Genomic DNA, 112,401 nt, shown 5'->3' on the forward strand with positions numbered 1-112,401 from the left:
ATGGCGCGCATTGTTGTTTTTGTCATGCGTCTTCCCCGGTGAGTGACAGAAGGCCCCACCCTACTGCCGCGCTGGCAGGTCGATAAGCGCACCAAGGAGGTATTCGCGTTGTCGCTCGAAAGGATGACTGCCTGCGCGGGACGTGGCTTTGCGCGGCTCATGAGTCAGCTGGATGGCGAATCATCAATGCAGCGCATGGCGCCCATCGGCTCACGACACTGTTGCATGCCCCGCAACAGTGCATGTCCGGAATCGGTATGTTTCCTACGCGTTTGAGCCCTTATTCTGAACGCGCTTTCACGGGATACGCCGCCAAAAGCGCGAAGCACTGGCCATGAGCAACTCTGGCCATTGCTGACAGATTTCAGATGAATCGACGTGTTCGGTTTCTCGCCCCGGTGTTCACTGACGTTGATTTGTAGCTCCTTGATCCAACGTCTTACCTTGGCCGCTGCGTTTGCAGCGGCCTTTTTTATGCACGCTATCTAGCGCTGATAAATCAGCTAATTCCCACGCCTATTTTCCCGGAAAGAATTGTCCTGTCTGTGTATAGGAAATTTCTTTTAATGCGATATCCCCATAGAAAACTCCTTCTTCATCCTGAGTCATTACCTACGCCATTCTCGGACCCGGATTTTCGATCCGTGCTGTAGCTTTTAAAGGAAGGCAGGAACGCACTACCCCAATACCCAAACTTGTTAAACCGCACATTCAAAAGGATATGAATATGCAAAAACCTCCAGCGTATGAGCTGACAGAGGCTGTCTGGACGACAGCGCCTGCGCCTACGGATATCAATCCGGTTACCCCGGCCATCGATCACAATCGTTACAACGGCCCGTTTGGCACTCCACTCAATCCCGTTCGTTATCATCAGGTGTTACAGAATTTCACCGCGCCACTGCAAATCGAATACCAGGTTAAAACCGCTCAGATCCCGCTGACCATTGAAACAGATCTAGCAGCTACACGACTTGAAGAGTCGATGCACGCGCTGCCACCTGCTGCTGCTATCGCGCGCGAACTTGGGGTGCGCAACAAAGTCATTCAACGAAAAGCCGCCGAGCAGCACCGGCAGACCGCACTCTCCCATGGCTTTTACGGCAGCGACCCCACCGATAAGACCGTTTACCAGTTTCTCTCTCGCGCTCAGATCCTGGACAAGGTTCTTAGTCCGAACGGACCGGGCATGAATCTGTGGAAACAGTCCTATCGAGCGGCAATGGAAGCAAGGCTGCTGACCCAGACCCTCGCAGTTTTGCACCAGCAGCAAGTCAACGTACACAACTGGCTCGCGGCGGTGCAGGCCAATGACCAGGCGCAGGCCGAGGCGGCAGAGGCCGCACGCCGGGCTGCTGAACAGGCCAGAGTCGACGCTGAACAGCAACGCCAAAAAGACCTCGCCGAGAGTGCTTGCCGACAGCGCGAACAAGAAGAAATCCGCGCACGCGAGCAGGAACGGCTTGCCACGCTGGCGGAGGCCCGTCGTCTTGCTGAGCAGCTAGCACGAACTACCGCTGAAGCAGCAGCTCGCCAAGTGAGGGCGGAAAAGGCACGGCTTGAGGAACTCGCGGAAAAATCTCGGCAAGCCGAGGCTGAGAATCTACGCATCGAACGAGCGCATCGTGCTCAAAAAGAACAGCGCGAGCATCAGCGCGAAAAAGCACTGCTTGCAGAACAAGCAGTCATTCGCCAACAAGCCGAGAAGAATCGTCGCGAGCGGTTACTGCAGGCTGAGTTGGAGGCACAGGAAAGACGGCGAGCGCAAGCAGCGCTGGATGACGAAGCCGAAGCCATGCGACAGGCAGAAATGGCGCGTCAGAAAATCAGATGGCGAATGCAGACAGAGGCACGATGGGAGAAACCTGAGTTCGCCCACGTCGGTTCAGCCGCTGAATTGGGGCCGACATTTTCGGGAACACTCGGCGATATCGCCACCGATCGAGTGAGTTCTCTGGCACTCACGAACGCACTTCGAACCGGCATCGCTACCGCCATCTCCACAGCATCCGCTTTCGCAGCTCCCGCTCTGGTTGGATTCGCCGCCCTGCTCGTCCCGTCTGAACTGGGCAACGGTGACCTGTTTTCCGCAGGCGTCCCGCTATCCGATCTCGCACCTGATTTGACAGGCGATCTGTATGAATTGGCAGCGAACAACGGCCATCTGGATCTACCTGTACGACTAGGCACCAGAACAATCGGCAGCCGCGTAGAAATTGTCATTGTCACCACCGACGGCATCACGGTGCCCAGCAGCATCTCGGTAAGACTTGCTTACTTCGATGCAGAGAAAAACGCTTACGTGTCCAGCGCTGGCACCTCCGATTTCGGCCCCATCGTCACGTGGACACCGCTGATTGAGCAACTTGATCCGTCATCGTCATTTCCTCTGGTCGACCATCAGTTGCCGATCTATGAGGGTGCGACGGTCGAACCTGCCGGCGGACGGATAGACCCGTTTCCTGAGCTGGACCTGTACGGGTTTGATGGACACATCACAGTCTTCCCGATCGACTCCGGCATCCCGCCGGTACTCACAGTATTCAGGGATCGCCGGCAAGATCCCGGAGTAGCATCCGGGAGCGGGCAGACAGTTTCAGGAAATTGGTTGGGGGCGGCGGCCACACAACAAGGTGCGCCCGTTCCAACGCAGATTGCGGATAAGCTTCGAGACAGGGAGTTTTCGAGTTTCAGGGCATTTCGAAGGGCGTTTTGGAAGGCGGTAAGTAATGACGAAACGCTGTTTGACCAATTTTCCCAACTCAACAAAACTGACGTAAGAGATGGCTTGGCTCCAAGTGCACGACCTGCAGATCAGCTTGGAAAGCGCAAAAAATTTGAGATACACCGTATCAAGCCAATCAGTGAGGGAGGCGCAGTTTACGATTTAAACAATTTAACCGTGCTAACACCAAAGCAACATATGAAGCTGCACTCCAAAGAAGGGGATATTTAAATTGGAACTCAAGAGCAAGCTGGAAGATTACACAGAGTCCGAATATTTGGCGGTGATAGAGCGACTCTTTGAAGGAAAATTCGCATCGGAGAGAAAACATGACGAGTTTGTGGAGAATATTGTTCTAACTTCGGAGCATCCAAATGGGACCGGAGTTCTGTATTACCCGGAAGAAGGCGTCGAAGACAGCCCAGCAGGCGTATTGACAGCGATCAAGACTTGGCGCGCCGCCAACGGAAAACCCGGGTTCAAAGCCGAAGAATAAAAAGAGAGCGGGCAGGCACCTGATGCCTGCCCGCTCTATCCTGTTACAACGAATACTTCTGCAAATTCGCCATCATCTCCTTCAGCGCTTCAATATTGTCCTTCGGATGCGCCGCGCCTTCGAAATCACAAATCTGCTGCCAATGCGCTGCGACATCTTCCGGTGAGAAGCCTTCGCGCGGATCGAACCCGGCACCGAGGCTGCGCTCCCAACGCACTTTGCCCATCCAGCCACCGCCAACCTCGAACAACCCGGAAGTCTCCTGGCATTGCTCGCTGGCCAGATACACCACCAGCGGGCTGACCAGTTCCGGTTTGAGTTGTTCGAACACTTGCGGCGGGATCAGGCCTTCGGTCATGCGCGTGCCGCCGGTTGGCGCGATGGCGTTGACGAGGATGTTGTTCTTGCGACCTTCGATGGCCAGGGTGCGGGTCAGGCCGTACAGGCCGAGTTTGGCCATGCCGTAGTTGGATTGGCCGAAGTTGCCATAGATGCCCGAGGTCGAGGCGGTGAAGATCACCCGACCGTAATTTTGCTCGCGCATGTGCGGCCACGCGGCGCGGGTGACTTTGTAGGCGCCTTCGACGTGGACGCGGTAAACCAGATCCCAGTCGGCGTCGTCCATTTTGTGGAAGGTTTTGTCGCGCAGGATGCCGGCGTTGTTGACCACCACGTCGACGCGGCCAAACACATCGAGGGCGTTCTGCACCAGTTTGTCGCCGTCGGTGACGGAATCGTGGTTGGCTTCGGCGATACCGCCGGCCTCGCGGATTTCCGCGACCACGCGATCGGCGGCAGAGGCATTGGCGCCTTCGCCCTGAGCCGAGCCGCCAAGGTCGTTGACCAGCACTTTCGCGCCTTGTTTGGCGAACAGCAGAGCGTGCGCCCGTCCGAGGCCACCACCGGCTCCGGTGACGATTACGACTTTATCTTCGAAACGCACAGACTCATTCATCACGGCAACTCCAGCAGTCCAATGGAACATTGAACCCGAGTGTCAGGCACGGGGCTTTTGGTCACAATGAATACGGTTGGGGCTGAATGGTGCGCGATAAGGTTGGGGGATAGTGAGACACGGTAGTACTTCAGGAACACGCCACCCTACGCGGCGGCAAAACAAACCGTTCGCGAAACGCCAGATAGTGTTTGAGCACCTGCACCGGCGCCTCGGTCTGCGGGTAGTGGCCGATACCCGGTAACACCACGGTGTCCGCGTCCGGGATCAACTCCCGATAGCGCTCGACCATGTGCGCACCGGAGATCGGATCGACCTCGCCATCAATCAGCCGCAACGGTATTTCACCGCGCTGCATCGCCGCGACCCAGCGGTCGCGCTGAACCCGGCGTTCGGGGATGTAGCTGATCAGTTTGTGCATGATGCGTTGCCCGCGATTGCTGTCGACCAGACTCCAGAAATCATCCATCTCGCTTTCGCTTGGCCGGGTGTGCGGGCCGAAAATCTGGCGGAAGCTTTTCACCAGAGCATCACGGGTAAACGCGCGTCCGATCATCCAGCCCAGCGGACTGAGCAACAGTTTTTGCATCAGCAACGGGCGATGGGTTTCCGGGAACAGGCCGCCATTGAGAAACACGCAACTGGCGATCTCGATCCGGTCCTCGTAATGCCGCGCGAGCAATTCCTGCGCGACGCTGTCGCCGTAATCGTGCGCCAAGACATGCACGGGTTGCTCGATCTGCAGATGCGCAAGCAATGCCTGCTGCAAATCCGCCTGTTCGAGCAGGCTGTAGGTGTGGTTGATCGGTTTGGCCGAATCGCCAAAACCGAGCATGTCGCAAGCGATCACCCGATAACGCTGGGCCAGAGGCTGCCACAGGTAATGCCAGTCCCAACTGGCGGTCGGGAAGCCGTGGATCAGCAGCAGCGGCTCACCCTGCCCCGCCGTCCAGTAACGGATCGGCTGGCCCCGAAAGACAAACGTCTGGCTGCGTTTACGCCAGACACACAGAGGAATCTCGGCAAGAGGCATTAGAGTTTATATCCGGGGTCTTGTTTATCGAGTTTGCGCAGCAGCGCCGGCCAGGCCAGCGCACCACCCATGCCTTGAGCACTTTTGGTGACGCCGGCGATCATCGCTTTGGCGCCTGCCAGAATTTGCGGTTCGATGGCGATCAGTTCCGCACCGCCGGTTTGCGCCATCACCTGAATATCGCAGGCGCGCTGGAAGGTGAACATCATCAGAAAGGTGTCGGCGATTGTGCCGCCGCAGGTCAGCAGACCGTGGTTGTGCAGCATGAGGAAATTATTGTCGCCAAGGTCGGCCTGCAGACGCGCCTTCTCTTCGTGGTTCAGCGCCACACCTTCATAGCCGTGGTAGGCCAGGCTCGACAGCACGAACAGCGACTGCTGGCTGATCGGCAGCACGCCCTGTTTTTGCGCCGACACCGCGACACCGGAAGCGGTGTGCGTGTGCAGCACGCAAACCACATCGTGCCGCACTTCGTGCACGGCACTGTGGATGGTGTAGCCGGCGGGGTTGATCTCGTAAGGGCTGTCCATGAGTTTGTTGCCGGCCTGATCAACTTTTACCAGGCTCGACGCGGTGATCTCATGGAACATCAGACCGAACGGATTGATCAGGAAATCTTCGGTGCCCGGCACCTTGGCGGAAATATGGGTGAAGATCAGATCGTCCCAGCCATGGGCGGCGACCAGACGATAACAAGCGGCGAGATCGACACGGGTCTGCCATTCGGCAGCGCTGACCTGGTCTTTGACATTAAAGGACGATTGGACGGGGGCTACGCTCACTGTATGCACCTCTGCGTTCTTATTGTTCTGCACGTGACAGCAGTCTAGTCAGGTGCAGGCAATCGCGTAGTTGCATTGGCAGCCAGCTTGATGACTGACCGGGTCAGCCGTGCAAACAGCTTGGATCCATGTCAAAGCATCGACGCCAGCAAAGGCGCGGCAAACAGATTGAGCAGCCCGGTCAGCACCATCACCAGCCCCGCCACAGAGCCTTCCTCACCGCCCACTTCATGGGCGCGACTGACGCCAGCACCGTGCGCGCCCACCCCAAACAACGCGCCACGCGCCAAGGCACTACGCAGCGGCAACCATTTGAGCAGCACGCCGCCGAGCATCGCGCCGAACACACCGGTGAACATCACGAACACAGCGGTCAACTCCGGCACACCGCCGAGATTTTGCGCCAGCGGCATGGCAAACGGCGTGGTGATCGAGCGCGGCACCAGCGACATCGTCACCGAACTGTCGAGGGCCAAGGCTTTGGCCAGCCCGAACGAGGTACCGATCGACGCCGCACTGCCGGCGACCATGCCCAGCATCAGCGCCGACCAGTGCCGCATCAACAGACGCCGTTGCTGCCAGATTGGCACGGCGAAAGCGACGGTCACCGGGCCGAGCACCAGCATCAGCCAATGGGTGTTGCTGGAATACTCGGCATACGCGGTGTGCAGCGGTACGGCGAGCGCCAGCAGCAACGCCGGCACCAGAATCAGCGGCGACAATACATAGCGCCCTGTGCGCCGGTAAATCCAGCGGCTGAACAGATACGCCAGCAAAGTGAAGGCGAGCCAGAACATCGGCATCCATTCAAGCTTCATGGGAACGCCTCGCGCGCACGGCCAGTTCCACGGTGAACGCGGTGACCAGCATGACCATCAAGGTGCTGGCAGCGATCACCAGCAAAATCCGCCAGCCGTCATCGCGCAGCAACGTGCCGTAATCCAACAGGCTCATCAATGCCGGGATGAAGAACAACAGCATCTCGGCCATCAACAATCCCGCGCCCAATTGCAACGCCGCCGGTTTGACCCAGCCGAACGCGAAGGCCAGCAGCAACAGCGCCATGCCGATCACACCGCCAGGAATTGGCCAGGCCAGCCACGCGGCCAACTGACAGCCGAGCAGATACAGACCCAGCAAAACGGCGAGTTCGGCGAAGAGACGGGAAAGATGTTTTAGGCGGGCGGCATTCATGAGGTTGGCTCCTTACGGAAGCCTATTTTACGAAGTGACCTGCCATCCCCGAAGCGAATTGTTAGACTCAAAGCCATTCCAAAACGGAATCAGGCTCATGGAATTCAAACAGCTGCGCAGTTTTGTCGAAGTCATGCATCAGGGCGGTTTCACCCAAGCGGCGAAAACCCTGCACATCAGCCAATCGGCGGTGAGCAAACAAGTCGCGCAACTCGAGCAAAGCCTCGGTACGCCTCTGCTAGACCGGCTCGGCTCGCAGTTGCGCCTGACCGCCGCTGGCAGCGTGGTGCTGCAGCGCGCTGAAGGCATGCTGCGTTTGCGTAATGAGTTATTGGTTGAACTCGACGACCTCAGTAATCTGGCGCGCGGCGAATTGCGCCTCGGTCTGCCTTTGTTGGGCAGCGATGCGCTGTTCGCCGGGCTGTTTGCCGAATACCGCCGGCGCTACCCGAATATCAGCGTGCAGTTGCTCGAGGGCGGCAGCCGCAATATCGAGCAAGCCGTGCTCAACGGTGAACTGGAGTTAGGCGGGAGTCTGCTGCCGAAAGATCCGCAATTCGACTGTCAGCCGTTTTGCGATGAGAAGCTCGATGCGCTGTTGCCGATCGATCACCCGTTGGCGGATCGCGGTGAGATCGGGTTGGAGGAGTTGGCTGACACGCCGTTCCTGCTTTATCAGCGCAGCTTCGTGCTCAACGATCGCCTGCTGCAGGCGTGCCAACAAATGGGCTTTACCCCGAAGGAAGGCGGGCGCAGCGGTCAGGCGGATTTTCTCGCGGCGCTGGTGGCCGCCGGGCAAGGCGTGGTGCTGCTGCCCAGTGTCGTTGCGCGCGGACTGGTGCGGCCAGGCGTGGTGCGCCTGACCTTGCGCGCGCCGGATTATCTGCGTTGGGACATCGCGTTTATCTGGCGTCAGGGCGCCTATCTGTCGAATGCCGCGCAGGCGTGGCTGGCCCTCCTGCGCGAGCGACCGATCAGCCCTTGAGCGCATCGATCAACTGCGCCAGCCAAGGCTCGGCGTCGGTTTCCGGTGTGACGCTTTCGCTGGCGTCGATGCGCAGCATCTCCTGCACTTCACGCACGCCCAGTTCGCCGAACAGTTCACGGATCTGCTCGCCGCCGCCGCAGAAGGTGTCGCCATAACTGGCGTCGCCCAACGCGATCACCGCGCCCGGCAGACCACGCCACGCCGCTGGCAATTGATCGCGAATGCTCGAATACAAAGGCTGCAGGTTGTCCGGCAACTCGCCCATGCCGGTGGTCGAGGTCACCGCGAGGAAGGCTTCGGGGCCGAACGCTTGAATGTCGGCCAGACTGGCGCGGGAGTTGTAGAAGGTTTCAAAGCCGGCGGCTTTCAACAGGTTCTGGGCGTGACGGGCGACTTCTTCGGCGGTGCCGTAGACCGAACCGGAGAGGATGGCGACTTTCATCAATCTGATCCTGAAACTGAAAAAATGAGCGGCGATAGTACCAGCCCGGGCTGCAAAGCTGCGATTGGATCTCATCTGACGATAATGGCCAGTAGACAGCGCTCAAGGTTCTTCTAAAATGCCAGCCGTCGACTACTCTGCCCGGATTCACAGATGATCAATGCCAGTCTCCTGAAAATGGTGATCAACGCGTCTCACGACGGCATCGTCGTGGCGGAAAAGGAAGGCGAGCAGGACAACATTCTGATCTACGTCAACCCCGCTTTCGAACGTCTCACCGGTTACAGCAGCGAAGAAATTCTGTATCAGGACTGCCGTTTTCTGCAGGCTGGAGACCGCGACCAGCCCTCGCTGGCGCGGATTCGCGAGGTATTGCGCAGCAATGGATCCTGTCGGGAAACCTTGCGCAACTATCGCAAGGACGGCACGCCGTTCTGGAATGAACTGTCGCTTTCAACGGTAAAGAATGCGGACGACGGGCTGACTTATATCGTCGGCGTACAGAAAGACGTGACGGCTCAGGTCAAGGATCGGCAGCGTTTGGTGCAGCTCGAAGCCGAGGTTGCAGCATTGCGCACGGAGCTGGCGGCGCTTAAAGCGACGAACGGTTCAAACAAATCAGCGAACTAATTGTCATTAACTACAATCACCAATGACTTTGTAACTATATCTTTCGAGTTAACCATGCAGCGTGACGCCCTCCTCACTCAGGATGAGCTGGATTTTATCCAGACCATGCAGCACAACCCGCAACTGAACGTGCGGGATGCGACGTCGAGTCTGCTGGTCAATGGCGGTTCGCAGATCCGTGACTTGCTCACGCGCCTGGCCGCTCACGAGCAAGTGACCATTCAGGCCAACTTCGAAAATCAGCAAATGACCTTCCCGCTGCATTTGGTTGAAGACGAGTTCCACGCGCTGCATTTGCGCCTCGGTGTTCCGAGCATTTATGAAGACGGTCCGATGGTGCGCCCATGGCGGCTCGTGCTCGAAGAACCGGTCGCGCTGGAGAATGCCAAAGGCCAGCCAGGCGTGATGTGGGTGCACGAGGTATCGCACAAAGGTGTGTTGCTGGAGATGCGCAACAAGACCAAACCGCCCAAGCATTTCGCTTTGTGGTTCAGCCCTTCGGGGTATGAGCGGATTTCATTGCGCGGCAATTTCGAACGGGAAACCGAAAGCGGTTTCTACGCCTACGAACTGAGTCAGACCGATGCCGATGAAACCGAGCGCCTGCGTCAGTTCATCCTGCAACAACATCGTTTGACCCACCCCGCCCTGCACACCTGATTCAGCGATCCAGGCTCCCCGGCATAAACCGCAGCATTTGCTGACGCAGGGTTGAGCCTTCGTTACCCAGACAAGCGACGGCTGATCCCGCCAGGCTGTCCCGAGCCAGATCGGACGCATCGCCGGCCAACATCAGCTGACAATCCAGACTCATCGCCAACCGGTTCAAACGTCGCGGCAGTTCGGCGCTCGGTGCATGGTTGGAAAACAGCACCAAGGCGTCCGGCCGGGTCTTTTCGCACACCAGCGTCAGCTCATCGAATGGCTGGCCCGTGGTCAGTACGCGAACCCCCGAGTCATTGCCGCTGAGGAACAGCGCGGCCACCAGCAACTCCAGCTCCCGACATTGCCCCGACAACGCGCTGACGATCACCCGACGCGGTTGCGAGCCCCGCAGCGTGACGATCCGGTGAAGGACACGTGCGCGAAGAAAGCCATCGAAGAACAGCCACTCGCTGGTTTGTCCGAACGCCTCCTGACGTTGCAGCAATTGCAGCCACAGCGGCATGAGGATGTCCTGGAACACCACCGGCAGCGCGTATGAAGAAAAGATCTGCGAATAGACGCGATCCAGCGCCTGGTCGTCGAACGAACTCACCGCCTGCTGAACCTGCGCTTGCCATTGCAGGTAGTCGGCCTGCACGCGGTCCTCAGGAATGAAGTTGGCGAGTACTTTGAGCGGCTCGGTCTTGGCGAGAATCTTGCCGATCTTGCTCACCGCTACGCCGCGATCGATCCAGTCGAGAATGCTGCGAACACGATCGATATCGTGCATCGAATACAGACGATGCCCACTTTCGGTGCGCGTCGGCTGAATCAAACCGTAGCGACGTTCCCACGCGCGCAGGGTCACGGGGTTGATGCCGGTCAGCCGTGCGACTTCGCGGATGGGGAACAGGTCCTCGCGCTCGAGTGAGGCGGCGGCCTGCAAAACAGGGGAAACGTCAGTGATGACAGGCATCGCGTGCTCAACTTCCTTGTTTGGATGATTGGATCCATTCTAACCCTGATGGCACTTTCATGCTCAAGAGCGATCTTGCGACGAAAGCCTCTGGTTTATTCACGAAAATCAGGAATAATCCTTGCTTGTTGAAAAGCGCAGGCCTCTACCCCGGCCCTGCGTCTGGCGAATCTCCTACCCGGAGTGCCGCACTCGGAATACGGAGATACATAATGTCTACTTCCCCCGTCACGTTGATGGTCGCACGTCGTGTTGCTGATGGTCGTTATCAGGATCTCATTGCCTGGTTGCGCGAAGGCGAACAATTGGCCACCGACTTTCCCGGTTATCTCGGCTCAGGCGTGCTCGCTCCGCCGCCCGGCGATAACGAATTCCAGATTATTTTCCGCTTCGTCGATGAACACACGCTGCATGCGTGGGAGCACTCGGTGTCGCGCACGGCATGGCTGGATCGCGGCAGCGATCTGTTTGCCCATCCGAAGGAACACCGGGTCAGCGGCATCGAAGGCTGGTTCGGCGCGGCCGGTCAGCGTCCACCACGCTGGAAGCAGGCGGTGGCGATCTGGCTGGCGTTTTTCCCGGTATCGCTGTTGTTCAACTTTATCCTCGGCCCGCTGCTGGCCGAAATGAGTTTGTTGCCGCGCGTGTTGATCAGCACCGCGTGCCTGACACCGTTGATGGTGTATTTCTTTATCCCATTGTCGACGCGGTTGCTGGCGAACTGGTTGAACAGTGTGCCGGCGCGACGTGTGCCTGCCAAAGCATCTACGCAGAACCTCTAAAAGATCGCGGCCTCGTTGCACGCGACAGCTCCTGCGCAGATCTCTGCAGGAGCTGCCGCAGGCAGCGATCTTTTCCGACGTGTCGCTGTTATAGTTTTTGCTTCACCCGCGATGCGAGCCGTTCATGTCCACTTCCGCAGCCCCGATCCTCATCACCGGCGCCGGCCAGCGCGTCGGTCTGCATTGCGCGCAGCGTTTGCTCGAAGACGGTTATCGCGTGATCTTCACCTATCGCAGCGAACGTCCCGGTGTGCAGAAACTGCGTGATCTGGGCGCCATTGGCCTGTTCGCCGACTTCTCCAGCGAAGCCGGGATTCTCGCCTTCATCACTGAACTGAAAACCCATACCGACAGCCTGCGCGCCATCGTGCACAACGCCTCCGAGTGGCTGGCAGAAACGCCCGCCCACGAAGCCGAAGCCTTCACCCGCATGTTCAGTCTTCACATGCTCGCGCCGTACCTGATCAACCTGCATTGCGGTGAATTGCTGCAACGCTCGACACCTGCGGACATCATCCACATCAGCGACGACGTCACCCGCAAAGGCAGCAGCAAGCACATCGGTTATTGCGCGACCAAGGCCGGGCTCGACAGCCTGACGTTGTCCTTCGCCGCTCGTTACGCGCCAGCGATCAAGGTCAACGGCATCGCGCCGGCCCTGCTATTGTTCAATCCCGACGACGACGCGGCGTACCGCGCCAAGGCCTTGGCCAAATCCGCGCTGGGCATCGAACCCGGCAGCGAGGTGATCTATCAGAGCGTGCGTTACCTGCTCGATAACCCGTACGTGACCGGTACGACCCTGACCGTCAACGGCGGAAGGCACGTCAAATAACACTTGCCTGCGAGGCTGCCCATGACCCGCTCCCTGCCCGAAAACTACCGCGAGATCCTTATCGGCCTCGGCGAAGACCCCGACCGCGAAGGACTGCGCGACACCCCGGTACGCGCGGCGAAAGCCATGCAATACCTGTGTCACGGTTACGACCAGAGCGTTGAGCAGATCGTCAATGGCGCGCTGTTCGCTTCGGACAGCGACGAGGTGATCATCGTCGCCGACATCGAGTTGTATTCTTTGTGCGAACATCACCTGCTGCCCTTCATCGGCAAGGCCCATGTGGCTTATATTCCGACGGGCAAAGTGCTCGGATTATCGAAGATCGCGCGCCTGGTCGACATGTTCGCCCGGCGTCTGCAGATTCAGGAAAACCTCACCCGACAAATCGCCGATGCGGTGCAACAGGTCACCGATGCCGCCGGTGTCGCCGTGGTCATCGAAGCCAAACACATGTGCATGATGATGCGCGGCGTGGAAAAACAGAATTCGACGATGAACACCTCGGTCATGCTCGGCGCCTTCCGCGAGTCGAGCAACACCCGCCAGGAGTTCTTGCAATTGATTGGACGGAGCAAGTAAATGCCACAACTTCAACCGGGAATGGCGCGCATCCGGGTCAAGGATCTGCGCTTGCGCACCTTTATCGGGATCAACGAGGACGAAATCCTCAACAAGCAGGATGTGCTGATCAACGTCACTATCCTGTATGCCGCGCAGGAAGCGGTGCGGGATAACGACATCGACCACGCGCTGAATTACCGCACGATCACCAAGGCCATCATTGCCCACGTCGAGGGCAACCGTTTTGCGCTGCTCGAACGGCTGACCCAGGAATTGCTCGATCTGGTGATGAGCAACGGTTCGGTGCTCTACGCAGAGGTCGAAGTCGACAAGCCCCATGCGCTGCGTTTTGCCGAATCGGTGTCGATTACGCTGGCCGCAAGCCGCTGAGCTTCAAGCTTCGAGCCGCAAACGTTAAGCTACCGCCACCCACAATCCAAACTTGCAGCTTGAAGCCCGCCGCTTGAAGCTGTCTCGAAGAGACCTCCATGACCGAGCAACAACGCCTCGAACTCGAAGCCGCCGCCTTCCGCCGGCTGGTCGCCCACCTGGACAGCCGCAAGGATGTGCAGAACATCGACCTGATGAACCTTGCCGGGTTCTGCCGCAACTGCCTGTCGAAGTGGTACAAGGCCGAAGCCGACGAGCGCCAGATCGACGTCAGCCTCGATGACGCCCGCGAAGTGGTTTACGGCATGCCGTACGCCGAGTGGAAAGACCAATTTCAGCAAGAAGCCAACGCCGAACAGCAAGCAGCGTTCGCCAAAGGAAAAACCCATGAGTGACCTGAACAACCTGCGCGCCAGCCTCAAGAGCGGCGAACACGATTTCGCCGACACTCTGGCCTTCATTGCTGCCAACTATGATTATCAGCCGCAGGCGTTCAACAACGGTGGCGTAGAAAACGCGGCCGGACAGAACGAAGGCTCGTGCAAAACCTTGGGTCTGGCGCTGCTGGAAGGCCTGAGCGACGAAGAAGCGCTGCTGGCGTTCGGCGAGCATTACCGCTCGGTGGTGGCCACGCCAGAGGGCAGCGATCACGGCAACATCCGCGCGTTGATCAAGCACGGTCTGGCCGGCGTCAAATTCACCGCCCAGCCCCTGACTCGCCGCTGATTCCTCTATCCACACAAAATCCTGTGGGAGCGAGCTTGCTCGCGAATACGGACTGACATTCAACATTGCTGTCGACGGATACACCGCATTCGCGAGCAGGTCGCTCCCACATTTGATCTGTGGTGACTGTGATTCTCGGGCACAAAAAACCGGCCAATCTGGCCGGTTTTTTTTATGCCTGCGATTTTAGAACGAAGCGTTCTGCAGACCGTCCAGGTAACGCTCGGTGTCGAGTGCCGCCATGCAACCGGCGCCGGCCGAGGTGATGGCCTGACGGTAAACGTGGTCAGCCACGTCACCGGCAGCGAAGATGCCTTCGACGCTGGTTGCAGTCGCGTTGCCTTCACGGCCTCCGTGCACCACCAGGTAACCGTCTTTCAGGGTCAACTGACCTTCGAACAGCGAAGTGTTCGGGGTGTGGCCGATGGCGATGAACACGCCGTCGACGGTGATTTCATCGAAGCTGCCGTCGTTGTTCTTCAGACGCGCACCGGTCACGCCCATGTTGTCGCCCAGGACTTCGTCGAGGTTGGCGTTCAGCTTGAGGATGATCTTGCCTTCAGCCACGCGAGCGTTGAGCTTGTCGATCAGGATCTTCTCGGCGCGGAAGGTTTCGCGACGGTGGATCAGGGTCACGGTGCTGGCGATGTTGGCCAGGTACAGCGCTTCTTCAACAGCGGTGTTGCCGCCGCCGACTACTGCAACCGGCTTGTTGCGGTAGAAGAAACCGTCGCAGGTCGCGCAGGCCGAAACGCCTTTGCCCATGAACGCTTCTTCCGATGGCAGGCCCAGGTAACGAGCGCTGGCGCCGGTAGCGATGATCAGGGCGTCGCAGGTGTAGGTCGCGCTGTCGCCGGTCAGGGTGTAAGGCTTGGCAGCGAAGTCGACGGCGTTGATGTGATCGAAGACGATCTCGGTTTCAAAACGCTCGGCGTGCTCGCGCATGCGTTCCATCAGTGCAGGACCGGTCAGGCCATGGACGTCGCCCGGCCAGTTGTCGACTTCGGTGGTGGTGGTCAGTTGACCGCCAGCCTGCATGCCGGTGATCAGCAGTGGCTTGAGGTTGGCGCGGGCCGCGTATACCGCAGCGCTGTAACCGGCAGGGCCGGAACCGAGAATAATCACTCGCGAATGACGGACTTCAGACATGACCTGCTCCTGTTGACCGGGCTGAAAAACAGGCCCGGATCGCCGGACTGCCGGCGAGAATAAAAAAGGACCGTGGAAAACCTTGGGGAAGGCTTGAGCTCGACAGTCCTGTAAAAAGTTGGGTGCAGCGTATCGAGGGGGGCAAGATTAAGGAAATACGGTTTAACAATCCAGCTCATAGGTGGTCTCTATGCCGACACACTGACGAGACGGACGTCTTTGTTACAGTGAATGTCGATCGCTCTACCGCGCTTTCGCCGCCGTGACAAAGTCGGTAAGGTCGGCGCGTTTTCCCTTGCTCGGAGCACCTTATGCCCGCCCCTGTTCTGTCCGGCCCGCAATACCTGCGCGAAGGCCTCAAACTGGTTCTCAGCCCTGGCTTGCGCCTGTTCGTGTTGCTGCCGCTGGTGATCAACCTGGTGCTGTTCGTCGGATTGATCTATCTGGCCGGCCACCAGTTCAGCCTCTGGGTCGATACGCTGATGCCGTCGCTGCCGGAATGGCTGAGTTTCCTCAGCTACATCCTCTGGCCCTTGTTCGTGGTGCTGGTGGCGCTGATGGTGTTTTTCACCTTCACCATGCTGGCCAACGTGATCGCCGCGCCGTTCAACGGCTTTCTCGCGGAAAAAGTCGAAGTCGTCGTGCGCGGCACCGATGATTTTCCGGCCTTCAGCTGGGGCGAACTGTTCGCCATGGTGCCCCGCACCCTCGCCCGGGAAATGCGCAAACTCGGCTATTTCCTGCCTCGCGCGATCGGCCTGTTCATCCTCTCGTTCATCCCGGTGGTGAACATCATCGCCGCACCGCTGTGGCTGCTGTTCGGCGTCTGGATGATGGCGATCCAGTACATCGACTACCCGGCGGACAACCACAAACTCGGCTGGAACGAGATGCTCGCCTGGCTGCGGCAGAAACGCTGGCAGAGCATGAGCTTCGGCGGGATCGTCTATCTGGTGCTGCTGATTCCGGTGGTCAACATCCTGATGATGCCGGCCGCCGTGGCCGGAGCGACGTTGTTCTGGGTGCGCGAGCGCGGTGCCGAGAACCTCGTGACTCAGCGCTAACGCGGCGTCACAAATCCATCATCCGAACGTCACAACGACGACATGGCCTCAGCCGACACTGAGGCCATGACGACAGCTCTACATATCACCCTCATCAGCGAAACCTTCCCGCCTGAAATCAACGGCGTGGCCAATACCCTTGGCCGCTTGTGCGATGGCCTGCGCGCGCGCGGGCACCGTGTCGATCTGGTGCGCCCGCGTCAGGCCAGTGATCCGCAGCGCAGTGAAGATGACGCGCTGCTGTTGTGCCGGGGCTGGCCGTTGCCCGGCTATCCGGGACTGCAATGGGGTCAGTCGTCGATGCACAAACTGCTGCGGCGCTGGAAACGTCAGCGCCCGGACGTGCTGTACATCGCCACCGAAGGGCCGCTGGGTCTGTCGGCGCTGCGTGCGGCTCGGCGTTTGGGGATCGCCGTGGTCAGCGGTTTTCATACAAATTTTCAGCAATACACCAGTCAGTACGGCCTCGGCTTGCTGACGCGAATGCTCACCCACTATTTGCGCTGGTTCCACAATCGCTCGGCCATGACGCTGGTGCCGAGTGTCAGCCAGCGTCTGGAACTGGAGCGGCGGCATTTCGAGCGGCTGGCACTGTTGTCCCGAGGTGTCGACAGCCAGTTGTTTCATCCGAGCAAACGCCTGAATGCATTGCGCGAGCAATGGGGACTGGGCGAGCGCGATATTGCCGTGATCCACGTCGGACGTCTGGCGCCGGAGAAAAATCTTGGCCTGCTCAAGCGCAGTTTCGAATCGCTGCGCAGTACTTATCCACAGCGCAATCTGAAACTGATCGTTGTCGGCGACGGGCCGCAACGGCTGGCGCTGGAGAAAGAACTGCCCGAGGCGATTTTCTGCGGTGCTCAGCGCGGTGAAGCGTTGGCAGCGCACTATGCGTCCGGGGATGTATTTCTGTTTCCGAGTCTGACGGAAACCTTCGGCAATGTGGTGCTCGAAGCGCTGGCTTCGGGGCTGGGCGTGGTGGCGTACGATCAGGCGGCGGCAGCGCAGCATATTCGCCATGGCTACAACGGTGTGCTGGCAATGCCGGGGGATGAGCAGGCGTTTTGCGACGCGGCGGCTTGGTTGCTGGAAGAGGCTGAGACGTTGCGCTGTGTGCGGCTGAATGCGCGGCAGCATGCGAGTCGCCAAGGGTGGGCGGCGATCATTGAGCAGTTTGAGGGACACTTGCGTGGGGCTTGTGTCGGGGAGTTAGTGGTGCCTGGGGCTCAGACACTGCCCTGAATCGTTGCTGACCTGACCACCGCCTTCGCGAGCAGGCTCGCTCCCACAGAGGATCTTCAGTGAACACAAATTTTGTGAACAGCAGAGAAAACTGTGGGAGCGAGCCTGCTCGCGAAGGGCTCAGTGAGAACGCCGCTTAAACCAGCGTCATCAACGCCTCGCGGCTGAACGGCAGAATATCCTGCTCACGCCCTTCACGGACTTTCAGCGCCCAGTCCGGATCGACCAGCAGCGCACGCCCCACTGCCACCAGATCGAATTCCTCTTTGTTCAGACGTTCCAGCAAGTTCTCCAGACTGGCCGGTTGCGCGACCTTGTCGGTGTTGACCATGAACTGCAGGAACTCGCCATCCAGACCCACACTGCCGACGGTGATGGTCGGTTTGCCGGTCAGTTTGCGCGTCCAGCCCGCCAGGTTCAGCTCGGAACCATCGAACTCCGGCTCCCAGAAACGCCGCGTCGAGCAGTGAAAAATGTCCACGCCAGCGTCAGACAACGGCTTGAGGAATTCGCCCAGCGCTTCCGGGGTTTGCACCAGACGCGCGGTGTAATCCTGCTGCTTCCACTGCGAGAAACGGAAGATGATCGGGAAACCTTCGCCGACCGCAGCACGTACCGCTTGAATCAACTCGATGGCGAAACGCGAACGGTTGGCCAGGCTGCCGCCGTATTCGTCGGTGCGCTGGTTGCTGCCTTCCCAGAAGAACTGATCGACCAGATAACCGTGGGCGCCGTGGATTTCCACGCCGTCCATGCCGATGCTTTGTGCATCCTTGGCCGCTTGGGCGAAGGCAGCGATCACGTCTTGGATGTCTTGCTTGGTCATGCCGTGTACCACGACCTGACCGTCCTTGAGTTTTTCCGACGGGCCATAACCCGGCACGCTGGCGTCCGGCTCAGTGCCGATGCGGCGTACGCTGCCGACGTGCCAGAGTTGCGGAACGATCTTGCCGCCCTCTGCGTGAACGGCGTCGACGACTTTTTTCCAGCCGGCCAATGGCGCTTCACCAAAGAATTGCGGCACGTTCGGATAGCCGTTGGAGGCAACGTGGCCGACCGTGGTGCCTTCGGTGATGATCAGGCCAACGCCGGCAGCCGCGCGACGGCGGTAGTACTCGATGACTTTCGAATTCGGCACGCCACCTGGAGAGAACGAGCGCGTCATTGGCGCCATGACCACACGGGTCGGCAGTTCGAGGGCACCGAGGTGGAACGGTTTGAACAAGGCTTGAACGGGCATCGAAGGGCTCCACGAAAACGTTATCGACAGGGCATAAAATCATATGACGGCGATAATATGCGTGATGGCGCTTGCGCGAAAGCATTATTGATCTGAATGATTAAGAGTCAAAAGCAAGGCAAAAAAAATCGCAGCTCAAGGGCTGCGATTTTTGCGGTTCAGCTCAGGGCTTTTTCAATTGCCTGAACCACCGTTGGATCATCCGGCGCCGTGCGTGGCGAGAATCGCGCCAGCACCCGGCCATCCTTGCCGAGCAGGAACTTCTCGAAATTCCAGGTGATGTCACCGGGAAATTCCGCGCCCTCGCCCGCCAGCAAACGGTAGAGCTGATGGCGCTCGTGACCGTTGACTTCGAGCTTGCTCGACAACGGAAACGTCACGCCATAGTTAAGGCTGCAGAACTCCTCAATTTCCTTTTCGGAACCGGGTTCCTGGCCGGCAAACTGGTTGCACGGCAGGCCCAGCACACTGAAGCCTTTGCTTTTGTACTGTTGATAGAGGTTTTCCAGCGCCGCGTACTGAGGGGTCAAGCCGCACTTGGAGGCGACGTTGACCACCAGCACGACTTGGCCCTTGAACGGGGCCAGCGGTAGCTCCTGACCATCCAGGGCTGTCAACTTAAGGTCGTGAAAAGCACTCATGACGTACTCCAGGATTCCCGTGTTCTTCTCGAAACAGCCACTTGGCGAGGCCACCAAGGACAGCCGCGGACTAAAAAGGCGCCCGCAGGCGCCTCTCCAGTTCACGAAAGCTTAGCGCAGAAAATCAGTGGTGATGGCCACCTTCGCCATGGACGTGACCATGAGCGATTTCTTCCTGGCTGGCATCACGGATATCAACGATCTTCACTTTGAAGTTCAGGCGCTGACCGGCCAGTGGGTGGTTGCCGTCGACAGTGACGTCGTCGCCGTCGAGGTCACGGATGGTGACGATTTGCATCTGGCCGTCCGGCGCCGAAGCGTGGAACTGCATGCCGACTTCCAGCTCGTCAACGCCTTCGAACATGCTGCGGCTCAGGGTGCTGACCAGCTCGGCGGCGTATTCGCCGTAAGCGTCTTCCGGCTCAACGGACACTTCCAGCTCATCACCAACAGCTTTGCCTTCCAGAGCTTTTTCCAGGCCCGGGATGATGTTGCCTGCGCCTTGCAGGTAGACCAGCGGAGCGCCGCCGGCGGAGCTGTCGATGACCTCACCAGCGTCGTTGGTCAGGGTATAGTCGATGGAGACAGCCTTATTGGCGGCGATCAGCATGGGGCGAGACCTTTTGCAGAAGAATATAGAAAGGCCAAGTTTAGCGAAGCAATCGCGCGAAAGCGAACACAACCCGGACAAACGGGTTTCGACGATCACAGGCTTCCACCAAGACGAAGAGGGTCAGTGGGTGGCCGAGCTTTCCTGTGGTCACACCCAGCACCTGCGCCACCAGCCGCCATGGCAATCGCGCGCCTGGGTGCTGGACCCAGCGCAACGTATTGAAAAAATAGGCCAACCCTTTGCCTGCGGTTGGTGCGCACAAGGCTCGGTTAGCGCTAACCTTGGCGACTGAATTTCGGTAGGCGGTCACGTATAGATCGCCGCCATTGCCATGCAACTTTAGAGAATTCGCATGCAAACTTTTTTTATCGCCCCCACCGATTTTGGCGTGGGTCTGACCTCCATCAGCCTCGGGCTGGTGCGCACGCTTGAGCGAGCCGGGCTGAAAGTCGGTTTCTTCAAACCGATTGCCCAGCCACACCCGGGCGATACCGGCCCAGAGCGTTCCACCGAACTGGTGGCGCGCACCCACGGTCTGAAACCGCCGCAACCGCTCGGCCTGGCCCACGTCGAGCGGATGCTCGGCGATGGTCAGCTCGATGAGCTGCTCGAAGAAATCATCACGCTGTATCAGCAAGCCGCCATCGGCAAAGACGTGCTGGTCGTTGAAGGCATGGTGCCGACCCGCAGCGCCAGCTACGCCGCGCGAGTCAATCTGCATTTGGCCAAGAGTCTCGATGCCGAGGTGATTCTGGTCTCCGCGCCGGAAAACGAAGTACTCGCCGAACTCTCCGGCCGTGTCGAGTTGCAGGCGCAACTGTTCGGCGGCCCGAAAGACCCGAAAGTCCTCGGCGTGATCCTCAACAAGGTCAAGACCGACGAAAGCATGGACGCCTTCGCCGCGCGTCTGAAGGAACATTCGCCGTTGCTGCGCAGCGGCGATTTCCGTTTGCTCGGCTGCATTCCTTATCAGCCGGAACTCAACGCACCGCGCACCCGCGACGTCGCCGACCTAATGGGCGCGCAGGTGCTCAACGCCGGTGACTACGAAACCCGGCGGATGACCAAAATCATCATTTGCGCGCGCACCATGCGCAACACCGTCGAGCTGCTCAAGCCCGGTGTGCTGGTGGTGACCCCGGGGGATCGCGACGACATCATCCTCGCCGTCAGCCTCGCCGCAATCAACGGGGTGCCGCTGGCTGGTTTGCTGCTGACCAGTGACACCCTGCCCGATCCGCGCATCATGGATCTGTGCCGAGGCGCGTTGCAGGCCGGTTTGCCGGTGTTGTCGGTGAGCACCGGCTCCTACGACACCGCGAACCTGCTCAACGGTCTGAACAAGGAAATCCCGATCGACGACCGCGAGCGTGCGGAGATCATCACCGATTTCGTCGCCAGCCATCTCGACGCCAAATGGCTGCACCAGCGCTGTGGCACGCCACGGGAAATGCGCCTGTCGCCGGCAGTGTTCCGCTATCAGTTGATTCAGCGTGCGCAAGCGGCGAACAAGCGCATCGTCCTGCCCGAAGGCAGCGAGCCATTCACCGTGCAAGCGGCGGCTATCTGTCAGGAACGCGGGATTGCCCGTTGTGTGTTGCTGGCCAAACCGGAAGACGTCGAAGCCGTCGCTCGCGCTCAAGGCATCGTGTTGCCCCCAGGGCTGGAAATTCTCGATCCGGACCTGATCCGCGAGCGCTACGTCGAGCCGATGGTCGCCCTGCGCAAGAGCAAAAGCCTTAATGCGCCGATGGCCGAGCAGCAACTGGAAGACACCGTGGTGATCGGCACCATGATGCTCGCGCTGGATGAAGTCGACGGCTTGGTTTCCGGCGTGATCAACACCACCGCCAACACCATCCGCCCGGCATTGCAGCTGATTAAAACCGCGCCGGGCTGCACGCTCGTGTCGTCGGTGTTCTTCATGCTGTTCCCGGAAGAAGTGCTGGTCTACGGCGACTGCGTGATGAACCCGCACCCGAGCGCGACCGAACTGGCCGAGATCGCTCTGCAGAGTGCCGATTCGGCTGCCGCGTTCGGCATCACCCCGCGCGTGGCGATGATCAGTTACTCCAGCGGCGAATCGGCTACCGGCGAAGAAGTCGAAAAAGTCCGCGAGGCCACCTTGCTCGCCCACGAGCAACAGCACTCGCTGCTGATCGACGGCCCGCTGCAATACGACGCCGCGGCCAACGCAGAAGTCGCCCGGCAACTGGCGCCGAACAGTCAGGTCGCCGGTCGCGCCACGGTGTTTGTGTTCCCCGATCTGAACACCGGCAACACCACGCACAAAGCCGTGCAACGCAGCGCCGATTGCGTCAGCCTCGGGCCGATGCTGCAAGGCCTGCGCAAACCGGTGAATGATTTGCCGCGCGGCGCGCAAGTCGATGACATCGTCTACACCATCGCCCTCACCGCGATTCAAGCCGCCAACCGACCTATGGATGTATAAATGCTGGATTTTCTACCTGCACCCGTGCGCGGCGTGATCGCCTCGCTGCTGTTGGCGCTCAACACGATTCTGCTTTGCTCGTTTCTGTTTTGCGTGGCGTTGGTCAAGGCCCTGCCGTTTGCCTTTACCCAGCGCATCGCCGGTTGGCTGATGAGCCACACCCATGAAGCGTGGATCAGTAATAACAAAGGCTGGATGAACCTCGTGCGCCGTACACGTTGGCACCTCAGCGGCCTGCAAGGCCTCGACTATCAGCACTCGTATCTGATCACCAGCAACCACCAGAGCTGGGTCGATATTCTGGTGCTGCAATACGTGCTGAACCGCCGGATTCAACCGCTGAAGTTCTTCCTCAAGCAGGAGCTGATCTGGGTCCCGGTGATTGGTCTGGCTTGGTGGGCGCTGGGCTTTCCGTTCATGAAGCGCTACTCCAAGGCGTACCTGGCCAAGCACCCGGAGAAAAAAGGCAAAGACCTCGAAACCACGCGCAAGACCTGCGCGAAGTTTCGCAATAATCCGGTGGGGATTTTCAACTTCGTTGAAGGCACGCGGTTTACTGACGGCAAGCATGCGCAGCAGCAGTCGCCGTTCAAATACCTGCTCAAGCCGAAGGCTGGCGGGATTGCCTTTGTGCTGGATGCGATGGGCGAACAGCTGGAGTCGATCGTCAACGTGACCATTCACTATCCGGCCGGGCGTCCGGGGTTCTGGGACTTGCTGTGCGGTAACGTGCGCGATGTGGTGGTGCACTTTGAAGAGCTGAAGATTCCTCAGCAGTTCATTGGCAAGAACTACGATCAGGACGGCGAATATCGCCTGCAGTTTCAGGGCTGGATCAATCAGCTGTGGCTGGACAAGGATGCGCTGCTGGAACAGATGCACCGCGAATATCCAGCCAAACAGTAATCCCCTGTGGGAGCGAGCCCTGCATGATCGTTCCCACGCTCCGCGTGGGAATGCCTCACTGGACGCTCTGCGTCCGCTTTAGATGGGACGCGGAGCGTCCCGGGCTGCATTCCCACGCAGAGCGTGGGAACGATCACAAACGCTTTCGCGAGCAGGCTCGCTCCCATAGTTTTGATCGCCGTATGCCCGAATAAAAAAACCCGCCGATGATTGCTCATCGGCGGGCTTTTTTATTTGTCGCTAACGCTTAGATCGCGCCACGCTGACGCAGCAGATCCAGCACTTGCTTGACGCTGTCTTCCAGACTCAGCGTCTGCGTGTCGATCACCAGATCGGCATTCAGTGGCACGTCGTACGGGAAGGATTCGCCCGGGATGTTGTCGCCAGCGGCGGCATACAGACCTTGCGGATCACGCTCGGCGCACACGGCCGGCGAGGCCTGCACGTAGACCGTCAGCAGACGATCCTTGCCGATCAGGTCCTTGGCTTGCTCACGCCCTTCGGCACTCGGTGCAACGAACGCGGCCAACGTCAGCAGACCGGCTTCGTTGAACTGACGCGCCACGTGCGCGGCACGACGCCAGTTCTCGGTACGCCCGGCGCGATCCTGTGGCAGACCTTTATTCAGGTCGTGACGCAGGTTCTGGCCATCCAGCACAAACACCGCACGGCCCATGTCGAACAGCTTGCGCTCGACCGCATAGGCCAGCGTGCTCTTGCCCGCGCCCGACAGGCCGCTGAACAGCACGGTTGCCGGTTGCTGGCCGAAGCGCTGGGCACGTTCTTCAGTAGCAACGTGGGCCAGTTTGCCGTGATGCGTGGCAGTGCCATGGGTCACTGGCTGCGCGACGATCATGCCAGCGCCAACAGTGCCGTTGGTCAAACGGTCGATGATGATGAACGCGCCGGTGGTGCGGTTGCTTTCGTAACCGTCGAGGGCGATCGGCGCGTCGAGCGCGATCTTCACCTTGCCGATTTCGTTGAGCTGCAACGCGCTCGCCGGGCCTTCTTCCAACGTGTTCACGTCGACCTTGTTGACGATGCTGGCAATCGAGCCCGGCACGTAACTGGTAGCGCGTTTGATGTCGTATTTCTTGCCCGGCAGCATCGGCTCTTCAGCCATCCACACCAGCATCGCTTCGAAGCTGTCGGTGACCGGCGGCACGTTGTCGGCATGCACCAACAGGTCTCCACGGGAGATGTCGATTTCGTCTTCCATGGTCAGCGTGACAGCCTGACCTGGACCTGCGTGTTCCAGCTCACCTTCGAAAGTGACGATGGATTTCACGCGGCTGCTCTTGCCCGATGGCAGCACCACGACTTCGTCGCCTTTCTTGACGATGCCGCTGGCCAGCGTGCCGGCGAAACCTCGGAAGTTCAGGTTCGGACGGTTGACGTACTGCACCGGGAAACGCAGATCGGTGAAATTGCGATCGCCCGCGACTTCTACGGTCTCAAGGATTTCCATCAGCGACTGGCCTGTGTACCAAGGCGAGCGCTCGGACTTGTTCACCACGTTGTCGCCTTTGAGGGCAGACATCGGCACGAAGTGCATGCTGGTCGGCTTCATCTTCAAGCCTTCGGCGAACTTCAAGTAGTCAGCCTTGATCGACTCGAACACACCTTCATCGAAGCCCTTCAAGTCCATCTTGTTGATGGCGACAACGATGTGCTTGATCCCCAGCAGGGAGGCGATGAAGCTGTGGCGACGGGTCTGGGTCTGCACGCCGTAACGCGCGTCGACCAGAATGATCGCCAGGTCACAGGTGGACGCACCAGTGGCCATGTTGCGGGTGTACTGCTCATGGCCGGGGGTGTCGGCGATGATGAATTTGCGCTTGGCGGTGGAGAAGTAGCGGTAAGCAACATCGATGGTGATGCCCTGCTCACGCTCGGCCTGCAGGCCGTCGACCAGCAATGCCAGGTCGATGTCATCACCGGTGGTCCCGGACTTCTTCGAATCGCGGGTGATCGCTTCGAGGTGATCTTCGTAGATCATTTTCGAGTCGTGCAGCAGGCGCCCGATCAGGGTGCTCTTGCCGTCATCGACGTTACCGCAAGTCAAAAAGCGCAGCAGCTCTTTACGTTCGTGCTGGCCCAGGTAGGCGAGGATGTCCTCGCTGATCAAATCAGATACGTGGCTCATTGCATTCAAGCTCCGAGCTGTAAGCTTCAAGCGGCAAGCTTGTCGGCGTACAGCTAGTCAGAAATTTTGTTGATCAACCCGCCCAGCATTCTAGAAAGCTCACGGGTTTCCATAATCCAATTTTCAGCCAGCGGTTCTGCGATGTAAGCGATATCTCGGCCTATCAGGATCTGGGTGCGCAACTCTCCGCAAGAAGCCTTCGCGATCCAAAGAAAGTGAACCTTTTCTTTGCAACTCCGACGCTCCATGCCTTCGGCAATATTGGAAGGCACTGACAGTGCAGAGCGAGTGATCTGATCCTTGAATCCAAAATCCCCGCATCGCGCAAACTCTCTAAAAATCCCCACCGCCAAGCATTTGCTTCGTTGCCAAACAACCAGTTTCTCGAAATCCATTACGAGTGATCCGATTCCGGCTCGCGGCAACCGGCCGCAAGCGCCAAACTGCAAAGTTACTGATACCGCCTTTAACTTGCAGCTTGCCGCTTGTAACTCGAAGCTTAAAAGTACCCCTGACGTTTTTTGTCTTCCATCGAGCCTGCGCCATCGTGGTCGATGACTCGGCCCTGGCGCTCGGAAGTTCGCGTCAGGAGCATTTCTTGAATGATGTCCGTGAGGCTTTCGGCTTCGGACTCCACGGCGCCCGTCAACGGGTAGCAGCCAAGGGTGCGGAAACGCACTTTCTTTTTGACGATGCGCGCTTTGTCTTCGTCGGACAGGTGCTCGAGAATGCGCTCGTCGTCGATCATGATCAGCGTGCCGTTCTTCTCGATCACTTCGCGTTCGGCGGCGAAGTACAGCGGCACAATCGGGATGCCTTCGAGGTAGATGTACTGCCAGATGTCCAGTTCGGTCCAGTTCGACAGAGGGAACACACGGATGGATTCGCCCTTGTTGACCTTGCCGTTGTAGACGTTCCACAGTTCTGGACGCTGGTTTTTCGGATCCCAGCGATGCTTGCTGTCGCGGAACGAGTACACGCGCTCTTTGGCGCGGGATTTCTCTTCATCGCGACGGGCGCCGCCGAAGGCTGCGTCGAAACCATGTTTGTCGAGTGCCTGTTTCAGGCCTTCGGTTTTCATGATGTCGGTGTGCTTGGCGCTGCCGTGGGTGAACGGGTTGATGTTCTGCGCCACGCCATCGGGGTTGATGTGGGTGATCAAGTCCAGGCCCAGTTCTTCGACCATCTTGTCGCGGAACTTGTACATTTCCTGGAATTTCCAACGGGTGTCGACGTGCATCACCGGAAACGGCAGTTTGCCCGGGAAGAACGCCTTGCGTGCCAGGTGCAGCATCACGGCGGAGTCTTTACCGATGGAGTACAGCATCACCGGGTTATCGAACTCGGCGGCCACCTCGCGGATGATGTGGATGCTTTCCGCCTCCAGCTGTTTCAGATGCGTCAGTTTGTCGACCATGGCTACTCACGAAAGCTTTCTTATGAACGGCCAGCGGGCCGTGTTCGAGCGGGGAATCCTAGCACAGCGACCTCTTCTAATCAGGACGCCAACTAGATCGAAAGGGTATATGAATATGCCTGCCAGTTCGGCCGGGCAGTTCTCTTGTGGAAGCGAGCCTGCTCGCAAAAGCGGCCTGTCAGACACCTTTTTATTGGAGGTCTGACGCCTTCGCGAGCAAGCTCGCTCCCACAGGGATAGCGGGGGATTTCAGATCGGGTTCGGGCAGTCGATGAAGATGTGCTCAACGGCAAATCGCTTGGCCAGATAGTCCCCCAGCGCCTGCACGCCGTAGCGCTCGGTGGCGTGGTGGCCGGCGGCGATGAAGCTGATGTCGTTCTCGCGGGCGCTGTGGAAAGTCTGCTCGGACGCCTCGCCGCTGAGGAACAGATCGACGCCGGCTGCTACGCCGTGATCGATATAGCCCTGGCCACCGCCAGTGCACCAGCCGACCCGGCGGATCATCGGACAGCCTTCAATCAGCAGCGGTTCGCGGCCCATGACGTCCTGCACCTTGCGCGCGAAATCGCGTGCGGTCATCGGCTCGTTCAACGAACCGACCAGGCCGACGATTTTCAGATTATCCGGATCGAGCGGGCCTTCCACCGTGATGTCCAGTTGCCGAGCGAGCTGCACGTTATTGCCAACGTCCGGGTGCAGATCCAGCGGCAAGTGATAGGCCAGCAGACTGATGTCGTGCTTGAGCAAGGTCTTCAGCCGACGCTGCTTCATGCCGGTGATGCACGGGTTTTCGCCCTTCCAGAAATAACCGTGGTGTACCAGCACCAGATCGGCCTCGGCCTCGACGGCGGCATCCAGTAATGCCTGACTGGCGGTAACGCCGCTGACGATGCGCATCACCTGCGGACGGCCTTCGACCTGCAGGCCGTTAGGGCAATAATCGGCAATTTTCGCACTGCCAAGGTAACGGTCGGCTTCTTCGACGAGGGTGCTGAGGGCAACGGCCATGAAAGACTCCTAAATATCCCGTTCCGAGGCACGCGCGGCCTCGTATAATGCGCGACATTATGGGCGGTCTGACCCCGCCTGCAACTTTTCCAGGACGTGCTTAATGTTCAAGGCGCTGCGTTTTATGGGCTGGCCGCTGTTGGCCGGCGTGCTTATCGCTCTGTTGATTATTCAGCGTTACCCGCAGTGGGTGGGGCTGCCGAGCCTCGACGTCAACCTGCAACAGGCCCCGCAAACCACCAGCGTGCAGCAGGGGCCAGTGTCCTATGCCGACGCGGTGACCATCGCCGCGCCTTCAGTGGTCAACCTGTACACCACCAAAGTCATCAATAAACCGGCGCATCCGCTGTTCGAGGATCCGCAGTTCCGGCGCTTCTTCGGCGATAACTCGCCGAAACAGAAACGCATGGAATCGAGCCTTGGTTCCGGCGTGATCATGAGCCCGGAAGGCTACATCCTCACCAACAACCATGTGACCAGCGGTGCCGATCAGATTGTTGTCGCATTAAAGGATGGCCGTGAAACCCTCGCCCGCGTCATCGGCAGCGACCCGGAAACCGACCTCGCGGTGTTGAAAATCGACCTGAAAACCCTGCCAGCAATCACCGTTGGCCGCTCCGACAACATCCGCATCGGCGACGTCGCGCTGGCCATCGGCAATCCGTTCGGCGTTGGCCAGACGGTGACCATGGGCATCATCAGTGCCACCGGGCGTAACCAGTTGGGCCTGAACAACTACGAAGACTTTATCCAGACCGACGCGGCGATCAACCCGGGCAACTCCGGCGGCGCGCTGGTCGATGCCAACGGCAACCTCACCGGCATCAACACAGCGATCTTCTCCAAGTCCGGCGGCTCGCAAGGCATCGGCTTTGCGATCCCGGTGAAACTGGCGATGGAGGTGATGAAATCGATCATCGAGCACGGTCAGGTCATTCGTGGCTGGCTGGGCATTGAAGTGCAGCCGCTGACCCAGGAACTGGCCGAGTCGTTCGGCTTGTCCGGGCGTCCGGGTATCGTCGTCGCGGGGATCTTCCGCGATGGCCCGGCACAGAAGGCTGGTCTCCAATTGGGTGACGTGATTCTGAGCATTGATGGCGAGCCTGCCGGCGATGGTCGTCGCTCGATGAACCAGGTCGCGCGGATCAAGCCAACGGACAAAGTGACGATTCAGGTGATGCGCAACGGCAAAGAGATCAAGCTCACCGCTGAAATCGGCCTGCGTCCACCACCGGCGCCGGTGAAAGAAAAAGAAGAATAAAACTTTGTCCGCGCTGAATGCGCGGATAAAAGACATTCTCAACAGGCATGTTATATTGTTTCAATTCTAGCAATTGGAACAACATAACATGTCGTCTCGAACAAAGGCCTCCCTGCTCGGCCTGAGCCTCGGTTTGCTGGTCGATCCAGCCTTCGCTGAAGAACCACAACCCCTCGAACTCGACGCCATCAGCGTCATCTCCGATTACGAATCGCCGACCGGGCCGGTCAAGGGCTATCGCGCCACGCGCTCGTCCAGCGCGACCAAAACCGACACGGCGATCCGCGACATCCCGCAGGCGATCAGCGTGGTGCCCGCCAGCGTACTCACGGATCTGGGCAGCACCAGCGTCGAGCGCGCGCTGGATTTTGCCGGTGGCGTCTCCAAGCAAAACAACTTCGGCGGCCTGACGCTTTACGAATACAGCGTGCGCGGGTTCACCACGTCCGAGTTCTACAAGGACGGTTTCAGCGCCAATCGCGGCTATCCGAGCACACCGGATGCGGCCAATATCGAGCGCATCGAAGTGCTCAAAGGCCCCGCCGCCAGCCTCTATGGCCGTGGCGACCCGGGCGGCACAGTGAACATCGTCACCAAGAAGCCACAGCCTGAAGCCTTTACCACCCTGCAAACCAGCGCCGGAAGCTGGGATCGCTATCGCACTGCGCTGGACGTCAACACGCCGCTGGATGATCAGGGCGATGTGCTGTCGCGCATCAACCTCGCGGTCGAAGACAACAACAGCTTTCGCGATCACGTTGACAGCAAACGTGTGTTCGTCGCGCCCTCGATCAGTTGGCAATTGAACCCGGACACGTCGCTGTTGGTGGAAAGTGAAATCGTCCGCCACAGCTCAACCTTTGATCGCGGCATCGTTGCGCCCAATAATAAGTGGAGCGGCGTCTCGCGCCGAACCTTCCTCGGCGAACCCAACGACGGCGACATCGATAACCACAACAACCTGTTGCAGGCGACTCTCGAACATCACCTCAACGACAACTGGAAGCTGCGCCTGGCCAGCCATTACAAAGAGGGCAAACTCTGGGGCTTCGCCTCGGAAGCCCGCCCGTTGAACGCCGACGGCCGAACCGACAACCGCCGCTACCGTGAGCGCGATACCAACTGGCACGACAGCATCACCCAACTGGAAGTGCGCGGCCTGTTTGACCTCGGTGCGTGGCAACACGAACTGCTGATCGGCACCGAGTACGAAAACTTCCGCAAGAACGAGCGCGTCACCACCATCGCCGGCAGCCCTTACGCCATCGACATCTATAAACCGGTCTACGGCCAGCCGAAACCCAACGGCGCGCGTTCGGGCACCGACACTTTCGAGCACGTCGCAAGCCACGCGCTGAATCTGCAGGATCAAATCATCTTCACCGACAAACTGCGCGGGATGATCGGCGCGCGTTTCGAGCATTTCGATCAGCGCATTGACGATCACAGCCGCAACGCCACGAGCAGCCAGCGACACGACGCCCTGACCCAGCGTGCCGGCCTGCTCTACCAACTGACGCCGAACACCGGCCTGTTCGCCAATGCCTCGACTTCGTTCAAACCGAACAACGGCCTCGACGCCGCCGGAAAATCCTTCGACCCGGAAGAAGGCGTCGGTTACGAAATCGGCATCAAGAACGAGCTATTCGACGAACGCCTGAGCAGCACCCTCGCCTTCTTCCACATCGATAAGGAAAACGTTCTCGCCCTCGACCCGGGCACCGACACCAGCCGCGCCATGGGCAAGGCACGCAGTCGCGGTTTCGATTGGCAAGTGACCGGACAAGTGACCGATGCGGTGCGCGTGATCGGTGCGTTCGCCTACATCGACGCAGAAGTGACTCAGGGTGACGCGGTGATTCCCACCGGCAGCCGCATCCTCGGTGTGGCCAAACGCAGCGGCAGCCTGCTCGGGGTTTATGAGTTTCAGGACGGCCATTTGCGCGGCTCGGACGTCGGCGCCGCGTTCACTTACGTCGGCGACCGCTCGGGTGAATCCGGCAGCGACTTCGAGTTGCCGGCCTATCACACCGTCGACCTGCTGGCCCACTACAAGGCCAGCGACAACGTCACCGTCGGCCTGAACCTGAACAATCTCTTCGACGAAAAGTATTACGAGCGCTCGTACAGCAATTACTGGGTCAACCCCGGCGAGCCGCGCAATTTCACCGTCAGCCTGACACTCAATCTGTAAAAAGGACGTCCCCAAAACAAAACTTATGTGCCAGCTACTCCGCTCTTCGCCGGCCGAGTTTCCTCCCATGGTCTGAAGCCAGAAACGACACGGCAATATCGAGAGGATGACGGGTACATGAACTCCCAAGGACGCAGTTAAGCACTAACTATTATCGATGAGACGATTAGCAATAAAACATATTCAAAAGTCGTATAAAAACCTGTCAACTATGACAGTTGCCCCGCGATGACGGATACCTCAGTTTAAAGCTCGCATAACTACCCGAGAACGTAAGGAGAGCGTCATGGCTACGAGTGAAACGTCTGCGTACGGCTTCATTGAGTTTCGACTCAATAACGATCCGGTCATCGAAATGCGGGAGATGGTGATGCTTCACCCGCTACCGGACGGTGGCGGGCTAATGTCTGCCAGGCATACTCAAGGACCAGGTAGTAGTGATGCAACTAACCTCCACATCAGCTATCCGAAAGGGGTAGTCACGGGTGAACAGGTTAAAAATTATCCGGCTGACTTTTCTGGCATACCTGAGAAATGGCAATACAACAAGAATGGCAAAGCCTTTTTGGCGGCGACAGGGCAGTTGAACATCAACTTCGAAATCCTCAACACATCCGCGAAAGGTAGCTATTTCATGGAGCTAGAAAATGGTCAAAAAGTATCAGGAAAATTTGTACTGAGTACTTTGTGATCTAACCAGTTCCTGCTCTTGCCGAATATGGCAAGGACAGGAACTGGGTATTCAAGGAACTACACGAAGTTTCACAACTCCCCCAACCCATCAACCAACGCCTGATTCTGCTCCGGCGTGCCAATCGAAATCCGCAGGAACTGCGCAATCCGCTCTTGCTTGAAGTGGCGCACGATCACGCCCTGCTCACGCAACTTGGCCGCCAGCCCCGCCGCATCATGCTGCGGGTGCCGGGCGAAGATGAAGTTCGCCGCCGACGGCAGCACTTCAAAGCCCTTGGCCTGCAACTGCGCGATCACCCACTCACGGCTCTCGATGACCAAGCGACACGTCTTGTCGAAATACTCTCGATCTTCGAAAGCCGCGGCTGCACCGACATTCGCCAGACGATCCAGTGGATAAGAGTTGAAGCTGTTCTTGATCCGCTCCAGTGCCTCGATCAGATCTGCATGCCCCACCGCCAGACCCACGCGCAAACCGGCCAGCGAGCGCGACTTGGACAAGGTTTGTGTCACCAGCAGATTCGGATAACGATCCACCAGACTGATCGCCGTCTCGCCGCCGAAGTCGATGTACGCTTCGTCCACTACCACCACCGAATCCGGGCTGGCCTTGAGGATTTGCTCGACCGCGTCCAGCGCCAACAGGCAACCGGTCGGAGCATTCGGATTCGGGAAAATGATCCCGCCATTCGGCTTGGCGTAGTCAGCCGGATCTATCCGGAACTGCGCGTCCAATGGCACCGCATCGAACTTGATGCCGTACAACCCGCAGTAAACCGGGTAGAAGCTGTAGCTGATGTCCGGGAACAACAGCGGCTGATCGTGCTGCAACAAACCGTGGAAGATGTGCGCGAGCACTTCGTCCGAACCGTTGCCCAAGAACACCTGATTGCTCTGCACGCCGTAATACTGGGCGACCGCGTTTTTCAACAGGTCGCTGTTTGGGTCCGGGTACAGACGCAGGTTGTCGTTGAGTTCGATCTGCATCGCCGCCAAGGCTTTTGGCGACGGGCCGTAGGGGTTTTCATTGGTGTTGAGCTTGACCAGTTTGGTCAGCTTCGGCTGTTCGCCCGGCACGTACGGCACCAGATCTTTAACGAACGGGCTCCAGAATTTACTCATGTTCAGTTCCCCTTCGATTCGTCTTTGATGCGGTATTCGGCGCTGCGCGCGTGCGCGCTCAGGGATTCGCCACGGGCCAGTACCGATGCAGTCTTACCCAGTTCCGAAGCACCGGCCTCGGAGCAGAAGATGATCGACGAGCGCTTCTGGAAGTCATACACGCCCAGCGGCGAAGAGAAGCGCGCGGTGCCCGAAGTTGGCAAAACGTGGTTCGGGCCAGCGCAGTAGTCGCCCAGCGCTTCGGAAGTGTGGCGGCCCATGAAGATCGCGCCGGCGTGGCGAATCTGCGGCAGCCAGGCTTGTGGGTCAGCGACCGACAATTCCAAGTGCTCCGGGGCGATGCGGTTGGCGACTTCGATGGCTTGCGCCATGTCACGTACGTGAATCAGTGCACCACGGCCATTGATCGAGGTTTCGATGATGGTCGCACGGTCCATGGTTGGCAGCAGTTTGTCGATGCTGGCGGCGACCTTGTCGAGGAACTCGGCATCCGGGCTGACCAAAATCGCTTGGGCGTCTTCGTCGTGCTCGGCCTGCGAGAACAGGTCCATGGCGATCCAGTCCGGATCGGTCTGACCGTCGCACACCACGAGAATTTCCGAAGGGCCGGCGATCATGTCGATGCCGACCTGACCGAACACGTGACGCTTGGCGGTGGCGACATAGATGTTGCCCGGGCCAACCACCTTGTCGACTTGCGGCACGCTTTCGGTGCCGTAAGCCAGCGCCGCAACCGCTTGTGCGCCACCGATGGTGAACACGCGGTCAACGCCAGCGATGCACGCCGCCGCCAGCACAAGCTCGTTGATCTCACCGCGCGGGGTCGGCACGACCATGACCACTTCGGTCACGCCTGCCACTTTGGCCGGAATCGCGTTCATCAACACCGAGGACGGATACGACGCCTTGCCGCCCGGCACGTACAGACCGGCGCGATCCAGCGGCGTGACCTTCTGGCCCAGCACGGTGCCGTCAGCTTCGGTGTAGCTCCAGGAATCCTGCTTCTGTTTTTCGTGGTAGCTGCGCACGCGGGCGGCGGCTTTTTCCAGTGCTTCGCGCTGTGGCACGGTGATGCGCGTCAGCGCCAGTTCGAGGCGCTCGCGCGGCAGAATCAGATCAGCCATCGAAGCGACTTCGAGGCCGTCGAACTTCTGGGTGAACTCGACCAGCGCCGCGTCACCGCGCTCGCGCACAGCCTTGATGATGTCCAGCACCCGCTGATTGACCGAGTCGTCAGACACACTTTCCCAGCTCAGCAGATGATCCAGATGATGCGCGAAATCCGGGTCAGCAGCGTTGAGTCGGCGAATTGCAGTCGTTGCGGTCATAGCGAGAGCCTCATAGGAATGGCAAAAACTCAGGCGCCCTAACTTAGCAGTCGTTTCCGCTTGGGCACCTGAGATTCTGGCTATGAGGCGGATAGACGGGCGCGACTTAACGTCGCGCAGGTGAATCAGCCGCGGTGTCGCGATTCCACTGCGTTGCGCAGGGTATCGATCAACGCCTGGATTCGGGCGTGTTGCATTTTCATCGAAGCCTTGTTGACCACCAGGCGCGAGCTGATCGTGGCGATCAATTCCTGAGGTTCCAGGCCGTTGGCGCGCAGGGTGTTGCCGGTGTCGACCACGTCAATGATCTTGTCGGCCAGGCCGATCAGCGGAGCCAGTTCCATCGAGCCGTACAGCTTGATGATGTCGACCTGACGGCCCTGCTCGGCGTAATAACGCTTGGCAACGTTGACGAACTTGGTCGCCACGCGCAGACGGCCCTTGGGCTCAGGCGCGCCGATCTTGCCGGCGGTCATCAGTTTGCACTGGGCAATCTGCAGGTCCAGTGGCTCGTACAGGCCTTGGCCGGTGTATTCCATCAACACGTCTTTACCGGCCACGCCGAGGTCAGCCGCGCCATGTTCGACATAGGTCGGCACATCGGTGGCGCGCACGATCAGCAGACGGACATCGTCTTGGGTCGTGGGGATGATCAGCTTGCGGCTCTTGTCCGGATTCTCGGTCGGCACGATGCCCGCTTCGGCGAGAAGCGGCAGGGTGTCGTCAAGGATGCGGCCCTTGGACAGTGCGATGGTCAACATGGGAAACGTCAGTCCTTATCAAGGTACTCATGTCCGGTCGCAATCGGCGCCGGACACACATCGAGCCGGAAACCGGCTCGACTCTAAAATCAGTGGACACGTCCCTGTGTCCCAATGCAGCAATCAGCCCGGAACGCGACGAATCTTGGCGCCCAGCATCTGCAGTTTTTCTTCGATGCACTCGTAACCACGATCTATGTGGTAGATGCGGTCGATCAGCGTGTCGCCTTCGGCAACCAGTGCCGAGATCACCAGGCTGGCCGAAGCACGCAGGTCGGTGGCCATCACTGGCGCGCCCTTGAGGACTTCAGTACCGGTGACGATGGCGGTGTTGCCTTCGACCTGGATCTTGGCGCCCATGCGGTGCAGTTCGTACACGTGCATGAAACGGTTTTCGAAGATCGTCTCGATCACCGCACCGGTGCCTTCGGCAATGGCGTTGAGCGAGATGAATTGCGCTTGCATGTCGGTCGGGAATGCCGGGTACGGCGCAGTGCGCACGTTGACAGCTTTCGGGCGCTTGCCGTGCATGTTCAGCTCGATCCAGTCTTCACCGCTGGTGATTTCTGCGCCGGCTTCACGGAGTTTTTCCAGTACCGCTTCGAGGATGGTCGGATCGGTGTCCTTGACCTTGACGCGGCCACCGGTAACCGCAGCGGCCACCAGGTAGGTGCCGGTTTCGATGCGGTCGGGCATGACTTTGTAGAAGCACGAACCCAGACGCTCAACACCATCAATGGTGATGGTGTCGGTGCCAGCGCCGGATACCTTGGCGCCCATGGCGTTGAGGAAGTTTGCCAGGTCAACCACTTCAGGTTCACGAGCGGCGTTCTGCAACACGCTGCGACCCTTGGCCAAAGCTGCGGCCATCATGATGTTCTCGGTACCAGTCACACTGACGGTATCGAAGAAGAATTGAGCACCGCGCAGGCCGCCTTCAGGCGCCTTGGCCTTGATGTAGCCGCCTTCGACGTCGATGACCGCGCCCATGGCTTCGAGACCACGGATGTGCAGGTCGACCGGACGCGAACCGATGGCGCAACCGCCAGGCAGTGCGACTTCGGCTTCACCGAAACGGGCAACCATCGGGCCCAGTACCAGGATCGACGCACGCATGGTTTTCACCAGTTCGTACGGGGCGATCAGGGTCTTGATGGTGCGCGGGTCGATTTCGACGCTGAGCTTCTCGTCGATCACCGGCTCAATGCCCATGCGACCGAACAGCTCGATCATGGTGGTAATGTCGTGCAGGTGCGGCAGGTTGCCAACGGTCACCGGGCCATCGCACAGCAGCGTGGCAGCCAGGATCGGCAGGGCAGAGTTCTTTGCCCCGGAGATGCGGATCTCGCCATCAAGACGAGCGCCACCGGTAATAATCAATTTATCCATAAGAATCTCGACGCCCTTAGGCTCAGGTGCGCTCGGCCCAGGCCGCGCTGCTGAAAAATTTCATAGTGACCGCGTGGATGCTGCCATCGGTGATCCACGGGTTCAAATGGGCATAGACCTGCTGCTGACGCTTCACCGGGCTCAACGCCGCCAGTTCATCGCTAATCACGTTCAGCTGGAAATTGCAGCCTTCGCCCTCAACTTCTACCAACGTTCCGGGCAGCTTTCCTTCAAGGAAGCTCTTCACTTCTACGGCCTGCATGCTCAACCTCAATCGGCGCCCTGTGCGCACGGGTCGGACATCATACAAAAAAGCCCCGCGCCTGCGAACCCCGCATGGCAGGACTCTGACGGGGGGCTTCTTTATAGATGTGGGTTCAGGGGTGCGCCAACAGTTCGGTCAGTTCACTGACCTGAGCGATTTCACGCATATCTTCCGGCATCGCACGAATGCTCACGGCCTTGCCGGCCGCTTTGGCATCGCGCATGAAGCACAGCAGCAACGACAAGCCGACGCTGCTGGACTTCTTCACTGCCGAACAATCGATCACCAGCGCTGCCGCCTTGCTCGACTTGATCAGCGCCTGACCTTCCTTGCGCAGGTCAGGACCGGTGCGGTAATCCAGCACTCCGCTGAGCAGAAGCTCGTCGACATCACTCATACGAACTGCGGCCTCACTCATTGTGCTGAGTTCTTTTCGGTGGATTCCTTGGCCTTGGCGACTTCACCGGCCCAACCATTGATGGTCTTGTCCAGATCGTTGCCATTGCGTTGCATCGCATCGGCGAACTGATCACGGAACAGTTTGCCAATGTTGATACCGTTGATGATCACGTTGCGCAGTTTCCACTCGCCGTTGATCTTCTCCAGCGTGTACTGCACAGGGTAGATCGCGCCGTTGCTGCCCTTGACGGTCATGTTGACGCTGGTGCGATCACCCGACTCGTCCTTCGCTGGATCTACGGTGATGCCCTGGTTGTTGTACTCGAGCAAGGCATTGCCGTAGAACTGGAACAGGCCTTTCTTGAAGTTTTCCTGGAAGGTCTGCATCTGCGCCGGCGTCGCCTTGCGCGAATACTTGACGGTCATGATGCTCTTGGAAATGCCCTCGGCATCCACCACCGGCCCGACGATGCTGTTGAGCGCCGCGTAGAAATCAGTCGGATCCTGCTTGTACTTTTCTTTATTGGCCGCCAGATCGGCCAGCAACCGGTTGGTTGTGTCCTGGACCAGATCGTGTGCCGAAGTCGCAGCAGCCACGGCGTTACCCATCAACGGCAGGGCCGCCAACAGCACCAACAGGCTGCGTCGCAAGATAGAGATCATTCAAAAGCTCCTCATTTGGCGTCTTTGCTAACGGTGTTGAGCAGGAATTTACCGATCAGGTCTTCCAGTACCAGTGACGACTGCGTGTCGTGAATGGTTCCACCATCCTTCAGCGGTTTGTCTTCCCCGCCAACGCTGATACCGATGTACTTCTCGCCCAGCAGACCAGCGGTCAGGATAGACGCTGTGGAGTCAGTCGGCAGATTGTCGACCTTTTTATCCACTTGCAGGGTGACCCGACCGGTAAAGCTGTCGCGATCCAGATCGATCGCCGTGACCTTGCCGATGGTCACACCGGCCATGGTCACTTTGGCTCTGACCGTCAAACCGGCGATATTGTCGAAGTAGGCATAAAGTTTATAGGTGTCGGTGGTCGAAGTCGGAGACAGGCCACTGACCCGCAAAGCAAGCAGCAACAAAGCCAGGATCCCTGCCAGCAGGAACAGGCCGACACCGATTTCCAGGGTGCGGTTTTGCATCAGAAATCTCCAAACATCAAAGCGGTCAGAATAAAGTCCAGGCCCAGCACTGCCAGCGAGGCAAATACCACGGTCTTGGTGGTGGCACGACTGATGCCCTCGGAAGTGGGCTCACAGTCATAGCCTTGGAATACGGCGATCCAGGTGACGACAAAGGCGAAAACGATACTTTTGATCACGCCGTTCAGCACGTCGCTGGTGAAATTGACGCTGTTCTGCATGTTCGCCCAGTAGGACCCTTCATACACGCCCAGCCAGTCGACAGCCACCCACGAACCGCCCCAGATACCCACCACGCTGAAAATCATTGCCAGCACCGGCAGGGAAATGAAACCGGCCCACAGACGCGGGGCGATGATGTACTTCAGCGGGTCGACACCGATCATTTCCAGACTGGACAGCTGTTCGGTGGACTTCATGTTGCCGATTTCTGCCGTCAGTGCCGAACCGGCGCGGCCGGCAAACAGCAATGCAGTCACCACCGGACCCAGTTCACGCAGCAACGTCAGCGCAACCATCTGCCCTACCGCTTGCTCGGAACCGTAGCTCGACAGAATGCTGAAGCCCTGCAGCGCCAGCACCATGCCGATGAAAATGCCGGAAACGACGATGATCACCAGCGACATCACGCCAACCGAATGCAGCTGTTTGACCAGCAGGCCGAAACCGCCGCTGATACCGCCGCGCCCCAGCAAGGCGTGAAACAGGAACAGCGTGGCACGACCAAACACCGCAATGGCGTCGATCGCCGCTTCGCCGAACCGGCGAACGCGTTCGAGTAATGAAATTCTGCGCATCAGCGCTTCCCCAGAAGATCTGCGCGGTAATCCGTCGCTGGAAAATGGTACGGCACCGGGCCATCGGGATTGCCGGTCATGAATTGACGGATACGCGGTTCGTCCGAGTTCATCAATTCGTCCGGCGTGCCCTGCCCCAGCACCTGACCATCACCCACTACATAGATGTAGTCGGCGATGCTCGCGGTTTCGGCCAGATCGTGGGAGACCACGATACTGGTGATGCCCAGCGCATCATTGAGCAGCCGGATCAGGCGTACCAGCACGCCCATGGCGATCGGATCCTGGCCGACGAACGGTTCGTCGTACATGAGAATCTGCGGGTCGAGCGCAATGGCACGCGCCAGCGCGACACGGCGCTTCATGCCGCCGGACAGTTCATCGGGCATCAATTCGATAGCGCCGCGCAAACCGACCGCCTGCAATTTGAGCAGGACAATGTCGCGGATCATTTCTTCCGGCAACTCGGTATGAACGCGCAGGGGAAAAGCGACGTTCTCGAAGACATCGAGATCGGTGAACAGTGCGCCGCTCTGAAACAGCACACCCATGTGCTTGCGCGCATCGAACAGATCGCTGCGCGACAACTTCGGCAGGTTCTGACCGTTGACCCAGACTTCGCCGCTGGTGGGACGCAATTGTGCGCCCATCAACCGCAGCAGCGTGGTCTTGCCACACCCGGAAGGCCCCATGATGCCGGTGACCTTGCCGCGCGGGATGCGAATATCGACGTTATTGAAAATGCTGCGCGCACCGCGCTTGAAGGAGACTCCCTTCAGCTCGACCGCGTAGGCGTTATCGGCACTCATCTAAACTCCTTGCGATGCAGCCTCTCACTCGGACGCCTGGCTTTCTGAAGAAAGCACTTACATCCCGGGCAGGCCGAACTGGCGGCGAACTATATCACTGCAAAGGCCAAGCGCCCAAGCATGAACCCCGCCGTGATCAGCGACAGGACAGGGCCGCAGCCACTTTTAAGGGGTTTTGGTAACGAGTAATGACAAAGCACGACGAACTTGCGTGAGGCTTTGCAACATAACCGCTATAATCGCCGCCTTTTCATCGGGCTATACGACTTCAGACATGAGCCAAACCAGCGACCTGATTCAATCGGCACAACGCACCATTCGCCTCGAAGTGGAAGCCGTACAAGGCTTGTTGCCCCATATCGACGCCGATTTCGTACGCGCTTGCGAGTTGATTCTGGCCAGCAAAGGCCGCGTGGTCGTGGTCGGCATGGGCAAGTCCGGGCATATCGGCAACAAGATTGCCGCGACCCTGGCCAGCACCGGCACCCCGGCTTTTTTCGTTCACCCGGCTGAAGCCAGCCACGGCGACATGGGCATGATTACCCGTGACGACGTGATTCTGGCCTTGTCGAATTCCGGTTCGACCAACGAAATCGTGACCCTGCTGCCGCTGATCAAACGCCTGGGCATCCAGTTGATCAGCGTCACCGGTAACCCGCAATCGCCGCTGGCCAAGGCTGCCGAGGTCAACCTCAACGTTCATGTCGAACATGAAGCCTGTCCGCTGAATCTGGCGCCGACCTCATCGACCACCGCTGCCCTGGTCATGGGCGATGCGCTGGCTGTCGCCCTGCTCGAAGCACGCGGTTTTACTGCAGAAGATTTCGCTTTCTCTCATCCGGGAGGCGCGCTGGGTCGCCGCCTGCTGTTGAAAGTGGAGAACGTCATGCATGCGGGCGCCGAGTTGCCGCAGGTGCAACGCGGCACGCTGCTCAAGGACGCACTCATGGAAATGACCCGCAAGGGTCTGGGCATGACCGTGATCCTTGAAGCCGACGGCAAACTGGCCGGGATCTTCACTGACGGTGATTTGCGCCGCACGCTGGATCGCAGCATCGACATCCGCAGCGCCACCATCGACCAGGTGATGACCGCACACGGCAAGACCGCCCGGCCCGAGATGCTCGCCGCCGAAGCCCTGAAAATCATGGAAGACCATCGAATCAACGCGCTGGTAGTCGTCGACGAGGAAGATCGCCCGATCGGTGCCTTCAACCTTTCCGATCTGCTGCGCGCAGGAGTCATGTAATGAGCAACGATCTGCTGCAACGCGGCAAAGCGATCAAACTGGCGGTTTTCGACGTCGACGGCGTGCTGACCGACGGCCGTCTGTATTTCCTCGAAGACGGCAGCGAATTCAAGACGTTCAACACCCTTGATGGCCAAGGCATCAAGATGTTGATGAATGCCGGCGTACAAACAGCCATCATCAGCGGTCGCAAGACGCCGGTGGTCGAACGCCGAGCAAAAAATCTGGGTATCCCGCATCTGTTTCAGGGGCGCGAAGATAAATTGGTCGTACTCGACGGCCTGCTCGAACAACTGGGCCTAAGCTATGAACAAGTCGCCTATCTGGGCGACGACCTGCCTGACTTGCCGGTGATCCGTCGCGTCGGTCTGGGCATGGCCGTTGCCAACGCTGCCGATTTCGTCCGCGAACACGCCCACGGCGTGACTCGCGCCCGGGGTGGTGAAGGTGCCGCCCGCGAATTCTGCGAATTGATCCTGCGCGCCCAAGGCAGCCTCGATGCCGCCAACGCTGCGTATCTGTGAGCCAAACAATGTTTAGCAAAAAATTTCGTAACTTTCTGTTGTTCGGCTGCATCGCGGCGATCTTCGCCGCCGTCGGCTACTGGAACATCAGTCCGGAGCGCTTCCTCGACAAGCCGCCAACCGCATCGGTAGACAACCCTATCGACTGGTATGCGACCAACACGCATACCGTGCAATACCTGCCGGACGGCAAGGTGCAGTACGAAATGACGTCCGACAAGGCTGAACACGTCAAGGCGACTGACATCACTCTGGTCACCAAACCCGACCTGAACATGTACCGCGGCACCGACTTTCCGTGGCACGTGACCAGCGAACGCGGCGAAGTGAATTCTGGCGGCACCGAAGTCGAACTGATCGATTCGGTACGTGTAAAGCGCACCGATGAAAAGAAACGTGACACGCTGATCACTTCCACTCGCATGACAGTGTTCCCGCAGCGGGAATATGCGCAGACCGAGCAACCCGTTAGAATCGAGGGCGCTGGCGGTGTATCGACTGGCGTAGGAATGAAAGCGTACCTGAAGGAAAGCAGGATACACCTGCAATCGAACGTAAGAGGACAGTATGAGGCTCGTTAAAACCCTCCCTATTTTGCTCAGTCTGGGCGCAGCACTGGGAAGCGTGAGCGCCTGGGCTCTGCCGAACGATCAAGAGCAGCCAATCCGCATTCAGGCCGACGATGCCCAGCTGGACGACAAGAACGGCGTTGCCACCTATAAAGGTGACGTGATCATCACTCAGGGTTCGATGATCGTCAAAGGCAACACCGTAACCATCACCCGCACCGCGACCGGTGATATCGACGTGGTGACTTCGGTCGGCAACCTCGCTTACTTCGAACAGCTGCAGACCGCTGGCGATACCAAGCCTGTACAGGGCTGGGGCGTGACGATTCAGTACCATGCCGCGCAAAACCGCGTCGTACTGATCGACAAGGCCAAGGTTGTCGACAAGGACAACAACACCACCCAAGGCGAGAAAATCGTCTATGACACGGTGAAGAAACTGGCCAGCGCCGGTCGCGCTACCGGCAGCAAAGTCACCGAAGCGCGTCCGCGCATCGACATGGTGATTCAGCCGAAGCCGAAAAACGACGAGAAAAAGGCCCAGTAATGGCAACTCTGAAAGCTCAGCACCTGGCCAAGGCCTACAAAAGCCGCCAGGTCGTGCGTGACGTCAGCCTGTCGATCGACAGCGGCCAGATCGTCGGCCTGCTCGGCCCGAACGGCGCCGGCAAGACCACGTGCTTCTACATGATCGTAGGCTTGGTACAGGCCGATCAGGGCCGCGTACTGATCGATGACCTCGACGTCAGCCATCAGCCAATGCACGGTCGCGCCAAGGCCGGTATCGGCTATCTGCCGCAAGAAGCGTCGATCTTCCGCAAACTGTCGGTGGCCGACAACATCATGGCGATCCTCGAAACTCGCCAGGAACTCGACAAGGCTGGCCGCCGCAAGGAGCTGGAAAGCCTGCTGCAGGAATTCCACATCAGCCACATCCGCGACAACCTCGGCATGAGCCTGTCCGGTGGTGAACGCCGCCGGGTGGAAATCGCTCGCGCGCTGGCAACTGCGCCGAAATTCATCCTGCTCGACGAACCGTTTGCCGGTGTCGACCCGATCTCGGTCGGCGACATCAAACAGATCATCCACCACCTCAAGGCCAAAGGCATCGGTGTGTTGATCACCGACCACAACGTGCGTGAGACGCTGGATATCTGCGAAACCGCTTACATCGTCAACGACGGTCAATTGATCGCCGAAGGTGATGCAGAAACCATCCTGGCCAACGATCTGGTCAAGGAAGTGTATCTGGGTCACGAATTCCGCCTCTAAGCATGATGGTGCCCGAGTGAGCTGCGTGGGTGCTGTATCGATGAAGCAGCTTTTTCTACGCTTTAATTGTTACAGCGCTCTAGGCAAACACTTCAGTTTCAGGCATATAATTTGCTTAAGTTTGGCGCCCCGGCGCCCTGTAGTGGATGGCGCATAGCGCCGGCGAATAAGGTGTTAAGCCCCTGCCATGAAACCATCGCTAGTCTTGAGAATGGGCCAGCAGCTGACGATGACACCGCAGCTGCAACAGGCCATCCGCCTGCTCCAATTGTCGACCCTGGATCTGCAACAGGAAATCCAGGAGGCCCTGGAATCCAATCCGATGCTCGAACGCCAGGAAGAAGGCGACGACTTCGACAACTCCGATCCGCTGGCCGACAACGCCGAACAGAAGCCCAACACCGAGATCCAGGAACCGTCCTATCAGGAAACGGCCCCGACGGTAGATAACCTCGAGGACGGCGAATGGAACGAGCGCATTCCCAACGAGCTCCCGGTCGACACCGCCTGGGAAGACGTCTACCAGACCAGCGCCAGCAGCCTGCCGAGCAGCGACGATGACGAGTGGGATTTCACCACCCGCACCTCCGTCGGCGAAAGCCTGCAAAGCCACCTGCTGTGGCAACTGAACCTGGCGCCGATGTCCGACACTGATCGCCTGATCGCCGTGACCCTGATCGACTGCATCAACAATCAGGGCTATCTGGACGAAACCCTCGAAGAAATTCTTGAAGCGTTCGACCCGGAACTGGACATCGAGCTGGACGAGATCGAAGCCGTCCTCCACCGTATCCAGCAGTTCGAACCGGCCGGTATCGGCGCGCGCAACCTCGGCGAATGCCTGCTGCTGCAATTGCGCCAGCTGCCCGCCAAGACGCCTTGGCTGGCTGAAGCCAAACGCCTCGTCACCGATTACATCGACCTGCTCGGCAGCCGCGATTACAGCCAGCTGATGCGCCGCATGAAGCTCAAGGAAGATGAGCTGCGCCAGGTCATCGAACTGGTACAGACCCTCAATCCGCGGCCGGGCTCGCAGATCGAATCGACCGAAGCCGAATACGTCGTCCCGGACGTGATCGTGCGCAAGGACAACGAGCGCTGGCTGGTCGAGCTGAATCAGGAGTCGGTGCCGCGCCTTCGCGTCAACGCGCAGTACGCCGGTTTCGTCCGTCGCGCCGACACCAGCGCCGACAACACTTTCATGCGCAATCAGTTGCAGGAGGCCCGCTGGTTCATCAAGAGCCTGCAGAGCCGCAACGAAACCCTGATGAAAGTTGCCACCCAGATCGTCGAGCATCAGCGCGGTTTTCTGGAGTACGGCGACGAAGCCATGAAGCCGCTGGTCCTGCATGACATCGCCGAAGCGGTGGGCATGCATGAATCGACGATTTCCCGGGTGACCACGCAGAAATTCATGCATACCCCGCGCGGTATTTATGAACTGAAATACTTTTTCTCCAGCCACGTCAGCACCTCCGAAGGCGGCGAATGCTCGTCCACGGCGATCCGCGCGATCATCAAAAAACTGGTTGCAGCGGAAAATCAGAAAAAGCCGTTGAGTGACAGCAAGATCGCTGGTTTACTGGAGGCACAAGGCATTCAGGTGGCTCGCCGCACCGTCGCCAAGTACCGCGAATCCCTCGGGATCGCGCCTTCGAGCGAACGCAAGCGGTTGATGTAAGCCACGTTACAGCGTTCCAGTGGCAGGCTCTTCGGCCTGCCGCTTTATGCACTGGCAACGAAGGAGAAGCTGTATGCAAGTCAACATCAGTGGACACCAACTGGAAGTGACCGAACCTCTGCGCACCTACATCAACGAAAAACTCGACCGATTAGAGCGCCATTTCGACAAGATCACCAACGTGCAGGTCACGATGTGCGTCGAAAAGCTGAAGCAGAAAATCGAAGCCACCTTGCATATTCCCGGCGGAGAAGTGGTTGCCAATGCCGAGCATGACGACATGTATGCCGCCATTGACCTGCTGACCGACAAGCTGGATCGCCAACTCAAAAAGCATAAGGAAAAGACCCAAAGCCTCCTCCAGGGCGCAACCGGTCGATAACCCCCCATTCCATGATCCGACTTGAAAGTATCCTGACCCCCGGCCGTTCCCTCGTGAACGTGCCGGGCGGCAGTAAAAAGAAAGCCCTCGAACAAATTGCCAACCTGATCGCCCGGGAAGTCCCGGATCTGGAGATGCAAGATGTCTTCGAGGCTCTGATTGCCCGTGAAAAACTGGGTTCCACCGGTTTTGGCAACGGCATCGCCATTCCGCATTGCCGCCTCAAGGGCTGCACTTCGCCCATCAGCGCGCTGATGCACCTTGAAGCCCCTATCGATTTCGACGCCATCGACGGCGCTCCCGTTGACCTGCTGTTTGTTTTGCTGGTGCCGGAAGCCGCGACCGATGCGCACCTGGAGTTGCTGCGCCAGATCGCGAGCATGCTGGATCGCAAGGATGTGCGCGATAAATTGCGCAGCGCTTCGAGCAACGAAGCCTTGTATCAGGTTGTCCTGGACGAGCAGAACGGGCACTAATCATGCGCTTGATCATCGTCAGCGGTCGCTCCGGCTCGGGCAAGAGTACCGCGCTGGATGTCCTTGAGGACAACGGCTATTACTGCATCGACAACCTGCCGGCAGGCTTGCTGCCGGAACTGGCTGAACGCGCGCTGATTCACACTGAACTGGCGCAGCCGCTGGTGGCCGTGTCGATCGATGCGCGCAACCTGCCGAGCCATCTGTCGCGTTTTCCCGAACTGCTTGAAGATGCCAGAAGCAAGCACATCCAGTGCGATGTGCTGTACCTGGACGCGGACGAGGAAACCCTGCTCAAGCGTTTTTCCGAGACCCGTCGTCGCCATCCGCTGAGTAACGCCAATCGCTCGCTGGCCGAAGCGATTCACGATGAAACCGCCCTCCTCGGTCCTATCGCCGACCTGGCCGACCTGAAAATAAACACCACCAACCTGAACCTGTACCAGTTGCGCGACACCATCAAGTTGCGCCTGCTCAATCAGCCGGAGCCCGGCACTGCCTTTCTGGTCGAATCATTCGGCTTCAAACGCGGCATGCCAGTCGATGCCGATCTGGTGTTCGACGTGCGCTGCCTGCCTAATCCTTACTGGAAGCCTGAGCTGCGTGAGCAATCCGGTCTGGATGCGCCCGTCGCCGAATATCTGGCGGCGCAGCCTGAGGTCGAAGAAATGTTCCAGGACATCTTCACCTACCTGCACAAATGGCTGCCGCGCTTCGCCGCGAGCAATCGCGCCTACGTCACCATTGCCATTGGCTGCACTGGCGGGCATCACCGCTCCGTCTACCTGACTGAACGGCTGGGTCAGGCCCTGCAGAAAACCCTGAAGAACGTCCAGGTTCGCCACCGCGACCTCACCTAAAGGATTCACACCGCGATGCCTGCTCTGGAAATCGAAATCATCAACAAACTGGGCCTGCATGCCCGCGCGTCGGCCAAGTTCGTGGGCGTGGCTGGGCAGTATCCGGATTGCAAGATCAGAGTGGGCCGCACCCCCGAAACCACGGTTGATGGCAAAAGCATCATGGCGATGATGATGCTGGCGGCTGGCAAGGGCACCAAAATCTATTTGAGCACTGAAGGGCATCAGGAACAGGAAGCGCTGGATGCGCTGGTGAAGTTGATCAACAACTACTTCGACGAAGGCGGTTGATACGCCAGTGAGGGAGCTTGCTCCCTCCCCCGTTTAACCCAACGCGGTATCCATCACCATCATCAAACAGAACCCGATCAGCAAGCCAAGACTGGCCAGCTTGTCATGACCATTGCGTCGCGACTCCGGGATGACTTCGTGAGTCACCACCAGCAACATCGCCCCGGCCGCCAGCGCCAACCCCAACGGCAACAACACCTGGGCCAGACTGACCAGCCACGCGCATAACAGGGCAAACACCGGCTCGACCAGGCCTGACGCCGCACCGATCAGGAATGCCTTGACCCGCGACATCCCCGCCCCGGCCAATACCAGCGCGATCACCAGACCTTCCGGCACATCCTGCAAAGCGATGCCCATGGCCAAGCTGTCCGCATCGGGCATGCCGCCGCCGGCAGACACGCCAACGGCCATGCCTTCAGGGATGTTATGGGCAATGATGGCGAAGACGAACAGCCAGATCCGCGGCGGAATCACCGGGTGATCGACAGTGCCGACAAGCATTTCCGGGGACGCGCCGGACACCTTGCGATCGACCAGATACAGCCCGAAAGCACCGAGCATGATGCCGAAGCAGATCAGCGAACTGGCGCCCCACGGCGTCATGCCCAGGTTTTCGGCGGCAGTAATGCCCGGCACGATCAGCGAAAACGCCGTCGCCGCCAGCATCACTCCAGCACCAAAGCCCAGCAAGGTGTCACTAAGCGCCTGAGGCATGCGCCGAATCACCAGCACCGGCACAGCCCCAAGCGCCGTGCCGAGGGCGCAGATCGCCCCGCCCTGCAACGCCCGTGACAGTCGCGGTTCGAGATTCAGCCATTCCAGCCCGTGGGCAACCAGCAACGTCATCCCCGCCAACAGCAATAGCGATCCCACTGCGTAACGAAACATACGCCCACTTCCGATCGCCAGTGTTTCAGTGCCCATAGTCAGCCTTGATTGTTTTTATAGAAGACTTAAACCAGTGCGGCCTGATAGCGCGCAGCCACTTCAGGCCAATTGATCACGTTGTAGAACGCATTGATGTATTCCGGGCGACGGTTCTGGTAGCGCAAGTAGTAGGCGTGTTCCCAGACGTCGAGACCGAGAATCGGCGTATTGCCGTTCATCAGCGGGCTGTCCTGGTTACCGCTGCTTTCCACGATCAGCTTCTTCTCGGGGGTCACGCTGAGCCAGGCCCAGCCGCTGCCGAAACGGGTCAGTGCAGCTTTGGTGAAGGCTTCCTTGAAGCTATCGAGACCACCGAGATGTTCATCGATGGCCTTGGCCAGCGCGCCATCCGGCTTGCCACCACCGTTGGGCACCATCACTTCCCAGAACAACGAATGATTAGCGTGACCGCCACCCTGGTTGATCACCGCTGCGCGGAGTTTTTCCGGCAGCTCCTTGACGCTGGCGACCAGTTTTTCCACCGGCCATTCGGCGTATTCGGTGCCCTCAACGGCCGCGTTGAGATTGTTGATGTAGGTCTGGTGATGCTTGGTGTAATGGATCTCCATGGTCTGCGCATCGATATGCGGTTCGAGGGCGTCGTAGGCGTAAGGCAAGGCAGGCAAGGTAAAAGCCATTTCAATGGACTCCATGGTGATGTGGGGCAGGCGCGCGGCGCGCATTGCCGGTATCCGGGTGCAGCAGACGCTGAGTGCGCGGGTATTCGCCGTGTTCGCTGATGAAATTCAGCAGCTCGACGTAGGTTTTGCTGCTCTGGCGCAGTGCCGCTTCACGCAGGGCCGGGCGCAGGCGCTCGTCCTGCATGGTCTGCAACAGCCGCTGATGGATGGCGCAAAGGTATTCCGCGCTCTCTTCCGGCTGATTCAGGCGCAGGTGCAAATCCGCCAGGTTGTGGTGGGAGATGACGCAGGCCGCCACCGCTTCGTCGGCATCCGCCCAGCGTTCGAACAACACTTGCGCCAGGGCCAGGGCTTGCAGGTACGCCTCACGGGCGTCGATCAGCTCGCCCAGCATGAAGCAGCGATTAGCCCGTTCGATCGTGCGTTTCCAGTGCTCCATGGTGAGCCTCCAAAGCGGTTGCGGTATTTACACGCCGCCGGCGGTGAGTTTCTCGGGATTGAGCAACTCTTCCAGTTGGCTGCGCGACAGATCGGTGTGTTCCAGAGCGACGTCGATTACCGCGCGGCCTTCCTTGTAGGCCTGCTTGGCAATCTCGGCGGCCTTCTGGTAACCGATGATCGGATTGAGCGCAGTGACCAGAATCGGGTTGCGCGACAACGCTTCTTTCAAGCGCGATTCATTGACCTTGAAGCTGGCGATGGCTTTGTCGCCGAGCAGGCGGCTGGAATTGGCCAGCAGTTCGATGCTGCTCAACAGGTTCTGCGCGATGATCGGCAGCATCACATTCAGCTCGAAGTTGCCCGACTGACCGGCGATGGTGATCACCGAATCGTTACCGATGACCTGAGCGGCAACCATCGCGGTGGCTTCCGGAATCACCGGATTGACCTTGCCCGGCATGATCGACGAGCCCGGTTGCAGGGCTTCGAGTTCGATTTCGCCGAGGCCGGCGAGCGGGCCTGAGTTCATCCAGCGCAGGTCGTTGGCGATTTTCATCAGCGATACGGCGGTGGCTTTGAGTTGGCCGGAGACGGCGACCGCAGTGTCTTGCGAGCCGATCAGCGCGAACAGATCCTTGCCCGGGGTGAATTGCACATCGGTCAGTTGGCTGAGCTGGCGGCTGAAACGAGCGGCGAACTCAGGATGTGCGTTGATTCCGGTGCCGACCGCCGTGCCGCCCTGTGCCAGCGATTGCAGACTTGGCAGCAGATCCTGCAGATGACCGATGTTGGCTTTGAGCTGCTGCGCCCAGCCGTTGAGCACCTGGCTCATGCGCACGGGCATCGCGTCCATCAAATGCGTGCGTCCGGTTTTGACATGGTGATGCACTTGCTCGGCTTTGCGCTCGATCACTTGCACCAGGTGCAGCAGCGCCGGCAATAGTTGTTCGTGCAGCGCCAGCGCGGCACTGACGTGGATGGTGGTCGGGATAATGTCGTTGCTGCTCTGGCCGCAGTTGACGTGATCGTTGGCGTTGACCGATTCGCCGAGCAGACGGCTGGCGAGGGTGGCGATCACTTCGTTGGCGTTCATATTGGAGCTGGTGCCGGAACCGGTCTGGAAGATATCCACTGGAAAATGCTGCATGAAATCGCCTTCGAGCAGACCTTGCGCGGCGTCGCTGATGGCTTTGCCTTGGGCAGCCGTGATCTGGTTGAGCTCGACGTTGGCCCGGGCAGCGGCGGCTTTGGCGAGGATCAGCGCGCGGATAAACTGCGTCGGCATCGGCTTGCCGCTGATCGGGAAGTTATCCACTGCGCGCTGGGTCTGCGCGCCGTAGAGAGCGTCCACCGGCACCTGCAGTTCGCCCATGCTGTCGCGCTCAATACGTGTCTGAGGGTCTGCCATCAGTTATTTCCTATGTCGCGTTGTGTATGAAAGCGGGCCAGGCAAGGCGCAGTCCGCTGGTAATGGTTTTTCCCTTGCCAAGGACTGCAACGCAGTCTGGCCCGCTTTCAGACACAACCCGGAGGGCCGCGCCTGCTGTTGCGCAGGGCTGCGTTGCTCGGAGCTTATTTGGAACGACCAAACCTCACTCCTCGCGCCTTGCACTGCGCAACAGCAGGCGCGGCGCGGCATAGGAAATAACTGATGGCAGACCCTACTCATCGGTAGATCCTTGGACTAATTCAATGAGAGGAATCGAGGGAAGCAGTTCGCAGGTGGCGAGCTGCCAGGTGTAGCGTTGCCAGCGCTTGAGCCGGCATTTGCACAGGGAGAGGCGCTCCATTTCACGTAGCGGGCGCCAGGCTTGATCGAGGCAGAGGCTGCGCCAGTGCCACGGCAGTGCGATGTCGGTGGCCGTGTCGAGCAGCAAACGGAAGGAGGTTTCGGCGACCGTCCAGGGTGACGTCGCGGTGCAACAGGACAAATAGCGGCCTTCGGCGAGGTAGTGTTCGATCAGGCGCGGCTCGTCAGGATCCATCGCGCAACGGATCTGGCGACTCATCCAGCGCCAGCTTTCGAGGTACGGCTGCTCGTGCAAGGCAGAACTCATGATCCGGGGCTCATCCGATAATGAGATTTATTATTAGATGATAATGAGAACCAAAACAAGAGCGCTGAGTCGTGCAGATTTTTTGTGGGAGCAAGCCTGCTCGCGAAGGCGTCCTGTCAGTCACCTTGGCGGTGAGCAGTTAAATCGCCTTCGCGAGCAGGCTCGCGCCCACATCGGCTCTGCGGGAAGCCAAATAAAAAAGGCGCGCCATCCGGGAGGATGGCGCGCCTTTTTCTGTGACGACCGGGCCTTAGCTGCCCGCGACGGTCATCCGCTCGATCAACACCGAACCCGTGTGGATATTGCTACGCAGTTCCAGATCATTACCCACAGCAACGATCTGCTTAAACATGTCGCGCATGTTGCCGGCGATGGTCACTTCCTGCACTGCGAACTGGATTTCACCGTTCTCGACCCAGAAACCCGCCGCGCCGCGCGAATAATCGCCAGTGACCATGTTCAGGCCATGGCCCATCAATTCGGTCACCAACAAGCCACGCCCCATACGCTTCAACAGCGCCGCCTGATCTTCATCACCATGGGTGACGAACAGGTTGTGCACGCCGCCAGCGTTGGCCGTGCTCGGCATGCCGAGTTTGCGCCCGGAGTACGTACCGAGAATGTACGAGACCAGCTCGCCCTTTTCGACGAACGGCTTGGCGTATGTCGCCAAACCATCACCGTCATACGAAGCGCTGCCCATGGCGCGCATCAGGTGCGGGCGTTCATCGATGGTCAGCCATTCCGGAAACAGCTTCTGTCCCAGCGTGCCTTCCAGGAAGGACGATTTGCGATACAGGCTGCCACCGGAAATCGCCGAAAGGAAACTGCCGAACAAACCGCCCGCCAGCTCGGCGGAAAACAGCACCGGCACTTCACAGGTCGGCACCGGACGCGCGCCCAATCGACTCGCGGCCCGTTGTGCAGCGCGCTGCCCAATGCTCACCGGATCGGCCAGCAACTCGCCTTGGCGGCTTACGTCGTACCAGTAATCGCGCTGCATCTGGCCATCGGCCTCGGCGATCATCACGCAACTCAGGCTGTGCCGGGTCGACGCATAGCCGCCGATGAAACCGTGGCTGTTGCCGTAAACGCGGCAGCCTTGATGGGTGCTGAGGGTGGTGCCATCGGCGTTCTTGATTCGCGCATCGGCGTCAAATGCAGCCGCCTCACAGAGTAATGCCTTCTCGATGGCCTGCTCCGGGGTGATGTCCCATTCGTGGAACAGATCGAAATCCTGTTGCTCGCGGGCCATCAGCGCCGCGTCAGCCAGGCCCGAAGCCTCGTCTTCCGAGGTGTGCTTGGCAATCGCCAGTGCGGCCGCGACCGTTTCGCGAATCGCATCAGGCCCGGTGGCCGAGGTGCTGGCCGAGCCTTTGCGCTGACCGACATAAAGCGTGATGCCAAAGCCCTGATCGCGGTTGAACTCGACCGTTTCGACCTCGCGCTGACGCACCGAAGTCGACAGGCCTTGCTCCAGCGACACCGCCACTTCGCAGGCACTGGCGCCCTGGCGCTTGGCTTCGGCGATGATCTGCTCGACTTGATCCTGCAGTGCCGGCAAAGCCTGCGGGCCGACGCTTTCAACTGCACTCATGCTCATCTCCACTCAAATTCTGCTTTCGGCTAGGGTCATCGAGCGACCGGGCCGGACAAGCGGCCCCCGACTGGTTATCATGGCGGCGTTTCTTTGCGGACTGCCACCATGGTTGATTCTTACGACGACTCCCTCGATACGGGAGAAAAAAGCAAATCTCAGGTCAAACGCGAGCTGCATGCTCTGGTTGACCTTGGCGAGCGCCTTACAACACTCAAGCCCGACTTGCAGGCAAAACTGCCATTGACCGACGCTTTGCGCCGGGCGCTGGCCGATGCGCCGAAGCACACCGCGAATATCGCGCGTAAACGGCACTTGCAGTTCATCGGCAAGCTGATGCGCGATCAGGACACTGACGCGATTCTCACGCTGCTCGATCAACTCGATGCCTCGACTCGTCAGTACAACGAGCGTTTCCATAATCTCGAACGCTGGCGTGACCGCTTGATCGCGGGCGACGACGCCGTGCTGGAAAAATTCGTCGTCGAGTACCCGGACGCCGATCGCCAGCAACTGCGTTCCCTGATCCGTCAGGCTCAGCACGAGGTTGCGCAAAACAAACCTCCTGCTTCCAGCCGTAAAATCTTCAAGTACATCCGTGAGCTGGACGATACTCAACGCGGCCTGCGTTGATACTCACCACCGGGTGGCCGCCGTGCGCGCCACCCGAAGCTCCATCTCTTCTTAAGCGCCCGTGCCACCCACGGTGATCGCATCGATTTTCAGCGTCGGCTGACCCACGCCTACCGGCACCGATTGCCCATCCTTGCCACACGTGCCCACGCCGCTGTCCAGCGCCAGATCGTTACCGACCATCGACACCCGACTCATCGCCTCAGGGCCGTTGCCGATCAACGTCGCGCCTTTGACTGGCGCGGTAATCTTGCCGTCTTCGATCAGGTACGCCTCGCTGGTGGAGAACACGAACTTGCCGCTGGTGATGTCGACCTGACCGCCGCCAAGGTTGGCGCAGTAGATGCCCTTCTTCACCGACGCGATGATTTCCGCCGGATCGCTTTCGCCGCCGAGCATGTAAGTGTTGGTCATGCGCGGCATCGGCAGGTGCGCATAGGACTCACGACGACCGTTACCGGTACGGGCCACGCCCATCAGGCGCGCATTGAGCTTGTCCTGCATGTAACCCTTGAGGACGCCGTTCTCGATCAGCGTGGTGCACTCGGTCGGGGTGCCTTCGTCATCGACGCTCAGCGAACCGCGACGACCGCTCAAGGTGCCGTCATCGACGATGGTGCAAAGTTTCGAGGCAACCATTTCGCCCATCCGCCCGCTATAGGCAGAACTGCCTTTGCGGTTGAAATCGCCTTCCAGACCGTGGCCGACCGCTTCGTGCAACAGCACGCCGGACCAGCCCGAACCCAGCACCACCGGCAACGTACCGGCCGGCGCCGGGATCGCTTCGAGATTCACCAGCGCCTGGCGCAGCGCTTCACGGGCGTAACCCATGGCGCGGTCTTCGGCGAGGAAATAACGGTAGTCGGTACGCCCGCCACCACCATGCCCGCCGCGCTCGCGACGGCCATTCTGCTCAACGATCACGCTGACATTGAAACGCACCAGCGGACGTACATCGGCTGCCAGACCGCCGTCGGTGGACGCCACCAGAATGCGTTCCCAGACACCGGCCATGCTCACGCTGACTTGCTGGATGCGCGGGTCGAGCGCACGGGTCGCGACGTCGATACGCTTGAGCAGCTCGACTTTCTCGGCGCGAGTCAGCACTTCCAGCGGGTTATCCGGCGCGTACAACTGGGCGACGTCTTGAGTGCTGAACGCCTGCACCGTACCGTTCTGCCCCGCACGGGAGATCGAACGTGCGGCACGCGCCGCAGCACCGAGGGCTTCGAGGGTGATCGCGTTGCTGTAGGCAAAACCGGTTTTCTCACCGGACTGCGCACGCACGCCCACACCTTGGTCGAGGTTAAAGCTGCCTTCTTTGACGATGCCGTCTTCCAGCGACCACGACTCGGAAATCTGCCCCTGGAAATACAGGTCGGCGGCATCGATGCCCGGGCCGGCGAGATCGCCGAGCACGCCTTGCAGGCTCTCGATCGTCACGCCACCGGGCGCCAGAAGATGATCACTGACTGAGGACAACAACTCGCTCATAGGTTTACGCCTTAAATTCGTGTTCTGAAGCAGGTCGCTGTGCGCCCTGCGAGAAAAACCGCCGATGGCTCACCACCGGCATCCGCGTCCTGATTGACGCTTGTTCATCGCTATCGCGGTCGGCCAACAACACCGCTTCGCCTTGATCCTGATGCGCCAGCACGCGGCCCCACGGGTCGACAATCGCCGCATGCCCGAAGGTTTCCCGCGGTCCCGGATGGGTCCCGCCCTGCGCTGCCGCCAGCACATAACACTGGGTTTCGATGGCCCGCGCACGAATCAATACATCCCAATGCGCTGCGCCGGTCACCGCGGTAAACGCCGACGGTGCGCTAATCAATTCAGCACCGGCGGCGCGCAATTCGCTGTAGAGCTCCGGAAAGCGCAGGTCGTAACACACGGTCAGACCCAGTTTGCCGACCGGCGTGTCCGCCACTACCACGCCACTGCCATAAGCATAGTCATCGGATTCGCGGTATCGACCGCGATTGTCCGCCACGTCGACATCGAACAGATGCAGCTTGTCATAGCGCGCAACGATCTCGCCGTGTTCATTGACCAACAACGAGCAGGCATTGGCCTTGGCCGTCGGCTGATCCAGCGGCGGCAACGGCAATGTGCCGGCCACTACCCATAACTTGAGGTCGCGGGCGGTCTGTTTCAACCATGGCAGGATCGGCCCTTCGCCCAAAGCTTCAGCACGGCCGATGGCAGCAACGTCGCGACGCCCCATGGCGGCGAAGTTTTCCGGCAGCACCGCTAGCTTCGCGCCGCCGGCCGCGGCCTGTTCGAGCAGGCGTCGGGCCTGAGCCAGATTGGCCAGCACGTCACTCTGGCTGACCATTTGAATCACCGCTAAAGACATGGCGAACTCCGCAAGAGGTATGCGGCCATGCTACTCCATCGGTTCAGGGCCTGGCTGTTCAAAAAGGCTTGCCGAAGGTGATTTTCGGCTCTTTCCACGGGCCTTTGACGGTGTATTTGACGCTGGCAAAGCGCGCCACACGATCACCGATCAACTTGTCGATCAGGAACAATGCGCCGCCAACCGCCGGAGCGCCCACGAGCAGCGCGGCAATCGGCAGGTTGTTGGTGACCGGCAAGGTCACCAGCAGCTTGGCGTCGACCTGTTCTGCGACCAGATCCAGCTTGCCATTGAGCTCAATGTTGCTCGACGGCCCGGTCAGACGAATCGGCTCTTTCGTATCGTAAACACCGTTGGTCGCCACGAGCAGGCCTTTAACCCGGTCGTAGCTCAGGCCTTTACCGAACAAATCGGAGAAATCGAGGCGCAAACGCCGGCCAATGGAATTGAAGTTGAGCAGACCGAACACCCGCAATGCCTGCGCACCGCCCTCCACTTCGACAAACTGGCCCTTGTTCAATGACGCATCGAGAGTGCCAGAGAAACGCTTGGTCGCCAGCCATGCCGGCGAGCCCGGCCAGCGGCCATCGACATCCATGTGGAATTCTTCGCTGGTCACGCTCGGCGCAAATCCCCAGCCCTTGAGCACGTCGGCGAGGTTCTTGCCGCCAATCCGCCCCTTGAACCAGCTATTGGTCGAGCCCGGTGCGCCTTCCCAGCCGCCATTGCCTTGCAGCAGGATGCCCTTGAGGCCCATGTCGAGATTATTCAGCGCGATGCCTTTGGCCGTTGGCCGCACTTTGAGCGACCAGCCACCGACCAGATCCTCGCCCTGAAACAGCTGATTAATGGTGATATCCAGCGCCGGAATCTTCGACGGGTCGACCGAAGCCAGCGGATCGGGGGCGTTCTCGTCCGCCTGCACCGTAGGGTCCGGCGCTGGCAGTTTCACGTATTGCAGATTCACCGCAATCGGCGTGGCTTTGGCGTCCGGCAGACTGGCCGTGCCTTTGACCTGCTGGCTGTCGAGCGCCAGATTCCACGCCGCCGGCTTGCGATTCAACTGCACCGAGGCCTGATCCAGCGTGGTGCCGAACGCCGTCAGCTTGCCGACCTTAACGTCTGCACTGCTGAGCAACTTGTTGGCGCTGCCACCCGGATCCTGCCCGGCGTATTGGCTGACCAGATCCTGCCACGGCGCCACGTCGAGCTCCGACAACACGCCGCGAATCCGCAGGCCCTTGGCCCCCGGCAGCACAGCCTCACCGGCACCGAGGAACAATTCGCCACGACCGTCGGCAAAATTGCTCGGCGGCGCGGCAAAAGTGAAGTTGGCCAGTTGATCGTAATTGACCCAGTAACGCCGCTCCTGCCCTTGCAAGGTCATGCGAAACACCGTGTCGCGCCCCGTCTCGGCAGTCATGCCGAACGGCGCAGGCAGATCGACCGCCACCCCCTTGAGACTGGAACTGACCATCAATTGGCTGTCCGCACCGTCGAGGTTGAGTTGCAACTGATACGGGATCGTCCCGGAAACCGGCAACGGCTGCGTCACGCCCAACCAATCGGTAAGTTTCTTCACCTCGACCTGCCCCGACGCCGCGACCCGGGTCTTGAGCTTGCCAGGGCTGCCATCGGCGAAAATCTGCGCTGTGACCGGTTTGTCAAAGGCGCGCGCGGCGATGTTCTGGCCGCTGAGCCCCTTGGCACTGTCGAAGCGGAAATCGCCCTTGAGCTGAGTCAGTTCCAGTTTCGGCTCGGCCAGTTTCAGCCGTGCGTTGGCGGTCTTGAAGTCGACGAGAATTTTCGGTTGATCGCCCTTGGCCAGCGGGATGTCCAGTTTGAGTTTGCCTTGCAGATCGCCGCCACCTTCCCAGCCGGCGAAGGTATCCGCCGTGCCGATCGGCGCGTCCTGAAGAATCTTCAGCCCGTCGCCCAAACCACCGGCAAACGCACCGTCGAGGAACATGTGAGTGTTCTGCCCGCTCGGCACATGGGGAATATTGACGAAGACATCACTGACCTGAGTGTCGAGCAACTGGCCTTTGTTGGCCCAGATGCGCACGCCGCTGTCTTCGATGAACACATCGCCACTGACCTTGCTGACATGCGGCCAGCCCGGTTGGAACGCCAGTTCGGCGTCATGCACTTTGAAAAACAGACTGATGCTGCGGTCGGCTTCGCCGGCATTCTTGTTCAGCGAACCCTGGTACTGGAAAAAACCCTGATCAACCGCACCCTTGAGAATCGCCGTACGCAGCCACTCGTCGAGTGCCGGGCTCAAGACCTCGGGCAAATATTTGGCGGTGTAGCGACCGTCGCCATCGACCAGACCGACCCGCAGGTCCATGTAGTCTTCCTGGCTATGGTCGAAATGCAGACGGATCAGGAAGTCACCGGCGATCTTGCCCTCCTCGCCCAGCACCTTCAGATACGGTGCGATCAGGGTGAAGCCGTCCTTGTCGAGCTTCCAGGTCAAGCGCGCGTTGGCCTGCAGGTATTGCCACGGTTTGGCGAAGATCGGGTCGAGGTGCAGGACGAAATCCTTGCTGTCCATGCGCAACTCGCCACCGTCGAGGTTACCGGTGAGACTGCCGCTGACATTCCGCGCCGCCGGAGCGCCGTGATAGGCGTCGAAGCCGACGGTTTCCAGGTTGGTGGCGAAACTGAACTTGTTGCCATCAGTGGCCGTAGGACGGAAATCCAGCAATACATTACGCAGCGTGCCCGTCACTTTCAGGTGATCCACCACCGTAGCGAAACTCTGAGGCAACGGCCCCAGCGCATTGAGCAGCGGCGTGATCGGGGTCAGATCAAGACGATCAGCCTGCAGGTGCCAAAGCTCTTCAACCTTGTCGGTAGCGCGAGTCTGCTTGAGCTGGATGTGTGACTCCCAGCGGTTATCGCCGAAGTTCATCGCCAGCGAATCAAGGGTCACCGACGCGCCATCGGCACTGTTCCGGTAATACGCGTTGAGGGCCAGATTGCTGAGCTGGATCGGCTTGCGCTCTGCGTAGGCGCCCGTGACTTGCGGTGCATTCAAGCGCAGCGCTGCGCTTTGCAGAGTGCCTTCACCCCAGTTCACCCAGAGCTCGCCGCCGGCCTTGATCTCGGAAAAATTCCATTGCTGGGTCAGCCGCTCAGGCAGCCATTTCGCCCAATCGCTTTGCGGCAGACTGGCGTAACCGTCGACGACGCTGTTCTGCCATTGGTCAGGACGCAGGCGCGTGCGCAGGCTCAGCGCGACCGGCTGACCATCCGGCAAGGTCAGGCGTGCATCAAGGCGTTGCCGACTGGCACCGGTTTGCAGATTGAGACCGACGTAGGTCAGGGTCATCGGCGCGTGATCCTGCGGCTGCAAGGTCACCTGGCTGTCGAGGACCGACAGTTGCTGAATCATCTGCGAGCGCTGGAACAGTTGCGCTGCATCGAGCGGCTTATCCTTCTGTACCGGCAAACCTTCCAGCGCCCAACTGCCGTCCTCGGCTTCCTTGAGGCTGATTTTCAGACCATTGAGTTCCAGATGCGCGATGCGCACTTCGCGGGCCAACAGGCTGGCCCACAGATCCGGCACCGCTCGCACGTGATCGAGGCGCAGGGCATTGGCACCGTCGCCGATCGTGACATCGTGCGCCAGCAGGATCGGCGCGAAACCGCTCCAGTTACCTTCCAGTTCGCCGATCTGCAACGGCATGCCAAGGGCGGTACTGGCTTTGTCTTCAATGTCGGCGCGATATTCGGCCACCAGCGGAGTCAGTTCGCGGCCGAGGCTGACGTACAACGCCATCAACACCAAAACCAACGCGCACAGGCCCAGCCCCCAGCGGGTGATTGCGGCCAAAATGCGTGTCAGACGATCCATGTCAGTTGGCTCCCATGGCAAAAATACTGCGAAAAGCTGAGGCCAGCCGCGGTGAAAAAGGTGTGACGCAGGGGTTCAGAGCAGCACCACGTCATATTGTTCCTGGGAATACATGGTTTCCACCTGGAAGCGTATGGTGCGGCCGATGAACCCTTCAAGTTCGGCAACGTTACCGGATTCTTCGTCAAGCAAACGGTCGACGACTTTCTGGTTCGCCAGCACTCGATAGCCCTCGGCCTGATAGGCGCGGGCCTCACGGAGAATCTCGCGGAAAATCTCGTAACAGATGGTTTCCGCAGTTTTCAATTTGCCGCGCCCCTGGCAACTGCTGCACGGCTCGCACAAGACCTGTTCAAGACTTTCGCGGGTGCGCTTGCGGGTCATCTGCACCAGGCCCAACTCGGTGATACCGATGATGTTGGTCTTGGCGTGATCGCGCTCAAGCTGTTTTTCCAGGGTGCGCAGGACCTGACGCTGATGCTCTTCATCTTCCATGTCGATGAAGTCGATGATGATGATCCCCCCGAGATTGCGCAGGCGCAGTTGCCGGGCAATCGCCGTAGCCGCTTCGAGGTTGGTCTTGAAGATGGTTTCCTCAAGATTGCGATGGCCAACGAAGGCGCCGGTGTTGACATCGATGGTGGTCATGGCTTCCGCCGGATCGACCACCAGATAACCGCCGGACTTCAGCGGCACCTTGCGCTCGAGGGCTTTCTGGATTTCGTCTTCGACGCCGTACAGATCGAAAATCGGACGCTCACCTGGATAGTGTTCCAGACGATCGGCGATTTCCGGCATCAGTTCGGCGACGAACTGCGTAGTTTTCTGGAAGGTTTCCCGGGAATCGATGCGGATTTTCTCGATTTTCGGATTGACCAGGTCACGCAATGTGCGCAGCGCCAGGCCGAGGTCTTCGTAAATCACGCTCGGCGCAGTGATGGTTTTGATCTGTTCGTTGATCTGGTCCCACAGGCGCCGCAGGTAGCGGATGTCCATGAGGATCTCGTCGGCGCCAGCGCCTTCGGCGGCGGTGCGCAAAATGAAACCGCCGGCCTCTTTGATCCCTTCCTTGGCCACGCAATCGCTGACGACTTGCTTGAGGCGTTCGCGCTCGGCTTCGTCTTCGATTTTCAGGGAAATGCCGACGTGGGCGGTGCGCGGCATGTACACCAGATAACGCGAAGGAATCGACAGTTGCGTAGTCAACCGTGCACCTTTGGAGCCGATCGGATCCTTGGTGACTTGCACCACCAGGCTCTGGCCTTCGTGCACCAGCGCACTGATGCTCTCCACGGCCGGACCTTCACGCAGGGAAATTTCGGCGGCGTGAATGAACGCGGCACGATCCAGGCCGATGTCGACAAATGCCGCCTGCATTCCCGGCAGCACCCGGACAATCTTGCCTTTATAGATGTTGCCGACGATCCCGCGTTTTTGCGTGCGCTCGACGTGGACTTCTTGCAGCACACCGTTTTCGACCACCGCCACGCGCGATTCCATCGGCGTGATGTTGATCAGAATCTCTTCACTCATGGCAGGATCTCGTTCAGGCATGTTCACGATAATGGCCGCATCTGGATGGGTACGACGCTTATTGCGCGTTCAGGTTTTGCCAACAGGGTATGCCGAAATGGCCCAACAGTTCTGCGGTTTCGCAAACAGGTAAGCCGACCACGGCCGAATAGCTGCCATTGAGCCCGGCGACGAACACCGCGCCGAGGCCTTGAATGCCATAACCGCCGGCCTTGTCGCAAGGTTCACCACTGGCCCAGTAGGCGGCGGCTTCTTCACGGCTGATCGGGCGAAACCGCACCAGACTGCGCACCACTCGCGACTCGCAGCGCTCGCCTTCGAGCACGGCGATGGCGGTCAGCACTTCATGCTCCTTGCCGGACAACATCATCAGCATGGCGCATGCATCGGCTTCGTCCACCGGTTTGCCGAGAATTTTGCCGTCGAGCACCACGGCAGTGTCGGCCCCCAGTACGCAGAATGGCTGATCGGACACGAGCGTGCGCCGACCGGCCTCGGCTTTGCCACGCGCAAGGCGTTCGACGTAGGCCAAGGGCGATTCTTCGGGGAGTGGGGTTTCGTCGATATCCGCGCTGATGGCGGAGAACGGAACGCCAATCTGCGTGAGCAATTCACGTCGACGCGGCGATCCGGAGGCGAGGTAAAGCGGCTTCATCAAAACATCTCCCTGTTCAGTGCCCTGCTTCACCGGCTCAATTGATTCTGTAGCGTCGGCGCAATCCGCGTAGGGCGAAGCTGACCCAAGGCCAAAGCAAGGCGCTGACCAGTGCCGGCAGCACCAGCGCCAGAGTCGGCTGACGGTTACCGGTCAAGGCACTGAGCCACAGTTGCACCAGTTGCGCGAGGCCGAAGATCACCAAAATCACCAGACATTGCTGCCACATCGGAAACATCCGCAGGCGTTGCTGCAGCGACAGCACCAGGAAAGTAATCAGGGTCAGGATCAGCGCGTTCTGGCCAAACAAGTCGCCCTGCAGAACGTCTTCCGCCAGCCCCAGACAGAATGCCGTGACCATGCCGACCGTGTGCGGCATGTACAAGGCCCAGAATGTCAGGAGCAAGGCCAGCCATAGCGGGCGCAGTATCTCCATGAAAATCGGCAGCGGTGACACGCTGAGCAGCAAGCCAACGAGAAACGTCAGCCAGACGATCCAGCCGTTCCGCGATGCGGTAGCGCCAACCATTATTCTTGTCTCCCGGTTGTGGCCGGGGCACTGACGGGCGGTTTCGCCGCTGGTCGCGCCGCAGGCTGGGCAGCTGGAGGTTTGCTGGCCGCTGGGGTCGCTGCCGGTTGTTTCGCCGCCGCAGGCGGTTTGCTCGCGGCCGGTTTGGTCGCAGTAGCAGTAGCAGCGGGTGCAGCGGGCGTGGCCGCCGGTGCAGGGGATGGCGCTGCAGCAGGCGCGGTCACGGTTTTCGGCACGGTGGCCGGAATGATCGGGCCGCCGCCGAAGGCATCGAGATTTTCCTGCGCCTGCGCGGCGTCGTTGGCGCGCTCTTCAGCCGTGCGCGTATCACTGAACACCAGCAGCAGGTAGCGGCTGCGGTTCAACGCGGCAGTCGGTACTGCGCGAACGATCGCGAAGGGCTGACCGGAATCGTGGATGACTTCTTTCACCGTGGCGACCGGGTAACCCGCCGGGAAGCGCTGACCGAGACCGGAACTGACCAGCAGATCGCCTTCCTTGATGTCGGCGGTGTCGGCAACGTGACGCAACTCCAGACGCTCCGGGTTACCGGTGCCGCTGGCGATCGCGCGCAGACCATTACGGTTCACCTGCACAGGAATGCTGTGAGTGGTGTCGGTCAACAGCAGCACACGCGAGGTGTACGGCATCAACTCGACCACCTGGCCCATCAAGCCGCGCGCATCGAGCACCGGTTGACCGAGCACCACGCCATCACGCTCACCTTTATTGATGATGATGCGATGGGTGAAGGGATTGGGGTCCATGCCGATCAACTCGGCCACTTCGACCTTTTCGTTGACCAGTGCGGAAGAATTGAGCAACTCGCGCAGCCGAACGTTCTGCTCGGTGAGGGCGGCAAGTTTTTGCATGCGCCCCTGCAACAGCAGGTTTTCGGTCTTGAGTTTTTCGTTTTCGGCGACAAGCTCGGTGCGGCTGCCGAACTGGCTGGCAATCCCTTCCCACAGACGTCCGGGCAGGTCAGTGATCCAGTAGGCGTCCATCAGCACCAGCGACGCTTGTTTGCGCGCGGGCTTGAGCAGATCAAAGCGGGCATCGACCACCATCAGCGCGACCGACAGCACGGCCAGCACCAACAGGCGCACGCCCAACGAAGGGCCCTTGGCGAAAAGCGGTTTAATAAGCCGCTCCTCCCAGGCAAATGTTCTGTTTATTCATACGGCATCAAACCGGCCTGGATGAAGACTGACAGAAGATAAACGCCAACAGGCAGCACTGCAAAGTGCTGCCTGCGCGCGTTCACCCACGTATTGCAAACCAGCACTTATTCGCTGGAGAGCAGGTCCATGGTGTGCTTATCCATCATTTCCAATGCACGGCCACCGCCGCGAGCAACACAGGTCAGCGGATCTTCGGCAACGATCACTGGCAGACCGGTTTCCTGGGCCAGCAACTTGTCGAGGTCACGCAGCAGCGCGCCACCACCGGTCAGCACCAGGCCACGCTCGGCGATGTCGGAAGCCAGTTCCGGCGGCGATTGCTCCAGCGCGCTCTTCACAGCCTGAACGATAGTGGCCAGGGACTCTTGCAGAGCTTCCAGCACTTCATTGGAGTTCAGGGTGAATGCGCGTGGAACGCCCTCGGCCAGGTTGCGACCGCGAACGTCGACTTCGCGAACTTCGCCGCCCGGGTAGGCCGTGCCGATTTCCTGTTTGATGCGCTCAGCGGTGGATTCACCGATCAGGCTGCCGTAGTTACGACGCACGTAAGTGATGATCGCTTCGTCGAAGCGGTCGCCGCCAACGCGTACGGATTCGGCATAGACCACACCGTTCAGGGAGATCAGCGCGATTTCAGTAGTACCGCCACCGATATCCACGACCATCGAACCGCGCGCTTCTTCTACCGGCAGGCCGGCACCGATCGCAGCAGCCATTGGCTCTTCGATCAGGAATACTTCACGGGCACCGGCACCGAGGGCCGATTCACGGATGGCACGACGCTCAACCTGGGTGGATTTGCATGGAACGCAGATCAGCACACGAGGGCTAGGCTGCAGAAAGCTGTTTTCGTGAACCTTGTTAATAAAGTATTGCAGCATCTTTTCGCAGACGCTGAAGTCGGCGATCACGCCGTCTTTCATCGGACGAATGGCAGCAATGTTGCCCGGCGTACGGCCGAGCATGCGCTTGGCCTCGGTGCCGACAGCAACGACACTTTTCTGATTACCGTGTGTCCGAATGGCCACAACCGATGGCTCATTCAGGACGATACCGCGCTCGCGCACGTAAATAAGGGTGTTGGCAGTGCCCAGGTCAATGGAAAGATCGCTGGAAAACATGCCACGCAGTTTCTTGAACATGGGAAAGGGACCCTAGGCAACGCGTGGGTAAAAAAGTGCGGCAAACTCTAACAACGACAGGGATTTTGGGCAAGGCGCCAATATGTTAAATTGGCCGCTTTTCTGTGCACCAAGCCCCACAATCGCGGCCTTATGACCGTAGAAGTGCGGTAGTGTTCCGACAATCTAACACACGGACGACGTCCGTTCTGTTTTCCACAGGAGAATCCCGATGGCGCTAGAACGCTCCGACGTGGAAAAAATCGCACATCTGGCCTGCCTTGGCCTCAATGATGCCGATCTTCCACACATTACTTCCGCCCTCAACAGCATTCTCGGGCTGGTCGACGAAATGCAGGCGGTCAATACCGACGGTATCGAGCCTCTGGCCCACCCGCTGGAAGCCAGTCAGCGCCTGCGCGCCGATGTCGTGACCGAGACCAATCACCGCGAGGCTTACCAGTCCATCGCACCAGCGGTCGAAAACGGCCTGTATCTGGTTCCGAAAGTCATCGACTAAAGGGAAAGAGCCTGCAATGCATCAAATGACTCTGGCCGAGATCGCCCGCGGTCTCGCCGATAAAAAGTTTTCCTCCGAAGAGCTGACCAAAGTCCTGCTGGCGCGTATTACCCAGCTCGATCCACAGCTCAACAGTTTCATCAGCCTCACCGAAGAGCTGGCCCTCGAGCAGGCGAAAGCCGCCGATGCACGCCGCGCCAACGGTGAGAGCGGCGCCCTGCTCGGCGCGCCGATCGCGCACAAAGACCTGTTCTGCACCCAGGGTATCCGCACCAGCTGCGGCTCGAAGATGCTCGACAACTTCAAAGCCCCGTACGACGCCACCGTGGTCGCGAAACTGGCCGCTGCCGGTGCCGTGACGCTGGGCAAGACCAACATGGACGAATTCGCCATGGGTTCGGCCAACGAGTCGAGCTGGTACGGCGCAGTGAAGAACCCGTGGAACCTCGAACACGTACCGGGCGGTTCGTCCGGCGGTTCGGCGGCCGCAGTTGCCGCGCGCCTGTTGCCTGCGGCGACGGCCACCGATACCGGTGGCTCGATCCGTCAGCCAGCAGCGTTCACCAACCTCACTGGCCTGAAACCGACGTACGGTCGCGTTTCGCGCTGGGGCATGATCGCTTACGCCTCCAGCCTCGATCAGGGCGGCCCGTTGGCGCGCACGGCCGAAGACTGCGCAATTTTGTTGCAAGGTATGGCTGGCTTCGATCAGAACGACTCCACCAGCATCGATGAGCCAGTGCCGGATTACTCCGCCAGCCTCGGCGATTCGCTGCAAGGCCTGCGCATCGGCGTGCCGAAGGAATACTTCAGCGCCGGTCTCGACCCGCGCATCGCCGAGCTGATCCAGAACAGCATCAAAGAGCTGCAGAAGCTCGGTGCCGTGATCAAGGAAATCAGCCTGCCGAACATGCAGCACGCGATTCCTGCGTACTACGTGATCGCGCCGGCAGAAGCGTCTTCGAACCTGTCGCGTTTCGACGGCGTGCGCTTCGGCCATCGCTGCGAGCAACCGAAAGACCTGATCGATCTGTACAAGCGCTCCCGTGGCGAAGGCTTCGGCGCGGAAGTCCAGCGCCGGATCATGGTCGGGGCATACGCGCTGTCCGCCGGTTACTACGACGCCTACTACCTGAAAGCGCAGAAGATCCGTCGCCTGGTGAAGAACGACTTCATGGCTGCCTTTAATGAAGTCGACATCATCCTCGGCCCAACCACGCCGAACCCGGCCTGGAAGCTTGGCGCGAAGAACAGCGACCCGGTCGCTGCCTATCTGGAAGACGTCTACACCATCACCGCCAACCTCGCGGGCCTGCCGGGCCTGTCGATGCCGGCCGGTTTTGTCGACGGATTGCCGGTTGGCGTGCAGTTGCTCGCGCCGTATTTCCAGGAAGGTCGCCTGTTGAACGTTGCCCACCAGTATCAGCTCAACACTGACTGGCACACCCGCACCCCAACCGGCTTCTGAGGAGACACACATGCAATGGGAAGTCGTGATCGGGCTGGAGATTCACACTCAGCTCACTACCCGGTCGAAAATCTTTTCCGGTAGTTCCACCACATTCGGTTCCGAGCCGAACACTCAGGCCAGCCTGATCGATTTGGGCATGCCCGGCGTGTTGCCGGTGCTGAACCAGGAAGCGGTGCGCATGGCAGTGATGTTCGGTCTGGCGATTGACGCCGAGATCGGTCAGCACAACGTGTTCGCCCGTAAAAACTATTTCTACCCGGACCTGCCGAAGGGCTATCAGATCAGCCAGATGGAATTGCCGATCGTTGGCAAGGGCCACCTGGACATCGCGCTGGAAGACGGCACCGTCAAACGTGTCGGCATCACCCGCGCGCACTTGGAAGAAGACGCCGGCAAGAGCCTGCACGAAGAGTTCAACGGTGCCACCGGCATCGACCTGAACCGTGCCGGCACGCCACTGCTGGAGATCGTTTCCGAGCCGGACATGCGCAGCGCCAAGGAAGCCGTGGCTTACGTCAAGGCAATCCACGCGCTGGTGCGTTACCTCGGCATTTGCGACGGCAACATGGCCGAAGGCTCGCTGCGTTGCGACTGCAACGTGTCGATCCGTCCAAAAGGCCAAGTCGAGTTCGGCACGCGCTGCGAGATCAAGAACGTCAACTCGTTCCGCTTCATCGAGAAGGCGATCAACTCCGAGATCCAGCGTCAGATCGAGCTGATCGAGGACGGCGGCAAAGTGATCCAGCAGACTCGTCTGTACGATCCGAACAAGGACGAGACCCGTCCGATGCGTTCGAAAGAGGAAGCCAACGACTACCGTTACTTCCCCGATCCGGATCTGTTGCCGGTGGTCATCGAAGAGTCGTTCCTCGGCGAGGTGCGCGCCACCCTGCCGGAACTGCCTCCGCAAAAACGCGAGCGCTTCCAGGAGCAATTCGGTCTGTCGGTCTACGACGCCAGCGTGCTGGCCACCAGCCGCGAGCAAGCCGATTACTTCGAGAAAGTCGCGAGCATTGGCGGCGACGCCAAACTGGCGGCTAACTGGGTAATGGTCGAGTTGGGCAGCCTGCTCAACAAGCAAGGTCTGGACATCGACGAGTCGCCGGTTTCCGCCGAGCAACTGGGCGGCATGCTCCAGCGCATCAAGGACAACACCATCTCCGGCAAGATCGCGAAGGTCGTGTTCGAAGCGATGGCCAACGGTGAAGGCAACGCGGACGAGATCATCGAAAAACGTGGCCTCAAGCAAGTGACCGACAGCGGCGCGATTTCAGCGGTGCTCGACGAAATGCTCGCAGCCAACGCTGAACAGGTTGAACAGTATCGTGCGGCGGATGAAGCCAAACGCGGCAAGATGTTCGGCTTCTTTGTGGGCCAGGCGATGAAAGCGTCGAAAGGCAAAGCCAACCCGCAGCAAGTGAACGAACTGCTGAAAAGCAAGCTCGAAGGCTGATTCTGGCCCCGCGCTCGGGGATCGTTCCCACGCTCTGCGTGGGAATGCCGCCCCGGACGCTCCGCGTCCATTGCGGTGTGACGCAGAGCGTCACGGGATGCATTCCCACGCTGGAGCGTGGGAACGATCACTTTGGAGTATCTGAATGAAACGTCTGCTCGGCGCCTGCGCCCTGCTCTCTTTACTGGCCGGTTGCGCCAGCAACGACATCATCGACCCGCACGGTTACGACCAGACCGGCGTCGCTTCTTATTACGGTGCCAAGCACCACGGTAAACGCACCGCCAGTGGCGAAGCGTTCAACCAGAATTCCCTGACCGCCGCCCACCGCCAGTTGCCCTTTGGCACGCGGGTGAAGGTCACCAACCTGAAAAACGATGAGTCCGTTGTGGTGCGCATCAACGATCGTGGCCCGCATACGCGTGGACGCCTGATTGATGTTTCACGCGAAGCCGCCAAACAACTCGGTATGCTCAGCAGCGGTACCGCGCGGGTTCGCGTGCAGGCCCTCGACTGATGGAGCGCTGACCATTTTCGGACTGACCGATTTGCCGCTGATCAGCGTGATCGAACTGCTCGCCGGTTTGTGCCTGCTGATCTTCGGCGCCGAACTGATGGTGCGCGCAGCGGTGCGTCTGGCCGAGCGTCTGCATGTGCGCCCCTTGATCATCGGTCTGACGATTGTCGCGCTCGGCAGCAGTGCGCCGCAGATGGCCGTAAGTGTGCAAGCGGCGTTGGCGCACAACCCCGACATCGCCGTCGGCAGTGTGGTCGGCAGCAGCATCTTCAATATCCTTGTCACCCTTGGTCTCTCGGCGCTGATCATTCCGCTGCGCGTCTCACGGCAACTGGTGCGCCTGGATATTCCGCTGATGATCGGTGCCAGTCTGCTGGTGTTCATATTGGCGTGGAACGAAGAGATCGGGCGATTCGACGGCATTCTGCTGCTCGGCGCACTGGCGTTGTACCTCGGTTTGTTGCTGCGTCAGTCGCGACACTCGGCGCGCCCGCACTCGGCGCAAAATGCCCCCGCGCAGACCTCATGGGGGGCCAGCGTTTGCATGATTATTGTTGGCCTCGCCATGCTGGTGTTCGCCGGACACTTGCTGCTCGGCGCGGCGGTGGTGGTGGCGACGGACCTGGGTTTCTCCGAACGGGTGATCGGCCTGACCGTGGTCGCCGTCGGCACGTCGCTGCCGGAACTGGCGACATCGTTGATCGCCGCCCTGCGCGGACAACGCGACATCGCCGTGGGTAACGTGATCGGCGCCAATCTTTTCAACCTGCTCGGCGTACTCGGGCTCACAGCATTGATCGCGCCGACACCGTTGTCGGTCTCGCCGAACGCATTGGATTTCGACCTGCCGGTGATGCTCGGGGTCGCCGCGCTGTGCCTGCCGGTGTTCTATTCCGGCTACCGCGTGACCCGCGCCGAAGGTTTGTTGTTGCTCGGTTTGTATCTGGTCTACGGGCTCCACGTGGTGTCGTTCACCACCGGCATGCCCTTGGCCGGCAAGCTGGAGCGGCTGATGCTGTTTTATGTCCTGCCACCGCTGTTGGCGTATTTGTTGTTCACGTCGATCCGCGCCTGGCGCCGCCAACACCACAAGAGTGATATGCCATGACCGAATCGAAGAAGTCCGGGGTAGATGTCCGCCGCCAGGTAATGGGCGATGCGTTCGTTGACCGGGCGCTGGGCAACGCCACCGAGTTCACCCAGCCGTTGCAGGATTTCGTCAATGAACACGCGTGGGGCGGTGTGTGGAACCGTGAAGGTTTGCCGCTTAAGACTCGCAGTTTGATAACGCTTGCAGCGCTGACCGCGCTGAAGTGCCCGCAAGAGTTGAAGGGCCATGTGCGCGGTGCGCTGAACAATGGCTGCACGGTGGACGAGATTCGCGAAGCGCTGCTGCATTGCGCGGTGTATGCCGGCGTGCCGGCGGCGATTGATGCGTTTCGGGCAGCGCAGGAAGTGATCGATACCTACCAAAAGCCTTAGCGATTCAGCGCCTGTGAAATAGCTTTCGCGAGCAGGCTCGCTCCCACATTGGAATGCATTTCACAGGTGGGAGCGAGCCTGCTCGCGAAGAGGCCCTGAGCAACGCCGCAAGTCTCAATGCTAGATCCACCCACCCCACTGCAACACAAAGATCCCGATGTTGGTAGTAACCGCCGCCATCAACGTGGTCAGCACAATGATCGCCGCCGCCAATTCATGATTGCCCTGCGCCGCCCGGGCCATGACGAAACTCGCCGCCGCCGTCGGGCTGCCGAAATACAGAAACAGAATCCCCAACTCCGCCCCACGAAAGCCCCACAACCACGCCCCCAGCGTCGCCAGCACCGGCAAACCGATCATCTTCACCAGACTCGAACTGAGCGCCATGTTGCCGCTCTTGCGCAACGCCGCCAGTGACAGGGTGCCGCCAATGCAGATCAACGCCAGCGGCAAGGTGGTCTGCGCCAGATACTGACCGGACGTTTCCAGCCAGCCCGGCAAACCGATCTTGAAATAGGCAAACGGCGCCGCCGCAATCACGCTGATGATCAGCGGGTTGCTGAACACGCTTTTGCAGATGCTCCACGGATCGGATTTGATCACCGGGCTGTACACCGCCAGCACAATGGTCGACAGCGTGTTGTAGAAAAGAATCACCAGCGCCGCGAGGATCGCCCCGAGGGAAATCCCGTAATCGCCGTACATGCTCGCCGCCAGTGCCAGGCCGATCACGCCATTGTTGCCGCGAAAGGCACCTTGGGTGTAGATGCCGCGATCTTCGCGCGGGCACTTGAAAATCGCCCATCCCCAGGCGATGGCGAAGCTCACCAGCGTGGCAAGGGAGAAGTAGATCAGTAGGGACGGTTGCAACGCCGCGTGCAGGTCAGCATGCAGAATGCCGAGGAACAGCAGCGCCGGCATGGTGACGTTGAACACCAGCGACGAGGCGGTGTGGATGAAGTTGTCGTTGATCCAGTCGATGCGCTTGAGCAGCACACCGAGAAACAGCATGGCAAACACCGGCGCGGTGATGTTCAGGGTTTCGAGGAAAATTGCCAGCATGCCGGGGAGCCTTGGGTGAGCGTCGTTAGGGGGCTAATGATAAGCCACTTTCACCCTGATCGTTCCCACGCTCTGCGTGGGAACGCCTCCTGTGACGCTCCGCGTCACGCTTTTGGGACGCAGAGCGTCCCGAACTGCATTCCCACGCGGAGCGTGGGACCGATCAATGGCGCGCTATCAGGTAATCGGCGCCGGGTTGAACAACGTAATGTCGTTATGCAGCTTGTGTTTCTCCGCCCACGTCTGCTGCTTGCCGCTGGCAACATCCAGATAGTAGTGAAACAACTCCCAACCCAACTCTTCGATGGTTGCGCGCCCGGTGGCAATCCGACCGGCGTCGATGTCGATCAGATCCGGCCAGCGCTGCGCCAGCTCCGTACGCGTCGAGACTTTCACCACCGGCGCCATCGCCAAACCGTACGGCGTGCCACGCCCGGTGGTGAACACATGCAGGTTCATCCCCGCCGCCAACTGCAACGTGCCGCAGACAAAATCACTCGCCGGCGTCGCACAGAAAATCAAACCCTTCTGCTTGAAGCGCTCGCCCGGGCCGAGCACGCCATTGATCGCGCTGCTGCCGGATTTGACGATCGAACCCAGCGACTTCTCGACAATGTTCGACAGCCCGCCCTTCTTGTTGCCCGGCGTGGTGTTGGCGCTGCGATCCGCTTCACCCTTGGCCAGGTAACGGTCGTACCAATCCATCTCGCGCACCAGTTCTTCGGCGACGGTTTTGGTTTCGGCACGTGAAGTCAGCAGGTAAATCGCATCGCGCACTTCGGTGACTTCGGAAAACATCACCGTTGCCCCCGCACGCAGCAGCAAGTCCGAGGCATAGCCCAGCGCCGGGTTGGCGGTGATTCCGGAGAACGCATCGCTGCCTCCGCACTGCATGCCGAGGATCAGCTCGGACGCCGGCACGGTTTCGCGACGGCGCTGATCGAGTTTCTTCAGGCGCACTTCCGCCAGTTCCATGATCTGCTCGATCATCTCGGTGAAACCGTGACTGGAATCCTGCAAGCGATACAGCCACGGATCACTGAGATCGACCGACGCATCGTCCTCGTGCATCACCTGCCCGGCCTGCAATTTCTCGCAGCCCAAGCTGATCACCAACGCTTCGCCACCGAGATTCGGGTTGCGCGCCAGATTGCGCACGGTGCGAATCGGGATGTAAGCGTCGGTGGCGGTAATCGCCACGCCGCAACCGTAACTGTGGGTCAGCGCCACCACGTCATCGACGTGCGGATACTTCGGCAGCAGCTCATCCTTGATGCGTTTCACCGCATGATCGAGTACGCCGGTGACGCACTGCACGGTGGTAGTGATGCCGAGAATATTGCGCGTGCCGACGGTGCCGTCAGCGTTTCGATAACCCTCGAAGGTGAAGCCTTCCAGCGGAGCCTGTGCGTCCGGCACGTCGGTGGACAGCGGCAAGCTGTCCAGCGGCGGCGCGGTCGGCATGCGCAATTGATCTTCCTTGACCCAACTGCCGCGGCGGATCGGCTGCAAGGCGTAGCCAATCACCTGACCGTAGCGAATCACCTGGCCGCCCTCGGGAATGTCTTCGAGGGTGACCTTGTGGCTCTGCGGCACGAATTCCACCGTCACCAGGCCATCGGCAAACTCAGTGCCGGCCGGTGCACCCTGGTCATTGACCACTACCACCACGTTGTCCCGCTCGTGCAGGCGGATGTGGCGCGGCGAGTCGGAATGTTCAATCAACTGCATGACGCCGCTCCTCAGGAATGCGCTTGAGACAATTTACCGCTGGCTTCAACACCGCCGTTGGTTGGCGGCTCTTTGAGTACCACACGTTTGATCGGGCCAACGATGACCAGATAGCTGAACACCGCCACCAGTGCGTTGGCACCGACGAACACCAGCGCCCATTTGAACGAACCGGTGGAGCTGATGATGTAGCCAATTACGATCGGTGTGGTAATCGAAGCGATGTTGCCGAAGGTGTTGAACAGGCCACCGCTCAGACCGGCAATCTGTTTCGGCGAAGTGTCGGAAACCACCGCCCAACCCAGTGCGCCAACGCCTTTGCCGAAGAAAGCCAGGGCCATGAAGCCGACGACCATCCATTCCACTTCAACATAGTTGCAGGCCACGATGCTGCTGGAAACCAGCAGGCCGGCGATGATCGGCGCTTTGCGCGCGAAGGTCAGCGAATGGCCTTTGCGCAGCAGGTAATCGGAAATCACCCCGCCAAGTACGCCGCCGATAAAGCCGCAGATTGCCGGCAACGAGGCGATGAAACCGGCCTTGAGAATGGTCATGCCACGCTCTTGCACCAGATACACCGGGAACCAGGTCAGGAAGAAATAAGTGATGCCGTTAATGCAGTATTGGCCGAGGTACACGCCAAGCATCATGCGGTTGGTCAGCAACTGACGAATGTAATCCCATTTCGGACCGTCGGACTTTTTGCCCTTCTGATCCATGTCGACCATGCCGCCGTTTTCAGCGATGTGTTTGAACTCGGCTTCGTTGATACGCGGGTGTTCACGCGGGCTGTAGATCACTTTCAGCCAGACCAGCGAGAAGATGATCCCGAGAATACCCATGACGATGAACACGTGCTCCCAACCGAAGGAGTACACGATCCAGCCCATCAGCGGTGCGAACAACACGGTGGCAAAGTATTGCGCCGAGTTGAAGATCGCCGAAGCGGTGCCGCGCTCTGCGGTCGGGAACCACGCCGCGACGATGCGCGCGTTGCCGGGGAAGGATGGCGCTTCGGCCAGACCAACCAGGAAGCGCAGCATGAACAGCGCAACGATGGCCGTGGACATGCCGAATTCACCGACAAAGCCTTGCAGCACGGTGAACAGCGACCAGGTGAAAATGCTCAGGGCATAGACTTTTTTCGAGCCGAAGCGATCGAGCAGCCAGCCACCGGGGATTTGCCCGGCCACGTAGGCCCAACCGAATGCGGAGAAGATGTAGCCGAGGGTGACTGCGTCGATGCCCAGATCTTTTTGCAGGCTGGAGCCGGCAATGGCGATCGTGGCACGGTCGGCGTAGTTGATCGTGGTCACCAGAAACAGCATGAGCAAGATCAAATAGCGGACGTGAGTCGGCTTGGACGATTGCATGTAGATGTACTCCCACTGATTATTTTTATGCGCGGGTGAATCTTCTTTGGTGTTTCTGTTGTGGGAGCCGGCTGCCCAGCTCCCACCAGTATTGCGTTAATCAGGAACCGATGTAGCTGGTCTTCACGACCGTGTAGAACTCTTGCGCATAGCGGCCTTGCTCACGTGAGCCATAGGATGAACCCTTACGGCCACCGAACGGAACGTGATAATCGACGCCCGCGGTCGGCAAGTTGACCATCACCATCCCGGCTTGCGAATGACGTTTGAAGTGGTTGGCGTACTTCAGCGAGGTGGTCGCGATACCCGCCGACAAACCGAACTCGGTGTCGTTGGCCATCGCCAGCGCCGCGTCGTAATCGGCCACGCGAACGATGTTGGCCACAGGCCCGAAGATTTCTTCACGGCTGATGCGCATCGACGCTTCGCTGTCGGCAAACAGCGTTGGCGCGAGGAAGTAGCCTTCGGTGTCGCAAGTCACCAGACCTCCGCCGCTGACCAGACGCGCACCTTCGGACTGGCCGATGTCGATGTACTTCATGTCCTGTTCCAGCTGCGCTTGCGAAACCACTGGACCGATGTCGGTGCCGGATTTCAACGCGTGGCCGACCTTGATCGACTTCATGCGCTCGGCCATGGCCTCAACGAATTTATCGTGAATGCCGGCGGTGACGATCAAACGGCTGGAAGCGGTGCAACGCTGGCCGGTGGAGTAGAACGCGCTCTGCACCGACAGCTCGACCGCTTGTTTGAGGTCGGCGTCGTCGAGAATGATCTGCGGATTTTTGCCGCCCATTTCCAGCTGGACTTTGGCTTGGCGCGACACGCAGTTGACCGCGATCTGCCGACCCACACCCACCGAACCGGTGAAGCTGATGCCGTCGACTTTCGGGCTGTTGACCAACGCTTCGCCAACCACACGACCGCTGCCCATCACCAGGTTGAACACGCCGGCCGGGAAGCCTGCGCGGGAGATGATTTCCGCCAGTGCCCAAGCGCAGCCCGGAACCAGATCGGCGGGTTTCAAAACCACGCAGTTGCCGTAGGCCAGGGCCGGGGCAATTTTCCACGCAGGAATGGCGATCGGGAAGTTCCACGGGGTGATCAGACCGACCACGCCCAGCGCTTCGCGGGTCACTTCAACGTTGACGCCCGGACGCACCGACGGCACGTAATCGCCGGACAGACGCAGGCATTCACCGGCAAAGAACTTGAAGATGTTGCCGGCGCGGGTCACTTCGCCGATGGCTTCAGGCAGGGTCTTGCCCTCTTCCCGGGCCAGCAGGGTGCCGAGTTCTTCGCGACGGGCGAGGATTTCCGTGCCGATCTTATCCAGCGAATCGTGGCGAGCCTGAATACCCGAAGTCGAATACGCCGGGAACGCGGCGCGGGCGGCGTCGATGGCGGCATTAACCTGAGTCAGGTCAGCCTTGGCGTAGTCGCCGATGGTGTCGCTCAGCTCGGACGGGTTGATGTTTGCCGAGTAGTCGGCACCGGCAACCCATTCACCGTTGATGTAGTTGTCGTAGCGTTTTGCAGTTGTCACAGGGCAGCCCTCAAAACTAAAAGCCTTTACGCAAAAAGCCGCTGATTACTCAGCGGCCGCGGTTTTGTCGGGTGTTACTGCGCACCTTGCTTGTCGATCAGCGCGGCGAGCATTTCGTACTCTTCGCCGGTCAGGTCGGTCAGCGGTGCACGTACAGGACCTGCGTCATAGCCGGCGATTTTTGCGCCTGCCTTGACGATGCTCACGGCATAACCGGCTTTGCGGTTGCGGATATCCAGGTACGGCAGGAAGAAGTCGTCGATGATCTTGCCAACGGTGGCGTGATCTTCGCGGGCGATCGCGTGGTAGAAGTCCATCGCGGTTTTCGGAATGAAGTTGAACACTGCCGAGGAATAAACCGGCACGCCCAGCGCCTTGTAGGCGGCAGCGTAGACTTCGGCGGTCGGCAGACCACCCAGGTAGCTGAAGCGATCACCGAGGCGGCGACGGATCGACACCATCAACTCGATATCGCCCAGACCATCCTTGTAACCGATCAGGTTCGGGCAGCGCTCGGCCAGACGTTCCAGCAGCGGCGCGGTCAAGCGGCAAACGTTGCGGTTGTAAACGACCACGCCGATGTTGACCGATTTACACACGGCTTCAACGTGAGCGGCAACACCGTCCTGGCTCGCTTCGGTCAGGTAGTGCGGCAGCAGCAACAGACCTTTGGCCCCCAGACGCTCGGCTTCCTGAGCGTATTCGATGGCCTGACGGGTCGAACCGCCGACACCGGCGAGGATCGGCACGCTGGTTTCGCAGGTGTCGACGGCAGTCTTGATGATTTCCGAATATTCGCTGGCGGCCAGGGAGAAGAACTCACCGGTGCCACCGGCGGCGAACAGAGCTGAAGCGCCATACGGAGCCAGCCATTCCAGGCGTTTGATGTAGCCAGCGCGGTTGAAATCGCCCTGCGCGTTGAAATCGGTTACCGGGAAGGACAGCAGGCCGGCAGAGAGGATGGACTTCAGTTCTTGTGGATTCATTATTCGAACACCCTGGTAGCAACGTTTTTTGTGATTGGTCTGTTCAGCCTTCGCTGAAGTTGTAGGTCATCGTACAACTTAAAAGATAACCGTCAACTGCATTTCATCGTTGCAGGTGGTTTTTTGTCGGACAAAATTGTTTAAGTCACAGTCGGGCTGGCCGCAAAGCCCCGGATTTGTTGGGCTTAGGCACTGAAATATCTGGGCAAGATTCGTTTACTGAGCGATGGAGAAACGCCGAGTAAGGTGTGACGACTGCCACGAAGGATCGTGGCAGCCCCTTCGAAGGAGAACGAAATGCTGATGAATTACGCCGCCCCGACCCTTGCGCAACTGTCGTCCCTGCAGCCTGACCAGACCACCCTGCAGCTATCGCTTTTGCCTGAAATTCTGATCGTGCGTGTTCCCGACTCCAGCGACTTCGCGGCGAACTGGAGCGTTTACGCCATTCTCGGCAACGACCCTGAGCAACCCGACTGGACAGGCGAAGAAGTCGACACCGGGACTTGGGACGACGCTGATGACGAGATGGAAAAGCTCACGGGCATCGAACTGCAGATTCCGAAAGAAGCACTGCTGCCCTTTCTGAATACCACCATCGAACTGCGCTACAAGTTTCAGGATGAGTCGAGCATGGAGCCGTATTCAGCGCCGTTGCGGCTGAGAATCGAAGCCTGATGCTGGCCAGGACCGTTCGTCGAAACTGGTATTTCTTACAGGTGCGCTGACGAGATGACGGCTCCTAGATTGAGATTCACCTCTCAGTCCAGGAGCGCAACACCATGAAAGTGACCTACACGCTGAAGAACCCCGTAGGAAAACGGCGGCAGTTCATGTTCGACGGGATTATCTATGCAACGGATATCCTGCAATTTGAAGGGGTCGATCAGCAGTATCGAGTGACCAAAAGGACACTGGTTGTGCCCTTTGAAATCGACGAGCCGATCAGCGATGTGATACTCGACACCGAAGTGTACAAACCTACCTGATTACTTCGGCCTGTTGAACGCTACTCAACCCTGCGCCTGCGCCTCTTCATGGGCATGGCGCAGTCTTTCACGGCTGTTAGTCAAATGCAGACGCATTGCCGCACGCGCCGCATCGGAATCCTGACGGGCAATCGCCTCGTAGATTTCTTCGTGTTCACGGCTCAGGCGATTCATGTAGTGCTGCTGATCATCATGAGCCAGTCGCGCCGAATTCAGCCGCGTACGCGGAATGATGCTGGTGCCCAGGTGGGTCATGATGTCGGTGAAATACCGATTGCCGGTGGAGAGGGCGATTTCCAGGTGGAAGGCGAAGTCCGAGGCGACCGCATCACTGGCGTGGGCAACGCTGTCGTTCAGTGCATCGAGGGCGGCGCGCATGGTTGCCAGTTGTTCGGGGCTGCGACGTTGCGCGGCGAGGCCGGCAGACTCCACTTCGAGGCTGATGCGCAATTCGAGAATGGCCAGCACATCACGCAAGGTGACGACAGTGGCCGGGTCGATACGGAAGCCACTCGGGCTCGGCGTGTCGAGGACAAAGGTGCCGATGCCGTGGCGAGTTTCCACCTGGCCGGCTGCCTGCAAACGGGAAATCGCCTCGCGCACCACCGTGCGGCTGACGCCATGGGCCTCCATGATCGCCGACTCGGTCGGCAGTTTGTCACCGCGCTTGAGCAATCCGTCGCGGATCTGCTCGCTCAGCACCGTCACCAGTTCCTGGGCCAGGCTGCGGCGCTTGCGCGGAAGGCGCGGGGTGTCGATCAGGTTTTCCATGGTCTGCATCTTGTCTCGAAAATTCGGCTTGTGGGCATCATAGCTCAAGCGGGTTGTACGATCACTGGCCGGATCACATTGGCTTCTTGTAGGGATCAGAGGTGATCAGGCCGTCACGCTCTGCTCCACCAAATGGCCGCTATCAATCCGCACATGCCGTGGATGGAAACGTTTCAAGCTGCTGCGATGGCCGACGCTGACAATGCTCAGCCCCGGCAACTGATCGATCAACGCCTGATACAGCGTCGCTTCGTCTTCCTCATCCATCGCCGACGTGGCTTCGTCCATATACAACCACTGCGGCGCGTAAAGCATGGCGCGGGCGAAGGCCAGTCGTTGCTGTTCGCCCGGCGAGAGCATGCGTTGCCAGTGATTGGCCTCGTCCAGTCGCGCGACCAGATGCGGCAAGCGGCAGGTTTCCAGCACGTGTGCATAACGTTCCGGCGCGTAGGTGTCACCCGGCTGTGGATAACTCAGCGCCTCGCGCAGGGTGCCGATCGGCAGATACGGTTTCTGCGGCAGGAACAAATAGCGCGCTGCCGGCAGACGAATGTTGCCGTGCCCCGCCGGCCACAGATGTCCCATCGCCCGTAGCAGCGTCGACTTGCCGCTGCCGGAACGCCCGCTGAGCATCACTCGCTCACCCGGTTCGACGGTCATGTCGGCGCTGGTCAGCAGATGACGACCGTCGGCCAGATCCAGTCCGAGGTTGCGCACCTTGAGTTCGCTGCCTTGATTCTGCACATCGATGGCCGGTGCGCGTTCTTCGTTGTCGGTCATGGCCTGGCGGAAACTCAGCAAACGATCACAGGTGGCGCGCCAGGACGCGAGGCTCTGGTACGCACTGATAAACCAGCTGAAGCTTTCCTGGACGTTGCCGAATGCCGAGCTGATCTGCATCAGTTCACCCAGCTCGATCTTGCCGGCGAGGTAACGCGGCGAGGCCACGATAAACGGAAAGATAATCGCCGCCTGGCTGTAACCGGCGGTGAAGAAGGTCAGGCGTTTGGACACTTTCATGATGTCCCAGAAGTTGTGCCAGACATTGCTGAAGCGGGCGTTCAAGCGACGATTTTCGTTCGGCTCGCCGTTGTACAACGCGATGCTCTCGGCATTTTCGCGAATCCGTATCATCGAAAATCGCAGGTCGGCTTCAAAGCGTTGTTGTTGATTGTTCAGGCCAATAAGGCGACGACCGATCAAATGCGTCAGCCAGCTACCGACCACCGCGTAAACCAGTACGCACCAGAACATATAGCCGGGAATGGTGATGCCATAGACATCGATGCTGCCCGACACGCCCCAGAGAATGATCGAGAACGACACCAGGCTGACAATATTGCGCAGCAGGCCGATCCCGAGCTCAAGGGTGTTGGAGGTGAAGTTATTGAGGTCTTCGGAAATCCGCTGGTCCGGGTTATCGGTGTAACCGCCCTGCTCCAGCTGGTAGTAATTCTTGTCGGCAAGCCAACGGGAAAAATGCTTTTCGGTGAGCCACGCCCGCCAGCGAATCGTCAGCATCTGAGTCAGGTAAAGCCGATACACCGCACCGATGATCGCCACGGCCGCAATGCCGCAAAAATACAGAATCAAGCGCCAGAACGCCGCTTCATCCTTCTTTTGCAACGCGTTGTAGAAATCCTTGTACCAGGTGTTGAACCACACCGAGATACCCACGCTCAGCAGCGAGAGTGCGATCACTGCAATCAGCAGCGTCCAGGCCTTGCCCTTCTCTTCGCTGCGCCAATAAGGCGTGATGATTCCCCACACCTTGCGAAAAAACTGCCCGCGCACAGCATCGTTGACCGCGGAATATTCAGCGTTCTGATTCATGGATAAGGCTCGATATAGAAAAGAACAGACACGCACCGATCATAGTAGATCGGTGCGTTTTATCGCGAGGGTTGCCGATAGTCGTTCAGCGCAGGTTCAGCGACGAACCGGACGCTTCTGCAGTTTGCGCTGCAGGGTGCGGCGGTGCATGCCCAGGGCGCGGGCAGTGGCGGAGATGTTGCCTTCGTGTTCGGTCAGCACACGCTGGATGTGCTCCCACTGCAGGCGATCGACCGACATCGGGTTTTCCGGCACCAGACTGTCGAGGTCAGCGTGCTCGGACAGCAGCGCCGCCAGCACGTCGTCGGCATCGGCTGGCTTGCACAGGTAATTGCAGGCGCCGCGCTTGATCGCTTCGACCGCCGTGGCAATGCTCGAGTAACCGGTGAGGATCACGACGCGCATTTCCGGGTCCAGTTCCAGCAGTTTGGGCAGCAGCACCAGACCGGAATCGCCGTCCATTTTCAGGTCGAGCGCGGCATAGTCCGGCAGATCGGCCTGGGCGATGGTCAGGCCTTCTTCGGCGGAGCCGGCGGTGCTGACGCGAAAGCCACGACGGGCCATGGCGCGGGCCATGACTCGGGTGAAGGTCGCGTCGTCGTCGACCAGCAGCAAATGCGGCAGTTCTTCGCCTTCGACTTGGATTTCGTCACTCATGTTGGTCTCCTCGGGCGCCGTGGGGCAGGCGCAGCTCGGTGAGCGTGCCGCCTTCCTCATGACTATAGAGTTTCACTGAGCCGCCGGCGCGTGTCACGCTGGCTTTGCTCAAAAACAGGCCCAGGCCGAAACCTTTGCCCTTGGTGGTAAAAAACGGTTTGCCGATCTGCTCGGCAATGGCCAGTGGCACACCGGCGCCGTGGTCACGAATACTGATGGTCAGGTTCTCGGCGTCCCAGTCGAGGGTCACTTTGAGATTTTCCGGGCAGGCATCGGCGGCGTTGTTGAGCAGATTCAACAGCGCCTGCGTCAGGTCCGGCGGCGGCGCCATACGCGGCACGGTGCCCTGGCCGAGGCGATGGAACCGATAACTGGCTTCCGGTCGCATCAGGTGCCAACGGTTCAACGCTTCGTCGAGCCACACCGTGACGTCCTGCATCTCAACGGCCAGACGCCGATTGGCTTCGGCAGCGCGCACCAGTTGCTGCAAGGTTTCCTTGCACAGTTTGACCTGATCCTGCAGCACTTTCAGATCGTCCTGCAGCATCGGATCGGGATGATCCTGCTGCATTTCCTTGAGCAGCACGCTCATGGTCGCCAGCGGCGTGCCGAGTTCATGGGCGGCGCCAGCGGCTTGCGTGGCGACGGCCAACAACTGCTGATCGCGCAGGCCTTCTTCACGGCGAATCGCCCGCAACTCTTCTTGGCGGCGCAGCTCTTCAGCCATGCGTGCCGCGAAGAACGTGATCACCGCAGCGGCCAACGCGAAGCTCAGCCACATGCCGTAGATCTGCAGGTTTTCGCGAGCCACCGGTAGGGTTTCCAGCGGATAGAAGCGCGTCAGCATCACCGTGTACAGCGCCAGCGCGATGCCGGACAGGATCACTGAATAGCGCCACGGCAGCGTCACCGCAGCGATCGTCAGCGGCACCAGATAATAGGAAACGAACGGGTTGGTCGAGCCGCCGGAGAAATACAGCAGCGCGCTGTGGATCACCAGATCACAGGCCAATTGCAGCGCATATTCAAGCTCGGTCACCGGCCACGATGTGCGCAAACGGACGGCGGTGAACACGCAGAGCAGCGTCGAGCAGCCAAGGGTCATCGCCAGTTGCACCCACGGCAATGGCAACAATTGCAGCCAGTAGGCCAGGCCCACGGAACCAGCCTGCGCGGCGAGCACCAGCGTGCGGATGAATGTCAGCCGCCAGAGATTCTGGCGAGTGGCGGAAGTCAGTTGTACGGGGGCGAGCATGAGCTCTCCTGATGAGCGCTCCAGGCGGATCGCACGGAGTATAACCAAGCCACGCGCCCGAGAGGCGAAAGTGCGGCAAACGACCACACCGCAAAAGCTGCAAGTTTCGAGCTGCAAGCGGCAAGTAAAAGCTTTTGGCTTGCAGCTTGAGGCTTGCAACTTGAAGCTGCTTTCTGGAGTCTGATGGTTTCACGCAGGCCCCCGAACCATCACCTGCGTCCTCATCAAGGAGCTTTCATGCACACATTTCGCCGCAGCGCCGCCCTTCTCGCCCTGACCGTCGGCAGCGTCGCCAGCCTTCCGGCCCTGGCCGCCGATGAGCTGCACTACAACCAGATTTCCCTGCGCGCCGAAGTCAGCACGGAAGTCGCCCGCGACCTGATGATCGTCACCCTTTACACCGAAGAACAAAACACTGACCCGGCCAAGCTCGCTGCCGACGTCAGCACCACCATGAACAAGGCACTGGCCCAGGCCAAGCAAGTCAAAGACATCACCCTGCGCCAGGGCAGCCGCAACAGCTACCCGATCTACGACACCAAAGGCCAGAAGATCACTGGCTGGCGCGAGCGCGCTGAACTGCGCCTGGAAAGCTCCGACTTCGCCGCCCTGTCCAAGCTCACTGGCGAATTGCTCGGCGACCTGAAAATGGGTGGCATGGACTTCGCCATCGCCGACCCGACCCGCAAATCCAGCGAAGACAAGCTGCTGAAAGAAGCCGTCACTGCCTTCAAGACCCGCGCCCAACTGGCCACCGACGCACTGGGCGGCAAGGGCTACAAAATCGTCAACCTGAACCTCAACAGCAACGGTTATCCACAACCGTACCTGCGCGCACCGATGATGATGAAAGCGGCGGCGATGGACTCGGCACCGGTGACCCCGGAAGTAGAAGCCGGCACCAGCCAGGTCAGCATGACGGCCGATGGTTCGATTGAAGTGTTAATGCAGTGATGTGTTTGAAATGAAAAACCGGCGATCAGAAATGATCGCCGGTTTTTTTTGCGTCTCGATTTTTCTTCAACTCGGTTCGAGCGCCAATCAACCGTTCGTCTGAACTGTAATTTCTGACAGTGGCTGACCAATCCACTTTGAGAACTAATAAGACCCGTCCAATACCGGGCCCTTAAACGCCCACTGCTTGGCGCTTCTCATCATTCAAAGGATTAAATCATGACAACGCAATCGATTGGATTTCCAGCCCCCGCACTGCCACAAGCAGAAGGGGGCGTCATCTACCTCAGTAAAATAAAGGACAACGTCCAAGCAAGCGTTCCTCAGTATTCGGGCGTTAGCGCACACGATAAAATTGCGCTCACGATCGACATCGACCGTACAAACGTTTTCCTTGAGGAAAAGACCGTTTCTGAACCCCATCCCGAAAAAGCCTTCGAGTTTTCAATTCCGAAGAAGGTTTTTGAACAGATTCTCGCATCAGGTAAAGAAGCCGAAGTGTATTACGTGGTGCGGTTTCCTATGGAGATGCGTCCTGTCGTGTCGCAGAAAGCTCTCACAACCGTCAAAAAGTGAAGACGCTTAACGACCCAGCGAACGCTGTCATCGCCAGTAGCTGCTACTGGCGATAACCCGCAGACCATGGTTGACCTCATGGCATAGGTCTGTCGGCAAATCGAGTGAATCCCTTCATCAAACAACACTCAGATATACCGAGATAGGCACCTCCCCAACAAAAACGATATTTCCGAACTCCTCCAGATCCCCGCTAACCTCCACCAACTACTACCTCCAAATCCCACGGGGACTCCATGGAAAGTTTCACCCTCAAACCACTATTAATCACCCTCGCACTAACAGCCATAGCCCCGCTAGCAAACGCCGCCACCACCCTGGTCTACTGCTCCGAAGCCAGCCCCGCCGGCTTCGATCCCAGCCAATACACCAGCGGCACCGACTTCGACGCCTCCGCCGAAACCGTCTTCAACCGCCTCACCCAATTCCAGCGCGGCGGCACCGACATCGAACCCGGCCTGGCGACAAAATGGGACATCTCCCCGGATGGCCTGCAATACACTTTCCACCTGCGCCAAGGCGTGAAATTCCACACCACCGACTACTTCAAACCCACCCGCGACTTCAACGCCGACGACGTGCTCTTCACCTTCCAGCGCCTGCTTGACCCGGATAACGCCTTCCGCAAAGCCTACCCCGCCGAGTCCCCGTACTTCACCGACATGGGCCTGAATACCACGATCAAATCGGTAGAGAAACTCGACGAGCAGACCGTGCGCTTCAACCTCAACAACGTTGACGCTGCCTTCGTGCAAAACCTCGCCATGAGCTTCGCCTCGGTGCAATCAGCCGAATACGCCACGCAACTGTTGAAGGAAGGCAAAGCCGCGGACCTCAACCAGAAACCGATCGGCACCGGCCCGTTCGTGTTCAAGCGTTACCAGAAGGACTCGCAGATCCGCTACGCCGCCAATACGGCCTACTGGAAACCCGAGGACGTGAAGATCGACAACCTGATTTTCTCGATCACCCCCGACGCCGCCGTGCGCCTGCAAAAACTCAAGGCCGGCGAATGCCAGGTCAGCGGTTATCCGCGTCCCGCCGACATCGAGGTCATGGAAAAAGACCCGAACCTGCGCGTGCTCAAGCAAGCCGGTTTCAACCTCGGTTTCCTTGCCTACAACACCACTCACGCGCCACTGGATCAGCTCAAGGTGCGTCAGGCGCTGGACATGGCCATCGACAAACCGGCGATCATCAAAGCCGTCTACCAAAGCGCTGGGCAGTTGGCGCAAAACGCTTTGCCGCCCGCGCAATGGTCGTATGACGCGAACATCAAAGATGCGCCTTACGACCCGACCAAAGCGCGGGCGCTACTCAAGGAAGCCGGGGTTGCACCGGGTACAACCATCAATCTCTGGGCGATGACAGTGCAGCGTGCTTCGAACCCGAATGCCCGAATGTCGGCGCAGATGATCCAGCAGGATTGGGACAAAGTCGGCATCAAGGCCAACATCGTCAGCTATGAGTGGGGCGAGTACATCAAGCGCGCGAAAAATGGCGAACACGACGCGATGATCTATGGTTGGACCGGTGACAACGGTGACCCGGACAACTGGCTTGGCGTGCTCTACAGCTGCGCGGCCGTCAAGGGCAGCAACTACGCCAAATGGTGCGATCCGGCCTACGACAAACTGGTGCAGCAGGCCAAGGTGTCCACGGACAAAGCACAACGGGTAAAACTGTATCAACAGGCGCAACTGATCCTTAAACAGCAGGTGCCGATTACGCCGATTGCCAACTCCACGGTGTTCCAGCCACTGCGCAAGGAGGTCACTGACTTCCGCATCAGCCCGTTCGGTCTAACCCCGTTCTATGGCGTGGGTATAAATAAGTAACACCAAGCCCCAAGGCGGCGCGCACAACGTGACCGGCGCACCGTTTTGGGGCTTCAATTGCACCGTAAAAACCGCCCGCAAACGGTCAAATGCGTCAGAAGTTATACAGATGCGACATTAAGGTACGTTCGTGCCACGGTTTAACGCTCACTCACACTCTGGATCTTGCAATGGGTATGGCCCCTGCATAAGTATCCGCAGGCACGACTCACGAGGTCGTACCTCACAACTAAAAAATGACAACAAATCATGAGGCCAACATGCTTAAACACGCGGTCATTCCGTTTTTAGTCGGCGCAGGCTTGTTAGCCTCCGCACCTTTCGCATCCGCTGCGACTAACCTGGTGTTCTGCTCCGAAGGCAGCCCGGCCGGTTTCGACCCAGGCCAGTACACCACCGGAACCGACTTCGACGCCTCAGCCGAAACCATGTTCAACCGTCTGACCCAGTTCGAGCGCGGCGGCACCGCCGTGATTCCTGGTCTGGCGACCAAGTGGGACATTTCCGATGATGGCCTGACTTACACCTTCCACCTGCGTGAAGGCGTCAAGTTCCACACCACCCCGTATTTCAAGCCGACTCGTGAATTCAACGCCGACGACGTGCTGTTCACCTTTAATCGCATGATTAACAAGGATGACCCGTTCCGTAAGGCGTACCCGACCGAATTCCCGTACTTCACCGACATGGGGATGGACACCAACATCACCAAGATCGACAAAGTCGACGACCACACCGTCAAGTTCACCCTGAAAGAAGTCGACGCCGCGTTCATCCAGAACATGGCCATGAGCTTCGCCTCCGTGCAGTCCGCTGAATACGCGGCCCAACTGCTCAAGGACGGCAAGCCTGCCGACATCAACCAGAAGCCGATCGGCACTGGTCCGTTCGTGTTCAAGAGCTACCAGAAAGATTCCAACATCCGTTACACCGGCAACAAGGATTACTGGAAGCCTGAAGACGTGAAGATCGACAACCTGATCTTCGCCATCACCACCGACCCGTCGGTGCGTATTCAGAAGCTGAAAAAGAACGAGTGCCAGGTCACCCTGTTCCCGCGTCCGGCCGACCTGAAGGCGCTGAAAGAAGACAAAGCCCTGAAGATGCCTGACCAGGCCGGTTTCAACCTGGGTTACATCGCCTACAACGTGATGGACAAGGTCAAGGGCAGCAACGAGGCCAACCCGCTGGCTGACCTGCGCGTCCGTCAGGCGCTGGACATGGCCGTGAACAAGCCGCAGATCATCGATTCGGTTTACCAGGGCGCTGGCCAACTGGCCGTTAACGCCATGCCGCCGACCCAGTGGTCTTACGACACCACCATCAAAGATGCCAAGTACGATCCTGAGAAAGCCAAACAGCTGCTCAAGGAAGCCGGCGTCAAGGAAGGTACCGAGATCGTTCTGTGGGCGATGCCGGTTCAGCGTCCGTACAACCCGAACGCCAAACTGATGGCCGAAATGCTCCAGTCCGACTGGGCCAAGATCGGCTTGAAAGTGAAGATCACCAGCTACGAGTGGGGCGAGTACATCAAGCGCTCCAAAGGTGGCGAGAACCAGGCCATGATCATTGGCTGGAGCGGTGACAATGGTGACCCGGACAACTGGCTGAACGTGCTGTTCGGCTGCGACTCGCTCAGCGGCAACAACTTCTCCAAGTGGTGCGACAAGAAGTTCGACGGCCTCGTTAAAGAAGCCAAGCGCACGACCGACCAAGGTAAGCGCACCGAACTGTACAAAGAGGCACAGCACGTCCTCAAAGATGCAGTCCCTATGACACCTATCGCTCACTCGACGGTGTACCAACCCATGCGCGCCAACGTGCAGGATTTCAAGATCAGCCCATTCGGCTTGAACTCCTTCTACGGCGTCAGCGTCAGCAAATAAAGCACTGCGGCGGCAACGTTTTGAACGTTGCCGCCGCTTTGTCTTGCCGGGAAGTTAGGAATTTTCTTACATCCAGTTCCGCAGTGGATTACTGCTGAGGAATAGGACGCGTCGACTTTTCCTACGATGTTTAAGGCAATTACGCATTTACTGCCAGACCAGCGGCCACTACCGTCGGTTCTGACCAGTTTCTGCGTGGGCCCCCGGTTTGCCTGCGTACTGGATTGAGCTCTATGCGCCGCCCCTTCTCTGGATGAGACCGTGGCGCATTGAACAACACTAAAAAAAGAGGGAGCGTCATGCGCCATACCTTGGTTTTTTCCGCATTGCTGGGCGCCGGCCTGTTGGCCGCTTCGTCCGCGAGTTTCGCCGCCAGCAAAAGCCTGGTGTTCTGCTCCGAAGGCAGCCCGGCGGGTTTCGATACTGCGCAGTACACGACAGCGACCGATAACGACGCCGCCGAACCGCTCTACAACCGTCTGGTCGAGTTCGAAAAGGGCGAGACCAATGTCGTACCCGGTCTGGCCACTCAGTGGGATATTTCCGAGGATGGTCTCAAGTACACCTTTCACCTGCGTGAAGGTGTGAAATTTCATACAACGCCGTATTTCAAGCCGACCCGCGATTTCAACGCCGACGACGTGTTGTTTACGTTTAACCGCATGCTTGATGCCCAGCAGCCATTCCGTAAGGCTTATCCAACAGAGTTCCCGTATTTCAACGGGATGAGCCTTAACAAGAACATCGCCAAGGTCGAGAAGACCGGGCCACTGACCGTGGAATTCACGCTCAACAGCGTCGACGCCGCGTTCATTCAGAACATCGCCATGAGCTTCGCCGCGATTCTGTCCGCCGAATACGCCGACAAACTGCTGGCCGATGGCAAACCGAGCGACATCAATCAGAAGCCGATCGGCACCGGGCCGTTCGTGTTCAAGAGCTATCAGAAAGACTCGAACATCCGTTACACGGGCAATAAACACTACTGGGATCCGAGCCGGGTCAAACTCGACAACCTGATTTTCGCGATCAACACCGACGCCTCGGTTCGCGTGCAGAAGCTCAAGGCCAATGAGTGCCAGATCACCCTGCATCCGCGCCCGGCCGATGTTGAAGCGTTGAAAAACGACCCAAAACTGCAACTGATCTCCAAGCCAGGCTTCAACCTCGGCTACATCGCCTACAACGTGCGCCACAAGCCATTCGACCAGCTCGAAGTGCGCCAAGCGCTGGACATGGCGGTGAATAAACAAGGGATTCTCAACGCTGTTTATCAAGGTGCCGGTCAACTGGCGGTCAACGCCATGCCGCCGACCCAATGGTCTTACGACGACACTATCAAGGACGCCGCCTACGACCCGGAAAAAGCCAAAGAACTGCTCAAGGCTGCCGGCGTCAAGGAAGGCACCGAGATCACGTTGTGGGCGATGCCGGTACAGCGTCCGTACAACCCGAACGCCAAGCTGATGGCCGAAATGCTCCAGGCCGACTGGGCCAAGATTGGCCTGAAAGTGAAGATCGTCAGCTATGAATGGGGCGAGTACATCAAGCGCACCAAAAATGGCGAGCACGACATCAGCCTGATCGGCTGGACCGGTGATAACGGTGACCCGGACAACTGGCTGGGCACGCTGTACAGCTGCGATGCTATCGGCGGCAACAACTACTCCATGTGGTGCGATCCGGCTTACGACAAGCTGATCAAAGAGGCCAAGGTCGTCACCGACCGTGACCAGCGCACCGCGCTTTATAAACAGGCTCAGCAGTTGCTTAAACAGCAAGTGCCGATCACGCCTGTCGCCCACTCGACGGTCAACCAACCGTTAAGCACGAAAATCGAAGGGTTCAAAGTCAGCCCGTTCGGTCGCAACGTGTTCTCGGGTGTCAGTATCGATTAAACCAACCGATTAGCCGCAACGCTGAGGGGCGCTGTCTAGCCCCTCACGCAAGCGCTTTGCCGAAATTCGCCAAAACGGCCTTTTGCAAACGTTTGCGATGTGTGAATGAGTTCTAAACCAATAACCGGCATACCAAAAAAAGCCGGCATAAAAAGAAAGTAAAGGAGCTTCACCCATGAAACTGAGCAGCACCGCGATACTGGCCTTGGCCATCAGCAGCATCACCGCCACGGCTTACGCGGAAACCCAGAGCCAGGCGTTCACCCCGGTGTCCGTCAACGAGAAAAGTGCCCAGGCCGAAGCCACTGGTTTCCTCGAAGGGCAATCGATCAGCGGTTCGACCCGTAACTGGTACGCCAACGAGCAACTCAAGCGTGGCGGCAAGTTCGCTTACCGCAAGAACGGTCAATCGGCTGAAACCGATCGCCGCATCAACTGGGTGCAAGGCACGATCATCAAGTACAACTCGGGCTTCACCGAAGGTACTGTCGGCTTCAGCACCGAAGTGGCTGCGTACAACGCCATCGCGCTGGAGCGTGATCGCGAGAACCTCGCTTCCAACAACGGCGGCGCACCGGGCACCCGTCCAGGCGCGGGCAACAACCGTACCCTGACCCGCGAGGGCGGTGACGCTGTCGGTCAATGGAGCAAACTGGGCCTGGCCAACGTCAAGGCGCGTATCTCCAACACCACCCTGACCGCCGGCCGCATGAACTTCAGCAGCCCGCAAGTCGATGTGATCGGCAACCGTCCGCTGCCATCGAGCTTCGAAGGTATCGCGATCCACAGCGAAGAACTGAACAACCTGTCCTTCGACCTGGCCACTTTCGATCGCGTCTCCCCACGTACCGAAGAAAGCCTCAGCAAGTTCCGCTCCGAATACGGCAGCATCGATGCTGAAGCCGACCACGTGAACACCGCCGGTATCTCGTACCAGCCGTTCGCCAGCCTGACCACCAGCCTGTGGGGCACTCAGGCTGAAGACCTGTGGAACCAGTACTACTTCGGCGCCACCCACGTACTGGGCGATAGCTCCGTACTGAGCCTGACCACCGGCCTGAACTACTACAAAACCGTCGACGAAGGCAAAAAGCTGCTGGGCGACATCGACAACGATACCTACTCGCTGTCGTTCGGCCTGACTCACCTGGCCCACACCCTGACCTTCTCGTATCAGGAAGTGAACGGTAACGAGTACTTCGACTACCTGCACGAAACCAACGGTATCTACCTGGCCAACTCCCTGCTCTCGGACTTCAACGGCCCGAACGAGAAATCCTTCCAGATTTCCTACGGCATCAACATGGCCGAATACGGCGTACCGGGCCTGAAGTTCAACATCTACCAGGCACGCGGCTGGGGCATCGACGGCACTCACTACAAGGGTGGCGGCTACGATGGCGTGCAGGCGATGGACGGCGAGCACCACTATGAATACGGCGTCGGCGCGACCTATGCCGTACAAAGCGGCCCGCTCAAGGCGACCACCATTCGTGGCACCTATACCACGCACCGCGCCAGCGAAAACCAGGCTGACGGCAGCATCAACGAGTTCCGTCTCGTGACCACGATTCCGTTCAACATCCTGTAAAAACGCCAGCCGACGGCTGACTCATGATGAGTCGGCCGTTCGGCTTTTTGTCTTCAACCGATTGCAGAGGGTTATCGATGAAAATGCTTCCCCTACGTGCGGCCATCGCGGCTGCGTTGCTGAGTGTCGCTGTCGGCGTCTCGGCCAAACCCTTGGTGGTCTGCACCGAAGCCAGCCCGGAAGGCTTCGATATGGTTCAGTACACAACTGCAGTCACTGCCGATGCGGTGGCCGAAACCATCTTCAATCGCCTGGCCGACTTCAAGCCTGGCACCACTGAAGTGATCCCGGCGCTCGCCGACTCCTGGGACATCAGCGACGATGGCCTGACCTACACGTTCCACTTGCGCAAAGGCGTCAAGTTTCACACCACCGAATACTTCAAGCCGACCCGCGACATGAACGCCGACGACGTGGTCTGGAGCTTCCAGCGTCAGCTGGACCCGAATCACCCGTGGCACAAACTGTCGAGCGTGGGCTTCCCGTACTTTGAAAGCATGGGCTTCAAAGAACTGCTCAAAAGCGTAGAAAAAGTTGACGACAACACCGTCAAGTTCACTCTGACCCGTCGCGAAGCGCCGTTCCTGGCCGACATCGCGATGGCGTTCTCCTCGATCTACCCGGCCGAATACGCCGACCAGTTGCTCAAGGCCAACAAGACCGGCGATCTCAACAACAAACCGGTCGGCACCGGCCCGTTCATCTTCCAGCGCTACGCCAAAGATGCTCAGGTGCGCTTCAAGGCCAACCCGGACTATTTCCGTGGCAAGCCGCCGGCCGACGCGTTGATCCTGGCCATCGCCACCGACAACAACGTGCGCCTGCAGAAGCTCAAGGCCAACGAGTGCCAGATCGCGCTGTATCCGAAACCGGATGACATCCCGAGCATCAAGAAAGACAGCAACCTGAAAGTCGACGAACTGGACGCGATGACCGTCTCGTACATCGCCATGAACACCCAGCACAAATACATGAGCGACGTGCGCGTGCGTAAGGCCATCGACATCGCCTTCGACAAGGAAGCCTATGTCAACGCCCTGTTCGGCAAAGGCAACGCCTCCGTGGCGGTCAACCCGTACCCACCGACCCTGCTCGGTTACAACCACGACCTGAAAAACCCGCCACGTGACCTCGATAAGGCCCGCGCCTTGCTCAAGGAAGCCGGGGTTCCGGACGGCACCGTGTTTACCCTGTTTACCCGTAACGGCGGCGGTCCGACCAACCCGAACCCGATGCTCGGCGCGCAAATGATGCAGGCTGACCTGGCGAAAGTCGGGATCAAGATCGACATCCGCGTGATGGAATGGGGTGAAATGCTTAAACGCGCCAAGGCCGGCGAGCACGACATGGTTTCGGCCGGATGGGCGGGCGACAACGGCGACCCGGATAACTTCCTGACGCCTATGCTCAGTTGTGAAGCAGCCAAGAACGGCGAAAACTATGCTCGCTGGTGCAACGAGAAATTCCAGGGACTGCTGGATGAAGCACGGGCTAAAGTAGATCCGGCCGAACGCGCCGCGCTCTACGAACAGGCTCAAGTACTGTTTAATCAGGACCAGCCATGGATCAGCATGGCCCACACCAGGATGTTTACCGCAATGCGCAACAATGTAGAGGGTTATCACATCAGCCCTCTCACCACTAATAACTTCGCCACTACCCAGGTGAAGTAGATAAGAAACTCCCGGCGTCCCTGACCCCAGGGACGCCGGGCACGCCTAACCGGCTGATGAGGTACCACACAAGATGTTTAGTTTTATTGCCCGCCGACTGGGGTTGTTGATCCCCACGTTTTTCGGCATCACCTTGCTGACTTTCGCGTTGATTCGCATGATTCCGGGCGACCCCGTGGAAGTGATGATGGGCGAACGTCGGGTCGACCCCGAAATGCACGCTCAGGCAATGGAACGCCTAGGTCTGAACAAACCGTTGTATGCCCAGTATCTGGACTACATCGGCAAACTGGCTCAAGGCGATCTCGGCGAATCCCTGCGCACGCGTGAAAGCGTGTGGACCGAGTTCACCTCCCTGTTCCCGGCGACCCTGGAATTGTCCATGGCCGCCCTGCTGTTCGCCGGCATTCTCGGGCTTCTGGCCGGGGTGATCGCGGCACTCAAGCGAGGATCCCTGTTCGACCACGGGGTGATGGGCATCTCCCTGGCGGGGTATTCGATGCCGATCTTCTGGTGGGGCCTGATCCTGATCATGTTCTTCTCGGTGAGCCTCGGCTGGACTCCGGTTTCCGGACGGATCGACCTGCTCTACGACATCGAGCCGCGCACCGGTTTCATGCTGATCGACACGCTGCTGGCCGATGACATGGGCGCGTTCCTCGATGCCCTGCATCACCTGATCCTGCCGGCCATCGTGCTCGGTACCATTCCGCTGGCGGTGATCGCGCGGATGACCCGTTCGTCGATGCTCGAAGTGCTGCGCGAAGACTACATCCGCACCGCCAAGGCCAAAGGCCTGTCGCCGTCGCGGGTGGTGTTCGTCCACGGTCTGCGTAACGCGCTGATTCCGGTACTCACCGTAGTCGGTCTGCAAGTCGGCACCTTGCTGGCTGGCGCAGTTCTGACCGAAACCATTTTCTCCTGGCCCGGCATCGGTAAATGGCTGATCGAAGCCATCGGCGCCCGGGACTACCCGGTTGTGCAAAACGGCATCCTGTTAATCGCCTGCCTGGTGATTCTGGTCAACTTCGTAGTGGACATCCTCTACGGCTTTGCCAACCCACGCATCCGTCATCAGCGCTGAGGTCCAATTCAATGAGCACTCCAACTTCCTCAGTAGCAACGTCCGCCACCAACGCGGACCAAAGCCTGCTGTACCCGTCTCCGTACAAAGAATTCTGGCAAGCCTTCTCCAAGAACAAAGGCGCGGTTGCCGGGCTGCTGTTCATGTTGCTGGTGGTTTTCTGCGCGCTGTTCGCGCCGTGGGTCGCCCCGCACAACCCGAGCGAGCAATACCGCGATTTCCTGCTGACGCCACCGGCGTGGCTGGAAGGCGGGCAAATGCAATTCCTGCTCGGCACCGATGAACTCGGTCGAGACCTGCTGTCGCGTCTGATCCAGGGCTCGCGCCTGTCGCTGCTGATCGGCTTGTCGTCGGTGGTGATGTCGCTGATTCCGGGGATCCTGCTCGGTCTGTTCGCCGGTTTCTTCCCGAAGATGATCGGCCCGACCATCATGCGTCTGATGGACATCATGCTGGCCCTGCCGTCGCTGCTGCTGGCTGTGGCGATCGTCGCCATCCTCGGCCCTGGCCTGATCAACACCGTGATCGCCATCGCTGTGGTTTCGCTGCCGTCCTACGTGCGTCTGACCCGTGCCGCCGTGATGGGCGAACTGAACCGCGACTACGTGACCGCCGCGCGCCTTGCCGGTGCCGGTCTGCCGCGCTTGATGTTCATCACCGTGCTGCCGAACTGCATGGCGCCGCTGATCGTTCAGGCGACCCTGAGCTTCTCCTCGGCGATTCTCGATGCCGCTGCGTTGGGCTTCCTCGGCCTTGGCGTACAACCGCCAACCCCTGAGTGGGGCACCATGCTGGCTTCGGCCCGCGACTACATCGAACGCGCTTGGTGGGTAGTCAGCCTGCCTGGTTTGACCATTTTGCTCAGCGTGCTGGCAATCAACTTGATGGGCGACGGTCTGCGCGATGCGCTGGACCCGAAACTCAAGAACGCCGCCTGAGGAGATTCCCATGTCACTGCTAGAAATCAAGAATCTCAACGTTCGCTTCGGCGACAAAAACGCGACCCCGGTGGTCGATGGCCTCGACCTGAAAGTCGACAAAGGCGAAGTGCTGGCCATCGTGGGCGAGTCGGGTTCGGGTAAATCCGTAACCATGATGGCGCTGATGGGCTTGATCGAGCATCCCGGCATCGTCACCGCCGACTCGCTGAGCTTTGACGGCAAAGACATGCTCAAACTGAGCAACCGACAGCGTCGGCAAATCGTCGGCAAAGACCTGTCGATGGTTTTTCAGGATCCGATGACCGCGCTGAACCCGAGCTACACCGTCGGGTTCCAGATCGAAGAAGTGCTGCGCCTGCACCTGAAAATGTCCGGCAAGCAAGCGCGCAAACGTGCGATCGAACTGCTGGAAAAAGTCGAAATCCCGGGCGCTGCCAGCCGTATGGACGCCTACCCGCACCAACTGTCCGGCGGTATGAGCCAGCGTGTTGCGATCGCCATGGCGATTGCCGGCGAGCCGAAACTGCTGATCGCCGACGAACCGACCACGGCCCTCGACGTGACGATTCAGGCACAGATCATGGATCTGCTGCTGGCGTTGCAGAAAGAACAGAACATGGGCCTGGTGCTGATCACTCACGACCTCGCGGTCGTGGCGGAAACCGCTCAGCGCGTCTGCGTGATGTATGCCGGCCAAGCCGTTGAAGTCGGCCAAGTGCCGCAACTGTTCGACATCCCGGCGCACCCGTACAGCGAAGCGTTGCTCAAGGCGATTCCCGAGCACAGCCTCGGCGCTACCCGTCTGGCTACCCTGCCGGGCATCGTTCCGGGGCGTTACGACCGTCCGCAGGGTTGCCTGCTGTCGCCGCGCTGCCCGTACGTGCAAGACAGCTGCCGCGCGCAGCGTCCAGGTCTTGATCCGAAAGCCCACAGCCTCGCCCGCTGCTTCTACCCGCTGAATCAGGAGGTGGCGTAATGGCCGTCGTACTTACCGCCCGCGACCTGACCCGTCACTACGAAGTGTCCCGTGGCCTGTTCAAGGGCCATGCGACCGTGCGCGCACTGAACGGCGTGTCGTTCGAACTGGAAGCCGGCAAGACCCTCGCCGTTGTCGGCGAGTCGGGCTGTGGCAAATCCACTCTGGCCCGCGCGTTGACGCTGATTGAAGACCCGTCCTCCGGCTCGTTGAAAATCGCCGGCCAGGAAGTGGCTGGCGCCGACAAGGCCCAGCGCAAGCAACTGCGCAAAGACGTGCAGATGGTGTTCCAAAGCCCGTACGCGTCGTTGAACCCACGGCAGAAGGTCGGTGATCAGCTCGGCGAACCGCTGCTGATCAACACCAACCTGTCCGCTGCTGAGCGTCGCGAGAAAGTCCAGGCGATGATGAAGCAGGTCGGTTTGCGTCCAGAGCACTACCAGCGCTATCCGCACATGTTTTCCGGCGGTCAGCGTCAGCGTATCGCTCTGGCTCGGGCGATGATGCTGCAACCGAAAGTGCTGGTGGCGGATGAACCGACGTCGGCGCTCGACGTGTCGATTCAGGCGCAGGTGCTCAACCTGTTCATGGATCTGCAACAAGAGTTCAACACCGCGTACGTGTTCATCTCGCACAACCTCGCGGTTGTGCAGCACGTGGCCGATGACGTGATGGTGATGTACCTCGGTCGCCCGGTAGAAATGGGTCCGAAGAACGACATCTACGAGCGTCCATTGCACCCGTACACCCAGGCGTTGTTGTCGGCGACCCCGACCATTCACCCGGATCCGAACAAGCCGAAAATCAAGATCGTCGGCGAACTGCCCAACCCGCTCAATCCGCCGCCCGGCTGTGCTTTCCACAAGCGCTGCCCGTACGCGACCGAGCGGTGCAGCACCGAAGAGCCGCTGTTGCGCCCGCTCGACAATCGGCAGGTGGCTTGCCACTACGCCGAGCAATTCCTCGACGGCGCGGCGTAGAAACCGCCCTGTAAAAATGTGGGAGCGAGCCTGCTCGCTCCCACAGGGGATGTGAGTTATTCGTGAGTTAACCAAACCCCTTCCACCCCGATTGCGCATCAGTCGAGTCAGAAGGGGTTTTCTTTTGCCTGTGATTTACGTCTGGCTATCGCCTTCGTCGTCCGGATCATCGGAATCCGGCTCGTCGGTGGTCGAGTCGTCGTCATCGGCGCTGCCGCCCTGCCCCTGATCACCCGGCTCGGACTCGGACTTGGCGAGCATCAAGCCGCTGTGCCCGGCTTGTCCGTTGAAGGCCTGGGAATCGTGATCCTCGCACTCGGCCCAGGCCGTCGCGGTGCCGAGGGACAGCATGACCATCACTTTCAACAGCAATAAAACCCGTAGCAACCTGCTTTTCATAACCGACTCCATCCATTTTCAGGTAAGACATGCGTGCCGGACTGGCGCTGTGTGAAATCTAGTTCCGATCAGCCGGGCTTACCAGTTAGGACGCTAACGAGCGGGCAGAAATGCCCTCCGCGCACAGATTGCTTTCGAATAACGTCAATAACCGGATCAGCTAAGGGTGCGGGTGGCTTGCCACGTCAGAGGGATCGACATCAGCAACAGCGCGACACTGGCCAGCCATACGCTGTGCCCGCCGAATTGGCCGTACAAGTGACCGCTGAGCACCGGAGACAGCAGCGCGCTGGCGCTCCAGCTCATGAAGAACAGGCCAAAGTACTGGCCGCTTTTGCCACGCTGGGCAAACTGCATCGCCAGCACATTCAGCGGCGGCATGAACAGCGCCTCGCCCAAGGTCCAGATCACCGTCGACAGGCAGACGAACGCCAATCCCGAACCGAACGGCAACATGCCCAACCCGCAGGCCAGCAACAAACTGCCCGCCACCATTTGCCGCCGGGAACCCCAGCGTTCGCCCCAGTGCGACAGCGGAATCTGCAGGGCGATCACCAGCAGCGCATTGAGCCCGAACTGCCAGCCGATCGCCTCGGTGCTCAACCTATAGTAATCACGCAGATAGTTGCCCAGCGTGCTGTAGACCGTGTCGAACGCAATGCCGAGCACGGCGGTTGCGGCCAGCAGCCAGAGGAAAGGCTTGTCGCGATACGGCATACCCGAGCCATTCACGCCGGTTGCGGGTGTCTCCTCAACGAACAGCACCGGCCGCCGCCACGTGGTGCGAACAAACCAGAGCAGCGCCAACAAAGTCATCGCTGCACTGCCGAAAAACACCCAACGAAAATCGGTCTGCGCCAACACCCCACCCGCCACCCCGGCGGCAGCCATGCCGAGATTGCGCGCCACCCGGCTCAAGGCCTGTGCACGCGAACGCTGGTCCACCTCGCAATATTCCATGATCAGCCGCTGATGCAGGGTGCGAATCGCCCCATCAATCGTCCCGCTGAGCAGCAGCAATGCCGCCAGCAACGGCACCTGCGTCACCAGCCCCAGCAGAATCAGCACCCACACCGAAATAAAGAACAACGCCGCCGTCAGCCGCGCCGTGCGCACATGATCACTGAGCCAGCCACCGAGCATCGACCCGACCAGCAACCCCGCGCCGTATGCCGCCAGCAACCAGCCCACCGTCTCAATCGCCAGCCCCAGTTCCTGACGCAAATACAACGCCATGAACAGCTTGACCATGCTGCTCAGGCGATTGATGAACAACAACGCCGCGAGCACCCAGGCCATTGCGCTGAAATAGCCGTTCAGTCGTAGCAAGTGAGTCAGACGACTCGTCATCCATTGACCTCTCAAAGCGACATGCATGGGCCTGGAACACTAACGGCCAACACGCGGGTTGTCGCGTTCGAGAACATCGAGATCACAAAAAACGGAGACGGCCTACAGCCATTGCGCACGATAAAACCGTGCCGAAGATCAAAAGCCCCTCACCCTAACCCTCCCGAAACGTCGGACCGCTCGTAGGGAGAGGGGACTGACGGAGGTGATTGCGAGAGGTACGCCGACGTGCGATACCGAGTTGAACGAAAATTTTGAAAAAACCACAGATCGGCGCCCTCTCCCTCGGGAGAGGACTGGGCGGGCGGCGTTCCGATGAGGGGCGAATCCACCACAAATCCAAAGCCGACCACCCCCGCTCTTCACCACTCAACACAATGAGCGCAAGCTCGAGTACCGCTTTTGATCTTGATCCACGGGCGACGTCGGAAGGCTGAGTGGAGGGATTGATCCGGGCGTGGGAGCGCAGCGACCGTTCGACGAAGTCGAACACATCGAGAGGAGGTGCAGCGAAGCAAACCGTAGGCGATGCGCCCGGATCGATCCCGGAACGAAGGAACCCCGAGCCCCAGCGAGCGGGCCGAACGTAGGAGCAAGCGTTTTTTTGCTTACTTTTTTTAGGCGCTTGTAAAAAAAGTGAGTCGCCGTAAGGGCGAAACCCTAAGCCGCCGTTACCGAAGAAACGGATATACACCCAAAACCCAAGAGCATGGTCGGCCCGAAGGCCGCCAAGTCCAGCAGGCAAAAAAAAGCCCCCAAGGCCAAAACCTCGGGGGCTCTCGAACAACAAAGCTCAACGCTTAATGATGCTCACGCGTCGCACGGAATTTCACATCCGGCCAACGCTCTTCCATCAACGCCAGGTTAACCCGCGTCGGCGCAAGATAGGTCAGGTGCCCACCGCCATCCAGCGCCAGGTTCTCCACAGCCTTGTTGGAAAACTCCTCAAGCTTCTTCTTGTCAGCGCACTCAATCCAGCGCGCGGAATACACAGTGATCGGCTCGTAAGAGCATTCAACCTTGTATTCCTCCTTCAAGCGGCTCGCGACCACATCGAACTGCAGCACACCGACGGCGCCGAGGATGATGTCGTTGCTGCGCTCCGGGAAGAACACCTGCGTTGCGCCCTCTTCGGCCAACTGCTGCAGACCTTGACGCAGCTGCTTGGATTTCAGCGGGTCACGCAGACGCACGCGACGGAACAGTTCCGGGGCGAAGTGCGGGATGCCGGTGAAACCGAGGACTTCGCCTTCGCTGAAGGTGTCGCCGATCTGGATGGTGCCGTGGTTGTGCAGACCGATGATGTCGCCCGCAAAGGCTTCTTCCAGCTGCTCACGTTCGGAGGAGAAGAACGTCAGTGCGTCGCCGATACGCAGATCCTTGCCGGTGCGCACGTGGCGCATCTTCATGCCTTTCTCGTACTTGCCGGAGCAGATACGCATGAAGGCGATACGGTCGCGGTGCTTCGGGTCCATGTTCGCCTGGATCTTGAAGATGAAGCCCGAGAACTTCTCTTCGACCGGCTCGACAGTACGCTCGTTGGCCACACGGGCCAGCGGACGTGGCGCCCAATCAACGACGGCGTCCAACACGTGATCGACACCGAAGTTGCCCAATGCCGTACCGAAGAACACCGGGGTCAGTTGACCGTCGAGGAATTCCTGCTGGTTGAATTCGTGGCAGGCGCCTTGAACCAGTTCCAGCTGTTCGATGAAGCGGTCGTACTCGTCGCCCAGGTGCGCACGCGCCTCGTCCGAATCGAGCTTCTCGATGATCTTGGTTTCGGTGCGTTCGTGACCGTGACCGGCGGTGTAGACAATGATGTAGTCGTCGGCCAGGTGGTACACGCCCTTGAAGTCGCGGTAGCAACCGATTGGCCAGGTGATCGGCGCCGCTTTGATCTTCAGAACGGCTTCGATTTCGTCGAGCAGCTCGATCGGGTCGCGGATGTCACGGTCGAGTTTGTTGATGAAGCTGACGATCGGCGTGTCACGCAGACGGCAGACGTCCATCAGCGCAATCGTACGCGGTTCGACACCTTTACCGCCGTCAAGAACCATCAATGCCGAGTCCACCGCGGTCAGGGTGCGATAGGTATCTTCGGAGAAGTCTTCGTGGCCCGGGGTGTCGAGCAGGTTGATCATGTGTTCGCGATACGGGAACTGCATGACCGACGTGGTAATGGAAATGCCCCGTTGTTTCTCCATCTCCATCCAGTCGGATGTCGCATGTCGATCGGATTTACGGGATTTCACCGTACCGGCCACTGCAATCGCCTTGCCCATCAACAGGAGCTTTTCGGTGATCGTGGTTTTACCGGCATCGGGGTGGGAAATAATGGCGAAAGTGCGGCGTTTCGCGACTTCGGCGGCCTGGTTGGTCATGGGAAATCGCCTGGCGGTGATTCAAAAAAGGGCCGCGATTATAGCCCAACTCGATGCAATAACCGAACCGTTGAGCACATTAAGGGTGGCCAAATGCTGCCGCAGATGGGAACCTTTTAAAGCACGGAGACGTCCATCCCCTGTTACGAATTTTCGTCAGGGGCTGAAAAATCAGCAAGTTAGCCTGACGAGGCTGCGCTCATGGCTCGCTTTCAGACCGCTTTGCCGGGACTGAAAAACGGCTACTTTTCGCGAACGACGCTCTCGGCAGCCATGTACGGCTTGCCACACGGGAGTGCGCTCGCCGACTACAAAAAAAGGAGTCCGCCTGTGGCTATCCGCTATGGCAAAGGGCTGATGGGAGGTGCGGTGGTGATCGCGCTCCTGGCCCTGCTGGTCCACTGGATCGGCATCAACACGATCGAACACTACCGCGACGATTTGTTGTTTTACCTGCAAGCTCATCTGATTCTCGTCCTCGCTTCAATGCTGGCCGCCCTTGTCGTGGGCATCCCCGCCGGCATCTTCCTCAGTCGCCCGACCATGGTCGGACGCGCCGAACGCTTCATGCAGATCTTCAATATCGGTAACACCGTGCCACCGTTGGCCGTGCTCGCGATTGCCCTGGGCGTCCTCGGGATCGGCAGTGGCCCGGCGATCTTCGCGCTGTTCCTCGCTTCCTTGTTGCCGATTGTGCGCAACACCTACGAAGGCCTGAAAAACGTCCAGGGCTCGCTGAAAGAAGCGGCCGTCGGCATCGGCATGACCCCGCGCCAAGTGCTGTGGAAAGTCGAATTGCCCAACGCCGTGCCGATCATTGTCGGTGGTGTGCGCGTGGCGTTGGCGATCAACGTCGGCACCGCCCCGCTGGCCTTCCTGATCGGCGCCAACAGCCTTGGCAGTCTGATCTTCCCTGGCATCGCCCTGAACAATCAGCCGCAACTGCTGCTCGGCGCCGCGTGCACCGCGCTGCTGGCCTTGCTGCTCGATGGCGTCGTCACCCTCGCCAGCCGTCTCTGGCTGGAACGTGGTTTGCGCCCGTCTTAAGGCTTTTGCGAAGGAATATTTATGAAACGACTTAGCTTGATCTTAGGTTGCGTGCTGCTGTTCGCGGGCATCGCGCAAGCCGCTGAAAAACCGGTCATCCGCCTCGGCGCCCGCGTGTTCACCGAGCAGACTCTGCTCGCGGAAATCACCGCGCAATACCTGCGCAGCAAAGGTTATGACGCGCAGATCACCGGTGGTCTGGGCAGCAACCTCGCCCGCAGCGCCCACGAGAGCGGGCAACTGGACATGCTCTGGGAATACACCGGCGTGTCGCTGGTGGCCTACAACCATGTCACCGAAAAACTCGACAGCGCGCAGTCCTACGCCCGGGTTAAAGAACTCGACGCGAAAAAAGGCCTGATCTGGCTGACGCCGTCGAAGTTCAGCAACACCTACGCCCTCGCCCTGCCGAAAAAAGTCGCCGAGGACTATCCGCAGATCAACAACATCAGTCAGCTCAATGAAGTGCTGCGCGCTGAAGCCAAGACCAATCATTTGGTGGCTTTGGACACCGAGTTTGCCAATCGCTCTGACGGCCTGATCGGCATGGTCGATCTGTACGGCATGAACCTCAGCCGCAAGAACATCCGCCAAATGGATGCCGGCCTGGTTTACACGGCGCTGCGCAACGGTCAGGTGTTTGCCGGTCTGGTCTACACCACTGACGGTCGCCTCAACGCCTTCGGCCTCAAGCTGCTGGAAGACGACAAGCATTATTTCCCCGACTACACCGCCGCGCCGGTAGTGCGTCAGGCAACGCTGGACGCCAACCCGAAACTGGCCGAGCAACTCAAGCCGCTGGCCGAACTGTTCGATGACGAAACCATGCGCCAGCTGAACGCGCGGGTCGATGTCGATCACGAAAGCCCGTCGAAAGTTGCCGCCGATTTCCTGCGCCAACATCCGCTGAATTAAGAGAGGAGAAGTCATGGAATTCCTGAACGCCTTTTCCCATCTCGACTGGCAGCAGGTGATGCACCTGACCTGGCAGCACATCACCCTCGTCGGCATCGCCGTGACGTTGGCGATTGTCGTTGGCGTGCCGCTGGGCATTCTGATGACACGGTTCCCGACGCTCGCCGGTCCGTTGCAGGCCAGCGCCACGGTGCTGCTGACCGTGCCGTCGATTGCCCTGTTCGGTCTGCTGCTGCCGTTCTATTCGAAGTTCGGCCAAGGCCTCGGCCCGATGCCGGCGATCACCGCCGTGTTCCTTTATTCGCTGTTGCCGATCATGCGCAACACCTACCTCGCCCTCACTGGCGTCGAACCGGGTATCCGTGAAGCCGCACGCGGCATCGGCATGACCTTCGGCCAGCGCCTGCGCATGGTTGAGTTACCGATCGCCGTCCCGGTGATCCTCGCTGGCGTGCGCACCGCCGTGGTGATGAACATCGGCGTGATGACCATCGCCGCGACCATCGGCGCCGGCGGCCTCGGTGTGTTGATCCTCGCTTCCATCAGCCGCAGTGACATGTCGATGCTGATCGTCGGCGCACTGCTGGTCAGTCTCCTGGCCATTTTCGCTGACCTGTTTCTCCAATGGCTGCAACGCTCGTTGACTCCAAAAGGACTCCTCAAATGATCGAACTTCAAAACCTCAGCAAAACTTTCCAAAGCAACGGCAAAGATGTCAAAGCCGTGGACTCGGTAAGCCTGACCGTCAATGAAGGCGAGATCTGTGTGTTCCTCGGGCCATCGGGTTGCGGCAAAAGCACCACGCTGAAAATGATCAACCGCCTGATCAAACCGACCTCGGGCAAGATCCTGATCAACGGCGAAGACACCACCGATCTCGACGAAGTGACCCTGCGTCGTAACATCGGCTACGTGATTCAGCAGATCGGTCTGTTCCCGAACATGACCATCGAAGAGAACATCGTTGTCGTGCCGAAACTGCTCGGCTGGGACAAACAGAAATGCCACGACCGCGCCCGCGAGTTGATGAGCATGATCAAGCTCGAACCCAAGCAGTATCTGCATCGCTATCCGCGTGAATTGTCCGGTGGCCAGCAACAGCGCATCGGCGTGGTCCGCGCACTGGCGGCGGATGCGCCGCTGCTGCTGATGGACGAGCCGTTCGGCGCGGTTGACCCGATCAACCGCGAGATGATCCAGAACGAATTCTTCGAGATGCAACGCGCGCTGAACAAGACCGTGATCATGGTCAGCCACGACATCGACGAAGCGATCAAACTCGGCGACAAGATCGCGATCTTCCGCGCCGGCAAACTGCTGCAGATCGATCATCCGGACACGCTGCTCGCGCACCCGGCGGACGACTTTGTCAGCAACTTCGTTGGCCAGGACAGCACGCTCAAGCGTCTGTTGTTGGTGAAGGCCGAAGATGCGGCGGACAACGCGCCGTCGGTGAGCCCGGAAACGCCGGTCGCCGATGCGCTGGAATTGATGGATGAGCATGACCGTCGCTATGTCGTCGTCACCTGTGCCGACAACAAGGCGCTGGGCTATGTGCGTCGTCGCGATCTGCATCGTCAGACCGGCACTTGCGCACAGTTCCTCCGCGAGTTCAACGCCACCGCGGCGTACGACGAGCATTTGCGCATCCTGCTGTCGCGCATGTACGAGTTCAACCGTTCGTGGTTGCCAGTGATGGACGCCGAGCGGGTGTTCCTCGGTGAGGTGACGCAGGAGTCGATTGCCGAGTATCTGAGCTCCGGCAAATCTCGCGGCGGCAAGACCAGCATCGTCTCGCCAGCTGAGGCCGTGGTCGCGTAAAACACGAAACCTGCGGGAGCGAGCCTGCTCGCGAAAGCGCAATATCAGTCAACGATGATGTTGGCTGGGAAAATGCCTTCGCGAGCAGGCTCGCTCCCACCGGATCCGCGTGATTTTTTCTTCATTCGTCTAGCGGAAAAGAATCTCAACACCTGCGGACCGGACATCACGTACAAGACAACCCGCGAAACAGCCAAAATCCCCTTCATACCCACCTCTCGCCGCCAACGTCGCCGATGTTGCCGCCATCACACTTACCCACGACTTCGCTGACAAAATCCGCGAACGTGCAGGTATTTTTAACACTGAAAAATTCTCGGGGAACATCTGTCCGTCATCTCGGTCGGCTACAAAGAGTCATGAACGCGACGCACGTCAGAAGCGTGCAAAAACGCGACATTTTTAGTTGATCTCAGGCCCCTCACGCCCTAAAGTTCGCGCCGAACGTCCATGCTGGAAACGATCCATCCGGCTCAAGTACTGACGACGAGACAGCAAGGCCAAGGGCAAATCCGCCCATGGCCTTTTTGCTTTCGGCGACATGCCTTGGGAAGTAGGCGAACCAAAGTGGGGATACGGAGGGCGTTCATTTGCACCCATTGTTTAATTCAGTTTGCCAGTAGGAGTTCCCAGCATGTCGATCCAGGTCGAAGACTATTTCGCGCGCGCTACATTCGACAAAATGAAGGCGTTCGCCGACAAACAGGAAACCCCGTTCGTGGTGATCGACACCGCGATGATCAGCCAGGCCTACGATGACCTGCGCGCCGGTTTCGAATTCGCCAAGGTCTACTACGCGGTCAAGGCCAATCCGGCCGTCGAGATCATCGACCTGCTCAAAGAGAAAGGTTCGAGCTTCGACATCGCCTCGATCTACGAGCTGGACAAAGTGATGGATCGCGGCGTCAGCGCCGACCGTATCAGCTACGGCAACACCATCAAGAAATCCAAGGACATCCGCTACTTCTACGAGAAGGGCGTGCGGCTGTTCTCCACCGACTCCGAAGCCGACCTGCGCAACATCGCCAAGGCTGCACCGGGTTCGAAAGTCTATGTGCGCATCCTCACCGAAGGCTCGACCACGGCTGACTGGCCGCTGTCGCGCAAATTCGGCTGCCAGACCGACATGGCCATGGACCTGCTGATCCTCGCCCGCGACCTTGGTCTGGTGCCTTACGGCATCTCCTTCCACGTTGGCTCGCAGCAGCGTGACATCAGCGTCTGGGACGCAGCGATCGCCAAGGTCAAAGTGATCTTCGAGCGCCTGAAAGAAGAAGACGGCATTCACCTCAAGCTGATCAACATGGGCGGTGGCTTCCCGGCCAACTACATCACCCGCACCAACAGCCTGGAAACCTACGCCGAAGAAATCATTCGCTTCCTGAAAGAAGATTTCGGTGATGACCTGCCGGAAATCATTCTCGAGCCGGGCCGTTCGTTGATTGCCAACGCCGGTATTCTGGTCAGCGAAGTGGTATTGGTTGCACGCAAGTCGCGCACCGCTGTCGAGCGTTGGGTTTACACCGACGTGGGCAAGTTCTCCGGCCTGATCGAAACCATGGACGAAGCGATCAAGTTTCCGATCTGGACCGAAAAGAAAGGCGAGATGGAAGAAGTCGTGATCGCCGGCCCGACCTGCGACAGCGCCGACATCATGTACGAGAACTACAAGTACGGTCTGCCGCTGAACCTGGCAATCGGTGATCGCCTGTACTGGCTGTCGACCGGTGCGTACACCACCAGTTACAGCGCGGTCGAGTTCAATGGTTTCCCGCCGCTGAAGTCGTTCTACGTTTAAGCGCCGAACCGGTAATGCAAAAAGCCCATGACGTGTCATGGGCTTTTTTGTGCCTGTGTGTTCGAGAGCCCCTCACCCCAGCCCTCTCCCAAGGGAGAGGGAGCCGACCGAGGTGTCAGGCGCTATGCATCGACCGGAAAGACCGAGTTGATTGTGGATTCAATAGAGCATTTTCAGGTCGGCGTAACTCGCCTATCCAACTCGGTCAGTCCCCTCTCCCTCTGGGAAAGGGTTAGGGTGAGGGCTCTTGGCACCGAAGCGCATACCGCCCAGCCAACGCCTGAATCCTCGGATCCGTAGCACTCGCCAATGCCTGACTCGCTACCCGCAGGAAATTCAGATTGCCGCCGGCCAAGGCTTTCTCAAGCCATATGACTGCGTCATCGATCCGGCCTTCATCGGCCAGCACCGCCGCAAAGCTGAACTGCCCACGAAAATCGCCAGCCTCAGCCGAACGCTGATACCACTCGCGTGCAGCAATTGGGTCCGCCGGGCACACCTGCCCTTCCTCCAGATACCGCCCAAACAAATTCATCGATTTCGCATGGCCCAATTCAGCCGCACGCCGATACAACGCCAGCGCCTGCGGATGATCCACCGCCACCCCGCGTCCGGTCGCCAGCAGATTGGCGAGGTTGTACATCGCCCAATCCAGTCCGGCATCCGCTGCAATCCGATAATGCTGCGCCGCAATCGAAGCGTCCGCCGCGCAACCCCAACCGTGTTCATGACAACGCCCGAGCATGTTGCGCGCCATCAGGTGCCCGCGTCCGGCGGCGATGCCGAACCAGCGCAACGCCAGCGTTTGATCCTGGGCGATGCCTTGGCCGTCCAGAAGAATCTGCCCGAGCAGCGCCTGCGCCTCGACTTCGCCTTCACCCGCCGCGAGCAGAATCGCTTGCGCGGCACGGGCCGGGCTTTCGGTGAGCATGGCGCTGAGTTGTTCGCCGCTGAGGACTTCCTCGCGACGCAGCAGGAAACTCATACGTCGACCCAGCGGCGCAGCAGGTTGTGATAGGTGCCGGTGAGGCGGACCAATGAAGGATGATCAGGCACGTCGTGGGTGAGTTGCTGAATCGCGCCGTCCATCTCGAACAGCAACGCGCGCTGGCTGTCCTCGCGCACCAGGCTTTGCGTCCAGAAGAATGACGCATAGCGCGCGCCGCGAGTGACCGCGTTGACCTTGTGCAGACTGGTGCCCGGATACAACACCATATCGCCGGCGGGCAACTTCACTTGTTGCGTGCCGAAGGTGTCCTGAATTTCCAGCTCGCCGCCGTCGTAATCCTCAGGCTCACTGAAGAACAGCGTCGCCGACAAATCGGTGCGCACGCGCTCGATGCTGCCCTTGGGCTGGCGCACGGCGTTGTCGATATGGAAATCGAAACTGCCACCGGCGGTGTAACAGTTCACCAGCGGCGGGAAGACTTTGTGCGGCAGCGCGGCGGACATGAACAACGGATTTTTCCACAACCGTTCGAGCATCGCCGCGCCGATTTCCTTGGCCAGCGGATGGCCTTCAGGCAATTGCAGATTGTGCTTGGCCTTGGCCGACTGGAAGCCTGCGGTGATCTTGCCATCGGCCCAGTCAGCCTGCTCCAGAGCCTGGCGAATGCGCTGCACTTCTTCTTTAGCGAACAGTGCGGGGATGTGCAGCAGCATGGCGATGTCACCTGATGGCAAAGAGGCGGCAATGGTATTGATTCTTATTGGCCGTGTAAAACCCGGGGGACGAATGAACTGGCAAAAACCGTAAGGTTAAATTGTAAAGAATGTAAATTCAGTGCAGTTAGCAATGTTTCGCAATTGATACGAATACCTGTTTACCCTATATTCCGCCGCCTCAAATCCTTGGGGAGGGGAATAAAAATGGCACGTCAATACGCACAACTACCGGTCAGTTCACCACGTTTGCTCGCTTCTGCAATCGGTGTCGCGATCACCGCCGGCTCCGCTGGCCAGATGGTCTTCGCTGCGGAAAAAACCGAGAGCAAATCGTCCGGCAATGCCATCGCCCTGGATGCCACCGCCATCACCGGCGAAGCGCAGGACCCGACGTCCTACCAGGTCGAAAAAGCCTCCTCGCCCAAGTACACCGCGCCACTGGTCGACACGCCGCGCTCGGTCACCGTTATCCCGCAACAGGTTTTGAAAGACACCGGCGCCCTGAACATGCAGGACGCGCTGCGCACCGTGCCGGGCATCACCTTCGGTGCCGGTGAAGGCGGCAACCCCCAGGGCGACCGTCCGTTCATCCGTGGTTTCGACGCGCAAGGCGACACCTACCTCGACGGCGTCCGTGACACCGGTTCGCAGAGCCGCGAAATCTTCGCCGTGGAAAACATTGAAGTCAGCAAGGGCCCGAACTCCGCCATCGGTGGTCGTGGCGCAGCGGGCGGCAGCATCAACCTGGTGAGCAAGAAAGCCCACCTGGGCAACTCGTTCGACGGTGGCTTCACCTGGGGCTCTGACCAGACCCAGCGTTACACCCTCGACGGCAACTACCAGTTCAGCGACACCGCCGCTGGCCGTCTGAACCTGATGAGCCACGAGAGCAACGTCGCCGGTCGCGACAAGGTCGATTACGACCGTTGGGGTATCGCCCCGTCCCTGGCGTTTGGCCTGGGCACCGACACCCGCGTCAACCTCGACTACTACCATCTCGAAAGCAATGACACGCCGGACTCGGGCATCCCGTACTCCATCCCGACTGCCGGCTCCGCTGCACGCACCAAGTCCAATCCGGACAAGCCAGACGCTGGCGGCGACCACAACAACTTCTACGGTCTGGATCGCGACTTCCGCAAGGGCCGCACCGACACCGCGACCTTCGCCATCGAGCACGACCTGAGCGACTCGCTGACCATCAAGAACACCCTGCGTCACGGCACCAGCATGCAGGATTACATCCTGACTCAGCCGGACGACAGCAAGGGCAACGTCAACAACGGCAGCGTCTGGCGTCGTGCCAATACTCGGGTGAGCAACACCGAGACCACCACCAACCAGACGGACCTGTTCGGTAACTTCTACGTTGCTGGCTTCAAGAACAGCTTCTCCACCGGCGTCGAATACACCCGTGAGGAAAGCCAGAAGTCCTCGTACAACGTCAACACCGACACCACGCCGCGCACCAGCGCAGCGACCACTAACTGCAACCCGGGCCTGATCGGCGCAGCCAGTGGCTACAACTGCACCTCGCTGTCGAACCCGAACCCGAACGATCCGTGGAACGGCGCGATCTCGCGCAACTACGCCGGCACCGACACCCAGTCCGATACTTACGCACTGTATGCGTTCGACACCCTCGAGTTGTCCGAGCAATGGCTGGTGAACATGGGCCTGCGTTACGACCATTTCGAAACCGGCTACAAGACTTACACCAACGCGGGCACTACCACTGCAAAAGGTGATGACACCAGCGAGTTCGTCACCGGCCAGTTCGGTGTCGTCTACAAGCCTGCAGAGAACGGCAGCATTTACGCGTCCTACGCGACCTCGGCCACACCGCCAGGCAACACGTTGGGCGAAGGCCAGGAAGGCAACCCATTGGGCGGCACGGCAGATCGCAGCGGCAACCTGCTGAGCAGCGACATGGAGCCGGAAACCACCAAGAACTACGAAATCGGCACCAAGTGGGATCTGCTCAACGATCGTCTCTCGCTGACCGCTGACATCTTCCGTACCGAGAAAGAAAACGCCCGGGTGCAAGTCGACACCTCGTCGTACGAAAACGCCGGCAAGACTCGCGTGCAAGGTGTCGAACTGTCGGCCAGCGGCAAGATCACTGACAAATGGCAAGTGTTCGCCGGCTACGCCTACATGGACAGCGAGCAAGTCGACGGTGGTCCACTGGGCCGCGCCAACGATGGCAATGAATTGCCTAACACACCGAAGAACAGCGCCAGCCTGTGGACCACTTACCAGGTCACGCCGAAGCTGACCATCGGTGGCGGTGCGTTCTACGTGGATGACGTGTTCGGCAGCGTGGCCAACACCACTATGGTTGACTCGTATGTTCGCTACGACGCAATGGCGGCGTACAAGCTGACCAAGAACGTCGACCTGCAACTCAACGTGCAGAACCTGACCAACGAAAACTACTACGACAAAGCCTTCTCGACCCACTTCGCCAACCAGGCGGCGGGCCGTACGGCGCTGTTGAGCACCAATTTCCACTTCTAAACACTGCTGTAAATGTGGGAGCGAGCCTGCTCGCGCAGGCAATCTTTCAGCACCATCATTGCTGACTGACCCACCGCTTTCGCGAGCAGGCTCGCTCCCACAGGGAGTAAGTAGGAAGTCAGGCCCCGTTCATTCAACTGAACGGGGCTTTTGTGCGTAATAAAGAACGCTTCTCGATAACCCACGGCATAATGCGCGCCGTGAAGACAATTACCGAATGGACGGCGAGTGACGTGTTGAAGAAAACCCTGTTCCAGTTGCACTGGTTTTTTGGCATCACCGCAGGCCTGGTGCTGGCCCTGATGGGCATCACCGGCGCGACCTATTCGTTCCAGGACGAAATCCTGCGAGCGCTGAACCCTTCCGTCCTGCAGGTGGAAAAACAAGTCGCCGGCGTCTTGCCGCCGGTTGAACTGGTCGAGCGCATCGAAGCCACGTCAGGCAAGAAAGTCTCGATGCTCTGGGTCGAGACCGACAGCGGCAATGCGGCGCGAGTGTATTTCACACCGCCAAAGGGCGAACGTCGCGGCGAGATGCGTTACTTCGATCCCTACACCGGTGAATTCATGGGCGATGCCGTCGGCCAGGACTTCTTCGGGCTGATGCTGCAACTGCACCGCTTTCTCGCCATGGGCGATACCGGACGCAACATCACGGGCGCCTGCACACTGATTCTGTTGTTTTTCTGTCTGTCTGGTTTGTATCTGCGCTGGCCGCGTCAGTGGCAAAGCTGGCGCGTGTGGCTGACCCTCGACTGGAAGAAAAAGGGCCGCGCCTTCAATTGGGATCTGCATTCGGTGGCGGGCACCTGGTGCCTGTTGGTCTACCTGCTGCTGGCGTTGACCGGGCTGTCGTGGTCGTACGAGTGGTACAACAAAGGCCTGACCAAACTGCTTTCCGACGCGCCGCAAAACGAGCGCGTGCGCGGTGGTCGCGGCCCGGCACCGGAAGGCCCGGCGCCGACTGCCGACTATGCGGCGATGTGGAGCAGCATCTACAGCGCTGCGGGTCCCGGCTTGTCTGCCTACAACATTCGTATGCCGCCCGTGGCCGGCCAACCGGCGACCGTGTTTTATCTGCTGGAAACTTCGCCACACGATCGCGCGCTGAATCAGATCACCCTCGACCCGGCCACCGGCATCGTCAAACGCGTCGACCGCTACGCCGACAAGAGCTTCAAGGCGCAACTGCTGACCAGCATTTATGCGCTGCACGTCGGCAGCTATTTCGGTCTGGTCGGGCGGATCATCATCACCGTTGCGGCGGTGTGCATGCCGCTGTTTTTCATCACTGGATGGCTGCTGTACCTCGATCGTCGCCGCAAGAAAAAGCAGATCAAGGATGCACGCAAAGGCCTCGATCAAACGGCTGGTGATGCTCCGGCGTGGCTGATCGGTTTCGCCAGCCAGAGCGGT

Annotated in this window: 110 protein-coding genes (2 of these 110 only partly in view); 56 read left to right on the top strand and 54 right to left on the bottom strand. The window is 59.3% G+C overall.

Features of this window, described 5'->3' with window-relative positions:
* On the bottom strand, positions 1-26 hold the start of the coding sequence (locus ACQ4OE_RS10890) for a DUF1302 domain-containing protein (RefSeq protein WP_430946651.1). The gene continues 1,768 nt to the left of window position 1, outside the view; 26 of the gene's 1,794 nt are visible here — the first part of the coding sequence; its start codon is at positions 24-26; its stop codon lies beyond the left edge, outside the window.
* A 701-nt stretch (positions 27-727) separates the two neighbouring features.
* On the opposite strand from ACQ4OE_RS10890, the gene ACQ4OE_RS10895 reads away from it, so the two are divergent.
* Both ACQ4OE_RS10895 and ACQ4OE_RS10900 read left to right on the top strand, forming a co-directional pair.
* The gene (locus ACQ4OE_RS10895; RefSeq protein WP_430946652.1) at positions 728-2,956 is read left to right on the top strand and encodes an S-type pyocin domain-containing protein; all 2,229 of its coding nucleotides are present in this window, start codon (positions 728-730) and stop codon (positions 2,954-2,956) included.
* 1 nt (position 2,957) lies between these two features.
* Positions 2,958-3,221 (top strand): bacteriocin immunity protein, encoded by a 264-nt coding sequence (locus ACQ4OE_RS10900; protein WP_122595110.1) that lies wholly within the window; start codon positions 2,958-2,960, stop codon positions 3,219-3,221.
* Between the two features lie 43 nt (positions 3,222-3,264).
* On the opposite strand, the gene ACQ4OE_RS10905 is transcribed toward ACQ4OE_RS10900, so the two are convergent.
* The 5 genes from ACQ4OE_RS10905 to ACQ4OE_RS10925 form a co-directional block, all read right to left on the bottom strand.
* Complete coding sequence (locus ACQ4OE_RS10905) at positions 3,265-4,176, bottom strand: SDR family oxidoreductase (protein ID WP_430946653.1); 912 nt, start codon at positions 4,174-4,176, stop codon at positions 3,265-3,267.
* Between the two features lie 130 nt (positions 4,177-4,306).
* Entirely contained in the window at positions 4,307-5,209 is a 903-nt protein-coding gene (locus ACQ4OE_RS10910; protein WP_430946654.1) for an alpha/beta fold hydrolase, read from the bottom strand.
* Positions 5,209-5,991 (bottom strand): class II aldolase/adducin family protein, encoded by a 783-nt coding sequence (locus ACQ4OE_RS10915; RefSeq protein WP_122595113.1) that lies wholly within the window; start codon positions 5,989-5,991, stop codon positions 5,209-5,211. The genes ACQ4OE_RS10910 and ACQ4OE_RS10915 overlap by 1 nt, the downstream gene beginning before the upstream one ends.
* 131 nt (positions 5,992-6,122) lie before the next feature.
* On the bottom strand, positions 6,123-6,809 hold the full coding sequence (locus ACQ4OE_RS10920; protein ID WP_430946655.1) for an LrgB family protein: 687 nt from the start codon (positions 6,807-6,809) through the stop codon (positions 6,123-6,125).
* A complete protein-coding gene (locus ACQ4OE_RS10925) occupies positions 6,799-7,185 on the bottom strand; it encodes a CidA/LrgA family protein (RefSeq protein WP_430946656.1) in 387 nt (128 codons plus the stop codon). Before ACQ4OE_RS10925 ends, ACQ4OE_RS10920 begins: the two co-directional genes overlap by 11 nt.
* Positions 7,186-7,282: 97 nt before the next feature.
* Here ACQ4OE_RS10925 and ACQ4OE_RS10930 point away from each other — a divergent pair, with 97 nt between their 5' ends.
* Positions 7,283-8,170: a LysR family transcriptional regulator gene (locus tag ACQ4OE_RS10930; protein ID WP_430946657.1), complete on the top strand. Its 888-nt coding sequence runs from the start codon at positions 7,283-7,285 to the stop codon at positions 8,168-8,170.
* On the opposite strand, the gene ACQ4OE_RS10935 is transcribed toward ACQ4OE_RS10930, so the two are convergent.
* Positions 8,160-8,615 (bottom strand): flavodoxin, encoded by a 456-nt coding sequence (locus ACQ4OE_RS10935; protein WP_430946658.1) that lies wholly within the window; start codon positions 8,613-8,615, stop codon positions 8,160-8,162. The two genes, ACQ4OE_RS10930 and ACQ4OE_RS10935, sit on opposite strands and share 11 nt — an antisense overlap.
* A 153-nt stretch (positions 8,616-8,768) precedes the next feature.
* Here ACQ4OE_RS10935 and ACQ4OE_RS10940 point away from each other — a divergent pair, with 153 nt between their 5' ends.
* The gene (locus ACQ4OE_RS10940; protein ID WP_430946659.1) at positions 8,769-9,245 is read left to right on the top strand and encodes a PAS domain-containing protein; all 477 of its coding nucleotides are present in this window, start codon (positions 8,769-8,771) and stop codon (positions 9,243-9,245) included.
* Positions 9,246-9,299: 54 nt separating this feature from the next.
* Positions 9,300-9,905 carry a hypothetical protein gene (locus tag ACQ4OE_RS10945; RefSeq protein ID WP_122595119.1) on the top strand — a complete coding sequence of 202 codons (606 nt, stop codon included), beginning with the start codon at positions 9,300-9,302 and terminating at the stop codon, positions 9,903-9,905.
* A 1-nt stretch (position 9,906) separates the two neighbouring features.
* Here ACQ4OE_RS10945 and ACQ4OE_RS10950 read toward each other — a convergent pair whose 3' ends face one another.
* Positions 9,907-10,866 carry a MerR family transcriptional regulator gene (locus ACQ4OE_RS10950; protein ID WP_430946660.1) on the bottom strand — a complete coding sequence of 320 codons (960 nt, stop codon included), beginning with the start codon at positions 10,864-10,866 and terminating at the stop codon, positions 9,907-9,909.
* Between the two features lie 212 nt (positions 10,867-11,078).
* Between ACQ4OE_RS10950 and ACQ4OE_RS10955 the strand changes: the two genes are divergently transcribed.
* From ACQ4OE_RS10955 to ACQ4OE_RS10980, 6 genes are all read left to right on the top strand, one after another.
* Complete coding sequence (locus tag ACQ4OE_RS10955; RefSeq protein WP_122595121.1) at positions 11,079-11,648, top strand: antibiotic biosynthesis monooxygenase; 570 nt, start codon at positions 11,079-11,081, stop codon at positions 11,646-11,648.
* 124 nt (positions 11,649-11,772) lie between these two features.
* Positions 11,773-12,483, top strand: coding sequence for a dihydromonapterin reductase (folM, locus tag ACQ4OE_RS10960; RefSeq protein ID WP_430946661.1), 711 nt, complete (start codon positions 11,773-11,775; stop codon positions 12,481-12,483).
* A 21-nt stretch (positions 12,484-12,504) separates the two neighbouring features.
* On the top strand, positions 12,505-13,065 hold the full coding sequence (gene folE / locus ACQ4OE_RS10965) for a GTP cyclohydrolase I FolE (protein ID WP_430946662.1): 561 nt from the start codon (positions 12,505-12,507) through the stop codon (positions 13,063-13,065).
* Entirely contained in the window at positions 13,066-13,437 is a 372-nt protein-coding gene (gene folX / locus ACQ4OE_RS10970; RefSeq protein ID WP_053117178.1) for a dihydroneopterin triphosphate 2'-epimerase, read from the top strand.
* A gap of 98 nt (positions 13,438-13,535) precedes the next feature.
* Positions 13,536-13,832 carry a DUF1244 domain-containing protein gene (locus ACQ4OE_RS10975; RefSeq protein ID WP_430946663.1) on the top strand — a complete coding sequence of 99 codons (297 nt, stop codon included), beginning with the start codon at positions 13,536-13,538 and terminating at the stop codon, positions 13,830-13,832.
* On the top strand, positions 13,825-14,163 hold the full coding sequence (locus ACQ4OE_RS10980; protein WP_430946664.1) for a HopJ type III effector protein: 339 nt from the start codon (positions 13,825-13,827) through the stop codon (positions 14,161-14,163). The genes ACQ4OE_RS10975 and ACQ4OE_RS10980 overlap by 8 nt, the downstream gene beginning before the upstream one ends.
* A 186-nt stretch (positions 14,164-14,349) precedes the next feature.
* On the opposite strand, the gene trxB is transcribed toward ACQ4OE_RS10980, so the two are convergent.
* The gene (trxB, locus tag ACQ4OE_RS10985; protein ID WP_007912350.1) at positions 14,350-15,312 is read right to left on the bottom strand and encodes a thioredoxin-disulfide reductase; all 963 of its coding nucleotides are present in this window, start codon (positions 15,310-15,312) and stop codon (positions 14,350-14,352) included.
* Positions 15,313-15,623: 311 nt separating this feature from the next.
* Between trxB and cysZ the strand changes: the two genes are divergently transcribed.
* Both cysZ and ACQ4OE_RS10995 read left to right on the top strand, forming a co-directional pair.
* The gene (gene cysZ / locus ACQ4OE_RS10990; RefSeq protein ID WP_430946665.1) at positions 15,624-16,376 is read left to right on the top strand and encodes a sulfate transporter CysZ; all 753 of its coding nucleotides are present in this window, start codon (positions 15,624-15,626) and stop codon (positions 16,374-16,376) included.
* Between the two features lie 42 nt (positions 16,377-16,418).
* The gene (locus ACQ4OE_RS10995; protein ID WP_122595127.1) at positions 16,419-17,618 is read left to right on the top strand and encodes a glycosyltransferase family 4 protein; all 1,200 of its coding nucleotides are present in this window, start codon (positions 16,419-16,421) and stop codon (positions 17,616-17,618) included.
* Positions 17,619-17,754: 136 nt separating this feature from the next.
* Here the strand turns inward: ACQ4OE_RS10995 and ACQ4OE_RS11000 are convergent, their stop codons facing one another.
* The 3 genes from ACQ4OE_RS11000 to ACQ4OE_RS11010 all read right to left on the bottom strand — a co-directional run bounded on the left by ACQ4OE_RS11000 (position 17,755) and on the right by ACQ4OE_RS11010 (position 20,109).
* On the bottom strand, positions 17,755-18,858 hold the full coding sequence (locus ACQ4OE_RS11000) for an NADH:flavin oxidoreductase (RefSeq protein WP_122595128.1): 1,104 nt from the start codon (positions 18,856-18,858) through the stop codon (positions 17,755-17,757).
* A gap of 158 nt (positions 18,859-19,016) precedes the next feature.
* Positions 19,017-19,499, bottom strand: coding sequence for a glutathione peroxidase (locus ACQ4OE_RS11005; RefSeq protein WP_122595129.1), 483 nt, complete (start codon positions 19,497-19,499; stop codon positions 19,017-19,019).
* Positions 19,500-19,623: 124 nt separating this feature from the next.
* A complete protein-coding gene (locus ACQ4OE_RS11010; protein WP_007912368.1) occupies positions 19,624-20,109 on the bottom strand; it encodes an FKBP-type peptidyl-prolyl cis-trans isomerase in 486 nt (161 codons plus the stop codon).
* Here ACQ4OE_RS11010 and ACQ4OE_RS11015 point away from each other — a divergent pair.
* The 3 genes from ACQ4OE_RS11015 to ACQ4OE_RS11025 are packed head-to-tail and all read left to right on the top strand — an operon-like array spanning position 20,078 to position 23,470.
* Complete coding sequence (locus ACQ4OE_RS11015; protein ID WP_430946666.1) at positions 20,078-20,404, top strand: DUF3565 domain-containing protein; 327 nt, start codon at positions 20,078-20,080, stop codon at positions 20,402-20,404. The two genes, ACQ4OE_RS11010 and ACQ4OE_RS11015, sit on opposite strands and share 32 nt — an antisense overlap.
* Positions 20,405-20,464: 60 nt before the next feature.
* A complete protein-coding gene (gene pta / locus ACQ4OE_RS11020; protein ID WP_430946667.1) occupies positions 20,465-22,564 on the top strand; it encodes a phosphate acetyltransferase in 2,100 nt (699 codons plus the stop codon).
* Entirely contained in the window at positions 22,565-23,470 is a 906-nt protein-coding gene (locus ACQ4OE_RS11025; protein WP_122595132.1) for an acyltransferase, read from the top strand.
* A 247-nt stretch (positions 23,471-23,717) separates the two neighbouring features.
* On the opposite strand, the gene cysN is transcribed toward ACQ4OE_RS11025, so the two are convergent.
* The 4 genes from cysN to ACQ4OE_RS11045 form a co-directional block, all read right to left on the bottom strand.
* Complete coding sequence (gene cysN, locus ACQ4OE_RS11030) at positions 23,718-25,616, bottom strand: sulfate adenylyltransferase subunit CysN (protein WP_430946668.1); 1,899 nt, start codon at positions 25,614-25,616, stop codon at positions 23,718-23,720.
* A gap of 53 nt (positions 25,617-25,669) precedes the next feature.
* The gene (locus tag ACQ4OE_RS11035) at positions 25,670-26,011 is read right to left on the bottom strand and encodes a four helix bundle protein (protein WP_150705949.1); all 342 of its coding nucleotides are present in this window, start codon (positions 26,009-26,011) and stop codon (positions 25,670-25,672) included.
* A gap of 104 nt (positions 26,012-26,115) precedes the next feature.
* Complete coding sequence (cysD, locus tag ACQ4OE_RS11040) at positions 26,116-27,033, bottom strand: sulfate adenylyltransferase subunit CysD (RefSeq protein WP_007912374.1); 918 nt, start codon at positions 27,031-27,033, stop codon at positions 26,116-26,118.
* A 249-nt stretch (positions 27,034-27,282) separates the two neighbouring features.
* On the bottom strand, positions 27,283-28,041 hold the full coding sequence (locus ACQ4OE_RS11045) for a Nif3-like dinuclear metal center hexameric protein (RefSeq protein ID WP_430946669.1): 759 nt from the start codon (positions 28,039-28,041) through the stop codon (positions 27,283-27,285).
* Positions 28,042-28,144: 103 nt separating this feature from the next.
* Here ACQ4OE_RS11045 and algW point away from each other — a divergent pair, with 103 nt between their 5' ends.
* The 3 genes from algW to ACQ4OE_RS11060 all read left to right on the top strand — a co-directional run bounded on the left by algW (position 28,145) and on the right by ACQ4OE_RS11060 (position 32,187).
* The gene (gene algW, locus ACQ4OE_RS11050) at positions 28,145-29,302 is read left to right on the top strand and encodes a Do family serine endopeptidase AlgW (protein ID WP_016987037.1); all 1,158 of its coding nucleotides are present in this window, start codon (positions 28,145-28,147) and stop codon (positions 29,300-29,302) included.
* Between the two features lie 88 nt (positions 29,303-29,390).
* Positions 29,391-31,496, top strand: coding sequence for a TonB-dependent siderophore receptor (locus ACQ4OE_RS11055; protein WP_430946670.1), 2,106 nt, complete (start codon positions 29,391-29,393; stop codon positions 31,494-31,496).
* Between the two features lie 286 nt (positions 31,497-31,782).
* The gene (locus ACQ4OE_RS11060; RefSeq protein WP_430946671.1) at positions 31,783-32,187 is read left to right on the top strand and encodes a hypothetical protein; all 405 of its coding nucleotides are present in this window, start codon (positions 31,783-31,785) and stop codon (positions 32,185-32,187) included.
* A 71-nt stretch (positions 32,188-32,258) separates the two neighbouring features.
* Here the strand turns inward: ACQ4OE_RS11060 and hisC are convergent, their stop codons facing one another.
* The 10 genes from hisC to ACQ4OE_RS11110 form a co-directional block, all read right to left on the bottom strand.
* Positions 32,259-33,311 (bottom strand): histidinol-phosphate transaminase, encoded by a 1,053-nt coding sequence (gene hisC, locus ACQ4OE_RS11065; protein WP_430946672.1) that lies wholly within the window; start codon positions 33,309-33,311, stop codon positions 32,259-32,261.
* 2 nt (positions 33,312-33,313) lie between these two features.
* Positions 33,314-34,639 (bottom strand): histidinol dehydrogenase, encoded by a 1,326-nt coding sequence (gene hisD, locus ACQ4OE_RS11070; RefSeq protein ID WP_430946673.1) that lies wholly within the window; start codon positions 34,637-34,639, stop codon positions 33,314-33,316.
* A 125-nt stretch (positions 34,640-34,764) separates the two neighbouring features.
* Positions 34,765-35,400 carry an ATP phosphoribosyltransferase gene (gene hisG / locus ACQ4OE_RS11075; RefSeq protein WP_007912384.1) on the bottom strand — a complete coding sequence of 212 codons (636 nt, stop codon included), beginning with the start codon at positions 35,398-35,400 and terminating at the stop codon, positions 34,765-34,767.
* A 123-nt stretch (positions 35,401-35,523) separates the two neighbouring features.
* The gene (murA, locus tag ACQ4OE_RS11080; protein WP_122595140.1) at positions 35,524-36,789 is read right to left on the bottom strand and encodes a UDP-N-acetylglucosamine 1-carboxyvinyltransferase; all 1,266 of its coding nucleotides are present in this window, start codon (positions 36,787-36,789) and stop codon (positions 35,524-35,526) included.
* A 22-nt stretch (positions 36,790-36,811) separates the two neighbouring features.
* On the bottom strand, positions 36,812-37,051 hold the full coding sequence (locus tag ACQ4OE_RS11085) for a BolA family protein (protein ID WP_008085051.1): 240 nt from the start codon (positions 37,049-37,051) through the stop codon (positions 36,812-36,814).
* Positions 37,052-37,166: 115 nt separating this feature from the next.
* On the bottom strand, positions 37,167-37,472 hold the full coding sequence (locus tag ACQ4OE_RS11090) for an STAS domain-containing protein (RefSeq protein WP_122595141.1): 306 nt from the start codon (positions 37,470-37,472) through the stop codon (positions 37,167-37,169).
* Positions 37,469-38,116 carry an ABC transporter substrate-binding protein gene (locus ACQ4OE_RS11095; protein WP_122595142.1) on the bottom strand — a complete coding sequence of 216 codons (648 nt, stop codon included), beginning with the start codon at positions 38,114-38,116 and terminating at the stop codon, positions 37,469-37,471. Before ACQ4OE_RS11095 ends, ACQ4OE_RS11090 begins: the two co-directional genes overlap by 4 nt.
* A gap of 11 nt (positions 38,117-38,127) precedes the next feature.
* A complete protein-coding gene (mlaD, locus tag ACQ4OE_RS11100; RefSeq protein WP_007912400.1) occupies positions 38,128-38,595 on the bottom strand; it encodes an outer membrane lipid asymmetry maintenance protein MlaD in 468 nt (155 codons plus the stop codon).
* A complete protein-coding gene (gene mlaE / locus ACQ4OE_RS11105; protein ID WP_430946674.1) occupies positions 38,595-39,392 on the bottom strand; it encodes a lipid asymmetry maintenance ABC transporter permease subunit MlaE in 798 nt (265 codons plus the stop codon). Before mlaE ends, mlaD begins: the two co-directional genes overlap by 1 nt.
* Positions 39,392-40,201: an ATP-binding cassette domain-containing protein gene (locus tag ACQ4OE_RS11110; protein WP_122595143.1), complete on the bottom strand. Its 810-nt coding sequence runs from the start codon at positions 40,199-40,201 to the stop codon at positions 39,392-39,394. Before ACQ4OE_RS11110 ends, mlaE begins: the two co-directional genes overlap by 1 nt.
* Positions 40,202-40,475: 274 nt before the next feature.
* Here ACQ4OE_RS11110 and ACQ4OE_RS11115 point away from each other — a divergent pair, with 274 nt between their 5' ends.
* From ACQ4OE_RS11115 to ACQ4OE_RS11160, 10 genes are all read left to right on the top strand, one after another.
* Positions 40,476-41,450, top strand: a complete 975-nt coding sequence (locus ACQ4OE_RS11115; protein ID WP_158961106.1) for a KpsF/GutQ family sugar-phosphate isomerase — start codon at positions 40,476-40,478, stop codon at positions 41,448-41,450.
* Positions 41,450-41,974: a KdsC family phosphatase gene (locus ACQ4OE_RS11120; protein ID WP_122595145.1), complete on the top strand. Its 525-nt coding sequence runs from the start codon at positions 41,450-41,452 to the stop codon at positions 41,972-41,974. The genes ACQ4OE_RS11115 and ACQ4OE_RS11120 overlap by 1 nt, the downstream gene beginning before the upstream one ends.
* Positions 41,975-41,982: 8 nt before the next feature.
* The gene (gene lptC, locus ACQ4OE_RS11125; protein WP_122595146.1) at positions 41,983-42,555 is read left to right on the top strand and encodes an LPS export ABC transporter periplasmic protein LptC; all 573 of its coding nucleotides are present in this window, start codon (positions 41,983-41,985) and stop codon (positions 42,553-42,555) included.
* Entirely contained in the window at positions 42,542-43,090 is a 549-nt protein-coding gene (gene lptA / locus ACQ4OE_RS11130) for a lipopolysaccharide transport periplasmic protein LptA (protein ID WP_122595147.1), read from the top strand. Before lptC ends, lptA begins: the two co-directional genes overlap by 14 nt.
* Complete coding sequence (lptB, locus tag ACQ4OE_RS11135) at positions 43,090-43,815, top strand: LPS export ABC transporter ATP-binding protein (protein ID WP_008085069.1); 726 nt, start codon at positions 43,090-43,092, stop codon at positions 43,813-43,815. The genes lptA and lptB overlap by 1 nt, the downstream gene beginning before the upstream one ends.
* A 187-nt stretch (positions 43,816-44,002) precedes the next feature.
* Positions 44,003-45,496 (top strand): RNA polymerase factor sigma-54, encoded by a 1,494-nt coding sequence (locus tag ACQ4OE_RS11140; RefSeq protein ID WP_122595148.1) that lies wholly within the window; start codon positions 44,003-44,005, stop codon positions 45,494-45,496.
* A gap of 73 nt (positions 45,497-45,569) precedes the next feature.
* Positions 45,570-45,878 (top strand): ribosome hibernation-promoting factor, HPF/YfiA family, encoded by a 309-nt coding sequence (gene hpf / locus ACQ4OE_RS11145; RefSeq protein WP_093435973.1) that lies wholly within the window; start codon positions 45,570-45,572, stop codon positions 45,876-45,878.
* A gap of 11 nt (positions 45,879-45,889) precedes the next feature.
* Complete coding sequence (gene ptsN, locus ACQ4OE_RS11150) at positions 45,890-46,354, top strand: PTS IIA-like nitrogen regulatory protein PtsN (RefSeq protein ID WP_122595149.1); 465 nt, start codon at positions 45,890-45,892, stop codon at positions 46,352-46,354.
* 2 nt (positions 46,355-46,356) lie between these two features.
* Positions 46,357-47,214: an RNase adapter RapZ gene (gene rapZ, locus ACQ4OE_RS11155; protein ID WP_008085077.1), complete on the top strand. Its 858-nt coding sequence runs from the start codon at positions 46,357-46,359 to the stop codon at positions 47,212-47,214.
* Between the two features lie 15 nt (positions 47,215-47,229).
* Positions 47,230-47,505 carry an HPr family phosphocarrier protein gene (locus ACQ4OE_RS11160; RefSeq protein WP_430946675.1) on the top strand — a complete coding sequence of 92 codons (276 nt, stop codon included), beginning with the start codon at positions 47,230-47,232 and terminating at the stop codon, positions 47,503-47,505.
* A 33-nt stretch (positions 47,506-47,538) separates the two neighbouring features.
* On the opposite strand, the gene ACQ4OE_RS11165 is transcribed toward ACQ4OE_RS11160, so the two are convergent.
* The 6 genes from ACQ4OE_RS11165 to pmbA all read right to left on the bottom strand — a co-directional run bounded on the left by ACQ4OE_RS11165 (position 47,539) and on the right by pmbA (position 53,171).
* Entirely contained in the window at positions 47,539-48,432 is an 894-nt protein-coding gene (locus ACQ4OE_RS11165) for a ZIP family metal transporter (protein ID WP_122595151.1), read from the bottom strand.
* A 29-nt stretch (positions 48,433-48,461) separates the two neighbouring features.
* Positions 48,462-49,073 (bottom strand): superoxide dismutase, encoded by a 612-nt coding sequence (locus ACQ4OE_RS11170; protein ID WP_122595152.1) that lies wholly within the window; start codon positions 49,071-49,073, stop codon positions 48,462-48,464.
* A gap of 1 nt (position 49,074) precedes the next feature.
* Positions 49,075-49,515 carry a hypothetical protein gene (locus ACQ4OE_RS11175; RefSeq protein WP_007953590.1) on the bottom strand — a complete coding sequence of 147 codons (441 nt, stop codon included), beginning with the start codon at positions 49,513-49,515 and terminating at the stop codon, positions 49,075-49,077.
* 27 nt (positions 49,516-49,542) lie between these two features.
* A complete protein-coding gene (locus ACQ4OE_RS11180; protein WP_430946676.1) occupies positions 49,543-50,925 on the bottom strand; it encodes a class II fumarate hydratase in 1,383 nt (460 codons plus the stop codon).
* Positions 50,926-51,178: 253 nt separating this feature from the next.
* The gene (locus ACQ4OE_RS11185) at positions 51,179-51,574 is read right to left on the bottom strand and encodes a FagA protein (RefSeq protein WP_122595154.1); all 396 of its coding nucleotides are present in this window, start codon (positions 51,572-51,574) and stop codon (positions 51,179-51,181) included.
* 250 nt (positions 51,575-51,824) lie between these two features.
* Positions 51,825-53,171, bottom strand: coding sequence for a metalloprotease PmbA (pmbA, locus tag ACQ4OE_RS11190; RefSeq protein WP_430946677.1), 1,347 nt, complete (start codon positions 53,169-53,171; stop codon positions 51,825-51,827).
* Positions 53,172-53,279: 108 nt separating this feature from the next.
* On the opposite strand from pmbA, the gene yjgA reads away from it, so the two are divergent.
* Complete coding sequence (yjgA, locus tag ACQ4OE_RS11195) at positions 53,280-53,804, top strand: ribosome biogenesis factor YjgA (RefSeq protein ID WP_025109468.1); 525 nt, start codon at positions 53,280-53,282, stop codon at positions 53,802-53,804.
* A gap of 51 nt (positions 53,805-53,855) precedes the next feature.
* Here yjgA and tldD read toward each other — a convergent pair whose 3' ends face one another.
* The 8 genes from tldD to mreB all read right to left on the bottom strand — a co-directional run bounded on the left by tldD (position 53,856) and on the right by mreB (position 65,065).
* A complete protein-coding gene (tldD, locus tag ACQ4OE_RS11200) occupies positions 53,856-55,298 on the bottom strand; it encodes a metalloprotease TldD (RefSeq protein ID WP_430946678.1) in 1,443 nt (480 codons plus the stop codon).
* 4 nt (positions 55,299-55,302) lie between these two features.
* Positions 55,303-56,163, bottom strand: coding sequence for a carbon-nitrogen hydrolase family protein (locus tag ACQ4OE_RS11205; protein ID WP_430946679.1), 861 nt, complete (start codon positions 56,161-56,163; stop codon positions 55,303-55,305).
* A gap of 58 nt (positions 56,164-56,221) precedes the next feature.
* Entirely contained in the window at positions 56,222-60,025 is a 3,804-nt protein-coding gene (locus ACQ4OE_RS11210) for a YhdP family protein (RefSeq protein WP_430946680.1), read from the bottom strand.
* A gap of 75 nt (positions 60,026-60,100) precedes the next feature.
* Positions 60,101-61,558 carry a ribonuclease G gene (gene rng / locus ACQ4OE_RS11215; protein ID WP_122595159.1) on the bottom strand — a complete coding sequence of 486 codons (1,458 nt, stop codon included), beginning with the start codon at positions 61,556-61,558 and terminating at the stop codon, positions 60,101-60,103.
* 58 nt (positions 61,559-61,616) lie between these two features.
* Positions 61,617-62,213, bottom strand: a complete 597-nt coding sequence (locus ACQ4OE_RS11220; RefSeq protein ID WP_430946681.1) for a Maf family protein — start codon at positions 62,211-62,213, stop codon at positions 61,617-61,619.
* A gap of 37 nt (positions 62,214-62,250) precedes the next feature.
* A complete protein-coding gene (gene mreD / locus ACQ4OE_RS11225) occupies positions 62,251-62,742 on the bottom strand; it encodes a rod shape-determining protein MreD (RefSeq protein ID WP_122595161.1) in 492 nt (163 codons plus the stop codon).
* Complete coding sequence (gene mreC, locus ACQ4OE_RS11230) at positions 62,742-63,884, bottom strand: rod shape-determining protein MreC (RefSeq protein ID WP_430946697.1); 1,143 nt, start codon at positions 63,882-63,884, stop codon at positions 62,742-62,744. Before mreC ends, mreD begins: the two co-directional genes overlap by 1 nt.
* Before the next feature lie 143 nt (positions 63,885-64,027).
* Positions 64,028-65,065: a rod shape-determining protein MreB gene (gene mreB, locus ACQ4OE_RS11235; RefSeq protein WP_002555108.1), complete on the bottom strand. Its 1,038-nt coding sequence runs from the start codon at positions 65,063-65,065 to the stop codon at positions 64,028-64,030.
* A 211-nt stretch (positions 65,066-65,276) separates the two neighbouring features.
* On the opposite strand from mreB, the gene gatC reads away from it, so the two are divergent.
* The 6 genes from gatC to ACQ4OE_RS11265 all read left to right on the top strand — a co-directional run bounded on the left by gatC (position 65,277) and on the right by ACQ4OE_RS11265 (position 70,487).
* Positions 65,277-65,564, top strand: a complete 288-nt coding sequence (gene gatC, locus ACQ4OE_RS11240; protein WP_007901429.1) for an Asp-tRNA(Asn)/Glu-tRNA(Gln) amidotransferase subunit GatC — start codon at positions 65,277-65,279, stop codon at positions 65,562-65,564.
* A gap of 16 nt (positions 65,565-65,580) precedes the next feature.
* Entirely contained in the window at positions 65,581-67,032 is a 1,452-nt protein-coding gene (gatA, locus tag ACQ4OE_RS11245; RefSeq protein ID WP_220557806.1) for an Asp-tRNA(Asn)/Glu-tRNA(Gln) amidotransferase subunit GatA, read from the top strand.
* A gap of 10 nt (positions 67,033-67,042) precedes the next feature.
* Positions 67,043-68,488, top strand: a complete 1,446-nt coding sequence (gene gatB, locus ACQ4OE_RS11250) for an Asp-tRNA(Asn)/Glu-tRNA(Gln) amidotransferase subunit GatB (RefSeq protein WP_430946682.1) — start codon at positions 67,043-67,045, stop codon at positions 68,486-68,488.
* Between the two features lie 145 nt (positions 68,489-68,633).
* Positions 68,634-69,005 carry a septal ring lytic transglycosylase RlpA family protein gene (locus ACQ4OE_RS11255; RefSeq protein WP_430946683.1) on the top strand — a complete coding sequence of 124 codons (372 nt, stop codon included), beginning with the start codon at positions 68,634-68,636 and terminating at the stop codon, positions 69,003-69,005.
* Positions 69,006-69,051: 46 nt separating this feature from the next.
* Positions 69,052-70,113, top strand: coding sequence for a calcium/sodium antiporter (locus ACQ4OE_RS11260; RefSeq protein ID WP_430946698.1), 1,062 nt, complete (start codon positions 69,052-69,054; stop codon positions 70,111-70,113).
* Positions 70,110-70,487 (top strand): carboxymuconolactone decarboxylase family protein, encoded by a 378-nt coding sequence (locus ACQ4OE_RS11265; protein WP_430946684.1) that lies wholly within the window; start codon positions 70,110-70,112, stop codon positions 70,485-70,487. The genes ACQ4OE_RS11260 and ACQ4OE_RS11265 overlap by 4 nt, the downstream gene beginning before the upstream one ends.
* A 120-nt stretch (positions 70,488-70,607) precedes the next feature.
* Here ACQ4OE_RS11265 and ACQ4OE_RS11270 read toward each other — a convergent pair whose 3' ends face one another.
* From ACQ4OE_RS11270 to kdgD, 5 genes are all read right to left on the bottom strand, one after another.
* The gene (locus ACQ4OE_RS11270; protein ID WP_430946685.1) at positions 70,608-71,549 is read right to left on the bottom strand and encodes an AEC family transporter; all 942 of its coding nucleotides are present in this window, start codon (positions 71,547-71,549) and stop codon (positions 70,608-70,610) included.
* Positions 71,550-71,726: 177 nt separating this feature from the next.
* Positions 71,727-73,280 carry a galactarate dehydratase gene (garD, locus tag ACQ4OE_RS11275; RefSeq protein WP_430946686.1) on the bottom strand — a complete coding sequence of 518 codons (1,554 nt, stop codon included), beginning with the start codon at positions 73,278-73,280 and terminating at the stop codon, positions 71,727-71,729.
* 11 nt (positions 73,281-73,291) lie between these two features.
* Complete coding sequence (locus ACQ4OE_RS11280) at positions 73,292-74,653, bottom strand: MFS transporter (RefSeq protein ID WP_007915342.1); 1,362 nt, start codon at positions 74,651-74,653, stop codon at positions 73,292-73,294.
* Between the two features lie 100 nt (positions 74,654-74,753).
* Positions 74,754-76,199 carry an aldehyde dehydrogenase family protein gene (locus ACQ4OE_RS11285; protein WP_122595169.1) on the bottom strand — a complete coding sequence of 482 codons (1,446 nt, stop codon included), beginning with the start codon at positions 76,197-76,199 and terminating at the stop codon, positions 74,754-74,756.
* Between the two features lie 74 nt (positions 76,200-76,273).
* A complete protein-coding gene (gene kdgD, locus ACQ4OE_RS11290; RefSeq protein WP_016984321.1) occupies positions 76,274-77,185 on the bottom strand; it encodes a 5-dehydro-4-deoxyglucarate dehydratase in 912 nt (303 codons plus the stop codon).
* A gap of 297 nt (positions 77,186-77,482) precedes the next feature.
* Between kdgD and ACQ4OE_RS11295 the strand changes: the two genes are divergently transcribed.
* Both ACQ4OE_RS11295 and ACQ4OE_RS11300 read left to right on the top strand, forming a co-directional pair.
* Entirely contained in the window at positions 77,483-77,863 is a 381-nt protein-coding gene (locus tag ACQ4OE_RS11295) for a hypothetical protein (protein ID WP_122595170.1), read from the top strand.
* Positions 77,864-77,967: 104 nt separating this feature from the next.
* Positions 77,968-78,174: a hypothetical protein gene (locus ACQ4OE_RS11300; RefSeq protein WP_122595171.1), complete on the top strand. Its 207-nt coding sequence runs from the start codon at positions 77,968-77,970 to the stop codon at positions 78,172-78,174.
* 24 nt (positions 78,175-78,198) lie between these two features.
* Here the strand turns inward: ACQ4OE_RS11300 and ACQ4OE_RS11305 are convergent, their stop codons facing one another.
* The 4 genes from ACQ4OE_RS11305 to ACQ4OE_RS11320 all read right to left on the bottom strand — a co-directional run bounded on the left by ACQ4OE_RS11305 (position 78,199) and on the right by ACQ4OE_RS11320 (position 82,690).
* The gene (locus tag ACQ4OE_RS11305) at positions 78,199-78,945 is read right to left on the bottom strand and encodes a FadR/GntR family transcriptional regulator (RefSeq protein ID WP_205933177.1); all 747 of its coding nucleotides are present in this window, start codon (positions 78,943-78,945) and stop codon (positions 78,199-78,201) included.
* 105 nt (positions 78,946-79,050) lie between these two features.
* Entirely contained in the window at positions 79,051-80,778 is a 1,728-nt protein-coding gene (locus ACQ4OE_RS11310; RefSeq protein WP_430946687.1) for an ABC transporter ATP-binding protein/permease, read from the bottom strand.
* A 96-nt stretch (positions 80,779-80,874) separates the two neighbouring features.
* On the bottom strand, positions 80,875-81,435 hold the full coding sequence (locus ACQ4OE_RS11315; RefSeq protein WP_003221630.1) for a response regulator transcription factor: 561 nt from the start codon (positions 81,433-81,435) through the stop codon (positions 80,875-80,877).
* A complete protein-coding gene (locus ACQ4OE_RS11320) occupies positions 81,428-82,690 on the bottom strand; it encodes an ATP-binding protein (protein WP_122595173.1) in 1,263 nt (420 codons plus the stop codon). Before ACQ4OE_RS11320 ends, ACQ4OE_RS11315 begins: the two co-directional genes overlap by 8 nt.
* Positions 82,691-82,927: 237 nt before the next feature.
* Here ACQ4OE_RS11320 and ACQ4OE_RS11325 point away from each other — a divergent pair, with 237 nt between their 5' ends.
* The 11 genes from ACQ4OE_RS11325 (at position 82,928) to ACQ4OE_RS11375 (ending at position 97,087) form a co-directional block, all read left to right on the top strand.
* Complete coding sequence (locus tag ACQ4OE_RS11325) at positions 82,928-83,644, top strand: SIMPL domain-containing protein (protein ID WP_122595174.1); 717 nt, start codon at positions 82,928-82,930, stop codon at positions 83,642-83,644.
* Positions 83,645-83,863: 219 nt separating this feature from the next.
* Entirely contained in the window at positions 83,864-84,220 is a 357-nt protein-coding gene (locus tag ACQ4OE_RS11330; protein ID WP_430946688.1) for a hypothetical protein, read from the top strand.
* Positions 84,221-84,456: 236 nt separating this feature from the next.
* Positions 84,457-86,058, top strand: a complete 1,602-nt coding sequence (locus ACQ4OE_RS11335; protein ID WP_430946689.1) for an ABC transporter substrate-binding protein — start codon at positions 84,457-84,459, stop codon at positions 86,056-86,058.
* Positions 86,059-86,318: 260 nt separating this feature from the next.
* Positions 86,319-87,944, top strand: coding sequence for an ABC transporter substrate-binding protein (locus tag ACQ4OE_RS11340; protein WP_122595176.1), 1,626 nt, complete (start codon positions 86,319-86,321; stop codon positions 87,942-87,944).
* A gap of 299 nt (positions 87,945-88,243) precedes the next feature.
* On the top strand, positions 88,244-89,842 hold the full coding sequence (locus ACQ4OE_RS11345) for an ABC transporter substrate-binding protein (protein ID WP_430946690.1): 1,599 nt from the start codon (positions 88,244-88,246) through the stop codon (positions 89,840-89,842).
* Between the two features lie 175 nt (positions 89,843-90,017).
* Entirely contained in the window at positions 90,018-91,433 is a 1,416-nt protein-coding gene (locus tag ACQ4OE_RS11350) for an OprD family porin (RefSeq protein WP_122595178.1), read from the top strand.
* 77 nt (positions 91,434-91,510) lie between these two features.
* On the top strand, positions 91,511-93,106 hold the full coding sequence (locus ACQ4OE_RS11355) for an ABC transporter substrate-binding protein (RefSeq protein ID WP_122595179.1): 1,596 nt from the start codon (positions 91,511-91,513) through the stop codon (positions 93,104-93,106).
* Positions 93,107-93,179: 73 nt separating this feature from the next.
* Positions 93,180-94,190 (top strand): ABC transporter permease subunit, encoded by a 1,011-nt coding sequence (locus ACQ4OE_RS11360; protein WP_042557626.1) that lies wholly within the window; start codon positions 93,180-93,182, stop codon positions 94,188-94,190.
* Positions 94,191-94,201: 11 nt separating this feature from the next.
* Positions 94,202-95,128 (top strand): ABC transporter permease subunit, encoded by a 927-nt coding sequence (locus ACQ4OE_RS11365; protein ID WP_122595180.1) that lies wholly within the window; start codon positions 94,202-94,204, stop codon positions 95,126-95,128.
* 10 nt (positions 95,129-95,138) lie between these two features.
* On the top strand, positions 95,139-96,107 hold the full coding sequence (locus tag ACQ4OE_RS11370) for an ABC transporter ATP-binding protein (protein WP_105705439.1): 969 nt from the start codon (positions 95,139-95,141) through the stop codon (positions 96,105-96,107).
* Positions 96,107-97,087 carry a peptide ABC transporter ATP-binding protein gene (locus tag ACQ4OE_RS11375; protein ID WP_064387908.1) on the top strand — a complete coding sequence of 327 codons (981 nt, stop codon included), beginning with the start codon at positions 96,107-96,109 and terminating at the stop codon, positions 97,085-97,087. Before ACQ4OE_RS11370 ends, ACQ4OE_RS11375 begins: the two co-directional genes overlap by 1 nt.
* Before the next feature lie 135 nt (positions 97,088-97,222).
* On the opposite strand, the gene ACQ4OE_RS11380 is transcribed toward ACQ4OE_RS11375, so the two are convergent.
* From ACQ4OE_RS11380 to ACQ4OE_RS11390, 3 genes are all read right to left on the bottom strand, one after another.
* Positions 97,223-97,486 carry a hypothetical protein gene (locus ACQ4OE_RS11380; protein ID WP_414893474.1) on the bottom strand — a complete coding sequence of 88 codons (264 nt, stop codon included), beginning with the start codon at positions 97,484-97,486 and terminating at the stop codon, positions 97,223-97,225.
* Positions 97,487-97,642: 156 nt separating this feature from the next.
* Positions 97,643-98,836 (bottom strand): MFS transporter, encoded by a 1,194-nt coding sequence (locus ACQ4OE_RS11385; protein ID WP_430946691.1) that lies wholly within the window; start codon positions 98,834-98,836, stop codon positions 97,643-97,645.
* 800 nt (positions 98,837-99,636) lie between these two features.
* On the bottom strand, positions 99,637-101,220 hold the full coding sequence (locus ACQ4OE_RS11390) for a peptide chain release factor 3 (RefSeq protein WP_158959594.1): 1,584 nt from the start codon (positions 101,218-101,220) through the stop codon (positions 99,637-99,639).
* A gap of 357 nt (positions 101,221-101,577) precedes the next feature.
* Here ACQ4OE_RS11390 and ACQ4OE_RS11395 point away from each other — a divergent pair, with 357 nt between their 5' ends.
* From ACQ4OE_RS11395 to ACQ4OE_RS11415, 5 genes are all read left to right on the top strand, one after another.
* Complete coding sequence (locus tag ACQ4OE_RS11395) at positions 101,578-102,267, top strand: ABC transporter permease (protein ID WP_169844036.1); 690 nt, start codon at positions 101,578-101,580, stop codon at positions 102,265-102,267.
* 21 nt (positions 102,268-102,288) lie between these two features.
* On the top strand, positions 102,289-103,182 hold the full coding sequence (locus ACQ4OE_RS11400) for a glycine betaine ABC transporter substrate-binding protein (protein WP_122595182.1): 894 nt from the start codon (positions 102,289-102,291) through the stop codon (positions 103,180-103,182).
* Between the two features lie 13 nt (positions 103,183-103,195).
* Positions 103,196-103,849: an ABC transporter permease gene (locus ACQ4OE_RS11405; RefSeq protein ID WP_007915307.1), complete on the top strand. Its 654-nt coding sequence runs from the start codon at positions 103,196-103,198 to the stop codon at positions 103,847-103,849.
* The gene (locus ACQ4OE_RS11410) at positions 103,846-105,003 is read left to right on the top strand and encodes a betaine/proline/choline family ABC transporter ATP-binding protein (protein ID WP_430946692.1); all 1,158 of its coding nucleotides are present in this window, start codon (positions 103,846-103,848) and stop codon (positions 105,001-105,003) included. Before ACQ4OE_RS11405 ends, ACQ4OE_RS11410 begins: the two co-directional genes overlap by 4 nt.
* A gap of 634 nt (positions 105,004-105,637) precedes the next feature.
* Positions 105,638-106,801: a type III PLP-dependent enzyme gene (locus ACQ4OE_RS11415; RefSeq protein WP_016986476.1), complete on the top strand. Its 1,164-nt coding sequence runs from the start codon at positions 105,638-105,640 to the stop codon at positions 106,799-106,801.
* A 232-nt stretch (positions 106,802-107,033) separates the two neighbouring features.
* Here ACQ4OE_RS11415 and ACQ4OE_RS11420 read toward each other — a convergent pair whose 3' ends face one another.
* Positions 107,034-107,786: a tetratricopeptide repeat protein gene (locus ACQ4OE_RS11420; RefSeq protein ID WP_430946693.1), complete on the bottom strand. Its 753-nt coding sequence runs from the start codon at positions 107,784-107,786 to the stop codon at positions 107,034-107,036.
* On the bottom strand, positions 107,783-108,463 hold the full coding sequence (locus tag ACQ4OE_RS11425) for a Fe2+-dependent dioxygenase (protein ID WP_430946694.1): 681 nt from the start codon (positions 108,461-108,463) through the stop codon (positions 107,783-107,785). The genes ACQ4OE_RS11420 and ACQ4OE_RS11425 overlap by 4 nt, the downstream gene beginning before the upstream one ends.
* Before the next feature lie 207 nt (positions 108,464-108,670).
* Here ACQ4OE_RS11425 and ACQ4OE_RS11430 point away from each other — a divergent pair, with 207 nt between their 5' ends.
* Positions 108,671-110,986 (top strand): TonB-dependent receptor, encoded by a 2,316-nt coding sequence (locus ACQ4OE_RS11430; protein ID WP_430946695.1) that lies wholly within the window; start codon positions 108,671-108,673, stop codon positions 110,984-110,986.
* A gap of 233 nt (positions 110,987-111,219) precedes the next feature.
* Positions 111,220-112,401: the start of a PepSY domain-containing protein gene (locus ACQ4OE_RS11435; protein ID WP_430946699.1), read on the top strand. It continues 1,347 nt past the right edge of the window; the window shows 1,182 of its 2,529 coding nt (coding positions 1-1,182); its start codon is at positions 111,220-111,222; the stop codon falls past the right edge of the window.

It is taken from the genome of Pseudomonas sp. WC2 (genome assembly GCF_050586545.1).
Classification (GTDB): Bacteria; Pseudomonadota; Gammaproteobacteria; order Pseudomonadales; family Pseudomonadaceae; genus Aquipseudomonas.

Excerpts from the sequence above, each read along its gene's own strand:
- ACQ4OE_RS10895 (WP_430946652.1), top strand. The coding sequence starts at position 728 with ATGCAAAAACCTCCAGCGTATGAGCTGACAGAGGCTGTCTGGACGACA.
- ACQ4OE_RS10905 (WP_430946653.1), bottom strand. The coding sequence starts at position 4,176 with ATGAATGAGTCTGTGCGTTTCGAAGATAAAGTCGTAATCGTCACCGGA.
- ACQ4OE_RS10910 (WP_430946654.1), bottom strand. The coding sequence starts at position 5,209 with ATGCCTCTTGCCGAGATTCCTCTGTGTGTCTGGCGTAAACGCAGCCAG.
- ACQ4OE_RS10920 (WP_430946655.1), bottom strand. The coding sequence starts at position 6,809 with ATGAAGCTTGAATGGATGCCGATGTTCTGGCTCGCCTTCACTTTGCTG.
- ACQ4OE_RS10925 (WP_430946656.1), bottom strand. The coding sequence starts at position 7,185 with ATGAATGCCGCCCGCCTAAAACATCTTTCCCGTCTCTTCGCCGAACTC.
- ACQ4OE_RS10930 (WP_430946657.1), top strand. The coding sequence starts at position 7,283 with ATGGAATTCAAACAGCTGCGCAGTTTTGTCGAAGTCATGCATCAGGGC.
- ACQ4OE_RS10935 (WP_430946658.1), bottom strand. The coding sequence starts at position 8,615 with ATGAAAGTCGCCATCCTCTCCGGTTCGGTCTACGGCACCGCCGAAGAA.
- ACQ4OE_RS10940 (WP_430946659.1), top strand. The coding sequence starts at position 8,769 with ATGATCAATGCCAGTCTCCTGAAAATGGTGATCAACGCGTCTCACGAC.
- ACQ4OE_RS10945 (WP_122595119.1), top strand. The coding sequence starts at position 9,300 with ATGCAGCGTGACGCCCTCCTCACTCAGGATGAGCTGGATTTTATCCAG.
- ACQ4OE_RS10950 (WP_430946660.1), bottom strand. The coding sequence starts at position 10,866 with ATGCCTGTCATCACTGACGTTTCCCCTGTTTTGCAGGCCGCCGCCTCA.
- ACQ4OE_RS10955 (WP_122595121.1), top strand. The coding sequence starts at position 11,079 with ATGTCTACTTCCCCCGTCACGTTGATGGTCGCACGTCGTGTTGCTGAT.
- folM (WP_430946661.1), top strand. The coding sequence starts at position 11,773 with ATGTCCACTTCCGCAGCCCCGATCCTCATCACCGGCGCCGGCCAGCGC.
- folE (WP_430946662.1), top strand. The coding sequence starts at position 12,505 with ATGACCCGCTCCCTGCCCGAAAACTACCGCGAGATCCTTATCGGCCTC.
- folX (WP_053117178.1), top strand. The coding sequence starts at position 13,066 with ATGCCACAACTTCAACCGGGAATGGCGCGCATCCGGGTCAAGGATCTG.
- ACQ4OE_RS10975 (WP_430946663.1), top strand. The coding sequence starts at position 13,536 with ATGACCGAGCAACAACGCCTCGAACTCGAAGCCGCCGCCTTCCGCCGG.
- ACQ4OE_RS10980 (WP_430946664.1), top strand. The coding sequence starts at position 13,825 with ATGAGTGACCTGAACAACCTGCGCGCCAGCCTCAAGAGCGGCGAACAC.
- trxB (WP_007912350.1), bottom strand. The coding sequence starts at position 15,312 with ATGTCTGAAGTCCGTCATTCGCGAGTGATTATTCTCGGTTCCGGCCCT.
- cysZ (WP_430946665.1), top strand. The coding sequence starts at position 15,624 with ATGCCCGCCCCTGTTCTGTCCGGCCCGCAATACCTGCGCGAAGGCCTC.
- ACQ4OE_RS10995 (WP_122595127.1), top strand. The coding sequence starts at position 16,419 with ATGGCCTCAGCCGACACTGAGGCCATGACGACAGCTCTACATATCACC.
- ACQ4OE_RS11000 (WP_122595128.1), bottom strand. The coding sequence starts at position 18,858 with ATGCCCGTTCAAGCCTTGTTCAAACCGTTCCACCTCGGTGCCCTCGAA.
- ACQ4OE_RS11005 (WP_122595129.1), bottom strand. The coding sequence starts at position 19,499 with ATGAGTGCTTTTCACGACCTTAAGTTGACAGCCCTGGATGGTCAGGAG.
- ACQ4OE_RS11015 (WP_430946666.1), top strand. The coding sequence starts at position 20,078 with ATGGAGACAGCCTTATTGGCGGCGATCAGCATGGGGCGAGACCTTTTG.
- ACQ4OE_RS11010 (WP_007912368.1), bottom strand. The coding sequence starts at position 20,109 with ATGCTGATCGCCGCCAATAAGGCTGTCTCCATCGACTATACCCTGACC.
- pta (WP_430946667.1), top strand. The coding sequence starts at position 20,465 with ATGCAAACTTTTTTTATCGCCCCCACCGATTTTGGCGTGGGTCTGACC.
- ACQ4OE_RS11025 (WP_122595132.1), top strand. The coding sequence starts at position 22,565 with ATGCTGGATTTTCTACCTGCACCCGTGCGCGGCGTGATCGCCTCGCTG.
- cysN (WP_430946668.1), bottom strand. The coding sequence starts at position 25,616 with ATGAGCCACGTATCTGATTTGATCAGCGAGGACATCCTCGCCTACCTG.
- ACQ4OE_RS11035 (WP_150705949.1), bottom strand. The coding sequence starts at position 26,011 with ATGGATTTCGAGAAACTGGTTGTTTGGCAACGAAGCAAATGCTTGGCG.
- cysD (WP_007912374.1), bottom strand. The coding sequence starts at position 27,033 with ATGGTCGACAAACTGACGCATCTGAAACAGCTGGAGGCGGAAAGCATC.
- ACQ4OE_RS11045 (WP_430946669.1), bottom strand. The coding sequence starts at position 28,041 with ATGGCCGTTGCCCTCAGCACCCTCGTCGAAGAAGCCGACCGTTACCTT.
- algW (WP_016987037.1), top strand. The coding sequence starts at position 28,145 with ATGTTCAAGGCGCTGCGTTTTATGGGCTGGCCGCTGTTGGCCGGCGTG.
- ACQ4OE_RS11055 (WP_430946670.1), top strand. The coding sequence starts at position 29,391 with ATGTCGTCTCGAACAAAGGCCTCCCTGCTCGGCCTGAGCCTCGGTTTG.
- ACQ4OE_RS11060 (WP_430946671.1), top strand. The coding sequence starts at position 31,783 with ATGGCTACGAGTGAAACGTCTGCGTACGGCTTCATTGAGTTTCGACTC.
- hisC (WP_430946672.1), bottom strand. The coding sequence starts at position 33,311 with ATGAGTAAATTCTGGAGCCCGTTCGTTAAAGATCTGGTGCCGTACGTG.
- hisD (WP_430946673.1), bottom strand. The coding sequence starts at position 34,639 with ATGACCGCAACGACTGCAATTCGCCGACTCAACGCTGCTGACCCGGAT.
- hisG (WP_007912384.1), bottom strand. The coding sequence starts at position 35,400 with ATGTTGACCATCGCACTGTCCAAGGGCCGCATCCTTGACGACACCCTG.
- murA (WP_122595140.1), bottom strand. The coding sequence starts at position 36,789 with ATGGATAAATTGATTATTACCGGTGGCGCTCGTCTTGATGGCGAGATC.
- ACQ4OE_RS11085 (WP_008085051.1), bottom strand. The coding sequence starts at position 37,051 with ATGCAGGCCGTAGAAGTGAAGAGCTTCCTTGAAGGAAAGCTGCCCGGA.
- ACQ4OE_RS11090 (WP_122595141.1), bottom strand. The coding sequence starts at position 37,472 with ATGAGTGAGGCCGCAGTTCGTATGAGTGATGTCGACGAGCTTCTGCTC.
- ACQ4OE_RS11095 (WP_122595142.1), bottom strand. The coding sequence starts at position 38,116 with ATGATCTCTATCTTGCGACGCAGCCTGTTGGTGCTGTTGGCGGCCCTG.
- mlaD (WP_007912400.1), bottom strand. The coding sequence starts at position 38,595 with ATGCAAAACCGCACCCTGGAAATCGGTGTCGGCCTGTTCCTGCTGGCA.
- mlaE (WP_430946674.1), bottom strand. The coding sequence starts at position 39,392 with ATGCGCAGAATTTCATTACTCGAACGCGTTCGCCGGTTCGGCGAAGCG.
- ACQ4OE_RS11110 (WP_122595143.1), bottom strand. The coding sequence starts at position 40,201 with ATGAGTGCCGATAACGCCTACGCGGTCGAGCTGAAGGGAGTCTCCTTC.
- ACQ4OE_RS11115 (WP_158961106.1), top strand. The coding sequence starts at position 40,476 with ATGAGCCAAACCAGCGACCTGATTCAATCGGCACAACGCACCATTCGC.
- ACQ4OE_RS11120 (WP_122595145.1), top strand. The coding sequence starts at position 41,450 with ATGAGCAACGATCTGCTGCAACGCGGCAAAGCGATCAAACTGGCGGTT.
- lptC (WP_122595146.1), top strand. The coding sequence starts at position 41,983 with ATGTTTAGCAAAAAATTTCGTAACTTTCTGTTGTTCGGCTGCATCGCG.
- lptA (WP_122595147.1), top strand. The coding sequence starts at position 42,542 with ATGAGGCTCGTTAAAACCCTCCCTATTTTGCTCAGTCTGGGCGCAGCA.
- lptB (WP_008085069.1), top strand. The coding sequence starts at position 43,090 with ATGGCAACTCTGAAAGCTCAGCACCTGGCCAAGGCCTACAAAAGCCGC.
- ACQ4OE_RS11140 (WP_122595148.1), top strand. The coding sequence starts at position 44,003 with ATGAAACCATCGCTAGTCTTGAGAATGGGCCAGCAGCTGACGATGACA.
- hpf (WP_093435973.1), top strand. The coding sequence starts at position 45,570 with ATGCAAGTCAACATCAGTGGACACCAACTGGAAGTGACCGAACCTCTG.
- ptsN (WP_122595149.1), top strand. The coding sequence starts at position 45,890 with ATGATCCGACTTGAAAGTATCCTGACCCCCGGCCGTTCCCTCGTGAAC.
- rapZ (WP_008085077.1), top strand. The coding sequence starts at position 46,357 with ATGCGCTTGATCATCGTCAGCGGTCGCTCCGGCTCGGGCAAGAGTACC.
- ACQ4OE_RS11160 (WP_430946675.1), top strand. The coding sequence starts at position 47,230 with ATGCCTGCTCTGGAAATCGAAATCATCAACAAACTGGGCCTGCATGCC.
- ACQ4OE_RS11165 (WP_122595151.1), bottom strand. The coding sequence starts at position 48,432 with ATGGGCACTGAAACACTGGCGATCGGAAGTGGGCGTATGTTTCGTTAC.
- ACQ4OE_RS11170 (WP_122595152.1), bottom strand. The coding sequence starts at position 49,073 with ATGGCTTTTACCTTGCCTGCCTTGCCTTACGCCTACGACGCCCTCGAA.
- ACQ4OE_RS11175 (WP_007953590.1), bottom strand. The coding sequence starts at position 49,515 with ATGGAGCACTGGAAACGCACGATCGAACGGGCTAATCGCTGCTTCATG.
- ACQ4OE_RS11180 (WP_430946676.1), bottom strand. The coding sequence starts at position 50,925 with ATGGCAGACCCTCAGACACGTATTGAGCGCGACAGCATGGGCGAACTG.
- ACQ4OE_RS11185 (WP_122595154.1), bottom strand. The coding sequence starts at position 51,574 with ATGAGTTCTGCCTTGCACGAGCAGCCGTACCTCGAAAGCTGGCGCTGG.
- pmbA (WP_430946677.1), bottom strand. The coding sequence starts at position 53,171 with ATGAGTGCAGTTGAAAGCGTCGGCCCGCAGGCTTTGCCGGCACTGCAG.
- yjgA (WP_025109468.1), top strand. The coding sequence starts at position 53,280 with ATGGTTGATTCTTACGACGACTCCCTCGATACGGGAGAAAAAAGCAAA.
- tldD (WP_430946678.1), bottom strand. The coding sequence starts at position 55,298 with ATGAGCGAGTTGTTGTCCTCAGTCAGTGATCATCTTCTGGCGCCCGGT.
- ACQ4OE_RS11205 (WP_430946679.1), bottom strand. The coding sequence starts at position 56,163 with ATGTCTTTAGCGGTGATTCAAATGGTCAGCCAGAGTGACGTGCTGGCC.
- ACQ4OE_RS11210 (WP_430946680.1), bottom strand. The coding sequence starts at position 60,025 with ATGGATCGTCTGACACGCATTTTGGCCGCAATCACCCGCTGGGGGCTG.
- rng (WP_122595159.1), bottom strand. The coding sequence starts at position 61,558 with ATGAGTGAAGAGATTCTGATCAACATCACGCCGATGGAATCGCGCGTG.
- ACQ4OE_RS11220 (WP_430946681.1), bottom strand. The coding sequence starts at position 62,213 with ATGAAGCCGCTTTACCTCGCCTCCGGATCGCCGCGTCGACGTGAATTG.
- mreD (WP_122595161.1), bottom strand. The coding sequence starts at position 62,742 with ATGGTTGGCGCTACCGCATCGCGGAACGGCTGGATCGTCTGGCTGACG.
- mreB (WP_002555108.1), bottom strand. The coding sequence starts at position 65,065 with ATGTTCAAGAAACTGCGTGGCATGTTTTCCAGCGATCTTTCCATTGAC.
- gatC (WP_007901429.1), top strand. The coding sequence starts at position 65,277 with ATGGCGCTAGAACGCTCCGACGTGGAAAAAATCGCACATCTGGCCTGC.
- gatA (WP_220557806.1), top strand. The coding sequence starts at position 65,581 with ATGCATCAAATGACTCTGGCCGAGATCGCCCGCGGTCTCGCCGATAAA.
- gatB (WP_430946682.1), top strand. The coding sequence starts at position 67,043 with ATGCAATGGGAAGTCGTGATCGGGCTGGAGATTCACACTCAGCTCACT.
- ACQ4OE_RS11255 (WP_430946683.1), top strand. The coding sequence starts at position 68,634 with ATGAAACGTCTGCTCGGCGCCTGCGCCCTGCTCTCTTTACTGGCCGGT.
- ACQ4OE_RS11265 (WP_430946684.1), top strand. The coding sequence starts at position 70,110 with ATGACCGAATCGAAGAAGTCCGGGGTAGATGTCCGCCGCCAGGTAATG.
- ACQ4OE_RS11270 (WP_430946685.1), bottom strand. The coding sequence starts at position 71,549 with ATGCTGGCAATTTTCCTCGAAACCCTGAACATCACCGCGCCGGTGTTT.
- garD (WP_430946686.1), bottom strand. The coding sequence starts at position 73,280 with ATGCAGTTGATTGAACATTCCGACTCGCCGCGCCACATCCGCCTGCAC.
- ACQ4OE_RS11280 (WP_007915342.1), bottom strand. The coding sequence starts at position 74,653 with ATGCAATCGTCCAAGCCGACTCACGTCCGCTATTTGATCTTGCTCATG.
- kdgD (WP_016984321.1), bottom strand. The coding sequence starts at position 77,185 with ATGAATCCACAAGAACTGAAGTCCATCCTCTCTGCCGGCCTGCTGTCC.
- ACQ4OE_RS11295 (WP_122595170.1), top strand. The coding sequence starts at position 77,483 with ATGCTGATGAATTACGCCGCCCCGACCCTTGCGCAACTGTCGTCCCTG.
- ACQ4OE_RS11300 (WP_122595171.1), top strand. The coding sequence starts at position 77,968 with ATGAAAGTGACCTACACGCTGAAGAACCCCGTAGGAAAACGGCGGCAG.
- ACQ4OE_RS11305 (WP_205933177.1), bottom strand. The coding sequence starts at position 78,945 with ATGGAAAACCTGATCGACACCCCGCGCCTTCCGCGCAAGCGCCGCAGC.
- ACQ4OE_RS11310 (WP_430946687.1), bottom strand. The coding sequence starts at position 80,778 with ATGAATCAGAACGCTGAATATTCCGCGGTCAACGATGCTGTGCGCGGG.
- ACQ4OE_RS11315 (WP_003221630.1), bottom strand. The coding sequence starts at position 81,435 with ATGAGTGACGAAATCCAAGTCGAAGGCGAAGAACTGCCGCATTTGCTG.
- ACQ4OE_RS11320 (WP_122595173.1), bottom strand. The coding sequence starts at position 82,690 with ATGCTCGCCCCCGTACAACTGACTTCCGCCACTCGCCAGAATCTCTGG.
- ACQ4OE_RS11325 (WP_122595174.1), top strand. The coding sequence starts at position 82,928 with ATGCACACATTTCGCCGCAGCGCCGCCCTTCTCGCCCTGACCGTCGGC.
- ACQ4OE_RS11330 (WP_430946688.1), top strand. The coding sequence starts at position 83,864 with ATGACAACGCAATCGATTGGATTTCCAGCCCCCGCACTGCCACAAGCA.
- ACQ4OE_RS11335 (WP_430946689.1), top strand. The coding sequence starts at position 84,457 with ATGGAAAGTTTCACCCTCAAACCACTATTAATCACCCTCGCACTAACA.
- ACQ4OE_RS11340 (WP_122595176.1), top strand. The coding sequence starts at position 86,319 with ATGCTTAAACACGCGGTCATTCCGTTTTTAGTCGGCGCAGGCTTGTTA.
- ACQ4OE_RS11345 (WP_430946690.1), top strand. The coding sequence starts at position 88,244 with ATGCGCCATACCTTGGTTTTTTCCGCATTGCTGGGCGCCGGCCTGTTG.
- ACQ4OE_RS11350 (WP_122595178.1), top strand. The coding sequence starts at position 90,018 with ATGAAACTGAGCAGCACCGCGATACTGGCCTTGGCCATCAGCAGCATC.
- ACQ4OE_RS11355 (WP_122595179.1), top strand. The coding sequence starts at position 91,511 with ATGAAAATGCTTCCCCTACGTGCGGCCATCGCGGCTGCGTTGCTGAGT.
- ACQ4OE_RS11360 (WP_042557626.1), top strand. The coding sequence starts at position 93,180 with ATGTTTAGTTTTATTGCCCGCCGACTGGGGTTGTTGATCCCCACGTTT.
- ACQ4OE_RS11365 (WP_122595180.1), top strand. The coding sequence starts at position 94,202 with ATGAGCACTCCAACTTCCTCAGTAGCAACGTCCGCCACCAACGCGGAC.
- ACQ4OE_RS11370 (WP_105705439.1), top strand. The coding sequence starts at position 95,139 with ATGTCACTGCTAGAAATCAAGAATCTCAACGTTCGCTTCGGCGACAAA.
- ACQ4OE_RS11375 (WP_064387908.1), top strand. The coding sequence starts at position 96,107 with ATGGCCGTCGTACTTACCGCCCGCGACCTGACCCGTCACTACGAAGTG.
- ACQ4OE_RS11380 (WP_414893474.1), bottom strand. The coding sequence starts at position 97,486 with ATGAAAAGCAGGTTGCTACGGGTTTTATTGCTGTTGAAAGTGATGGTC.
- ACQ4OE_RS11385 (WP_430946691.1), bottom strand. The coding sequence starts at position 98,836 with ATGACGAGTCGTCTGACTCACTTGCTACGACTGAACGGCTATTTCAGC.
- ACQ4OE_RS11390 (WP_158959594.1), bottom strand. The coding sequence starts at position 101,220 with ATGACCAACCAGGCCGCCGAAGTCGCGAAACGCCGCACTTTCGCCATT.
- ACQ4OE_RS11395 (WP_169844036.1), top strand. The coding sequence starts at position 101,578 with ATGGGAGGTGCGGTGGTGATCGCGCTCCTGGCCCTGCTGGTCCACTGG.
- ACQ4OE_RS11400 (WP_122595182.1), top strand. The coding sequence starts at position 102,289 with ATGAAACGACTTAGCTTGATCTTAGGTTGCGTGCTGCTGTTCGCGGGC.
- ACQ4OE_RS11405 (WP_007915307.1), top strand. The coding sequence starts at position 103,196 with ATGGAATTCCTGAACGCCTTTTCCCATCTCGACTGGCAGCAGGTGATG.
- ACQ4OE_RS11410 (WP_430946692.1), top strand. The coding sequence starts at position 103,846 with ATGATCGAACTTCAAAACCTCAGCAAAACTTTCCAAAGCAACGGCAAA.
- ACQ4OE_RS11415 (WP_016986476.1), top strand. The coding sequence starts at position 105,638 with ATGTCGATCCAGGTCGAAGACTATTTCGCGCGCGCTACATTCGACAAA.
- ACQ4OE_RS11420 (WP_430946693.1), bottom strand. The coding sequence starts at position 107,786 with ATGAGTTTCCTGCTGCGTCGCGAGGAAGTCCTCAGCGGCGAACAACTC.
- ACQ4OE_RS11425 (WP_430946694.1), bottom strand. The coding sequence starts at position 108,463 with ATGCTGCTGCACATCCCCGCACTGTTCGCTAAAGAAGAAGTGCAGCGC.
- ACQ4OE_RS11430 (WP_430946695.1), top strand. The coding sequence starts at position 108,671 with ATGGCACGTCAATACGCACAACTACCGGTCAGTTCACCACGTTTGCTC.